The sequence below is a fragment of the Streptomyces sp. NPDC127197 genome (assembly GCF_042672405.1).
GTDB classification, from domain to species: Bacteria; Actinomycetota; Actinomycetes; order Streptomycetales; family Streptomycetaceae; genus Streptomyces; species Streptomyces flavusporus.
Genome location: NZ_JBHXVG010000028.1, coordinates 2,351 through 107,181 on the forward strand (window position 1 = coordinate 2,351; position 104,831 = coordinate 107,181).

A 104,831-nucleotide genomic window follows, 5' to 3' on the forward strand; every position below is an offset into this window, starting at 1 on the left:
CCCAACCCCACATTTTATTTTTCGCTGCCCCCGGCCCATTTTTTTGTGGTTGTCCGCCGGTTTGTGTGGGGCCCGGGGGGGTGGGGGGCGCGGGGGGGGGGGGGGGGGCCCCCCCCCCGGCCCCCCCCACCGCGCGAGAGGTCAGCGTGCAGGCCGGACAGGTGCCCGAGGGGCAATGGCCGCGATGGTGGTCAGGCCTTCTTCGACCAGGTGGTGCGGGGACCCTTGCGGGCGAGCCTCCGGGTCATCAGCGTGATGAGTGCCCAGGTCAGGTGGGCTTCCGCATGCTGCGGCAGCCGCTCGTAGTCGCGGACGTTGCGCCGTGCTTTCATGATCCATCCCAGGGTTCGCTCGACCTTCCAGCGGCGGGGCAGGACGACGAGGCCCACCTGAACTGGGCACTCATCACCATGATGACCCGGCGCCTGACCCGCAAAAGCCCCGCTGCCTCATGGGACAAAAAGCGCTCCTGTTAAAGCTCAGCGTCCGCGATCCGCGACAACACGAGCTGGTAGGCGGTCTCGACCGATTCGGCGTCCGCGAAGCCGGGCGTGTCGAGACATTGCCGCGCCAGTGCGAGTAAACCGTCGTTGCGTGCTTGTTCACCTCTCTCCGGCGAGTGACAGAGAGTCCAGAGGTGCATGAGCATCGCGCCGAACACAGCGAGAGGCCCTTGAACAGGACCTTCCCGGTGAGCCCAGCGTGCTGCAATAGCACCGCTCACAGAGGGGACCTGCTCGATTCCGTGCCACAAAGAGTCCGAGGCGGCATAGACCACAGTGCCGACATGAGCGTGAAGGAGAGCGCCGCTACAGAGGAGACATGGCTCAAGCGTGGTGAAGAGAAGGTGATCTTCATACCGGCGCCGGGATGACATCTGAGCCAGTACGTTGATCTCCGCGTGGGCAATGGCTGCCCCAGCAAGCTGCCCCGGTGGGGCAACCGTCTCCTGGCTACGGTTCCGCCCGCTGGCCACCACCTCACCATCAGCGTTGATCAACGCGGCTCCGATGGGCCGACTGCCTGCCCGGAACGCTTCCCACGCCAATTCGAAGGGCAGTCGCCAGATCGCCGGCAGCGCTGCTGTTTCGTCACCAGGCATGCACCGATTCTGCCCGGCCTGAAGGCCCGATGAGAGCCCCGCAGATGATCCACGCGAACGTCTCCACTTAACCGCTCACGTTGAAAAACAGCTACTAAGAGGTCGTTTTCATCGGTGAAGTCTGTTTCATCTCAGATGGCTTCGCCGTCGCGGTGTGACTTCCGAGGCGTCACTGCACCCATGCGGCTGGTGAGATCCCGCGGCAGCCCGAATTGCCAGTCTCACTCCCTGAAGTCCGTCTCGCTCCAAGACATGCCGTATGGGCGATTGCTCTCGCCTCGTCGCGGACGGGCTTGTCGCATGAGAGGCGAGAGTGCAGTACTGAGGTGCGTTAAGTGGCGTAAATCAGGTGAAAACGACCTCTAATGCCCGCGCGGGTGCAGCCGGCCCGGATCGGCCGGCTGCACCCTCCCGTCTGGCCGCTGCCAGTGCCACGCCGGGCGGCGGGCTACGACTCCTTGAGCTCCTTCAGCCGGGCCGCGTAGACCGCGGCCATCCTGGCGTCGGCGGTCGCCGGCTGCTGCTGGCCGTCGAGCGTACAACGAGGAACGGCTCCGCTCCGCCCTCGACCACGTGCCACCCGCCGGGTACGAGGCCGCCTACTGGCGGAGCCAGGAAGCCATCCGCAGTCCGCCTGGGCACTCAGCATCGGGCTCTCCGAATCACAGGCAATTCACCTGTTCCCCGCGCGAGTCAGTACTTCTGCAGCAGGTCCATGGCCACCGCAGCCGGTGTCGGCATGGCGGCTATTTCGCGGCCCAGTTCCGCTGCTGCGGTGCGGTATTCCGGCTTGTCGAGCAGCAGTTCCACTGAGTCACGGATCAGCGCGGGGTCGTCCTGACTGGCCACGTCGTCGAGCGTGATGCCCGCACCGACCGCCTCGAGCCGCTCACCCAACGCGAACTGGTCCGACCACTGCGGCAGTGCCAGCTGTGGCAGGCCGACCGTGGTCGCAGCGAGCATGGTGCCTGACCCGCTGTGGTGCACCATCGCGTCACAACTGTCCATGAACAGGTGCAGCGGGGTGGGCGGCACGAGCCGGACCTCGGACGGCATCGGCCCCAGCTCGTCCCAGTACTCGGGGCTGACGGTGGCGACGACCTCGACGTCCGGCACGCTCGCGCATGCGTGGATCACCCGGCGCACATGCGGCACACCGTTGAGTTGCAGCGTGCGGGTGCCCAGTGTCACCACGACCCGGCGCCTTTGCGGCCGTCCGCGCCACGCCGGCGGTTCACCGTACCCGTTGAACGGCACGTGCCGGATCGGCGTCCCCTTGCTCGTCGACGGCAGCTGCAGTGACGGCGGGCAAGGATCGAGTGTCTCCGTCGGCATCGGCACTTCGTCGAGGCCGAATTCGTCTGCCAGGTCGGCGAGTTCTATACGGGCATCACGCAGGGCGAGGTCGGAGATGGGGTCGACGCCCCAGCGGTGGTGCACCACGGGAATGTCCAGCACGCCCGCGACGAGCAGCGAGGCATACTCCACCTGGTCCGCGACGATCATCTGCGGTCGCCACTCGCGGGCCAGCTCCATGTACTCGTGGATGTTGCGCCGCGCTTGGTCCATCCACACACGCCCGTAGAAACCCATCTCCTCCGGGGCGAACCGGGTGAAGCATTCCAGCGGACGCCGGCCTTCGGTCAGGAAGCCACGCAGGTGCGTGTCCCCGTCGAACATCTCACCGATCGGGGCGCCGACGAGCCCCGCCGAGCGGATCATGGGCATCACGTCGGGTTGCGCGGTGACCAGCACCTCAGCCCCCGCCGCGCGCAGGCCCCAGGCCAGCGGCACGAGCGGGGCGAAGTGCGTGGGCACCGCGGTACTCATCATCAGGACGCGCATCGGTGTTCCTCCGGACTCTCTCGACTAGTCGACGAACGTCGTCTTCGCTTGATGTTCGACCTGGCCGACCAGCCTGGCCAGGTGGACGGTTTCCGCGTGGGAATGGCCGACGGGCTCGCCGGCGACCGCATCGGCGAACCAGCGGATCGTGTTCGCGACCTGGTCGTCCGCGGCCAGTGTGACTTCCTCGTGGCGGCCGTCGCGGGTGATGGTGACGGTGGGCAGGTAGGAGGCTGGTGGCGTGAACACTCGCTCCACCGACAGCATCCCGTCGGTCCCGGCGAACTCGTAGTTCGCCCGGTACGCGTGCTCCATGCCGAACGCGACCTGGACGGCCACCCCGTCCGCGGTGTGCAGCAGCACGTTGCCGCTGAGCACCACCTGGCGAGCCTTGTCCACGCGCAGCACCGCACCGGCGACGTCGAGCTCCGTGCCGAGGAAGTGCAGTGCGGCCCGCAGCGGGTACACCCCGACGTCCAGCAGCGCGCCGCCGCCGACAGCCGGCAGGTAGCGGATGTCGTCCGCCGGTTTCGGCGGGATCGTGAACGCACTCGAGAAACTACGCAGTTCACCCACCGAGCCCAGCAGTTCCTTGATCCTGGCCTGCTGGCTGTGGTGCGGGAACATGAAGTTCTCCACCAGTACCCGATCCGCCGACCGCGCCAGCTCCAGCAACCGCACGGTGGTGGCGTAGTCGGCGCTCAGCGGCTTCTCCGCCAGCACGTGCTTGCCCGCCGCGAGCGCCCGTTCGACCCAGGCCGCGTGCAGCATCGCCGGCAGCGGGATGTACACGGCGTCGACGTCGTCCCTGGCCAGCAGCGTGTCGTAGCCGGTCACTGCGGCGCAGCCGAAGCGGGTCGCGAACGTTACCGCCTTCTGCGGGTCCCTGCTCGCCACCGCGGCCAGTTCGACCCCTTCCACCGCGTCGATGGCGGGAAGGGTGCGCCGCCACGCGATGTCGGCGCAGCCCAGGACGCCGACGCGGATCGGCGCGGTCATCCGAGGAACTCCTTGACCGACGCGATCACGTAGTCGACCATTTCCTCGGTGATCTTCGGGTAGACGCCGATCCACAACGTCCGTTCGGTCACGATGTCGCTGTTGGTCAGCTCACCGACGATCCGGTGGGGTTGCCCGATGTAGGCCGGGTGCCTCGTCAGGTTGCCCGCGAACAGCAGCCGCGTGCCGATCTTGCGGTCCTCCAGGAATCGCACCATCTCGGAGCGGCTGAACGGGGCGTCCTCGGTGATCGTGACGAGAAAGCCGAACCAGCTCGGGTCACTGCGCGGTGTCGCCTCCGGCAGGATCAGGTGCGGCGCGCCGTCCAGCCCTTCCCGCAGCCGGGTCCAGTTTGCCTTGCGCGCCGCGATGAACGAGTCCAGCTTCGCCAGCTGCGACAACCCGAGTGCGGCGTGGAGGTCGTTGCTCTTGAGGTTGTAGCCGATGTGACTGAAGATGTACTTGTGGTCGTAGCCGGCCGGCAGCGTGCCCATCCGGTAGTCGAACCGCTTGAGACACTTGTTGTTCTCGCCTGGCTCGCACCAGCAGTCCCGGCCCCAGTCCCGGACGGACTCGACGATCCGTGCCAGCGTCAGGTTCGACGTCAGCACACAACCGCCTTCCCCCATCGTCAGGTGGTGTGCGGGATAGAAGCTCACGGTGGCCAGATCGCCGAACGTGCCGGTCAGCCGGCCATCGTAGGTGGCCCCTACCGCGTCGCAGTTGTCCTCGATCAGGAAAAGCTCGTGCTCGGCGGCCAGTTCGGCGATCTCAGCGACCTCGAACGGGTTACCGAGAGCGTGCGCGATCATGATGGCCTTGGTCTTCGGCCCGATCGCTGCGGCAACCCGCTCGGCCGTGGTGTTGTACATGCGCAACTCGATGTCCACGAACACCGGGACCATGCCGTTCTGCAGGATCGGGTTCACCGTGGTCGGGAAGCCTGATGCGACCGTGATGACCTCGTCGCCCGGCCGCAACCGCGCCTCGCCGAGTTCGGGTGAGGTCAGCGCGGACAACGCGACGAGGTTCGCCGACGACCCCGAGTTGGTCAGATGTGCCTTGCGCCGCTTGAGCCTGCGGGCGAAGGCCGACTCGAACAGGCGCGACTTGGTACCGGCGGCGATGCGCATGTCCAGCGCCGCCTCGACCAGTGCGACTCGGTCCTCCTCATCCAGCAGCGCGCCGGACGGCCAGATCTCGGTCACGCCGGGCGTGAACTGCGGCGCCTGCGATTCAAGGTCCCGGTGGAACTTGCGGACCCCGTCGAGCACGGTGTCCTTGTGGGTGCTCATGCGGTTGCTCCTCGCCCTACGGACTGGCGCTCAGCCGCGAGCATGTCCGCGAGTGAGTCGTCCAGATTCCGGACCGGCCGCCAGCCCAGCAGTTGACGGGCGCGGGAGATGTCCAACTGCTGCCATGGCATCGGTTCAAGGACGGTGCGGCTGGCCAGTTCGACGATGCGCGAAGGCACACCAGACAGCGCGATCAGCCGGTGCACGAGTTCGCGGACGGACATCGCGGCGCCACCGCTGATGTTGACCACCTGGCCGCTGACGTCCGCGGCGGGCGCGGTCGCCGCGGCCAGTACCGCGTCGACGACATCTCGCACGTCCACGTAGTCGCGCCAACAGGTCAGCGGGGAGAGCGGCAGTTGCTCCTCACCCGCTGCGAGCCACCGGGCCACCATGCCGGGCAGGCTGTCGCCGCCCGCGCCGGGGCCAAAAACGTTCGCCACCCGAAGCACCACGCCGTCCACCCGGTGCTCCCGTGCGGCACGCCGTACCACCTCCGTGCTCTGCCGCTTCGTCAGGCCGTAGAAGGACGTCGGTGGACGCTGATCGTCCTCCGTGGTGGTCACGCCGAACTCGGCCGGTCCGTACTCGTAGCTGCTGCCCAACTGGACGAGCCGAGACCGTCGGCCGGCGAGCACGTCGACCAGCCGGCCGACGAACTCCACGTGCAGCGCCCGCATGGCTTCCTCGGTGGTCCGCCACACGACGGCGGCCGCGTTGACGACGACGTCCGCCCCCGCCAGTGCCTGGCTCAGCCCACGGGTGTCGACATCGGACAGATCGATGGACGTCGAATCGATGTCGTCCGACCACCACGGCGCTCGTGCGCCGGACCGGGACACGCTGAGCACGCTGCAGCCCGCTGCGGAGAACTCCTGGCACACCCGGCTGCCGAGGACACCGCTACCGCCGAGAACCACTACGCGCCTGCTCACCGCGCCACGTCCTGCTTCAGCGGTTTCCACCACTGCGGATGATCCCGGTACCAGGCATAGGTGTCGGAGAGCCCCTTCACGAACGGGACCTGCGGCTCGTAGCCGAGCTGTTCACGGATTTTGGTCTCGTCGATGGCGTAGCGCAGGTCGTGCCCCGGCCGGTCCGCGACGCGCCGGACCATCGACTCGTCCGCGTCGGCCAGGTCGAGCAGCATGCGGGTGATCTCGTTGTTGGTGAACGCGTTGCCGCCGCCGACGTTGTAGATCTCACCGGCCGAACCTTTGGTGAGCACCAACTGGATGGCCCGGCAGTGGTCGGCGACGTGCAGCCATTCGCGGACGTTGCGGCCGTCGCCGTACAACGGCACCGGCACGCCCTCCATCAGGTTGGTGATGAACAGCGGGATCAGTTTCTCAACGTCCTGGTGTGGCCCGTAGTTGTTGGAGCAGCGGGTGATCGACACATCGAGCCCATGCGTGCGAACGAATGACCGGACGATCAGGTCGGCGGCGGCCTTGGACGCGGCGTACGGGGAGTTCGGCAGCAGTGGTGCGGTCTCCGTACTCGTGCCGTGCTCGACGGAGCCGTACACCTCGTCGGTCGACACATGCACCATCCGCTCGACCCCCGCCGTGCGGCATGCGGCGAGCAGCGCGTGCGTGCCGTCGACGTTGGTGCGTACGAAATCGCTTGCGTCGTCGATGGAACGGTCCACATGGGACTCGGCGGCGAAGTGCACCACCGCGTCGTGGCCGGGCAGCAGGTCGAGCAGCAGCGGAACGTCGCAGATGTCCCCCTGTACGAAGTCGAATCGGGGGTGGCTGGCCGGCAGGTTCGCCCGGTTGCCGCCGTGACCGAGCTTGTCGAGGACCGTGATACGGCAGTCCTCCCAGCCCGGGTATCCGCCGGCGAGCATGGTGCGTACGTAGTGCGAGCCGATGAATCCGGCGGCTCCGGTGACCAGCAGCTTCACTTGCGCCACCTACCAGCGGTTGCCGATGGTACGCCGACGAATGAGAGTCTCATGGGAACCGCAGCCGATCCTTTCGCTGTTTGTGGCACCTCGCGGAATCACAGCTTGGGCACCGTGCGCCAGGGCTCGAGGCGCTTGTTTGCAGACGGTGTGGGATGGGGTGGCGCCGTGCGGGCTCGGCCTGCACGGCGCCGGTCGTGTCAGACGAAGGAGAGCGGTGCGGGCAGCGGGAAGACCAGCCTGCCGCCGCGGGCGAGGTAGTCCTGCTCGCGCTCCACGTAGCCGTCGCGGTAAACCCACGGCAGCACCAGCAGCTGGTCGGGCTTCTGCGACAGCGCCTCCTGCTCCGAGACGATGGGGATACGGGTGCCCGGCGTGAAACGGCCCGCCTTGTCCGGGCTGACCTCACCGATGCACGGCAGGTCACCCTCGTCGAGACCGCAGTACTGCAGGACGACATTGCCCTTGGTCGACGCCCCGTACCCCAGCGTCAGCTTGCCTGCCGCCCGCGAATCCGCCAGGAAGCCCCGCAGCTCCGCACGATGCTCTCCCACCCGCGCGGCGAACGCCTCGAACGGCGCCATCGTGTCCAGACCGAGCGCCTCCTCCTGCTTGCGCAGCCGCTCGATCCCCGCCTCGTCGACCGTGTGCCCGGAAGACGACTTCGCCAGCGTCAGACACAGACTGCCGCCGTACACGTCCGTGACCTCGGCACGGATGACGCTCAGGCCCACCCGCTCGGCCATCCACTCGATCGGACGCAGCGCGTAGTATTCCAGGTGCTCGTGGCAGATCACGTCATAGGCCGTGGCCGCCAGCATCGACGGCAGATAGCTCATCTCGAGCATCCACACACCGTCATCGGCCAGGATGTCGTGCACGTCCCGCATGAACTTGAGCGGGTCGGGAAGGTCATAGAACATCGCGATCGACGTCACGACCTTCGCCTTGCGCTCCCCGTACCGGGCACCGAATACCTCCCGCGAGAAGAAATCCGCGATCAGGTCGACGTGCTCGGGATAGTAACGACGCCACTTCTCCCCCGTCGGGTCGATACCGACGAGCGTCGGACCATCGGCCGGGTAATGACGCAGCAGCGTCGAGTCATTGCTTCCGATGTCCACGACGAGGTCACCCGCGTCGAGATCCACCAGCCGCGTCACTGCCTCGACCTTGCCCCCGAGATGGTTGATCATGAACGGCCGGATACCGGAACGGTAACCATAGTTGTCGCCGTACATCAGGGACAGATCGGCCGTGTGCCGCAACTGGACCAGGCCACAGCCCTCCGGCGAGCACCTGACGAGCTCCAGCGGCGCCACCGGCACCTCTTCATCCCGGTCACGGGGAAATATCCCCGTCAACGCCTGCGAACCCAGGTCGAGCACGGGGAGCAGGGAACGGTTACCGCACACGCGGCACTCAGCAATCGCCATCTACTTCTCCAACTGGTGCGTAAGAAATCGCCGGCATCATCAAGGGGATGGTTTTTCCGGTGACCGCCAAGAAAAGCCGCAGCACCCCGGTCCGCAGCGGAACTCCGGTCACCACGCCACGGCACCGGTCGTCATGCACGACAGAAGCGTGCGCGCCTGCACATTGACGTAGTGGCCGTGCCGGCCGAGCGCTGCCAGTTGTCCTGGTGTCAGCCAGCAGTAGCCCGGCGGAAGTTCCCCATGTATGGGTGTCTCCGGCTCCACGATCTGATAGCGCGACTGCGCGTTGAGGAACCGGCCGCCCTCCTCGGAATGTATCGCCTCGTACCGCACTCGCTCCGGCTTGGTCTCCAGGACCATGTCCAAGAAGGGCGGCCGGTCGGTGCCACCGGGTTGCCGGTGGTTGTCCGGTATGCATTGAACGGTCGGGCCGAGTTCCACGGTGTCGAGGAATCCGCCTTCCACCCGGGCGTGCGCCAGGAGATGCGGTACTCCGTCGAACCGCTGGGTGACGAAGGCGACCAGCCCCTGCCCGGTCGGCTCGAAAAGCGGCTGCGTCCAGCTGCTGACCTCGCGGCTGCCGGCCTCGACGCCGACCGAGACGACTTCGAAGTAGCGGCCGTCCGGCCGCCGGATCGACCACTCGTCCCGCTCCCAGCCAGCCACCTCGTTCAGGGGCACACACGTCATCCGCGTCTCGTGCCGTGCCCGCTCACCGGTGAACCAGGACATCAGCATGGCGTCCGACAGTCGCGCCGACGTCTCGGGGAAGGCGACAGGTGCGCAGGCCAGGACCGTACGGGCATCCATGTTGACCAGGTCGTCGAAGTGCAGCAACTCACCGATCTGGCCGAGCGTCAGCCAGATGAAGTCCGCGTCCTGCGGAACCTCTTCATCGGTCTCGACGATCATGTTCCGGTTGGACTTGTGGAAGAACCAGGACCCGTGCTCGGACTGCAGCACGTCTGCCAGCACCCGGCCCCGGCCGGGGCGGGTGAAGTAGTCGATGTACTTCACCGCAGCGCCGCGGTGCACCTTGGTGTAGTTCGAGCGGGTCGCCTGCACGGTGGGGGAGAGCTGGAGCAGATTGGGGTTGCCCGGCTCCATCTTCGCCTGCATCAGGAAGTGCAGGACCCCGTCGAACTCCTTGGCCAGGATGCCGAGGATGCCCACTTCCGGCTGCCTGATGATGGGCTGCATCCAGCGTGTGGCCGGATCCCCGTCGATCTCCGCGCGCAGTCCCTCGACGGTGAAGAAGCGTGCGCTGTCGTGGGCGAGTTTGCCGGTGCCCGGCTGGAAGGACCAGCCCTCCAGGTCGGCGAACGGGATCCGCGTGACGGCGAAACGGTGTGCGGCGCGGCGCTCGGCCAGCCAGCCCGGCACCTCGGCGGTGCGCGGCCCCGCGCCGGAGGTCCGCTCGGCGGCGGACCTGGCGAGCCGGCCGGACAGGGCGGTGTCCTCGCGCGGGTGCAGAGACATCGTCATCGATAGCTCCTCGTGAACTCCCTGATCGACGCGATGACGTAATCGATCATCTCGTCGGTCAGGCCGGGGTAGACCCCGACCCAGAAGGTCTGTTCGGTGATCAAGTCGCTGTTGCTGAGGTCACCGACCACCCGATGCGGGCGCCCCACCCAGGCCGGCTGCCGGGTCAGATTGCCCGCGAAAAGCTGGCGAGTGCCGATCTTCCTGCTCTCCAAGAAGTCCACCAGCGCCGCCCGGCCGAACGGTGCCTTCGGGTCGACGGTGATGATGAAGCCGAACCAGCTCGGTTCGCTGCGCGGTGTCGGCTCGGGCAGCCACAGGAACGGCACGTCGTCCAGGCCCTCGCGAAGCCGCTGCCAGTTGCGCCTGCGGGCGGCCACGAAGCTGTCCAGTTTGTCCAGCTGGGACAGTCCGAGCGCGGCCTGCAGATCGGTCGTCTTCAGGTTGTAACCGATGTGAGAGAACGTGTACTTGTGATCATAGCCGTGCGGCAGATTGCCCATCTGGTGGGCGAACCGCTTGAGGCAGGTGTTGTTCTCACCCGGCTCGCACCAACAGTCGCGGCCCCAGTCGCGCAGCGACTCCACTGCCCGGGCGAGCTTCAGGTCCGACGTCACGACGATGCCTCCCTCACCCATCGTCAGATGGTGGGCGGGGTAGAAGCTCACCGTTGCGAGATCACCGAAGGTACCCGTCAGGCGTCCGTCGTAGGTGGCGCCCACCGCATCGCAGTTGTCCTCGACGAAGGCCAGGCCGTGCTCCTTGGCTAGGTCGTCGATCTCGCCGACCTCGAAGGGGTTGCCCAGCGCGTGGGCGATCATGATCGCCCTGGTCTTGGGACCGATCGCTGCCGCGACCCGCTCCGCGGTGGTGTTGTAGATCGGGAGCTCGACGTCCACGAAGACGGGAACCAACCCGTTCTGCACGATCGGGTTCACCGTGGTCGGGAAGCCCGCCGCGACCGTGATCACCTCGTCGCCCGGCTGCAGCGCGCGGTCACCGCGCACAGGTGAGGTCAGAGCGGTCAGCGCCAACAGGTTGGCGGACGAACCGGAGTTGGTCAGGTGCGCCTTACGCCGACCGAGCAGCCTGGCGAAGCGGGACTCGAACATCCGCGACCGCTGGCCTACTGCGATCCGCAGGTCGAGTGCGGCCTCCACCAGGGCGGCCCGGTCGTCGGCGTCGAGCACTGCACCGGACGGCCAGATCTCGGTAACGCCGGGGATGAAGCCGGTGTCGGCCTGCTGGTCCGCGTGGTACTTGCGGACCTCATCGAGAACCAGGGCCTTGCGGTCGCTCATGAGGGGCCTCCGCCTCCGGTGGTGTCGGTCGCCTCGACGGTGGTGCGGCAGCCGTCCACCGTCTTCCACCACCCAGGGTTGTCCCTGTACCAGGCGACGGTCTCGGCCAGTCCCTGGTCGAACGAAACGCGCGGGCTGTACCCCAGCTGCTCGCGGATCTTGCTGTCGTCGAGTGCGTAGCGCAGGTCGTGGCCCTTGCGGTCGGCGACATACCGGATCATCGAGCGATCCGATCCGCACAACGCCAGCAGTCGTTCGGTGAGCTCCAGATTGGTGTGGCCCGTACCGCCCCCGACGTTGTAGACCTCTCCCGCCCCGCCCGAGGTGAGTACCGCCTGCACGGCCCGACAATGGTCGTCCACGTGCAGCCACTCGCGTACGTTGTGTCCGTCGCCGTAGAGCGGAACGGGCTTTCCCTCCATAAGGTTCGTCACGAAAAGCGGAATCAACTTCTCGGGGAACTGGTAAGGCCCGTAGTTGTTGGAGCAGCGGGTGATGGACACATCCAGCCCGTGGGTGCGCCAGTACGCGCGAGCGATCAGGTCGGAACTCGCCTTGGACGCCGCATAGGGCGAGTTGGGCATCAGCGGAGCATCCTCGGTCCATGATCCGTCGTCGGTCGAGCCATACACCTCGTCGGTCGAGACGTGAACGAACCGGGATATGCCGCGGCGCAGAGACGCCTCCAAGAGGCTCTGGGTGCCGTTGACATTGGTCCTTACGAACTCCGCAGCGAAGCGCACCGAGCGGTCCACGTGCGATTCCGCAGCGAAATGCACCACCGCATCATGGCCCGGCAACAGGTCGAGGAGCAGTGGGAGGTCGCAGATGTCACCCTGCACGAAGTCCATCCGGGGATGGTCGGTCGGCAAGTTGTCCCTGCGGCCGGCGTAATTCAGGACATCGAGCACGGTGACCTGGGCCTGTTCGTAGCCGGGGTACTCGCCGGCGAGCAGTGCTCGTACGTAATGCGAGCCGATGAAGCCGGCACCGCCCGTTACCAGGAGTTTCATCAGGCAGCGACCTCGATCCGCGTGGGGGTACCGATGCCATGGGCGGGCCCGTCGGCGATCGGGACCCCCGACCCGCCTGACAACACCAGAGCTTTCACTTTCTCTCCTTGGGTTCGGACGGGTTCTCCCGCAACAGCTGCCGGCGCGGACCTTCGACGGAGCGTTTGGTGCGCCGGTGCGCGGCCGGCCCGAACAGGCCGACGACCGGGCACATCGCGCCCGGTCGCGTCACACGGAATGCAGGCCGGCCTTGGCGTACAAGGTATCGGGAGCGGGTTATCAGGCCTCGTGTACGGGTCGGGCCGCACTTGAGCTGCCGCGGAACTGGTCGCCCGAGGCGCGCGTACGGAGTTCAACCGCGGTGTTTCCGAGGTTGAACACCCTGTTCCACAGGCTCCGGAGACGGGGCCCGACGGTCCTGCGGCGCTATCGGCGCCTGGACAATCATCGGCATCACTTACAAAGTGAACAAGCACCACGCGTGGCCGTGCCCGGATCAGCGAAATCTAAATTCCGGGGGCAGGTACAGTGACCCTTCTGCCCATATCTGCCGTGCAGGAGATGTGAGGTGGCAGCGTCGAGGGAGATCAGGACGCCTCGACTCGGGAATGTTTTCATGGTCGACAAGGATTGTGGGGGAAAATGCAGGTAAGAGTCCTGGGTGCGCTGGAAGCCGAAATAAACGGAAAGTCCATCGTTCCAACCGCCAGAAAACCGCGTCAGGTCCTCGCCTTGCTGGCTCTGCATCCCGGTCGGGTGGTGCCGGTGCCCACCTTGATGGAGGAGCTCTGGGGGACCGATTTGCCGCAGAGTTCGCTGACCACACTGCAGACCTACATCTTGCAGCTGCGCCGCTTGATCGCCAAGGCGCTGGGCCCGGAGCACGCCAAAACCGTCAAAAATATACTCGCCACTCGCTACGACGGCTACATGCTCAGGATCCCCGCCGCCGCCGTCGACGTCTACCCGTACGAGCGCCTGGTCGCGGAGGGCCGCCAGGCCTTCGACCGCGGCGAGGACCAACGCGCGTCCCAGTGCCTGAGCGAAGCACTCGGCATTTGGGAAGGCGCTGCACTCGTCGACGTGCATGCGGGACCGATCCTGCAGATAGAGGTGATGCGGCTGGAGGAGGGCCGCCTTGTCGCCCGCGAGAGGCGGATCGACGCCGAACTGAGGCTGGGCCGGCATGTCGAGTTGCTCGCCGAGCTGGCCGATCTCATCGCACGCCACCCGCGCAACGAGGGGCTGCACTCGCAGGCGATGGTGGCCCTCTACCGGTCGGGGCGGCAGGCCTCTGCGCTCGACGTCTACCGCAGGCTGCGGCAGCGGCTGATCACTGAGCTCGGGGTGGAGCCCTCACCGCAATTGCAGCGTATGCACCAGGCAATGCTCGCAGTGGACCCCCGGCTCGACGTCATCGCCGGACCTCGGCGGACCTCGACCTTCGACCTGTACGCGGCATGAGTACGACCTGACTTCGGCGCCCTTGATCGTCCGGCTTCTGAAGACGGCACCGTTGTGGCTGCCCGCGGGCAGCCACTCGGCGGACCTCGCGGTAGGTCATGCGTCATGGTGCCGGGCAGTGCACCGCAATGCAGTCCGATGCTCCTCGATGAGCCGCTGTGGTGCTCGGCGCCGTGCCGATGTGCGGTTCGACCGCCGCTCCAGCGACGCTGCGGCTCTGGTCGAGACCGCCACGTGAGAATCGGAGGCATCCGGTCGCCGACTGAGGCGAGACGACTCAAAAGGGGGCGGTGCCCGTGGAAGACGTTGTGAAACAAACCACAGCCCCGCAGGTGCTGTCCGGACGGGCCCAGCGGATCGCCGACCGGACCCGCAGTGAGAGCTGGAAGAAGCCGCCGCGCCGCATCGAGACCTCCGAGTGCATCACCTGCGACACCTGCCTGCGCAGCTGCCCGGCAGAGTTCGGAGCCATCTTCGACATCGGGCTGGATGTCGTGATCATCCCCGAGCTGTGCTCGGGTTGCCCGGCGTGCGTCCTGGAATGCCCCGTCGACTGCATCTACGTCGACGAGAACTGGACGCCGACCGAGGAATCCGTGTGGAACCACATTGAACTCACCACCGAAGGTGCCTGATGTCCGCTCCTGCCGACCGTGGCGAGTCCCGCCGCGCAGCCAACGCTCGTAAGCGGATCAGCCGACGCCCGAGCAGGCTCGGCAGTCCTGCTGGCGCGACCACCACCCCCGACCGCGTAGGGCGGTCCGACGCCGGGTTCCCCGGCCTGCTCGGACGGGTCTGGCACCGTGCCGAACAAGCCGGTGACCTGCGCGCCGCGGTGGAGATCCTGCTGACGCTGGACGGACATGTGCCGGCCGACGTCCAGCTGCGGGCGATGAGCCACAGCGACGAGGCCGCTCTCAAGGCGCTCTTCGGCCTGACCTGGCGCGATGAGGACCAGCCGGCCGCCTCCAGTCCGGCCGCGCCGGGCGATGACGACGAAGGGGACGAGGAACTGGCCTTCCTCGGCGAGATAGCCCTGAGCACCAGCGGCCGTATCGTGCTGCGCGGTCCCTCCCAGGCGCCCCTCGACCGCGATCGCCTGGCCGGGGGCGTGCTGCGCGTGCCCTGGTCGCAGCGGGCCCTGCATCTCTACCAGCAGGAACTGTCGCGTGCCGTCGACCGCCAGGCCGAGTCCGTCGCCGACTGCCGTCGATGGCTGGCCGGTCAGGGTGCCAAGGGCCGCGACGAGCTGCTGGAGCAGGCCAAGGAAGCGGCACAGCGCACCGCGCCGTTCGTGCTGTACCAGGAGAACAACCAGTACACGAACTTCCGCGACCAGAACACGCTCACCGGCAAGACCCTGTGGCCCGGACACCCCGACTGCACCCTCAGCAGCCTGCACGGGGTGCCGCTGGAGCTGTGGTCCGACAGCGACGTGCAGCTCGTGGTATGCCTGTCACTGCTGATCGCCTCGTCCGGCTTCGGCCGTGTGGAGGAGGCGAACGGCACGCAGATCACCACCGACCACGTAGCGTTCATGCTCGAACGCATCCGCCGCGACTACAACGCGATCCTGCCTGCTCCCGGCATCGCGCCCGCCGCCTCCCACCGTGTGGCCGACCTTGCCATCCTGGCCGACGACCTGCGCGAGCGACGGGCCGAGGTCGGCAAGAGCGCCCAGCTCTACCGCGAGATCCACGGCGCGCTGATGCACAAGATCGAACGAGTCGCCGGGACCGTCGCCGGACCCGCCCTGGAGGCGGAGGCGGCAATTTGCCGGGACCTGCGAGCCCGTCTGCCGCTGACCGGCACCACGCTGGCCGAACTCGGCGACGAGGTCGTCGGCGACCTTGCCTGGTTGGCCAAGCCGCACGGCGACTACGGCACCGGCCTCGAGTCGCTCGTGTATCACACGGTCGCCGCCGTCGCCTCCGCGTTGCGCGCCGACTTCGCCATGAGCCGTGGCATGCGTTCCCTGCCCGCTTTGATCGCGGCGATGCGGGACGAGCAGTGGGAGCAGATCTGCGCGTGGGACCTCACTCACTACTTCTGCTGTGTCGTACCCCTGCCGGACGCCGGCCGGCACTTCGGGGATTCCCTCAGCGCCGTCGCCGACACCGCCTGGGCCATGTCCTCGCGCATGCAGTACAACTCCTGGCACTTCGTGCCCGGGAACCTGCCCCGCACCCGCGCAGTCGTCGAACGCGACCACTTCGTGCCCCCCACCATCCCTGACATCTCCCTCTACTCCGACCAGCATCACCACGGGCACGTCAACAACAAGGTCCGTTTCTCCATCCGGTCCCCGCAAGCGGTCACCGTCGACGGGCGGCTCTTCAACGGATTCATCGACCTGCGGCTGTTGCGGTGCGAGGGCCCGCCCTTCACCGAGCAGGACCTGCTGGCAGCGCACCGTGTCTCGCGCCTTGTCGCCGCGGCCACCGGTGCGGCCGCCGAACTGGCCGCAGCCGGGGAGCACTTCGAGGTCACCGCCTTCGACTCGCCCTGGCACTGGAGGCAGGTCACCGGCACCGAGCCCGGCACCGCCGGCAAGAGCGTCCCCCCCACGGGACACCCGGGGCGGGCCCATCGTGCGCCTTGACCCCGGCCACGGAATCGCCGCCACCCGGCGGCGGTGGCTCGCCACCGGACTGACGGTGACCGAGCACGTTCAGGCCACTCTGACCGCTGTCAGAGAGCACGACTCGCTGGGCGCCTTCGTCGCCGTTGCCGGCGACGAAGCCCTGGCCGCCGCGGAGAAGGCCGACGCCCGTATCCGGGAGATGGGGGCCGATGCGTGGCGGGACATGCCGCTCCTGGGCGTCACCGTCTCGGTGAAGGATCTGCTGCAGACGCAGGATCTTCCCACCCGGCGCGGATCCCTGCTGCGCAACGACCGTGCCCCCCGCGACGCGCCGGCCGTGGCCCGGCTGCGCGCCGCCGGCGCCGTGATCGTCGGCAAGACCACCACGTCCGAGTACGGCTGGAGCGCCTCCACCGTCAGCCGCGTCGGCCCGTCCACCCGCAACCCCTACGATCACGCCCTGACCGCCGGCGGCTCCACCGGGGGCGGGGCGGCGGCCGTTGCCACGGGGCTGTGCCAGGTGTCGCTGGGCACCGACGGGGCGGGCTCCATCCGCATCCCGGCCGCGTTCTGCGGTGTCGTCGGCTACAAACCCAGCTATGGGCGGCTGCCCTACTCGCCCAACAGCATCGACCGGCTCGCCCACCAGGGGCCATTGGCGCGGACCGTCGCCGACGCCGCCCTGCTCGCCCAAGTGGCCGCCGGTCCGCATGTCGACGACCCGGATTCGGCACTGGTCTCCGTGGACCAGGCCCGCGATCGGCGCAGGCTGCGCGTGGGCTGGATCCACTACGACGGCACCAGCCCGCAGATCGCCGAAGTCACCGACCAGGCCCGCGAGGCCTTGGTCGCCCTGGGACATCGGGTCGAATCCATCCCGGCGCCGTACAACGATCCCTACCCGGCGCTGATCGACATCCTCGCCGCGGCGGAGGCCGCCGACACCCTGCCCTGGGCCGAGCAGTGGTGCGATCCGGGCCGTCTGGAGATCGTCCGTTACGGGCGCACGCTGAGCGGTGAGGCCGTCATGCGGGCCGAGGGTGTTCGCCAGACGCTGCGGGGCCGGCTGCGCGCGGTCATGGATCACTACGACCTTCTGGCCATGGCCACCGTACCCATCGAGCCCCTGCAAGCCGATGCCATAGCGCCCGACTGGGCCGCCGACCCACGCGACCTGCAATGGCTGTCCTGGGCGCCGGCGGCCTACCCGTTCAATATGACCGGCCAGCCCGCGGTGTCCCTCCCCGCGGGGCTGACACGGTCCGGCCTGCCGGCCGCCGTACAGCTCGTCGGCCCGGTCGGCGCCGACGCACTCGTCCTGGCCGCCGCCCAGCAGCTGGAGAACGAACTGGGCGGGCCGCCCCGCCCGCCCGCGACCACCGCTATCCCTTCCCCTGGCGAAAGGACGCCCTGAACCATGCGCATCCGGTCCTGGACCTCCTTGTCCGAGCAAGGCAGTGTCGGGCGTCCCTCCTTCGTCGCCGACCACGGCCTGTGGGACGACGCCCGGCTTGCCGCTGCCGAACGCATCGAGGCCGAACTGGCACGGGTCGACCTGGTACGGCTGGTGTACGGCGACCCTCACGGCCTGGCCCGCTCCAAGACCCTCACTGCCGACGCCTTCCGCTCCGTGCTGCGCAACGGCATGAACTTCAGCCCCGGCCCGTTCCTCTTCGACACGGGCCATGCGGTCGCCGTGGACTTCCTGGGCGACGACCCCGGTGTCGGCGTCGACGAGATCACCGGCGCGGGCAACTTCGTCGCCGTACCCGACCCGCTCACCTTCCAGATCCTGCCGGACCGTGCGCCGCGCACCGCATGGGTCATCGCGGACGAGTACCTGCGTGACGGCACTCCGCACCCGCTGTCCTCGCGCGACGTGCTGCGCCGTGTCCTGGCGGAGTACGACAGCCGCGGCCTGGCTCCCGCGGTGGGACTGGAGGTCGAGTGGTACCTCACCCGCCGTCTCGACGACGAACCCGGCAACGCCGGCAACGGCTTCGGCCTGCAGGGCCAGGCCCCCCGCGTCACCGCCGTCAACGCCGGCTACCAGTTCAATCTGGACGCCCACTACGACACCATCGCCCCCCTTACGGACCCCCTGGCCCTGCATCTGCTCGAGCTCGGCCTGCCGCTGCGTTCCATGGAGCACGAGTCCGGTCCTGGCCAGGTCGAGACCACCTTCAGCCCCATGACCGCCATGGACGCCGCCGATGCGATGCTGCTGTTCCGCACGGTCACCAAACAGTTCTGTGCTCAGCGTGGCCACCATGCGTCCTTCATGGCTCAGCCGGCCGTCGACAGCGCGGACCCCAGCGGCTGGCACCTGAACCAGTCGGTCATCGAAGTGGCCACGGGCCGCAACCTGTTCGAAGCCGAGGGGCCGTCAGGCAGCATGTCTCCCGAGGGGAAGGCGTACGCGGACGGTCTGCTGGACTGGGCACGCGACCTGTTCGTGCTGTCGGTGCCTACCGTCAACGGCTATCGCCGGCTGGCCGCCCACCACACCCTGGCCCCCACGCGCATCGGCTGGCGGGTGGAGGACCGCAGCGCGATGCTGCGGGTGGTCGGCACCGGGGCCGGCGCGCATATCGAGAACCGTATGGGCGAGCCGTGTGCCAACCCGTACCTGAACATCGCCGCCCAGCTCTTCGCCGGTCTCGACGGTCTGGCCTCCGGCACCCCCGCCGGCGTCCCCGCGCCCGGTGACCAGCTGGTGCCGCAGTCGCTGCGCGAGTCTCTGGACGCCTTCCGGGCCGGTCGCGCCGCCGAACTGCTCGGTGAGCCACTGACGGCTTGCCTGACCAAGCTCAAGGAGAGCGAGCTGCATCGCTTCGAGGCCTGGTGCGCGCAGAACCCTCCCCTGCCGGACCGGCCGACGCAGTGGGAGCAGCGCGAATACTTCGGCGCGTACTGACCTGCGGCCTGGCCCGTCACGATGCCGCCCCGACAACCCCACGGACGAAAGCAGTGTCATGATCCCTCGCTACACGCTGCCCGAGATGGCCGAACTGTTCTCCGATCAGAACCGCTATGCGACCTGGGTCCGGGTGGAGATCCTCGCTTCCGAGGCGCAGATGCGGCTTGGCATCGTCCCCGAGGAGGCCGTTGCGGACATGCGCCGTGCCAGGGTGCCGCTGCCGGCTCGCGTCGCGGAGATCGAGAAGGAACGTGACCACGAAGTCCTGTCGTTCCTGGCCGCCTTCTGTGAGGACATACCCGAGTCCTCCGCCGTGTGGGTCCACCTCGGCATGACCAGTTACGACCTGGTCGACACCGCACTCGGCCACACGCTGGGCCAGGCGACCGACCTGCTGCACGGCGCGGCCCGCCGTCTGCGCCGGGTCCTCGTCGGGCGCGCCCTGGAGCACTGGGACACGGTCATGGTCGGCCGCACCCACGGCGTCCACGCCGAACCCACCACCTTCGGTCACAAACTCGCCGGCTACGCCTTCGCCGTCGACCGCTGCCTGACCCGCCTGGCTGCCGCACGCGAGGCTGTCGCCGTCGGCACCATCTCCGGTTCCGTGGGCACGTACGCCCTCATCGACCCGTTCGTCGAGGCCCACGTCTGCGAGTCTCTGGGGCTCGGCATCGAACCCGCCCCCAGCCAGGTCGTGGCCCGCGACCGGCACGCCCAGCTGTTGCAGGCCGTTGCCACCCTCGGTGCCTGCGTCGAGCAGATCGCCCTGGAACTGCGGCTGTTGCAGCGCACCGAGGTCCGCGAGGTCGAGGAACGGCGCAGCAGCGCTTATCAGGGCTCCAGCGCCATGCCTCACAAGCGCAACCCGACCACCAGCGAGCGCCTGTGCGGTCTGGCTCGGCTGCTGCGCGGCTACGCCACCGCCGCTCTGGAGGATGTGGCGCTCTGGCACGAACGCGATCTGGCCCACCAGTCCGTCGAGCGCGTCATCCTGCCCGACGCGCTGTCCGTCGGCCACTTCCAGGCTGAGGCCGCCGTCGACCTCATCACCCATCTGAAGGTCGATGCCGAGCGCATGCGTGCCCATATCGACCAGACCGATGGGCTCGTCTACAGCTCGTCGGTCCTGGCCGAGCTCCTCGGCCGGGGCGTCCCCCGGGAGCAGGCCTACCGCAGTGTGCAGGCGGCCGCCAACCGTACGGCCGCCACCGGCGAGCACTTCGCCGACTCGCTCACCGAGTCCGGCGTCGCCTTGCGGGACCTCGAACCGCAGCGTTTCCTGACCAACCACGACGTGATCCGTAGCCGATTGGAGGACCTCAGTGTCCTGGACGATTGATCGCACCCGTGGCGAGGACCTGGATCTGGACCAGGTGCTCGCCGTCTACCGGGACTCCGGCCTGGGCGAGCGGCGCCCCGTCGAGGACCGGCAGCGCATGGCGGAGATGGTGCGTCACGCGAACCTCGTCGTCGTCGCGCGCGACGACGGCGACGGCAAACTGATCGGCATCGCTCGCAGCGTCTCGGACTTCTCCTACGTCACCTACTTGTCCGACATCGCCGTGATCCGGGCGCACCAGTGCTCCGGCGTCGGCCGCGCGCTCATCGACGCCACGCGCAAGGAGGCGCCCTCCGCCAAGATCGTCTTGTTGTCCGCGCCTGCCGCCAGGGACTACTACCCCCACATCGGCTTCACGGCGCACGACTCCGCGTGGGTCCTCAACCCCTGACGCCCCTGCGGGCCGCAGTGCGGCGGAGGGGTCTGCGGGCACCCTCCGCGGTCAGCTGTGACCGGCTGCTCTGCGGCCCCGCGCTTCGCCGGCCGCCGCGTTGGCTGGTACGGCCAGCGCTCTGTCCACCAGCGCGACGGCCATGCCGGTGTAGGCGGCGGGGTCGAGCAGTTCGGCCAGTTCCTCACGGGTGAACAGGTCGTGCACCGGGGGCAGTTCGGCCAGTACCTCGGCAAGCGGCCGACCGCCCGCGGCTGCCAGGGCCGAGGCGTCGCTCAGCACCCGCTTGGCCGCTGCCTTGCCCAGCACAGGGGCCAGCACCGCCGAGACCCGCTCAGAGACGAGCTGCCCGCCGGTTGCCGCGGTGTTCACGCGCATCTGCTCCGGGTGCACCGACAAGCCCTGGACCAGCTCGACCGCGGCGTGTGCCGCTCCGCCGGTCAGCCGAAGGCATTCCCGCAGGGGTTGCCACTCGGAGTGCCACATGCCCGCCGACCGTTCGTCCTCGGTGGACAGACACTGCATCAGTACCGAGGCCAGCGCGGGTACCTGCACGGCGGCCGAGCGGATGAGCGTGGCGAGCACCGGGTTGCGTTTGTGCGGCATCGCCGAGGAGACGCCCCGGCCGGCTACGGACGGCTCGCTGACCTCGCCGATCTCGGTGCGGGTCAGTACCAGCACATCCGCAGCGATCTTGCCCAGCGCCCCGGTGGTGTGCGCCAGTGCCCCTGCCAGGTCGGCGACCGGGGTGCGCAGCGCGTGCCAGGGCAGTGCCGGGGCCGCCAGCCCCGTCTCCTCGGCGTATAGCGCGGACAGTTCCAGCATGCTGCCGGCGTCGGCACGCTCACCCGCGTAACTCAGGTAGCCCGCCAGCGTACCGGCCGCGCCTCCCAGCGACACGGGAAGTCCCGTCTCCGCGATGTGGTGCAGGCGCTCGGCGGCGTCCCCCACCATCTGCCGCCAGCCGGCCGCCTTCAGGCCGAAGGTGGTCGGCACCGCGTGCAGGCCCAGGGTGCGGCCGGCCATCACCGTCTGCCGGTGCGTCTGCGCCAGCTCGGCCAGGGCCGCGGTCACGGCGCACAGGTCCGTGTGGATCAACCGCAGCGCCCGCGCGGCCACGAGCATGGCCCCGGTGTCGAAGATGTCCTGGCTGGTGGAGCCTCGGTGCACATATTCCGCGGCGGACTCGGACTGATCGCTCACCACCGCCGAGAACGCCTTGACCAGGCCCACCACGGGATTGGCCGTCTCGCGCGCGGCCAACGCCAGTGCCCGCACGTCCAGGTTCTCCGCGCGGGCCGCGTTCGTGATGAGGGCCGCTGCCTCGGCGGGCACCATGCCGCACCGCGCTTGGGCCCGTACCAGTGCGGCCTCCGCGTCCAGCATGGCCTGCAGCCAGGCCCCGTCACCGACGGCGGCCTCCACCGGCGTACCCACCCGCACCGGGGACAGCAGGCCCGCGTCCAGGTACGCGGGCAGCGTGCTGCGCCCCACGCCCTCCAGCTCGCTCATGCCGAAGCCTCTTCTCTCATGCCGTCTCTCATGCCGTCTGCCGTGCTGTCGCGCTCCGCGCCCGCGGATATGGGCCGAGGAGCATCGGTGAGCGCCGGCTGGGGCAGCTCCAGCACTGCCGCCGCGATGGCATCCGAGTCCTCCAGCGTCACGGAGCCGACCCCCGGGCGTATTCCGGCCGCAGTCACCCAGTGCACCGACTCGGTGGGTACCCCATAGGCGAAGCGCCGGGGGTGGGGCACCCCACGGGTGTCCAGCACGCGGTAGGGACGGGTGGTGACCGCCAGGCCGCCGGTCTCGTAGTCGTCTCCGTTGGCTGCCGGGATCCGGTACGGCCGGCACTGCCCGCCGGCCAGCATGTGGCGCAGCAGAGGGTCGGCGGTGCGCCGCAAGTCGATCTGCGGCAGCCGGCCCTCGATCAGAGCAGTGGCCCGGACCCGGGAGTCGGGGATGGCACTCGAGGTCCCGATGAAGCAGGGACCGTCCGCATCGTGCTCCTCCGCGCTCACGTGCATTCCCGGGCCGATCGCCATCAGTACGCCCGCGTCGATCAGCGCGGCCATCTCCTCGACACGGGAGACGGGCGGGCCGATCGACAGGTAGGCGTTCAGGGGGGTGTACCACCGGTCCAGCTCGTCACGGTACGAGGCGCCGTCCAGTCCACCGTGGTCGACGGCGAGCCGCACCTCGTTGCGTAGATCCCGCAGCACGTCCAGCGCCGCCTTGAACGGCCCGCTGACATTGCCTTCGCGGGCCCGTGCCACGTCCTGGTCGAGGTAGGAGCGCAGCCACACGCGGAAGGACGTCACGTCGCGCAGGTCTTTCGCGCTGTAGGGGCGCGAGATCCACTCCCAGGCCCAGCGTTCGTGCGACGCGATGCCGGCCTGTCGCAGCAGGGACTCCTCGGCCGCGCCGGCCTCGGTGTGCAGGTAACGATCGGCGAACTCGGCGGCGCGGGAGCGGCCGTGGCGGTGGGCGATCAGCGTCTCGTAGTAGACGCACTGCACCTCCCTGGCGATCAGCGGCCACAGGTCGGCGCCGAAGCGGACGGGAGAACGAGAAGCGCCGCGGTCTTTGAGACCGGCGATGTACTCGGCCGTCAGCAGCCTGGGCAGGTAACGCCCGTGGGCACCCTTCTCGTTCTCTCCTCGCGCCTGGTAGGGCACCCCGCGCCGCGAACCCGCGTACAACCGGGGCTCGCGGCCTGACGGACGGTAGACCAGGCGGCCGTCGACGCGCTCGAAGACCCCGCCGCGGGCCTGGGTGAGCAGCGCCATGTAGTCGAAGAAGTTCAGGCCGAGTCCTCGCACGAGCACGTTCTGGCCCGGCGCGATGCGGGACAGGTCCACATCCGCCGGGTTGGCCGGGGCGATGTAGGTCAGGTCGTTGCGGGAGGCGAAGTCGTGCAGCTCCCGCTCGGCCGCGTCGGCTGTCGTCGGGACATGGCCCTGCGCGAGCACCACGGCCGACAGGCCGGTCAACTCGGTACCGTCCTCCAGTACCACCGTCTGCGGCCCGGAGGTGCCGAGGCCGGGGTCGCCGTTGTCCACCCGCACCGCCCGGGTCCGGTGCACCCGCACCGTCACATGCTCGGGGGCGCTCTCGGTGACGTGCTGGAACGCCCAGGTCAGGTACTGACCGTAGAGGGCACGGGTGGGATATGTGTCCGGTCCCAAGGCTCTGGCCTCGGCAAGTACCCGCTCGCTCAGCCCACCCGGCCCGGCAGCGGCGGCGCGGGCGTCGGCAGGGGCGTTCCGCGAGGCGAGAGCCCTGGCCCACTGGAACAGACTCGGGCCCTCCTCCAGCGGTCCCTCGATCGTGACACTGGAGTCCGTGAACACCGTCACCTGCGAGGCGACGGTGTTCATCAACAGGTGCCGGGACTGCGAAGGGCGCCACACGCGGCCCGATCCGGGCGGCCCGGGATCGACGACATGAATGGTCACCTGGCCGTAGCGGGGGGACTTGCGCTCCTGTGCACAGAGCCGTTCCAGTACGGACAGCCCACGGGGGCCGGCGCCGACAAGGCACACTTCGATACGTCCGCTGCTCACAAGGACACTCCGCTCAGCAGACGGGGACGGCTGGCCCGCGGCGCGGCCGCCTCCCCGAGGATCATGATGGTTTCCGGGCCGAGCCAAGCTGCGGCCCTCCTCGCCAGCGGCCGGGGACCTGGGCCGTCACCGGTGTCCGGTGCGCGGGCCTGACAACCATCGCGCCTCCTCCCTCCGCAAGGGTCGGCCGTGACGCTCGACAGCAGCTCGGCTCTCACTAGGGCCCGGATGGGCCGGTGGTGAGCCGTGGTCATCAGCGTCGAAGACGGCCCGTGAGCATCGTTGGAGCTCGACTTGAGGCGGCATCCGACGGGTGTGCGAAAGGCGTCCGCGGCAGCGGAGTGCGGTCGTGGGCGATGGGCGGACGTGCGGGTGTCAGCGCTCCGTCAGCGTCGTGTCAGCCCGCGTTGGAAGTGTCCTCGACGACCTCTTTGGCCCATGGACGGGCCGTCCCCGACCACGCCCGCCAACGACGAGGAGTCGCGGTGAGAAGGAATCAGGTCGTGCCCGTGCCGGTGCGCAGGCGAGCAGGATTCGACGCCGGCCCGGACGTCAGTTCCCCCTTCACCACCGGTCTTGATGCCGGTTCCGGTATCAAGACCGACACCAGCTCCGAGAGCCTGCTCGCCTTGCGCGACACCATGCTGCGCGAGGGGCCGGTGGAGCTGGTGCGGCTGTCCGAGGTGAAGGTCTGCGAAACCCCCAGGACCGGAGGGGTCGACGCGAAGTGGGCGCTCACCCTCGCCGAGCTGGAGACGGAGCTGCCGCCGATCGTGGTGCACCGGGACACCATGACCGTGATCGACGGGCTGCACCGGCTGCGCGCGGCGCAGCTGCGGGGCCGGGAGCACATCGCGGCCCGCTTCTTCGAGGGCTCCGCCCAGGACGCCGCGCTGCTGGCGGTGGCGATGAACATCGTCCAGGGACGTCCGCTGTCGCAGACCGACCGCACCGCCGCCGTGGAGCGGATCGTCACGATGCATCCCTACTGGTCGGATCGTGCCATCGCGGTCATCGCGGGGCTTTCGGCGAAGAAGGTCTCCGAGGTCAGGCGGCGCCTGGTCGACCCGGCGCGCGGTGAGCGACGTATCGGCCTGGACGGTCGGCTGCGGCCGCTGAACACGGTGCGGGGCCGGGAGCTGGCAGGGGAGCTGCTCCGGGCCGATCCCACCGCGTCACTGCGCGCGGTGGCCCGCAAGGCGGGCATATCTCCGGTAACCGTCGCCGACGTGCGCAAGCGGATGTTGCGCGGCGACGATCCCGTCACGCCACGCCAGCGGGGCCGGGCTGCTCAGCGTGGCACCCGGGGCGAACGGCCCGCACCCCAGCAGAACCCCGAGGCCAAGTCGCCGGGTGAGCTCTTCAGCATCTTCGAGTCGCTGCGCCGAGACCCCTCGTTGCGACTGACGGAGGCCGGCCGCACCGTTCTGCGCATGCTGGAGGCCTGCTCGCTCATGGCCCGGGAGCGGCGGCAGATCATTTCCAGTCTGCCGCCCCACTGCACCGGTCAGATGGCCGCTCTCATCAGCGGCTACTCCGAGTTGTGGCGGGTGTTCGCCGACGAACTGCGAGCCTGCGAGGAGCAGCAGGAGAACGCCGGGGCTACCGAGATCGGCGGTTTCGGGCCGGGCGCGTAGTACGCGGGGACGTCGCCGAGGGCGGCTCATGACGGGGGCATGGAGGGTGCTTCGCTACCGGTCAGCCGTTTGATCCGGTTGACGAGGACCTGCTGCTCCTGAAAGAGCCGCTCGACACGGCGGCGCAGCAGAGCGATCTCGTTACGCAGGAGATACATGCCCAACTCCTCATCAGGCTGCCTGCCGACCGCCGATCCGCGTGGCTCCAGGACTTCGCCCGGGCCCGTCGGCAGGGCGTCCGCGCGCCCCGGCTCGGCATCCCGGGCCAGGAGGGGGTCGCGGTGGTGCAGGATCGCCTCCCGGCACCGGCGCAGCGAAGGCCCCGGCTCCACCCCCAGGTCGCGGATCAGCCGACGGTGCACCTGTTCGTACGTGCCCAGTGCCTCGGCCCGCCGCCCACACCTGTACAAGGAGATCATCAGCAGTTCGTAGAATCGCTCCCGCAGCGGATGGCTCGCCGTCAGCCCCTCCAACTCGCCGGTGATGCGCTCGTACTGGTCGGCGCGCAAGCACGCTTCGTACAGCGTCTCCAGCGCCACCATGCGAGCCTCCTCCAGTATCGACGCCTCCGTCGAGCAGATGGGGCCGCGCTCACTGCCCTCGAACGCCCGGCCACGCCACAGGGCCAGCGCCGAACGCAGCAGCTGCACCGACCGGCCCGGATCGCCTTCGAGCAGCTCCTGTCCTTCGCCGACCAGCCGGTGGAAGCGCTGGGCGTCGGTGGTCGAGCCGTCAGCCCGTAGTACGTATCCCGTCGGCCGGGTCATCAGCCAGCCGTGGCGGGAGTCGGCGCCGCTCGTGTCCTGCAGCAGCCGGCGTAGCCGGGTCACGTGGGCTTGCAGGGCGTTGGCCGCATGGGAGGGAGGACGGTCGCCCCACAGTTCGTCGACCAACCGGCCCGCGGGCACTTCCTTGCCGGCGCTCACCACCAGTGCGCCGAGCAGCGCGCGCTGTTTGACGCCCGAGGGCACGATCCACCGATCGGCTCGGTCATCGTAGATCTGCACAGAACCAAGGATCCGAAACTCCATCTCGTCCTTCCTCCGGGACCTTCGACGAGTTCGCGGCGGAGATCCTTGAACCGGCGTCCCCGCGGGAACCGTTGGTTCCTCTCAGATGGTGGACAGTAGTTGGTCGGCGGCGGGGCGCAGAGTCCTCCCCAGCGGCACGCAGGGCTCCTTGGGTGAGTCCTCGAGGCCGGTTCAAGCGCAGGCGGAGCGAGCGGTCGGCGCGCAGTGCCGACCGGGAGGGCGCGGCGGCGCGCAACAGGAGTGGGGAACGGCGCGCCGTGCCCGTGGCCGTTTTCGGCCGGTAACTCGGGTCCACCGGTGAGGTCACGGCCCTTTCTCGCACAGCATCGCGTCCGTGACCTCGAACAGGTGTCACCGCTCCGGGTCAGGCAGGCGTGGAGATCCGAACTGCCATCGCCGGTAGGGAGTCACACCGGGTCCGGCAGGTCCATGAGCGCGAGTTTGGCCGGGTCGGTCACGGCGGTGATCTCGGTGATGCGGCCGTCGGCGACGGTGAAGGCGAGGAGGGAGAGCGGGGTGCCGTCTTCACTCCAGGAGATGACGCCAGGCTGGCCGTTGACGGTCGCCGCATGTCCTCGTGCCGCGCTGCCGGCCACGCGCGCGCGGGTGGCGACTTCGGTGGCTCCGAGCGTGACGAACCGGCCGTTCGGGGAGTGGACGGTGAACTTCACCTCGGGGTGGAGAACCTGCAGCAGCTGCTCGAACTGACCGTCGCGGGCCGCGGCCAGGAAGGCCTGGACGACCTCGCGTTGTTGTCGTCCGGCGCCTGCCGGCTGCTGGGCGGCTTGTACTTTCCTGCGGGCACGGCTGGCGAGCATTTTGGTCGCGTCGGCGGACTTGCCGAGAATGGTGCCGATCTCCGCGAAGGGCACGGCGAACACGTCGTGCAGCACGAACGCCAGTCGTTCGTCCGGACGCAGCGAGTCGAGGACCGTGAGGAGCGCGAGGCCGACGGAGTCCCCGAGTGCCACGAGCTCTTCCGGAGCGGGAGCGTCGTCGAGCGTCACCGTGAATTCGGGCAGCTGGTCGTCGAAGGAGACTTCCGGGTGGGTCCGGCCTGATCGCAGGTAGTCGAGGCTGATGCGACCGACCACGGTGGTCAGCCAGCCGCCGAGGTTGTCGATGGTGTCGGCGTCCTGACGGGAGAGGCGCAGCCACGCCTCTTGGACCACGTCTTCCGCGTCGGCGTGTGATCCGAGCACGCGGTAGGCGACGGCTCGGAGCCGGTCACGCTGGGACTCGAAAGCTTCGACGATCGGATCCGTGGGATCGGTACCGGGCATGTTGTTACCTTCCTGGAAGCTGCTCCGTCATAGGGGTGACGGGCACACGCCCCGCAACGTAACCCGATGAAGGAGAGCACTCCCATGGAAAACCGACTCAAGAACAAGAACACGAACAACGCCGATGTGTGGACCGCTGTCCAGCATCTCCAGAAGGCGATCGCCGCCGGGGGCGTCGACCCGAAGCTGCTCGCGTTGGTCCACCTGCGCGTCAGCCAGATCAACAGCTGCTCGGCGTGCATCTACGCCAGTGTCGCCGGGGGGAAGAAGGCCGGTGACACCGACGAGCGGCTGCACAACGTAGCAGCGTGGCGTGAGGCGCCGTTCTACACCGATGCGGAGCGCTCGGCTCTGGCGCTGGCCGAGGCCGCCACCCGGCTGCAGGATGGTGCGGAGGGAGTCACCGACGAGATCTGGGAAGAGGTCAACGCCCATTTCACCGAGGAGCAGATCGGCGCGATCAACCTGGAGATCGCGCTGACCAACTTCTTCAACCGGATCAACCGCACCATCAAGGAGCCGGCCGGCCAGACCTGGGGCTGAGCCCAGCGTGGCTCTTACCCACTGACCGCGCAGTGATGACAGGGCTCGCCGGGAGATCCTGGCCATCTCCCGGCGAGCCCCTTGGCGGATTGTCATTCTCCTTCGTTCGGCTGCCGGTCACAGGCAGGATCGGCACGCCCCGTCTGACAGATCATCAGCCGGGGCTGCCGAGACCCGATGGGGGGTCACGGCGAACAGCCGCCCGAGCGGCCACCCCTCCTCCAACCCTGGCCCCCGTCTCCGCTCCAGCCGCCTGGGGTGACGTGGCAGGACCCGCCACCGCGGTCCGCGCCGTGACCAAGACGCCCCGGCCGGGACTGCGGCGGCCACGGATCGGCCGACCGAGTGGAAGCTGGTGGAGCGGCACGCGATCGGCCCCGCCGGGTTCTTCCTCCTGTGCCTGCTCTCGGTGGACGACGGGCTGCGCCCCGGCGAGATCGCCAAGCACCTCATGACTCGGCCGCCACGGTCGCCTCGGTCGCCGACGCTCTGGAGCGCACCGGCCCGATCGAGCGCCGCCGCGACGCGAAGGACCGGCGGGCCGTGCGCCTGCGCATCACCGAGGCGGGCTGGGAGGTCGTCCGTGACACCGGCAGCGCCATGACCGACGGCCTGACCGCGCGCTACGCGGTGCCCGACGAGATCGACGAACCGGCCCTGCGGCGCTACCCGACCACCCTCCTCGACCGCTTCGAGATGTTCTCCGAAGGAGACCGGTGTTGACCCTATCCGCACAAACAGAGACAGAACCCGAGGACGCCGTGACGGAGACGGCCATCCGGACGGTGGGCCTGGAGAAGACCTACCCGGTCTCCGGCCCGCGGCCCGCGGTGCCCGCCGTCCGCGGCATCGACCTGAACGTGGCGCGCGGGGAGTTCTTCGGCCTGCTCGGCCCCAACGGCGCGGGCAAGTCCACCACCATCGGCATGCTCACCACCCTGATCGAGCCGACCGGCGGAAGCGCTGAGGTGTACGGGCTCGACGTGGTGCGAGACCCCATCGAGGTCAAGCGGCGGATCGGGGTCGTGTCGCAGAACAACACCCTGGACAGCGAGCTCACCGCCGCCGAGAACCTGGAGTTCCGCGGCCGCTACTTCGGGCTCACCGCCAAGGAGGCGCGCCGCCGCGCGGACGAGCTGATCGAACTGTTCGGCTTGGCCGAGCAGCGCAAGGGCAACCCGTTCGAGATGTCGGGCGGGCAGGCCAAGCGGGTGATGATCTGCCGCGCGCTGATGCACGGCCCTGAGGTGCTGTTCCTGGACGAGCCGACCGCCGGGCTCGACCCGCAGACCCGCACCAACCTGTGGGAGGTGCTGGGCGAGCTGCAGGCGGGCGGCCAGACGATCCTGCTCACCACGCACTACATGGAGGAGGCCGAGGCCCTGTGCGACCGCATCGCGGTCGTCGACCACGGCAAGATCCTCGCGCGCGGCACGGTGGACGAGCTGAAGAGCACCGCCGGGGCCGAGACCGTCATCACCGTCAGCTACGACGCGCCCGCCCCCGCCGAGCTCCAGGCCCTCGCCGACCGGGACGGCATCAGCAAGATCGAGGTGAACGACGGACAGGTCCGAGTGTTCGCCACTGCCCCCGACGGGCTGCTTGGCGACCTGGTGACGATCGGCTCGACCGCCGGGATCGGCGTCACCGACGTTTACCAGCTGCGGCCCAGCCTGGAGACCGTCTTCCTCACTCTGACCGGAAGGGACTACCGCGAATGAGCGCGCCGCCCCTCACTCCCCCACCCGCCACGCGGGCGACCCTTCCGCGCACGCTGTCGGCGATGATGGCGCGCGAGGTGCGGGTACTGCGCAAGACCATGGTCCCGACGTTCGTCCGGGTGCTGGTGCAGCCGGTGATGTTCGTGTTCGTGTTCGCCTACGTGATGCCCGAAATCGGCGGTGGCATCATGGCGGGCGGCGGGACCGAGGCCACCTTCTCCACCATCCTGCTGCCCGGCCTGGTCGGCTCCTCGGTGATCATGCAGGCGATGCAGGCGGTGACCTACCCGCTGATGATGGAACTGAACTGGCAGAAGTCCATCACCGACCGGGCGCTGGCACCGATCCCGATCCCGCTGCTGGGGGTGCAGAAGATCCTGGCGGCGGCACTGCAGGGGCTGATCGGCGGACTGCTGGTGTTCCCGGCGGTGCTGTTCATCCACGCACCCGGGCAGGCCCCGCAGGTGCACGTGGACAACTGGCCGGTGCTGGTCCTGGTGCTGCTGGCCGGCGCGGTGCTGGCCGCCGCCGGCGGGCTGCTGCTGGGCACGCTGATGAACCCGCAGAAGGTCCAGGTGATGTTCGCGCTGGTGCTGCTGCCCATGACCATGCTGGGCTGCGTCTACTACCCCTGGTCGGCGCTGGAGGACATCCGCTGGCTGCAGATCCTCAGCCTCGCCAACCCGCTGGTGTACGTGAGCGAGGGTCTGCGCAGCGCGCTGACCCCCGATGTCCCGCACATGCCCGCGTGGGCGTTCCTGCTGGCGGTCCTCGGCGGCACGATCCTGCTCACCTGGGCGGCCACCCGCACCTTCACCAAGCGCGTCCTCACCTGACCCGATCGGGCAGCCCTGCAGGTGGACACCGGTGTACCGACCGGTGTCCACCTGCGCGTGCGGCAGGCTCCGCTCGAGAAAGACTTGACGATCGCTCGAGCGGCTCACGCGTCCTTCGGTCGCTGCTTCGGTCGCTGCTTCGGTCACTGCAGTGGGCGCGGGGAGAACAGCGACCGAAGCAGCAGCGACCCACAGTGTGTGGGGCGTTTGTGGGCGCCAGGAAGAAGTACCAGGTCAAGCCGGTTTTCTGGGCGAAACAGCGACTGAAGCGACCCAAGGGTCGGGTGTATGGCGGCATGCGAGGGCACCCACCTGTGCACATATAGAGAGATTTTCAGTCGCTTCAGTCGCTACCTCGGGGCTTTTCACGCCTGTGACCTGGGCATACATGCGGGCGGTCGGACAGCTACCCAAGTTCCGCAGGTCGCTGGCCAGTTGGCGCGGTCCGGGGCGGGCTGCCGGACTGTCTCGAATCTTCGTTCTCCCATGAAGCTCTGACGTCCCATCCGCTTCGCTATGCTGACTCAGTCGCTCAGTCGCTTCGGTCGCTGACGGGGGGTGCGAATGGCTTCTGAGCTGCGTTTTTCGTCTAGCTACTCAATGCCCGGGGCTCGTGTTACCGGGTCGTTGGCGACCGCTCGACGGTGCGCCACGCAAATGGGCATCGGTGGCACCTCCTCACCGAGCTGGGCAACGAATTCCGCACTTCCGGCGTGCCGGCCCCACGGCGTGGCCGGCACCAGCCCCGTGAACGACACGACCACGCTGCGCGCGTGTACCCCCTCTGGAGGCCTTCACGTGTGGGACCGCACGCACAGCGGAAACCGGCCGGCCATGTCGCCGCGCGAACCTGGGCGCGACCGGGCCTCATACCCCACAGGCAGACCGTTCGCCGCGGGTCGGCTGAGACCTCCGTCGCCGGGAGCGGGAGGCCGTATATGACCTCGGACGAGCGTCGGCTGGCCGAGTTCGATGTCGAGGCCGCCGCCGCTCAGATCCTCGCCGGCCCCGCCCAACGCGCCTCGCTCCCACGCCAGTTGGGCAAGGGTGAGGTGGCCCTGCAGGACCGAGACAGGCGGCAGGCGACTGCCGGAGAACTGCTGCCGGACTCTCTCACCGACCGGGGCAACGCGAAGCTGTTCGTCAAACGCTATGCCCAGGACTACCGGCACGTCCCCGGGCTCGGCTGGTGCCGGTGGGACAGCGTACGTTGGCAGATCGACGAGAACGACACCGTGCTGTGGGCTGCCGGCGACCTCGCCGAAGCCATCGCCACCACCGATCCACGCGGTTTTTACAGCACGAGCGCCCTCCAGCAGCACCGCCGCCGCGCTCTGAGCACCAGCGGAATCAACGCGATGCTCGCCCAGGCCAGGACGGCTCCGGGGATGGCGCTCAACGCGGCACTCCTCGATGCGGACCCGTACGCCTTGTGCACGCCCGGCGGGATCGTCGACCTGTGCACCGGACTGATGCGAACTGCCGACCCGAACAAGGACTTCCACTCCCGCTCCACCACCGTTGCGCCCGAGCTGATGAGTACGCCCCTCTGGGACCGGTTCCTCAGCGACACCTTCGGCGACGGGCCCGAAGGAGCGGAGATGATCAGCTTCCTTCATCTGCTGCTCGGCTACTCCATCACCGGCGACGTCGGCGCCCAGGTCATGCCGTTCCTGTTCGGCTCCGGCAAGAACGGCAAGTCGGTCCTGCTCGACGTGGTGATGCGACTCGTGGGCGACTACGCGGACGCCGCTCCGCCCGGCTTTCTCATGGCCCGCCCTTACGAGGGCCACCCCACCGACCTGGCCGAACTGCACGGTCGTCGCATCATCGTGTGCAGCGAGGTCAAGCCGGGGGATCGATTCGACGAGGCCCGGGTCAAGTATCTGACCGGCGGCGACCGCATCAAGGCCCGAAGGATGAGGCAGGACTTCTTCAGCTTCCAGCCCACCCACAAGCTCTGGCTGCTGGGCAACCACCGGCCCGAGGTTGGTACCGGAGGTTTCGCGTTCTGGCGAAGGATGCGACTGATGCCGTTCGAGCGCGTGGTGTCCGATCACCGCAAAATCGACAACCTGGCTGACATTCTGGTCAGAGAGGAAGGGCCAGGCATCCTCAACTGGCTGGTGATGGGGGCGCGGCGCTATCTCAACGGGGAGAAGCACCTGCTGGGCCCGGAACGGGTCCGCATCGCCACCACGGCCTACGCGGAGACAGAGGACCACATCGGACGTTTCCTCGGTGAGTCCTGCCGCCTCGAACCGGGCTTGAGGGCAGAACAGGCGGGACTCTACGCGGCGTACCGGCAGTGGTGTAAGAATGACGGGGCCCCGGCTGTCTCGTCCCGGTCTTTCGCAGCGAGAGTCCGGGAGGTGGTGGGACTGATGTCTCCGAAGGAGATGATCCTGTCCAACCAACGCAAATACTACCCGGGCATCGGGTTGGCCGCCGACGAGGAGACAGCATGAGCTCCCTCATCGCCGAGGACGAGATCGATCACGAGGTCGACCTGGTCTGGCTCGAGGACATCAGCGGGCTCGACTACGTACGGCAGAGCCTGGATCGGCTGCCGACCCGCCGGGGCAGACCGGTCTACCACCGTGACGGGCGGATGGTCGGCTATGCCGTGCTCGGACCGGGGGCCAAGCCGTCGCGTTCCTCGGGCACCTTCCGGCGTCGCGTCTTCTGGTTGCTGCCGCATGACAGAGACGCAGCCCCGGACGGGCTCTACACCACCGGGGCGCCGGCGGAGGCCGTGGACCCGCGCACGCTCTCCCCCGGGAGCAAGGGCCGCAAGACCAAGCGCTCTGAAGGATACAGCGCCCTTTGGTGAGGATGGAATCCGGCATTACGCTTCCTCACCCGGCATAAGCTCCCGGCCGGGCACCCCTTCCTTCAAACGGAAGCGGAATTTCTGGTTTCTTGTAGCTCCCTTCGGGGTGCTCGGCCGACCGCTGCGCCCCCGCACATACTTGACCAACAAACTCTCGCGGCACCTCTTGCGAACGGACTCGCGGCACCTCTTGCGAACGGAAAGGAAAATTCCAGGTGGCGCGCCGGAAAGCGGCCGGCATTACCACCTGGGGCACTCAGACGAGAGAACGCGCGGCACTCTCGCGAACAGCCAGAGAGCCGACGACCTGTGCGGTGAAAACGGTGTGGCCACTCTGCCGGCCGGTCACCGAGACACATGTGGCGCCGTCGTTCCCGTTGGCGGGCGCGGAAGACGCCTCGATCCAGCAGGGACTGTCGAACTCGGCGTACCTCTGGAACTCCGCGCGCAGAACGGAGGGCGTCAGCAGATGCGGCCAGGAGATGCTGTGAGCGGCCTGACGAGCCGCTTCCAACAGGACCATGCCGGGGATGTGGTCGGCGCCGTGGTCGAACAGGGTGGGGTGCCGGGGGTCCGGGTCGACCCGCCAGCGATCGGGCCGGTCCGTGGGCGACAGGACCACGTCGAAGGGGAGGGCCCTGCCGAAGCGCGCCGGATCACCCTGATCGCCGGTGTGAGTCTTGGCGGGGCACTGGGCGCTGTGTGCCGCACCGCGAAGCCGTCGGTACGTCGACGGAGCGATGCAGGTGAACGTGCCACCTCCGAAGGCGCAGAGGAACCCGTCCCGCTCGACGGTGATGTGCAGGGTGAACTCCGAGAGGCGCTTGCCCCTCCACTTCATCCCGACGCAGGTCGCCGTGAGAGCCAGATCGCTCGGGGTCGTGCCGATGACCAGGTGCTCCGCGTGCGTGGTCACCTTGAGATCCTGCATCAGGAACTGATAGCCGAGAGGAACTCCGAATTCCGCATGAGCCAGGCAGAGCCCTGCCTGGCGAATCGTTTCTACAGCTTGCATCGGATCGTGGCGAGTACCATCCGCACTGGTGAAGAACGTATGGGCCCGCGGCCACTGGCCAGTGAGTGCGTAGACGGACTCGTCGAGCTGCCGGTAACCGGTCAGGAAGACCTCGGCGAGACTCGAACGGTGTACGTACTCACGAGGGACCGTGGTGGTGAGCAGCGGCGGTGAGGCGATATCCGGCAAGGTCGCTATCTTGGGGGTCAACTTTGTCTCCGCTCGCGATAGATCCGGAAGACGTGCGGCTCCATAAGATACGAACCTACCGGTTTCTTTTTCAAGGGTGATGGTGTTTGATGAACCCGTCCCCGTGAGTCGTTTCGCTGCCTGGAGAACTTGGGCGCGAGCGCGCGGTGGCGATCTTGAAAAAGAGCGTTGGCATATGCACGGCGTCGGTGTACCTCCGACGAGATCCGTCCGGCCTTGCCTCTCGGGGGAGAGATCAGATGTCCACAGCACGGTGTCCGTATGCGATCGATCCATTCGGCACAGACATCCGGGGTGAAGCCGATCTGCTGCGGCAGCGTGGCCCTGTCACGCCGGTGACGCTCCCGGGCGAGGTGTCCGCCTGGGCGGTCACCGACCCGGCGGCGATCAGGCAGTTGCTCACGGATCCGCGGATATCCAAGGACGCCTACCGCCACTGGCCCGCGTGGATCAACGGTGAGATAGCGCAGACCTGGCCCCTGGCCATCTGGGTCTCGGTGCAGAACATGTTCACCGCCTACGGCCCTGATCACAGAAGACTGCGCAAACTGGTGGCCTCGGCGTTCACGACCCGCCGGATCGCCCTGCTACGCCCGAGGATCGAGGAGATCGCGAGCCGACTGCTCGACGGGCTTGCCGAGCAAGAGCCCGGTGTGCCGTTGGACCTGCGCGGCGCGTTCACCGCGCAACTGCCCCGCCAGGTACTGGTCGAGTTGTTCGGCGTGCCCGATGTGTTCCGTGCGCCACTGCAGCACATCATCAACAGCTTCTTCGACACGGGCACGTCGCTGGAGGCAGCCCAGGAGAACCACCGCGCCCTGTACCGGACGATGGCGGAGCTCATCGACTACAAGCGGAACACCCCGGGTCAGGATCTGACCGCCGCCCTCATCGAAGCCGCCGACGAGGAGAGCGGTACGCAGCTGAGCGACAAGGAGTTGATCGACACGCTGATCATGCTGCTGTCCGCAGGGGACGAAGCCACGGTCAACCTGCTCACCAACACGGTGGCCCTGCTCGTCTCTCACCCCGACCAACTCGAGCTGATCCGTGCCGGCAAGGCGGACTGGAACGATGCGACCGAGGAGTCGCTGCGGATAAAAGCACCGGGTGCGAACGGGATCCTGCGGTACGCGATCGAGGACGTCACCATCGGGGGGGTCGTCATCCCGCAGGGCGACCCGCTGATGATCTCGTTCGTGTCGGCCGGCCATGACACTGCCGTGCACGCCGATACCCGCAGGTTCGACGTCACCCGCGAGACACGGCGTGAGCATCTGTCCTTCGGGCACGGCACGCACTACTGCATCGGCGCCCCGCTGGCGCGGCTGCAGGCGGAGATCGCCTTGGAGCTCCTGTTCGCGCGGTTCCCCGGCATCTCCCTTGCGGTGACGCCCGAGGAGCTGCGCCCGGTGGAGTCGTTCATCTCCAACGGGTATCGCGAACTGCCGGTGTTCCTCGGGCGGTCCGTTTCCTAGTCCATCAACTGCCGGTACCACGGCAGGAGTTCGGGCAGCAGACGAGCAGGCTCGGGCCCCGGGGCGCAGGGCAGCAGACGCCAGATCCGGTCGCTGCGAAACCAGTGGTCCGTCACCAGCATGTCGAGGTGGTGACGGAGCAACGGAGAACCGGCGGCCCGCTGCCTTGCCTCGTCGGGGGTGAGAGGAGGGACCTCCTGTGTGTGCAGGAGGTCCTGGGCGAGGGAGACGACGGCCGAACCAGTCAGGGGAACCGGATGGTTGACATGGTGGACACCGGCAAGGTCCCGCTCGGACAGGGCCGCTTCGACCACCGCCTGCGCCAGCGCGCCGACCTCGACAGCAGAGTGTGCCGATGTACATGCCACCGGTGCTCCGAGGTGGCGGATCAGTGTGACAAGCCCGGGTATCACCCACCGGTCTCCCCTGCCATAGACAAGGTGGGGGCGCAGGACTGTGCCGCCGGCAGCCAGGACGTGCCGTTCGGCCGCGGCCCGGCTACGGCTGGTTGCGGAGGCCGGACGCACGAGCAGGTCGTCCGTATCGGCCTCGCGGAAGGGGCCCCGGCCATAGACCGCCGCGGTGCTCACGTAGACGATCCGGCCGACGCCGTGCCGTTGGGCGTCCGCCACCAGGGCACTGGTTCCCGCGTCGTTGACCTCGTGCAGGGCTCGTTCGTCTCCCTCAATGAGGGAAGCGCAGTGCACCACGGCATCGATGCCTTTGCACAGACGGGACAGGGAGTCCGGCCGGGACAGGTCCGCGTGGACGATCTCGACTGATTCGGTAGCGTCCACCGGCGGCATGTGGTGGTGGCGAACCAGCCGAATGCGGGTCCCCGGCTTTCTGAGGGCGGCAGCCAGGACATGACGGCCGATGAAGCCGTTCGCCCCGGTGACGAGTATGCGGCGCGACATGAGAGGACTCCTGGCAACCGGGCAGCGTATGGGGGGAGCTGAACCTGGGAAGGGCGCGGCGACCGCCTCACCCTTGTGAAAATACAGACTAACTGGTTTGGTTCTAGCGGTCGCAAGGACGCCATGCGACACTCAAGCACGAGCTCTGGAGGTTCGGTGGTGCGACAGGAACGTGCAAGGCGCACCAGGCAAGCGATCCTGCGGGCAGCTGCGGAGGTCTTCGACGATCGCGGTTACAAAGCCGCCACGATCGGTGAGGTACTGATCCGGGCCAGGGTGACCAAGGGCGCACTGTACTTCCACTTCCCGTCAAAGCAGGCGCTGGCCCAGGGCGTACTCAGCGAACAGTTCGTCGAGACACCGCTACCACCCAGAGCCAGTAAGCTACAGGAACTCGTGGACACGGGGCTCGCCCTGGCCTACCGCATGCGGCACGACCCCCTGGTCAGTGCCGCGGCCGAGCTCTCGCTCGGCCGGGAGATGGTGGATCTTTTCGGCACCGACAACCTCGTCAGGTGGCTGGAGTCCACCGAACAGCTGTTGCGTGAGGCTGCCGCGCAGGGCGAGTTGCTGCCCCAGGTCGACCCGGCCGAGGCCGCCTGGCTTCTCTCCGCTGCCTGGACCGGCGTGCAGATCTACTCTCACACGCTGTCGGGCCGTGAGGATCTCGAGAACCGTATCTCGTCTCTCTTCATACACCTGTTGCCAAGCGTTGCGGTGCCCGCGGTCCTGTCCAGGCTCGAATACGGGCCCGAGCGGGCCGCGGAACTCGCTCACGAGGGTATGCGCCTTGCCCGTGAGAAGCAGGAGGCGGAGGAATCCGCGCAGGCCCCTGCCTGACACTGCCCTCGGCGGCACTCAAGACACCACCATCGGCGTTTTCGCAAGGTCGAACGCACACCCAGATCCGGGTGAGCCCGGTCCGAGGGCAGCCGTCCCAGCACCTCGATGGCACCATGCTCGCCGGCGAGTCCCATGTCGCCCGATGTCCACAACGCGATCACCAAGTCGAGATCCAGCGCGTCACGGCCTCGACCTCCATCGGCCGGGCAATGACGCAGCAGCGACGGGTTACGGCTCACCGTCGTCGGCCAGGATGTCGTGCCGTCCCGCATGAACGTGGAAGGTGACCACGGCATCGGCCGCGACTGACGCATCCCCCTGCCGTGCATCGGTGAGGTCAGCCCGGCCAAGGCGGGCCGTTCACCTACCTCGCCCGCGGCGGCAGATCAGCAGCACCGCCACGAACGAGTGATGCCGGCCCCACCGGCTCTGCGGGTCTGTGCGCTGCCGAACAGCACGCGGTCGTGCCGGTACTCGGTCTGTTGCCGGTTCTCGTCGGTGCGTCCCACCGCGTGCCCGGGCTTCGGCATTCCACTGCTGGACGTCGAGGCCGGTCGTGGTCAACACCGCTTCTCGGCGTAATCCTTGGCGTGGTGCAGCGTCGCCGTGCTGTTTGTGCTCAGCGCGGTGCGGACGTAGTCGCGAGCTTGCGCGACATCGGCGTCCGGGCCGAGGATCTTGGTGATGTTGTCAGTGTTGAGTACGACGGTGTGCTGCGATGACGCGGCTACGCCGTCGTCGTTGTCCTTGAACTTCCAGATGCCGGTGTGCAGCGTCAGCAGGGCGGGCAGGGTGACCTGCTTGTAGGCGATCGCGCGGTGCGGGAACGTCACCCGGTACGAGGCGGTCGTGTGCGTCGAGCCGTCCTTGGCCCGCGTGTCCATCTCCAGGTACTGCAGACCGGGCGTGTCCTCGGTCAGGCGCACCCGCGCGACGTGCGGCAGCCGCTCCTGCCACCGGTGCGCGTCGTTGATGAAGTCGTAGACGTCCTTGGCCGACCCGTTGATCTGCACGGTGTCGGTGAACGAGAAGGTCAGGTCCGTCGCGGCGTGCGCGAACTCCACGTTGGACTTGAGCGTGGCCAGTTCCGACCGGGAGTTGCGATCCACCTCTTCGAGGACCCGGGCCAGGCCGGCCGGGTCGTCGTCGACGGCGCGGTAGTCGTGCAGCAGGCGCACCCTGGACTCGGTCGCGGAGCGCGGCTCGATGATCCAGGTGCCGCCCAGCGACGCAAGCAGCGGGCCGGGCTCCTCCTCGCGGAACTCGATGCGCAGCCCGTACGGGTCGAATACCCGGTGCGTGGTCCGGGTCCTCGCCTCGCCGTTCACGGTCTCCCAGATCCGGATGCGCTCCTCGCGCCCCTTCGTTTCGACCCGGTCGACGTGGATGGTCGACGGAAAGATCCTCGGCCAGTTCGCCACCTTGGAGATCAGCTGGTACACGGCGGTCGCCGGGGCCGCGATCACGACCTCATGCTCGACCGCTTTGCTGGTGGATGTGCCGGGAGAAGCAGTCATGATCATGCTCCTGGAGTCGAGGAGGGTCGAAGGACGATGCAGAAGTCGCCGAGGCCGATTCCGCCGGCTGCTCCGGTCAGGACAGGGACTCAGACATTCCGGGCCATGACGAGGTCGACCGCGATCTCGATGACCGCCGCGCCGGGCGGGTTGAGCCATTCCTTCCCGTAGCGCTCGGCGTACCGCCGTGCCCCCTCCACCAGCCGTTCGGGATCGTCGTGGACCGTGCCGGTGCCTTCGAGGGTGACCCAGGAGGAGATCTCGTCCCGCTGGCACAAGGCGACCCGGCTGCCCGGCGCCGCGATCAGATTGCGGGCCTTCTTCGACTGACCACCCGTCAGGACGCGAGCCAGCCGCGCCTCGCTGTCCCAGGTGAAGCTCACGGGCACCGCATGGGGTGTGCCGTTGGGCCGCATGGTGACGAGAATGGCCTGGCCCGGCTCGGTGAGGAACTCCTCGATCTCGGCGGAAAGCGGCCAGGACTGCGTGTCCCGGTGTCCCTCGGGCATTTGACCGACTATGGGTTTGCGTCGAGTACTGGTCGTCATTGGTTGCGTTCTCCTTCACGGTCTTGTCGTCCGCAGTATCGCCTGGCCCAAAAGAGGCGTGGAATCGCATACTGCCGGCTGCCGATGGAACGAGCCAACGCTACATCAGTGTGACAGGTGTTCAACTGCGGAAAACCATGCTCGAACGGGAGGGCGGCGGTGAGGTGCTCGGTTCGAGTAAATCTCCAGGGAGCGTTGAGGTCTTTTATTCAGGATGTTATGTCGGGTCCCTTCCCGTGATGGGGACTGAAAATCCCAGAGATCGCACCGGAGGTCATCACATGCCCGCACTTCCGCCCCCGCCAGTCGTCCGAGCCGTGGAGAAGAGCCGGGCGGACCTGCAGCGTGCCTCCCGAGACCTGGCGCCGGCTCCGTTCGCCTTGCTGGAGGTGGTGATGGGGTCCATGGTCACCCAGGCGGTCTACGTCGCCGCCAAGCTCGGGATCGCGGAGACGCTGGCCGACGGCCCGCTGCAGCCGGCGCAGATCGCGAAGCAGGTGGACGCGGACGAGGATGCCGTGGCACGGCTGCTGCGGCTGCTGGCCAGCCAGCAGATCTTCGAGCAGCAGCCGGACGGCACGTACTCCCTCACCCCGATGGCGGACGCGCTCCGCACGGACCATCCGATGTCCATGCGTGACATCGCTCTTCTGATGGGGCACCCGATCCACTGGGAGGACTGGGGTCATCTCCTGGAAGCCGTCGTCACCGGCGAGCCGAGCCTGCCGAAACTGCGCGGTATGGGGGCCTTTGAATACCTGGCACAGAACGCTGAATACGGCGAGGTGTTCATGAAGGGCATGGGCGCCATGTCCGAAACCGAGACCGGGCCGATCATCGCGGCCTACGACTTCTCCGGTTTCAACACGGTGGTGGACTTCTGCGGCGGGCGCGGCGGTCTGATCGCCGGAATTCTGCAGCAGTCGCCGAACATATCCGGAATTCTGTCCGATCCTCGGGTCGACGAGAATGGGGCAGCTGAATTCCTGGCCGAGCAGGGCGTGGCCGGGCGCTGCACAGTCGTCTCCGGAGATCTGTTCGCCCCGGTGGTCCCCGGCGGGGACGCCTATGTCCTCAAGCACATCGTGCACGACTGGCCCGAAGAGCAGGCACTGCAGATCCTGCGCAACGTGCGGGCTGCCATGGAGCCGGGCGGCAAGCTGCTGCTGATCGAGATGGTGCCGCCCGAGGCCGGCAACGACCCGCACTCCGGCAAGCTGGTCGACATGTGGCTCATGCTGCTGGTCGGCGGCAAGGAGCGCACCGCCTCGCAGTACGCCGACCTGGTCGCCCGGGCCGGCTTCAAGCTGGAGCGCGTGGTGGAGACCGCCGCCGCGGTGTCCGTTGTGGAGGCCATCGCTGTCTGACCCGGCACACCGGCATGCGTGACGCGGCCCCGGAGCTCTTGCTGCTCCGGGGCCGCGGCGTGTGGTGACGTCAGACGGCCGGCCGCGCGGTCGCCGGCGCCCGGTCAGCCGGGCCGAACCACCGCTCGAGCGCGGCCCGCAGCCGCTTCGGGTCGCCGTCGGCCGGGCTGCCCGCCCAGGCCACGTACCCGTCGGGGCGTACCAGCACGGCTGTGGCGCCGGCCAGCACGTCGCCGTCGTCCGCCGAAGGCGCCGTCAGCGTCGCCACGGACACCCTGCCCTGCCATTCGGATGCCTCCCGGCGGACGTCCGCGTCATCGGCCAGGTCCAGCAGCACTCCGCGGCCGGAGCGGAGCAGCTGAGCGATGCGGAGGGTGCCGTCGGCGCCGGTGAACCGCCTCGGCGGCAGCCGGCGGCCGGTCAGCGGGTGCGTGTCGTCCTCGCCGAAGTCGTAGCGGAGGTCGACGTGGCTGACCATGCCGGCCAGGTGGCGCTTGACGTCGTCGTACTGAATCAGTTCGCCGAAGAGCTCGCGCAGCGGATCGGACTCGGCGCCGCCGAGATAGACGATGCCCTGGGCGCGCGTGTTCATCAGCAGGCGGCGACCGGCCGCGTGCCGCTCCTCGTGGTAACTGTCCAGGAGCTCCGGGCTGTTCTCGCCGCGAATCACCGCGGCGAGCTTCCAGCCGAGGTTGACGGCGTCCTGCACGCCGGTGCTCAAGCCCTGTCCGCCGGCGGGCAGATGGATGTGGGCGGCGTCGCCGGCCAGGAAGACCCGGCCGCGCCGGTACTGCTCGGCTTGGCGGGTGGCGTCGGTGAAGGAGCTCACCCAGTCCGCCTTGCCGCCCGTGATGTCCTCCCCGGTGATGTGGTGCCAGGCGCGGGCCACTTCGTCGTAGGTGACGGTGCGTTCACGTTCGTGGGCGGGTGTGCCGTCGGGGCAGACGATGATGCGGTCCACGCCCTCGCTCAGGGGGGCGGACATCACCATGCCGTGGGGGGTGCGCTCGCCCAGCGGACGGTGGCGCAGCTCTACGCCCGTGACGTCGGCCAGGTACATGCCGCGCGTGGCATCGCGCCCCGGGAAGCCGAACCCTGCCGCGGCCCGTACCCGGCTGGCGCCTCCGTCGCAGCCCACCAGCCAGTGGGCGTGCAGGCGTCGCTCCGCACCCTGGGGGTCGCGTGCCGTGAGATGCACACCGTCACCGTCGAGGTAGCCGTCGTCGAGGGAGACGAACTCCCACCCACGCCGGATGTCGGCGCCCAGCTCGCCCGCCCAGTCCTCCAGAACCTGCTCCGTGATGCTCTGCGGGATGCCGCGGGCACCGAAGTGGGCGTCAGGCAGAACGGTGAAGTCGAACACGGTCCCGCCGAAGTGCCCCATGGGGCTGATCTCGACGGTCTCCCCCTGTCCGAAGCGGGACAGCAGCCCGCGCGCATCGAACACCTCCATGGCGCGGGCCGTGAAGCCAAGGCCACGGGACTGGCCGGTGGGTTCGGTCAGTTTCTCCAGTACGACGACGCGCGCTCCGCCCAGGCACAGTTCACCGGCGAGCATCAGCCCGGTCGGTCCTGCACCGATGACGATGACGTCGGCATCGACCGCTGTCGCTGCCATGATGAGAAATCCCTCCTGGTGATGGGCGAACGTTGTGGTGGAGCGCCCCGGCGCGGAGCTAGCCCGCGGCCGTGCCGACGGGCGGCCCGAACCAGCGGGTCAACGCCTCGGTCAGCCCCGGTCCTGCCTCGCCCGTCCACGCCACATAGCCGTCGGGGCGAACCAGGACCGCACCGGCCCGGGCCTCCAGCGCACTGCCGCGGCCGGCCCGGCCGCTCATGACCGTGACACGGTCCTGCCAGCCTGCGTGCTGCGGAACACCGCCGTGTCCACCGCTCAGGTCCAGCAGCAGCCCGCCGCCGCGGCGCAGCAGGGCCGCGGTGGTGACGGAATCTCCGCCGACCTGCAGCGTCGAGTGCGGCAGCCGGGCCCCCAGCAGAGGATCCGCCCCGCCACCCATGTCGTAGCGGATGTCCAGTCCGCTGATCATGCCCGCCAGATGAACCCGTACCTCCTCGAGGCCGATCAGCTCGGCCAGCACCGACCGCAGCGGCTCCACTTCCGGGCCGCCGAGCAGCATGAGCGCCTGGGCACGGATGTTGGACAGCACCCTGGTCCCCACCGCGTGCCGCTCATCGTGGTAGGTGTCCAGGAGTTCCCGGCCGCTCTCGCCGCGAACCACCGCGGCGAGCTTCCAGCCGAGGTTGAAGGCGTCCTGCAAGCCGAGGTTGAGGGCCTGTCCGCCGATGGGCATCTGCCGGTGCGCGGCGTCTCCGGCGAACAGCACCCGGCCGTGCCGATAACGGGTCAGCTGCCGGGAAGCGTCTCCGAAGGCGTTCACCCACAGCGGGGTCCCGGTCGAGAGATCCTCGCCGGTGACCTGCTTCCAGGCGGCGGTGATCTCCTCGAAGGAGGTCTCGCCGTCGCGTTCACGCACCCGGGCGCCGAAGGCATGCACCATCACGCGGGTCACGCCGTCCGCGCGGCGCGCCGCTATGGCCAGTCCGGCGTCCAGCCGCTCGAAGCGTCGGTTGCGCACGTCGATGCCGGCCACGTCGGCCCGCAGCAGCTCACGGACCGCGTCCTGGCCGGGAAAGTCGGCGCCGACCAGGCGCCGGACCGTACTGTCCTCGCCGTCGCAGGCCACCACATAGGAAGCCGGGATCACGACGTCGCCGTCGCGGCCGGCCGCCCGGACCCTGACGTGGTCGGTGTCCTCGACGACCTCGACGACCTCGGCGCCCCGGCGGATGTCGACGCCGAGGGCGACCGCCCACTGCTGCAGCACCGCCTCGGTGGTCGTCTGCGGCACCTTCCACTGTCCCGGGTGAGAACTGGGCAGGGTCAGGTCCATCGGTATGCCGCCGAAGTGGCCGCGCGGTTCGCTCGGCAGCGATCCGAACCGCGGCAGCAGGCCGCGGCTGTCGAGGATCTCCATGGTGCGGGCGTGCAGTGTCGAGGCGCGGGAGGCGGTGGTGGGGACGTCAAGCCGCTCCAACACCCTCACCCGGACACCCGCACGGGCCAGTTCCCCTGCGAGCAACAGCCCGACAGGGCCGGCCCCGACGACCACGACATCGGTGGGCGGAGTAGCTTCGGTCACGATCAGACCTTCTGCTCGGCATAGGACTTGGCGTGTCCGAGCGTCGCCCTGCTGTTGGTCGACAGCGCCTCGCGCACATAGGCACGGGCGTCCTCGACGGTGGCCTGCTCACCCAACACGCGGGCGATGTTGGCGGTGTTGATGGTCACTGTGTGCTGTGAGGAGGCGGCGGTGCCCTGTGCGTTCTCCTCGAAGGTCCACTCCCCCGTGTGCAGCGTCATCAGCGCCGGCAGTGTGACCTGCTTGTAGACGATCTTGTGGTCGGGGAAGACCACCCGGTAGGAGGCGGTGGTGTGGACCGAGCCGTCCTTGGCCCGGGTGTCCATCTCCAGGTGCTGCAGGCCGGGGGTGTCCTCGGTCAGCCGCGCGACGGCGACATGCGGGAGCCGCTCGGACCAGAACTGGGCGTCGTTGATGAAGTCGAAGACGTCCTTGGCGCTGCCGTCGATCTGCACGGTGTCGGTGAAGGAGAACGTCAGCTCGCCGGTGTCGGCGGCGTGCGCCGCCTCGACGTTGACCTTCAGCGCGGCCAGTTCCGCCGTGCTGTTCTTGTCGACCGCCCGCTCGATCCACAGCAGGTCGTGCGGATCGTCGTCGATGGCCGTGTAGTCGTGCAGCAGCCGTACCCGGGACCGGTCCGCGGCCAGCGGCTCGATGATCCAGGCGCCTCCCATGGTCGCCACCGGCGGCGCGGACACCTCCTGGCGGAAGGTGATCCGCAGGGCCTGGGGATCCAGGGTGCGGCGCGAGGTCCAGGTCTTGGCCGTGCCGTTCGCGGTGGCCCAGATACGGATGCGCTCCTGCCCGGCACCGGTCGGCTCACGGTCGACGAAGATGGTGGGGGGGAAGATCCGCGGCCAGTGGACCACGTCCGCGAGCATCTGATAGACCGCGGCAGCCGGTGCGTCGATGGTGATCTCGTGCTCCACCTCACGCGTCGTCATGACCTGTGGCTCCTTCGCCTGTCGTGATAAGGGGTCGGCGCCCGGCCGTCACACGGTCCGGCCTCGGCCGGTGGGCGGCTCGGACAGGGGTGTCAGAAATTGCCCAGGCCGCCGCAGACGTTCAGGGCCTGGGACGTGATCGAGGCGGCGACGTCGGAGGCCAGGTAACCGACCAGACCGGCCACTTCCTCGGGGCTGGAGTACCGTCCGAGCGGAATCTTCGCCTGGAACTTCTGCAGGATCTCGTCCTCGGATGCCTGCCAGGCCGCCGCGTAGCCCTGCCGCACCCGCTGCGCCATCGGCGTCTCGACATAACCGGGGCATACGGCGTTGACGGTGATGCCGGTCGGGGCCAGCTCGTTGCCCAGTGCCTTGGTGAAGCCGACCACGCCGTGCTTGGAGGCGGAGTACGGGGCGCCCAGCACCACGCCCTGCTTGCCCGCGGTGGAGGCGATGTTGATGATCCGGCCGCGGTCCTTGGCCCGCATCCCACCGGTGGTCAGCACCGCTCGCGTGACCCGGAAGACGCTGTTGAGGTTCGTCTCGACGACGTCGAGCCACAGGTCGTCGTCCAGGTCGGCGGTGACCCCGCCGCCGGACCGCCCGGCGTTGTTGACCAGAACGTCGATGGCGCCGAAGCGCTGCACGGCGGCGGCGACGAACGCCTCGACCGAGGCGGTGTCCCGCACGTCGACGGCCGAGCCGTCCACTTCGAACCCGGCGTCGGTGAGCTCCTTGACCGTCAGCTCCACGTTCTCGGCGGTGCGTGCGCCTATGTAGACGCGGTGGTCGGCGGCCAGCAGGCGCGCCGTGGCCAGGCCGATACCGGAGGTGGCGCCGGTGACGATGGCCACCTTGGACACGGAGGTCTGCGTCATGTCAGGTCCTTTCACGACACGCTGCTGGGGGTGAGCTGGTGGTTGACGACGTCGATGAAGGCCCGCGGAGTGTGGGCGTCGCTGAGGGCCGCCTCGTCCAGGACGATGCCGTACCGGCGCTCGACGAGGCTGCCGGCCTCCAGCAGCGCGAGCGACTCGTAGCCCAGCGCCTCGAACTCCGTGTCGAGGATGTCGCCGTCCAGGTCGACGTCCTCGGCCTCGCCCGCGGCCTGCCGCAGGATGCTCTTGAGGTCGTCCAGGGAAAACGTGTTGTCGGCCATGGGATCGGCCCTTTCGTTCGTAGTCGGGTGAGTGCGCGGCACCTCAGTCGGCGGCGCGCACGATCATCGCGGAGTTGAAGCCGCCGCTGCCGCGGGCCAGGATCAGGGCAGCGCGCACCGGCACCCGCCGGGGCTGTCCGATGACCAGATCCAGGGCGTAGTCCCGGCACGGATCGATGTTCATCGTCGGAGGGATGACGCCGTCGCGGATCGCCAGGAACGCTGCCGCCAGATCCAGCGGCGCCGCCCCGGAGTACAGCCGTCCGGTCATCGTCTTGGGCACCGTCACCGGGACGCGGCGGTCGCCGAACACGGCACCGATCGCCTCGGCCTCGATCCGGTCGGCGACGGGATCGGCGGCGCCGTCGGCGAAGATCACGTCGATCTGTCCGGGCTCCATGCCGGCGTCGGCCAGCGCCAGGTCGATCGCCGCCCGCAGCATCGGCGGGCGGCCGCTGCCGGGACGGGGATCCATGGTGGCGCCATAGCCGGCGATCTCGCCATAGATGCGGGCCCCGCGCTCGCGTGCCGCGCGGGCGTCCTCGGCGATGAGGATCGCACCGCCCTCACCGGGTACGTAGCCGCGCGCGTCGCGGTCGAAGGGCAGGTAGGCACGCGTCGGCTCGTCGCTGGTGGAGAGCTTCCCGGTGGACAGCTGTGCCACCCATCCCCAGGGGCAGATCGAGGCGTCCACGGCTCCGGTGACGACGAGGGGGGTGCCCTTGCGGATCTGCCGGCGCGCCTGCGCCACCGCGTCCAGGCCGCCCGCGCCCTCACTGACCACGACCCCCGAGGGGCCCTTCATGCCGTTGCGGATGGAGATCTGCCCGCTGTTGACGGCGTAGAACCAGGCGAAGGACTGGTAGGCCGAGACGTACTGGCTGCCACGGCTCCACAGGTTGCGCAGCTCGCCCTGGCCGAACTCGAAACCGCCCGCGGACGAGGCAGTGATCACGCCCATGTCGAAGTCCGGTAGGTCCTTCGGCGTCACGTTCGCGTCGGCCAGCGCCCAGTCCGCGGCGACCAGCGACAGCCGCGTCACGCGGTCCGTCTGCGGCAGCAGCCGGCTGGAGAGGTGCTGCTCCGCGTGGAAGCCGGGCACCTCCCCGGCCAGTCGCGCCGGATAGGCCGACGGGTCGAAATTGGTGATGCGCGCGATGCCGACCTTTCCGCCGCACGTCGCCGACCACCAGTCGCTCACGCCGAGCCCGTTCGCCGCGGCCACGCTGATGCCGGTGACCACCACCTGTACGGTCACCGCATGCTCCTCTCGGGGGCGGCCAGCACCATCGCGCTCTGGAATCCGCCGAAGCCACTGCCCACCGTCAGCACCGCGTCGGTGCGCTGTTCCCGCGCGGTCAGCGGCACGTAGTCCAGGTCGCACTCCGGGTCCCGGTTGTGCAGGTTGGCCGTCGGCGGCACCACATCGTGCTCGATGGCCAGTGCGGATGCGGCGATCTCGATCGAGCCGATCGCCCCCAGTGAATGCCCCACCATGGACTTGATGGAGCTCATGGGGGTCCGGTAGGCGTGCTCGCCCAGACTCCGTTTCACCGCTGCGGTCTCGTGGCGGTCGTTCTGCTTCGTGCCCGAACCGTGCGCGTTGACGTAGTCGATCTCGTCGGCATTCAGCCGCGCCTCGTCCAGGGCCACCCGGATGGCCTCCGCCATCTCCAGACCGTCCGGGCGCAGCCCAGTCATGTGGTAGGCGTTGGAGCGGGTGGCATAACCGGCGATCTCCGCGTAGATGTGCGCGCCGCGGGCGCGAGCCGCCTGCAGCTCCTCCAGCACGAAGAAGGCGGCGCCCTCGCCGAGTACGAAGCCGTTGCGCGTCGCGTCGAACGGCCGCGAGGCGCGTTCGGGGTCGTCGTGCCGGGGGGTGGTGGCCTTGATCGCGTCGAAGCACGCCATCGTGATGGGTGAGATCGGGGCGTCGGACGATCCGGCCACCGCCACGTCCGCCGATCCCTCCCGGATCAGCTCGACCGCGTAACCGACCGAATCGATACCGGAGGTGCAGCCGGTGGACACCACCGTGCACGGCCCCTCGGCGCCCACGGCCCAGGCCACCTCCGTGGCGAACGAGCTGGGCACCATGTAGTTGTAGAGGTGCGGAACGGCATAGTTGTGGTCCACGATGTCCAGTCGGCCGCCGTCGCTGACCACCCGGTACTCCTGGTCCAGGCCCATCGTGGCGCCCACCGCGCTGCCCACGGTCACCGCGAGCCGGTGCGGCTCGATGTCACCCGCCACCAGGCCGCTGTCCTCGAACGCGTTGCGTGCGGCGACCACTGCGAACTGCGCGGCCCGGTCCATCCGCCGAATCTCGTGCGGGGTCAGACCATGCTCGTAGGGGTCGAAGTCGGCCTCGGCGGCCACCCGCGACCGAAACGGTGAGGGATCGAAGAAGGTGATGCCGCGCGTGGCGGTGCGGCCGCTGCTCAGCAGGCCCCAGAAGTCCTTCCTGCCGACTCCACCGGGCGCGATCACCTCGATCCCGGTGAGGACAACACGTCGCCCTGTCAACGGGACGCCTCCCAGTGGTAGAAGCGCGTGGCCATCGCGTCGGCCGGCGACCTCCAGGTCTTGGGGTCGTACGCCTCGATGAACGGCTTGAGGTCGTCGCTGATCCGGATGAACCGCGGGTCCGTCTTGGCGGTCTCGATCCGCTCCGCGCCATCGGTCTCGTCGAAGTCCTGCAGGTGGAAGTACAGGCCCCGGTAGGAGAACAACTGGCGGCGGCGTGTCCCCATGCGGTCGGGCATGTCGGTGGCGTCAAAGGCGGAGAACAGCTCGGCCACTTCATTGCTGGTGGCCGGTGCCATCCGGGCGACGATCAGCGTGCTGTGCATAGGGGGTTGCCTCCTCAACGGCAAGCAGGTGTGGCGCGGGCAATGGGCGTGCGCGCGGCGGCCGGTGCCAGACCGCAGCCTCGACCGTGCGACCTGCCGGTAGCGCCGCGCACGGGCCCTGCCGGAATATGGCCGGAGTCGCGCTTGGGACGGTGCGGGTGGGGCGGCGCGCACCACCCGCACGGGCCTACGGGCGCGGCGCGCACCGCCCGTACGGGTCCGTTCCGGGCGGTGTGGCCGTGCGGGGTCCCTTACGCGTCGGCGGAGCGGGTGAGCACCACCCGGTAGGTGTTGGAGTCCACCGACGTGGCGAGCTCCTTCACGCGGGCCTCGGCCTTCTGCCGGCTGAGCGGCTGCTCGGCCTGGGGCCGGTTGCGATAGGCGTCGTAGGCCTCCTTGCTCTCCCACTGGGAGTACAGCACCACGAACGCCCCCTCGATGCCGCGAGCACGCAGCCCCTTGAAGACCGACAGCGACCGGAAGCCGGGGACGTCCGCGAACTCCGCCTGCTCCGGGCGCAGGACGTCGAGGAGCTCTGCCTGGTTCTCCTCGGCCACTCCGAGCACGGTGATGGCGGTGTAGTCGTCGCGCTTGGGGTCGACCTCCACGACGCCCCCCAGCGACGGGTGGGTCACCGTGTAGGCGATCTCGTTCTGCAGCAGGCGGATCGAGGTGGTGATCTCGCCGAAGACCGGCAGCGTGCGGTGCTTGAACTCGTCGCCGGCGTACCGGTTCTCCAGGTCCACGCTGCTGCGCCACTGGATGAGGTTGGCCGTCCCGGGGCTGTCCACGCCCGAGTGCACCGTGCTGGACATCCAGCCCTCGTACGCCGCCGCTTGGACGATCTTGGTCATCTCCTGGATGAGGGTGTCCTGCTTCTCAGGCGCGTCGGTGGTGAAGAGATTGAGGACCGTCAGGTGCTTGTCCTGGGTGGTGATGGCAGGCATCTATTGCGTCTCTTCCTGTGAGATACGAGTACGGCAGAGCCGGCTGCTTGCACGGCCGGTGAGGGGCTGCAGCAAGAGGGGACGGTCAGGGGGCGGCCGGACCGAACCAGCGGGACAGAGCGTCGGTCAGCGAGCCGGTGCCCTCGCCGGGACGTCCGGCCCAGGCGACGTAACCGTCGGGTCGCACCAGCAGTCCGGCAGCCGGAGTGTCGTGATCGAAGCGCTCCACGGCGATCGTGTCGACCCGGTCCGCCCAGTCGGAGGCGGCCTTGCCCAGATCCCCTGTGAGGTCGAGCAGAACTCCGCGGCCGGCGTGGAGCAGCGTGAAGGCGGTGGTCTTCCTGCCGTCCACCACGACGTCCCGATCCGGCAGGCGCCGGCCGAGCAGCGGGTGATCGCCCTTCCCCACCTCGTGGCGAATGTCCAGCCCGGTGACCATTCCCACAAGATGGCGCTGCACGGACTCGTGGGCGACCAGCTCGGCGAAGACCTCGCGCAGCGGGGCCATGTCGTCGCCGCCCAGGTACAGCAGGCGCTGGGCAAGGGTGTTGGTCAGGATGCGCGCTCCGACGGGGTGCCGCTCGCTGTGGTACGTGTCGAGCAGTCCCTGCGGCGCCAGGCCCTTCACCTCCAGGGCCAGTTTCCATCCGAGGTTGACCGCGTCCTGGACGCCCGCGCTCATCCCCTGCGCCCCGATGGGCAGGTGGGTGTGGGCGGCGTCGCCCGCCACCAGCACCCGGCCCTGCCGGTAGGTGGCAGCCTGCCGGCTGACGTCGGTGGTCGAGCTGACCCACAGCGGGCGCGCCCCTGACAGGTCGTCACCCGACAGGCGCTCGAAGGCCTCACGGACCTCCTCGAAGGTGATCGGCTGCCCGGCCGGGCGCAGCGGCGTGGCAGCGTCGAAGTAGATGATGCGACTGCGCTCGGGACCGATCGGGATGACCATCACCATCCCGCCGGGGACCCGCTCGCCGCTGAAGCGCGGCCGCAGCCGCACCCCCTCGACGTCGGCGAAGCGCAGCTCGATGACCGGTTCGGTACCCGGGTAGTCGATCCCGGCGAGGGTGCGCACGGTGCTGCGGGCGCCGTCACAGCCCACTACGTACCGGGCCGTGATCTCCCGCTCGCCCTGCGCGTCCACGGCCCGTACGCGTACTCCGTCGGCATCGGACTCCAGGCCGGTGACCTCGACACCGCGCCGCACCTGTGCGCCCAGTTCGGCCGCCCAGCCGCCGAGCACCGCTTCGGTACGTGACTGCGGCACGCCGCGCGCCCCGTAGGAACCGCCCTCGATCACCTGGTAGTCCAGCGGCACGCCGCCGAAGTGGCCGGCCGGAATCACCTGTACCTCGCCGAAACGCGTCGTCAGACCGCGCTGGGCGAATTCCTCTATCGTCCGCGCCGAAAATCCCAGAGCGCGCGAGAATTGCATCGGCTCTGCGTTCTTTTCGAGGACCGTGACCGAAACTCCACCGAGCCTCAATTCTCCCGCGAGCATGAGTCCAGTGGGGCCCGCACCCACAATCAAGATGTCTGTGTCAAAGGTGTTCATCTGCCCTCTTCTCGCCTGCGTCAGACAAGTATTACGGTGCTCTGCGCGAAACGTAAACAGCGTTCAACACAGCTCCCCCGCGTCTATGCCCCCCCTCACCGGCAGCCCGTGTATTCGATAGGAGATCCGGTCCGAAACGACGCTGCGGATGGCATGCTTATCGCCATGACCTTCATCCACACAAGCGAAGAATCACGCAGGGAAAGCGGGGAATCGGAGATCGAGTCCCAGGTCCGTGTGGCGGCGCTACTGAACCGCTATCTCGTCTCGCTCGACGAGGAGGAGCTCGACGCCGCCTGGGCGGCCGGCCTGTTCACGCAGGACGCGGTCGTGGCCTTTCCGATCAGCAGGCACGAAGGCCTCGCGGGGATGGCCGACTACCATTCCACCGCCCTGTCGGCGTTCGCCGCCACCATGCACCTCGGCTCCCCCGCCGTGGTCGAGGTGAGCGGCGACAGTGCGACCCTGCGTGCCAACCTTGTCTCCACGCACGTTCACCGCACTGGAGGACGGGAGGGCGCGCCTCAGCTCTTCACCACGGGAACGTCGGTCCATGGCCGGGCCCGGTTCACGCCGCTCGGATGGCGGTTGTCCGAGCTGTCCTTCCGCCTCGTGTGGGCCGACGGCAGCCCACGGAGCGAGGCATAGCGCGCACCACACCGCCCCGGCCGCGCGGATCGGTCCGATCCGCGCGGCCGGGCGCAGGGCAGTACGGAGGTACCGGGCAGGCGTCGGTCCGCGATCAGATGTTCAGGCTCAGCACCCGGTCCACGGTGATCTCGACGAGCACCCGGTCGGGGCGGTTGGGCGGCGGCGACCAGTATCGACGCGTGTACCTGGCCACGCCCTCGGCCATCCGCTCCGGGTCCTGCACCACCTGCCCGGTGCCCTCCAGGGTGACCCAGGCGAAGCCGTCTACCTGGCACAGTGCCACGCGGCCACCCGGGGCCGCCAGCAGATTGCGCGCTTTGCGCGACGAACGCACCGTCAACACCCGCGCCAGGCCCGACTCCGCGTCCCAGGTGAAGCGCACCGGCGCCACATGGGGCGCCCCGGTCGGCCGTAACGTGGTGAACGCCGCCACGAACCGGGCGTCGTTCAAGAACGCCTCGACCGACGCGGACACCGTCACGGGTGCGGGGTGCGGCTGGGGAAGCGACATCGCCTGTGCGTCCTTCACTCTCGGTGGGAGGGCTCCAGCCCCATGACATGGGTGACCGCGCCGGGCGGTGTCGCCGGCGGGGGTGTTCGACTGCTGACGCGCCGCACTCGCGCACCGCGCGGCAGCCAGGCCCGAGGTCCCCGCACCGTGCCGTGTCCCTCTCCCTCAGCTACCACACACGCTCGCGTAGTCGGGAAGCGCGTCCGCACGGAACGTGATCGCCTGCATGCGTGTGACCGTACAGCTGAGGGTGGTTCCGGGGAATGGCCGTCCACCAGCGCTCCACCGGCTCTCGAACGGCCGTGAGCACGCCGGGGCTTGCCAACCCGTCAGGTTGGCAAGCCCCGGGTGTGCGGGCCGGGCGGTGCGGGGGATGGTCCCGCCCGTGCCCACGACGGTGGGTCCGGATCGGACGGATCAGACCCGCGCCTCTTTCGTCTTTCGTCCGGGTCCGTCACTACCCATGACGAAGCAGAGCCGAGGAAGGTAACAACACGGCGATGCCGAAGGAGCGCTGCGGGTGCGGAAGCCCTCCTGGCGCCGTCCCGCTCAGCACGCCGCGTCGACGAAAGCCTTGAACAGCCCCGCTGTCTCGGCCCCGCCTTCCTCGCCGTGCGGCTGGAAACCGACCAGGAAGCGCGCAGACGGGTCCTCGACCGCCTCGATGACGCCGTCCTCCTGTGCCCAGGCGGTGGCGCGGAGTCCGTCACCGACTCCGGCCACCCCCTGATGGTGGTGGCACTGGCCGGTGGTCGACGTGCCCAGGACGCCGCCCAGGACGGAGTCCGGTGCGACGCTGATGTCACGCCGTGTGTGGCGTCCCGGCACGGTTGGACCGTGAGCGGGGAGGTGCTGGTGGAGTGTTCCGCCCCTGGAGACGACGATCACCTGCAGCCCGCGGCAGATTCCCAGGACCGGGATGCCACGCCGCTCCGCGGCGGCAAGAGCGGCGAAATCCGTGGCGTCCCGCAACTCGTCGGGAGGGAAGGTGCGCGGGTCCCGCTCGGCTCCGTAGCGCGCGGGGTCGATGTCGGCACCACCGGTTATCAGCAGCGCATCCGCCGTGGCCATCACATCCTCGACGGCTTCCCGGATCGGCGGCAGCAGCACCGGTGCGCCGCCCGCCTCCGTCACCTTGGTGAGATACGCCCAGGGCTGTACGGCAGCCGGGATGGCGCCCCAGACACCCCAGGTTGCGGTGGCCGCGTCCGCGGTGACCGCAACGACTGGCCTGTTCACTGGCAGACCCCCTCCTTCTTACGGATCCCGCAATGTTTCTGCGTTCCGATGTGGTGTTCAAGCTTGATTTTCCGCAGTTGAACAACCGGTGTACGTGTGCGGCGTTGACTCGGTCCGCCGACAAGCAGCAGTATTGCGGCGGTATGTGAAAGCGGGTGTCATACCAGGGAATCCGGTACATGAAATTCGTCGCCTCACGGGAAGCGTGAAAAATTCCATGAAATTCCTCTTCGTTGCCGGTGGCAGCTCGGCAACCGTCTTCACTGTCTCTCCCCTGGCAACGGCACTGCGCAATGCGGGGCACGAGATTCTGGTGGCCGCCAACGAGCCGCTTCCCGACATCGCGGCCGGCATCGGTCTCCCCTCGATCTCCATCGTCCCCGAGCCGGTCTTCCATTTCATGCGGTTCGACCGCTCCGGCAATCCGGTGGAGCCACCCAAGGACTCGCGGGAGAACATGCTGCACACCGGCAGGGCCTTCGGCAGGATGGCCGCCGCCGGGCTGGACGCCTTGCGGGACATCGCGCGGGACTGGCGCCCCGATGCGATCGTCGGCGGCTCGATGACCTATGCCGCGGGGCTGCTCGCCGCGCACCTCGGAGTCCCGTATGTGCGCCAGGCCTGGGACGTCGTCCCGACCGACGGCGCGGACCCGGGCGCTGAAGAGGAGCTGAGGCCCGAGCTGAGCGCTCTGGGTCTGACCGGGCTGCCGGATCCCACCCTGTCCATCGACGTCTGCCCGCCGTCGCTCCAGCCGTGCCTGCCCTCGTCGGCCGGCCATGGGGGGCAGCTCATGCACTGGGTTCCGGGCAATGGCCAGCGCCGCATCGAGCGATGGATGTTCACCCGCCCCGAGAACCGCCGACGCGTGGTGATCACGACAGGTACCCGAGCCCTTGCCTTCCAGTCCGCGGACGCACTGCGGAGTCTGGTGGAGCAGCTGTCCCGGACGGGGGCCGAGGTGCTGATCGCCGCACCCGAACAGGTCAGCGAGAAGTTCGGCGGCGAGCTGAAGGACGTCCGTATCGGCTGGCTTCCGCTGGATGTGGTCGCTCCGACCTGCGATCTGCTGGTGCATCACGGAGGCGGCGTCACCGCCATGACCGCCATGAACGCCGGCGTGCCGCAACTGATCGCGCCCGAGGCCTCGTACATGGAGATCGTCGCGCGGGCCCTGTCCGACTTCGGAGCCGGGCTCGCCCTTCCGACCCAGGGACAGGGGCCGGATCAGGACCAGACCGAGGCGATCGTCTCCGGCTGCCGGGAAATCCTCTCCGACCCCCGGTACACGCAACGGGCGCGCATTCTGTCCGAGGAGATGGCCACGCTTCCGACCCCTTCCGAGGTGGCGCTCGTCGTGGAGAAGCTCGCCGCCGGATGAGCCGAGCGCCGGCCGTGCCCACCCTGCCGCATCAGGCGGCAGGGTGGGCAGGACGGGCCGTACGCACCGTCATCGCCGCCTACTGGCCGAGAAAGCCGAGCACCTCGCGGGCCACCAGGTCCGGGTCGTCCTCGGCGAGCCAGTGCATGGAGTTCTCGACGCGCACCATGCGCACATCGGTTGCGATGCCCGACAGCTGGTCCCGCACCTGATCGAACTGCGTGGGCGCCGCCAGGGCGAGCACCGGTACCGTCACCTTGTCGTACCCCTTCAGGTCCTCGATGTCCTGGTGGTACGCCTGGTAGTAGCCGTTGGTCGCCCGTATACCCGCCGGTGTGTCGTACGCCCGCGCGTAGACGGCGCGGTCGAAGGCCGTGACCGACTCCTGATCCTTGAGCGAGTTGGTGTACAGCCAGTCGATCAGGTACCAGCCGCGGCCGGAGAAGACCTGCTCGGGCAGACCGCGTACCTGGTTGAACGCCATCCACCACATGTTGAAGCCGGTATTCGGACGCCGCAGCATCGGCCTGCTGTAATAGGTCTCGTCGGGGTGGACCACATCGAGCAGAACGAGTCGCCGGGTCGCCTCGGGGTGATTCGCGGCGAAGCTGTAGCCGACCATCGCCCCCATGTCGTGGCCCACGATATGGGCACTGCTGTATCCCAGCGAGCGGATGAGCTCGTAGACATCGCGGGCCATGTTCTTCTTCGAGAACCCGTCCGAAGGCTTCAGATCGTCCGGAATTCCTATGCCGCGGTGGTCCACGGCGATGACCCGGTAATGCTCGGCGAGCTGCGGCATGAGCTTCCGGTAGGCCCACCACGTCTCCGGCCAGCCGTGCAGCAGGACGATTGGATCTCCACTGCCTCCCACGACGTAGTGCAGCCGCGTCCCGTTCACGTCCGCGTACTCGCTGCGGAAGTCTCCGCCCAACGACGCTGCCAGTTCCGCATCGTCCGGCACGTCAATGGGCCGAGATGATTGCGTGGTCATGCTCATTACCCCACCCTTTGTCGTATTTCCTTGAATATAGCCAATGACCGCGCCGTTCGACTGTGCGTGAAGTCGCACTTGAACACGCCGTCGCACTCGACGTGGACGTGACGATTCGCCATGCTGAGGCACCGAGAAAGCGACTTGGAATATTTTGGCATCACTTGCGGAGGGAATTACTGCCATGGGTAGGCTCACCGGCAAGACGGCTCTTGTCACCGGCGCCAGCCGAGGGATCGGGCGCGGCATCGCACGACGGCTGGCGCGGGACGGCGCGCTGGTGGCCGTGCACTACGCATCCGGCGAGGCCGAGGCCAAGGAGACGGCTGCTCTGATCCACGAAGAAGGCGGACGCGCGTTCACCGTGCGCGGCGACGTGGCCGAAGCCGAACAGATAGCGGGACTCTTCACGGCACTCGAGCGAGAGCTCACGCAGCAGACCGGCTCCACCGCCTTGGACATCCTGGTCAACAACGCGGCGTACGGCGGACGACCCACCATGCCCGAGGACGTCACCACAGAGCTGCTGGACCAGTACCTCACGGTGAACGCGCGAGCACCCTTCCTGATCGCACAGCGCGCGCTCGAGCTGATGCCCTCAGGCGGCCGGATCGTCAACATCTCTTCAGGGATCACCCGCAGCGCCCAGCCGGACATGATCGCCTATGCGATGTCCAAGAGCGTCGTGGACCAGCTGACACTGCACCTGGCCCGCCACGTCGCCGGCCGCGGCATCACGGTCAACAGCGTCGCACCAGGCCGTACCGACAACGGCAGCCCGGTCTTCGCCAACCCGGCCGTCGTGGCACGCATGGCCGAACTCTCGGCGTTCAAGCGCGTCGGCCAGGTCGAGGACATTGCTGACGTCGTGGCATTCGTCGCGTCCGAAGACGCCAGGTGGATCACCGGAAGCGTCATCGACGCCACCGGCGGCTCCCTGCTCGGCTGAGGGACGTGCCGGGGCCGCAACGGCGGACGCCGTTGCGGCCCCGGCACGTCCAGACAGCTCACGCCGATGCGCCGAACCAGCGTTCGAGGGCATCACGGAGCTTGCCGCCCTCGGACTCGATCCAGACCACGTGACCGTCCGGGCGCAGCAGCACCGCCTCCGGAGCGTTGACCACCTTGGTGCCGCCCGCAGGATTCCAGGAGCCGGTGAAGACGTCGACGCGGCTGGACCAGCCCTTGGCAAGGTCGGCGGCCTCCCCGCCCGTCCCCGCTGCGCCGGTGAGGATGAGGACACCGCGCGCAGGGTGCAGCAGTTCGGCCACCCGGGTGTGCGTGCCGTCCGGGCCCGTCAGCTCCAGTGCCGGATCGAGGCGCCGACCCAGCAGCGGGTGGTCACCGCTGCCCACGTCGTAGCGGACGTCCAGGCCGCTGACCTGGCCGGCGAGGTAGCGCGCGGCGTCAGGGATCTCGACGAGTTCACGCATCACCTCACGCAGCGGTTCCATCTCTTCACCGCTGAGATAGAGCAGCGACTGGGCGAGGGTGTTGCGGATCAACTCCTCGCCGACGGGGTGGCGTTCACCGTGATAGGTGTCCAGGAGACCGTCGGGGGCCCAGCCGTTGACCGTGGCGGCCAGTTTCCAGCCGAGGTTCACCGCGTCCTGCAGGCCGACGCTCAGGCCCTGCGCCCCCAGCGGCGCATGGTCGTGGGCGGCGTCGCCGACGACCAGGACACGTCCACGCCGGTACTCCGTGGCCTGGCCGGTCGCGTTGGTGAGGGCGGTCATCCAGCGGGCGGAGGCATGGTGGATGGACTCACCCGTCATACGCTGCCAGGCGTCGGCGACCTCGGTGAACGTGAGGTCGCCGACGCCGTGGTCGGGGCGGATCCCCGGCTCGTGGATGACGATTCGGTCCACGCCCGGTTCCAAGGTGACCGACAGAACCATGCCGCCACCGGGAACGCGCTCGCCGATGGGGCGCATCCGCAGGTCGGCGCCGACGACGTCGGCGAGATACATGCCGCGGGTGGCGGGCAGCCCGGGAAAGCCGATACCGGCAAGGCCGCGCACGGTGCTGCGGGAGCCGTCGCAGCCCACGAGGTACTGCGCCGAGTCCTGCCCCGGGCCGTCGGGGCCGTCGAAGTCGACCACGACATGGTCGTCGGTCTCGGTGAAGCCGGTCACCTCACAGCCACGGCGGATGACGACACCGAGCCCGGTGGACCACTCCTCCAGCAGATCCTCGGTGCGGGACTGAGGCAACCCCATGACACCGAAGTGGTTGCCGTCCAGCTTGCCGAAGTCGATGCGCACCCCGCCGAAATGGCCTTGCTTGCCCCACCTGAATTCGCCGAGGCGGGTGAGCAGGCCACGCTGGTCGAGTATTTCGGCGGTCCGTCCGGTGAATCCGAGACCCCGGGATTCACCGGTGGCGGCGGGCAGCTGCTCGTAGACGACGACGTCCACGCCGGCCAGCCGCAGTTCACCGGCGAGCATCAGCCCTACCGGCCCGGCGCCGACGATGATCACGCCCTGGGACATATGCACTCCTCACACAGTCGAGGCAACGCCTCGAGTCGGGGAAAACGTCAGATAACTGGGGGATGCCGTCCGCAGCCGGGCCGGGACGCCGGAACGCTCCGCCCTCACGCAGCCGCGATCGCCGAGCGGGGCCGGCCGAACCAGCGCTCCAACGCCTCCGGCAGGCTGTCGCTGCTCGGCGCGGCCCAGGCGACGTAGCCGTCCGGCCGCAGCAGGACCGCCTCCGGCAGGGACGTGTCGCCGACGGCAGCCGTGTCGTCCCAGGTCCCGACGGCCACATCGATCCGGTCCGCCCAACCGTCCGCCGGCCGCAGCGTCTCGTTGTCGACGGTGCCGGAGCCGGCGGCAATGAGCACGGGCCGGCCCGCGTGCAACAGTTCGGCGACGCGCACCGGCCCGTCTCCCGCACGCCGCAGCACCAAGTCGGGCGAGAGGCGCAGCCCGGCCAGGGGGTGGGTCGCGCCGCCCATGTCGTAACGGACGTCAAGGCCGCTGACCATGCCGGCCAGGTGCCGTGCCACCGCCGGGATGTGCACCAGTTCGCCCATCACCTCGCGCAGCGGCTCCATCTCCTCGCCGCTGAGGTACAGCCGCGTCTGGGCTCGGGTGTTGCGCATCAGCATCCGGCCCACCGGGTGGCGCTCGCTGTGGTACGTGTCCAGCAGCCCCTCGGGAGCCCAGCCGGCGATGTCGGCGGCGAGCTTCCAGCCGAGGTTCGCCGCGTCCTGCACCCCCACGCTCATGCCCTGGGCCCCGGCCGGCATGTGGATGTGTGCGGCGTCCCCGGCCAGGAACACCCGTCCGGCCCGATATGCGGAGGCCTGCCGGGTGGTGTCGGTGAACGAGCTGATCCAGCGGACCTCGGCCTGGTGGATGGACTCGCCCGTCATACGCTGCCAGGCGTCCGCGATCTCCGTGAAGCGCAGCTTGCTGCGGTCCTCGTGAGGGCGCAGGTTCTCGTCGTGGATGACGATCCGGTCCACGCCGTTCTGCAGGTCGAAGGCCATCACCATGCCGCCGTCGACGCGCTCGCCGATGGGCCTGGGCCGTACTCCGCTGCCCACCACATCAGCCATGTACATCCCCCTGGTGGCACCCCAGCCGGGGAAGTCGATGCCGGCCAGGCTCCGGACGAGGCTGCGGGCCCCGTCGCAGCCGACCAGGTATCGTGCCGTCTCCTCGCCGGGCCCGTCAGGGCCTTCGAACTGCACGGTGACCTCGTCCGCGGTCTGCCGATAGCCGGTGATCTCGTGGTTTCGATGCACCACGACACCCAGTTCCCGGAGCCAGGTCTCCAGGATCTCCTCGGTCTGGAACTGCGGGATTCCCCGGACACTGAAGTGGTTGTCGTCGAGCTTGCCGAAGTCGATGCGCACGCCGCCGAAATGCCCCTGGGCCCACTCCACTTCGCCGAACCGCTCCAGCAGGCGCCGTTGGTCGAAGATCTCGGCTGCCCGCCGGGTGAACCCCACCCCGCGGGACTCCCCGCTCGGCGCGGGCAGCTTCTCGTACACGGCCACATCGGCGCCGCCGAGCCGGAGTTCACCGGCGAGCATCAGCCCGACCGGCCCGGCGCCGACGACGATCGCGTCCTTGGTCACGTTTCCTGCTCCTCGTGCAGATAGATGTGCGTCATGTCGGTCGTCGATCGAAGCGAGCCGCGTGTGCCCGATCACCTGGCGCGAGGGAGGTGAGGCGGCGTTGCGCAGGCACGACAGCCACACACCGGTGTGTTCAACCGGGCACCGCGCCCGGTTGAACAGCCCTGTGGACCGGGGTGGCGCACCATGCTCAGACGATCTTCATCGTGGCCATCATGCCCATCGCGGAGTGGTCGAGCATGTGGCAGTGGTACGCGTACTCCCCCCTGTAGGCGTCGAAGTTCGCCTGGAGTTTCACGCTCTCGCCCGGCATCACCACCACGGTGTCCTTCAGGCCCGACTCGGCCGGGCCCGGGGCCGCCCCGTTCCGTTCGATCACCCGGAACTGGACCAGATGCATGTGGAAGTTGTGCGGGACCCTGGCGTTGGCGTTGACGACCGTCCAGATCTCGCTGGCGCCCCACCGGATGCGTGCGTCGACGCGCTGCGGATCGTAGACCTTGTCATCCATGTATGCCTGCGGGTGGGGCCTGCCGTCCTCGTCCATCCGCAGGACGACGGTGCGGTGATTCGTGGCAGCGGGCAGAGGGGGCAGAGTGCGCAGCACATCGGGGACGGAGCTGGGGTCGTCGGCGGAGTGCGTCACGTCGAAACGCATCACCTGAGCGGCTGAGCCGCTGCCTCCGGCGTTCTCCAGGACGACCTGGGTGCCGACCGGGTAGCGCGAGAAGTCGATGACGACGTCGGCACGCTCACCGGAGGAGAGAAAGACGGACTGCGTGACGTACGGAGCGGGCAGAAGTCCGCCGTCCGAACCGATCTGCACCATGTCGCCGCCGTCTGCGAGACGGAGCGTGAGGAAGCGCATGTTGGAGGTGTTGGCGAAGCGGAACCGGTACTTGCGGGCGGCGACCTCGAAGTACGGGGAGGGCACACCGTTGGCCAGCAGGGTGCTCCGACCGCGGTCTCCCATGGCGTAGAGGAGCTGGCCCGCATCGTCGAAGTGTGCGTCGCGCAGCTGGATCAGAACGTCGTACGCGCCCTTGGGCAGCGGCAGCGCGTCCTCGACGGCGTCGCTGATCAGATAGCTGCCCTGCAGGCCGCGATAGACGTTCTCCGACTCCAGATGGTGAGCGTGGTCGTGGTACCACAGCGAGGCATGCGGCTGCCTGTTGGGATAGACGTACACACGCTCGCCACCGGGGGCGATCGTGTCCATGGGGCCACCGTCGCTCCGGGACGGCACCGAGGCACCGTGCAGATGGCGGGATATCGGCACATTCAGATCATTGCGCTGGCGGATGACGACGGGGCGGTTCTTGCGCGCCTTGATCGTCGGGCCCGGGAACTGTCCGTCATAGGTGAACAGCTCGGTGGGCACACCCGGCAGGATCTCCTTCACGGAGCTGCGAGCGGTGACCACGTATCTGTCCACCCCGCCGGCGGTGGAGACCGGCCGTGCCGCAGGTATCAGCGGCATGGGCGCCTTGAACGGCTCGATGGGCGGGAGGGTGCTCTGCGCCGGGGCAGGTTCATCCGTGGCCCCTGAGGCCGTCGCGGTGAACAGAGGGATCAGCGAGGCCCCGGTCAAACCTGTGGCAGCGGTGGCAATCCCTGCGCCGAGCAGACGTCGTCTGGCGATCATGATGGGTCCTTAGGAGAGTTTCACGTGGGAATGCCTGCGCGCTTCACCTCTGGCACGGGAATGCCGAGCGCTCGCATCTGCTCGAGCGGATTCATGAACTCACGGTTTCGCACAATCTTTCCGTCGTTCAGCTCGAAAGAATGCAGAAAATGGTTCTCGTAGTAGCCCTCGGGGTAACCCGGGAATTTGATCGTCCCATGACCGTCACACTCCACCCAGAAGAAATTCGGGTCCTGGGTCTCGAAGATCTGGATGTTGTACCACTCCCAGTCCGGGAAGCACTTGAGCGACCACACACCGTGCTCACCCAAGCGGTCTCGGCCTTGGATGATGATGGGCGCTCCGGTGTCATTGGTCCACAGACCGCCGCTGCCGTCCTCGACGAACAACTCGTGGCGGTGAAGCCGAGCTGTTCCCTTCGTGTCCGCCAAATATTTCTCGACAGTGGCTCGATTTTTCCGGCGCAGTGCGACGTCATCGGCGAAAACGTACGGTGTTGCGTCAGCCATGGATTCCCCTCGGCAGGGTTTGTGTGGAAGCGCGATATTCGACCCTAGGCAACTGCGGCAGGGGCACGGGAATTATGGCAGTCACCGCTTGGTGCTGACTTGAAGACGGGCTGAGGACGTCACTTACGGTCGCGCGATCCGTGGGATGCCGAGAGGCTGGATCGATTCTCGATCGGAACCCGATGGGGTCCGGACAGACTACGGGTGCAGGTCGGAGAAGCGGCGAATGGAGATCACCGATGGCAGGCACCCTCCGCGAGGTCACGGCGTCCGGACAGGCGGCCGACACCTCGCACGGCGCGGATGCCGGGCAGTCCCCAGGCTCCCCTGCCACAGCGGCACAGGTGACGGACGAGCTGCTCGAGCTCTCGCTGGGCTATCTCTACTCAGCCGCCCTGCACACCGCCGCCCGCTTTCACATTGCGGATCACCTGGGAGCCGGCCCGCGCACGGCCGGTGAACTCGCCGCGGTCGCGGGCCTCGACGCCTCGTACCTCTACCGGGTCCTGCGGCTCCTCGCCACCAAGGGTGTGTTCCGGGAGGACGACGAGGCCAGGTTCCATCTCACACCGCTCGCACAGCTGTTGCGCACGGACGCGGAGCAGTCGTTGCGCGACTACGTCCTCGTGCGTGGTGAGCCGGTCTTCTGGCAGTCGGCGGCCCGGCTTCACGAGGCGGTACGGACCGGCACCAACGCATTCGAGTCCGTCTACGGCGTCCCCTTCTACGACCACATCGCTGCCGACCCGGAACTCGGCAGGGCATTCAACTCCAGCATGGCGGCCTTCTCGCAGGTGCTCAGCGACACGGTGGTCGACTCCTTCGATTTCTCCGGATGCACGAGTGCCGTGGACGTCGGCGGCGGGCGTGGTGGCCTGCTGCGGACGGTGCTGCTGCGCAACCCGCACATGACGGGAATCCTTCTCGATCTGGAATCCGTGGTTGCCGGACACGTCCTGGACGTTCCCGAGCTGGCCGGACGGTGGAGTGCCGTGGCCGGGGACTTCTTCGCCTCGGTGCCGTCCGGCGCCGACATCTACCTCCTGAAGCATGTACTGGCCAGCTGGCAGGACGACGAGTGCGTGCGCATCCTGCGAACGTGCCGCACGGCCATGCCCGCTCACGGCCGTCTGCTGGTCGTCAACGCGCTGATTCCCCCGGGCAATGAGCCCCATGCGGGCAAGACCGGCGACGTGCTGATGATGACGGTCCTGAACGGGCGAGGCCGCACGCGCACGGAGTACGAAGCGCTGCTGGCGGCATCGGGATTCACGGTCACACGTGTGCTGGACACCTCCTCGCACGCCTCGGTCATCGAGGCGGTCCCTGCCGGCTGAGCGTCGATTCGATGCCGTGCTGCCACAGGCATGGGATGACCGGGCCGTCCCCTTCTGCGGTCACACGGTTGCGAGCAGATCGCGCAGCGACTCGTCGAGCGTGCGCCGTGGTCGCCACTGCAGCAGACGCCGGGCCCTGGTGATGTCGGTCTGCTGCCACTCGGCGCCCGAGCGGGTGCCGTCGGGCGGCTCTTCCTCCAACAGTCGCACCGCAAGCCCGCTGAGTTCGACCAGCCTGTGCACGAGATGCCTGACCGACACGGCCTGGCCCCGGCCGATGTTGACGATGCGGCCCCGTACCGCGTCTCGCGGCACGAAGGCTGCCGCCACGGCCGCGTCCGCCACATCGCGTACGTCGATGAAGTCACGCCGTGCCGTCAGGGGTGCCAGCCGCAACTCGACGGGCCGCCCGTGCCGACCGGCCTGCCGGGCCAGTTCGCCCGCCACCTTGCCCAGCAGGCTCTGCGGCGGTGCCCCCGGCCCACAGGCGTTCGCCACGCGCAGGGTCACGGCGTCCAGCCCGTCGCGTGCGGCGTCGGCCACCCATCGGGTGCCGCGCAGTTTGGTCCGGCCGTAGACGCCGGTCGGCGCCGGATCCCACCTCTCGGTGAGCGGCACACCGGCCGGTATCGGTCCGTATTCGTGCACACTCCCGAGGTGGACCAGCCGCGCCGGTGCGGGCAGCTTCGCCAGCGCGGTGACGAGGCGGTGCACGAATGCGTCATTGAGTTCACGCATACGCTGCTCGTCCGCCTGCCACACGGTGCCGACGGCGTTCACCACCACGTCAGGCCGGTGCGCCGCCAGAAAGTCGACCAGGTCGGTCGTCGTGGTGGCGGCCAGATCGAGTGCGGCCCCGCGGCTCCCGGCCGCCCGCGACGCGGACCGCGAGACACCCAGCACCCCATGTCCCGCGGCGGCGCAGGCATCGACGATGTGGCACCCCAGGAAACCCGTGGCGCCGAGGACCACGATGCGGCGACCGGTCACCATCACATCACCACGTCGCCGACGCCGGTGGCCGTGCACCTCACGCGGCGACCTCGATCCTGGTGTGGTCCCCGACGACCAGCCGGTGGTGCGGGGTATGCCCGTCCGTCGGACCGACGCTGGCCATACGGCCGATGATCGAGCTGTGCAGGCCCCGTACGTCCGTGACCTTCGCACCCTCGAGTGCGATGGAGGAGTCGATGTGCGTGTGCCGCAGCACGCAGTCGTTGCCGATGGAGGTGTTCGGGCCGATGTGGCTGTACTCGACCGTGGTGCCGGCGCCTACGATGGCAGGCCCGACGATGCGCGATCCGACCACGCGGGCCCCCCTTTCCACGACGACCGGGCCGATCAGCACACTGGCGTCGTCGACCTCGCCTTCGACGGACGACACCAGCCCCTCCAGCAGCTTTCGGTTGCATTCCAGCACGTCGTCGACACGGCCGGTGTCCTTCCAGTAACCGCCGTACTCGCTGGCGGTCACCTGTGCGCCCTCGGTCACCAGCCATTGAACAGCGTCCGTGATCTCCAGTTCGCCGCGGGCGCTGGGGCTGATCGCACCGACCGCTTCATGAATCGCCGGCGTGAAGAAGTAGACGCCGATGAGGGCGAGATCGCTCTGCGGGTCCTGCGGCTTCTCCACCAGCCGTACGATGCGGCCTTCCTGGTCGAGCTCGGCGACGCCGAAGGAACGAGGGTCCGCGACCTTGTGCACGACGACCTGGGCTGCGGGACGCTTCTCGACGAAGTCCCGCGCGATGTCCGTGACCCCGTCCGGAAGCATGTTGTCGCCCAGATACATGACGAAGTCGTCGTCCCCCAGGAACTCCCGGGCCAGCAAGACGCAATGCGCCAGACCGCGCGGCTCGTCCTGGTGGATGTACGTGACCTTGAGCCCCAGTCGAGAACCGTCACCGATCGCCGCGACGATCTGCGCGGGACGGTCACCGACGATGAGCCCGACTTCGGTGATTCCCAGGTCGCGTACCCCATTGAGAACATGTTCCAGAACGGGCGTGTTGGCTATCGGAATCAGTTGCTTGGGCATGGAATGACTGAAGGGGCGCAGCCGTGTTCCTGCCCCACCCGACAACACCAGTGCCTTCATCACACGTTCCCCTTTCGCGTATACGGTTCAGGACTTGCTGTGACGGTCATGTGCCGCCGATCGGAGACGACCGGCGCCGCGTCATGGGCGAGCAGACACTCTTCTAGGAAGGCCAGGACCCTCAGGTGGTAGGTGCGCGCCGCCCAGCCCAGGCTGATGTTGTGGCCGGCGTCGGGCAGGTGGTCGACCTTCACCCTCGGGGCTTTCAGTGGCCGCAGCAGTTCGGCGACGGCTGCTTCGTCGTGCAGCCACCACCGCTCCTGTTCGGCGAACGTGAAGCGGACCGGGACCCGGATCCGGGCGGCGAGCCGCGGATACATCCGCGGCCAGGCGAGCGCCTCATCGGCTTCCGTCGCGGGAATCGGCGCGATCAGGTCGCGGCCGAAACGGAAGGCGTGCGGTGGGTACAGCCGCAGGGCTCCCCAGTGCCGTCGCCAGTCGCCGTGCCCGGTCGGCCCGGGCAGTTCATCGGTGGTCACGGCGAGCCGGGTGCCGATCCCGGAGACGTCCACCCCGATGAGCCCGGATGCGTGGCAGTGGGCCGCGAGGGCCAGTGCCAGCTTGCCGCCGTTGGAGTGGCCGACGACGAAGAACCCCGCGCCGGTGGCGTGCGAGCGGGCGAAAGAGGCCAATGAGCTGTGCAGGATCTGCGCCTGGTCGGCCAGCGGAAGCCCCTGCGGGAACCGGTCGGCGGACAGTCCGTAACCGGGGCGGTCGACGGACAGCACGGTGTAGCCGAGCTGCGCCCCGATCGCCAGCAGGGACAGCCCCGCGCGCGCCCGGCTGTCGAAGTAGCCGGCGCGCATGCCGCCGCCGTGCACAGCGACCACGACGGCGTTCGTGGCGGTTCCCGCCGGCCGGGCGAGCAGCCCGGACAGCTGGACACCGTCGGCGTCGAGGACGATGTTCGCGGTCTCGGAGACCTCACACGCGGCAACGGTCGCGGATGACAGGCTCATGGGCGTCACTGCGGCGCGTTGCCGTGCTTGCGCGAGGGCAGATCGGCGTGCTTGGTGCGGAGCATGGCAAGCGACCGGATCAGCACCGCACGCGTCTGACGCGGGTCGATGACGTCGTCCACGAGTCCGCGCTCGGCCGCGTAGTACGGATGCATCAGTTCTTCCTTGTATTCCTTGATGCGCTTCGCACGGACGGCCTCGGGGTCGTCGGCTGCGTTGATCTCGCGTCGGAACACGACGTTTGCCGCGCCCTCGGCACCCATCACCGCGATCTCGTTGGTCGGCCAGGCCAGTGCCAGATCGGCGCCGATGGAGCGGGAGTCCATGACGATGTAGGCCCCGCCGTACGCCTTGCGCAGCACCAGTGAGATCCGCGGAACGGTGGCGTTGCAGTAGGCGAAGAGCAGCTTTGCCCCCCGCCGGATGATTCCGTTGTGCTCCTGGTCCACCCCGGGAAGAAAACCGGGCACATCGACCAGGGTGACCAGCGGAATGTTGAAGGCGTCGCAGAACTGCACGAACCGGGCGCCCTTTTCGGATGCCTCGATGTCCAGGACGCCCGCGAGGCTGGCCGGCTGATTGGCCACGATGCCCACCACCTGGCCGTCGAGACGAGCCAGCGCACAGACGATGTTGGTCGCCCATGCCGGATGAACCTCGAAGTACTGCTCGTCGTCGACGATCTCCGCGATGACGTCGCGGATGTCGTACGCCTGGCCCTGCTCGACCGGTATCAGCTCCAGCAACCGGTCGTTGGGCCGGTCCACAGGATCGTCGGTGGGTACGACGGGTGCCAGCTCCCGATTGTTCGAGGGCAGCAGGGACAGCAGGTAGCGCACCTCCTCCAGGCAGTGCTCTTCGTCGTCGTAGGCGAAGTGCGCCACGCCGGAGCTCGCGGCGTGCACATCCGCACCGCCCAGCGCGTTGTGCGTGATCTCCTCGCCCGTGACGGCTCTGACCACGTCCGGCCCGGTGATGAACATCTGCGCGGTGTCGCGCACCATGAAGACGAAGTCGGTCAGTGCCGGCGAGTAGGCGGCGCCGCCCGCGCAGGGGCCCAGCATGACGGAGATCTGCGGGATGACCCCGGAGGCACGCGTGTTGCGCCGGAAGATGCCGCCGTAGCCGGCGAGCGCGGCGACTCCCTCCTGGATACGAGCTCCCGCGCCGTCGTTCAACGACACCAGCGGTGCCCCTGCCGCCTCGGCCAGATCCATGACCTTGTGAATCTTCTGGGCATGCGCCTCGCCGAGCGCACCGCCGAAGACCCGGAAGTCATGGGCGTAGACGAAGACAGTCCGGCCGCCCACCGTCCCCCATCCGGTGACGACTCCGTCCCCGTCCGGCCTCTTGTCCTCCAGCCCGAAACCCGTTGCCCGGTGCTTGCGCAGCGGTTCCACCTCGTTGAACGAACCTTTGTCGAGCAGCAGGTCGATCCGTTCGTACGCGGTCAGCTTGCCCTTGCTGTGCTGGCGCTCGGTCGCAGCGGCATCGAGACCGTCCTGCGCGGCACGTTTGCGGTCTGTCAACTCGTCGACTCGGTGGTGCAAACTGCGGGTTGCGTCGGGCATGAGGTCCTCCTCATCAGGAGTTCGGACGAACGGCGAGAGCGCCGATGACGAGCGGTCATCTCGCCACGCCCGTTTCGGAAGCATCGGAAGTGACCACAGAGCCGGCGGGGTGGTGGCACGGCCCGCCACCGCCAGGGGAAGTCGCAGGCCTGCCGGGGCGTCCTCCGTACGCCAGGCGTCGGAGGAGCCCAGCCAGTGCGCCGGGATACAGCGCACACCCGCCTCGGTGGGCCCGGAGCGCGACACGGCCACCGCGGCGACATAGTCCGTGAAGCAGGGAATGCCGTGAACCGTCCAGCCCTCCGGATGCTCCGATCCGCGGACTCCCAGGTAGTCGTGTGCCGCCCCGCGACCGAGGCCGATGCCGAGCCCCTTGAGGTAAGCCTCCTTGCGAGTCCACAGCCAGCCGAACACGGCACGGCGATCGGCCGGCGGCACCGCGGCCAGCTCGGCGCGTTCGCGCGGGTGAAGGGCGTTCTCGCAGGCCGTGACGGTGTCCTCGCGCGGCAGTCTCTGCACATCCACACCGACGGGCACGGGTGCGAAACCCAGCAACGCCACTCCGGAGCTGTGGGAGAGCGAGAAGTGGAGCGGCACCTGCGCGTCGGCCAGAGCAGGGCGGCCGTGCGATCCGCCGCAGGCGGGGCACGGCTCGCGCGTGAACCGCACACTCCGGGGCGCTTGACCGGTGTACCGGCTGAGCAGGCGGCGCAGCCCTGCGTGTGCGGCGGCGTACAGCAGTGCGTCGGCCCGCCGACGGAAGCCGTCGGTGCGGGCCCGCTCGGTGGCATCGAGCTCGGACAAGTCCAGGGCCGGCCGTTCGCTGCCGCTGGGGCTGCGGATGAGCCACAGGTCGAGCTGATCCGGCGGCACGGCTGACCCCGGCGGCGGCAACGGCCCTGATGGCGTGATCGGCCACATCGCCATGGGGGTCTCCAGTTCCTCAGGGGTGGTGGTGACAGGGCAGCGGCAGCTCGGACCGCCCGAAGGCCCTGCGGTACATCCCCGCCGGACGTACGTGTGACGGCTCACGGCTGGAGTCTGCTGGCCTTCCAGCCGCCGGCAGTGCGCTCGTAGCGCAGCCGCTCGTGCAGCCGGTCAGTGCCGTTCGACCAGAACTCGACGGAGGCGGGGGCGAGCCGGTAGGCCGCGAACGTCTCGGGGCACGGCAGCGCCCGCTGTGACTCGGCCAGCGTCCGGGCCCTGGCCCGCAGCTCGGCCACGTCGGCAAGGCTGTCCAGCGGCCGGCTCTGCCGTGAGACCGTGCTCATGGCGTGCGTGAAAACCGGCCGCGCGCGCCACAGGGTCTCGGCGTGTGCGTCCGGCATCCGGCGCACAGGACCGGCCAGAGTGATCTGCTGGCTGGTCTCCCTCCAGTACAGGGCGCCTGAGGCCCAGGGGTTCTCGGCCAGTTCCCGTCCTTTTCGGCTGTCGGCGTGGGTGACGAAATCGATCCCGTGCTCCGTCACCGAGCCGAGCACCACGATGCGCGACGATGTGCGGCCCCGGGCGTCGGCAGTGGCCAGAGCCAGGGCGCGCGGCTCCCGAACGCCGAGGTCGACACTGCGTTCGAGCCATCTGACCAGCAACGCCATCGGATCGGCCGGCGGCACGTGGTACTCGGGGAAGGGCACCTCCTCGGTGCCGGTGAGCGACTCGGAGCGCGTCGCGTCCGGACGGTCGCCCGCGTTGCCTGAGGTGCTGGGCGACGGGACCAGGTCAGACATGGAGCACCCCCTCGGCAGCGACGACTCCGTGGCCCGAGACCTCGACGGAGTCGACCCGGTCGCCTTGCCCGTGGACCAGTGCTCCCATGAGCGAGGGGCGGCCGATCTCCACGCCCTGGGCGATCTCGATGCCCTGCCCGTACGGGCTCAGGCCGTGCCGCGCGAGATGGATGGCGAGGGGGCCGGCGGCGGACCCGGTCGCCGCGTCCTCCACGACGCCGTAGGAAGGCGAGAACATGCGGTTGCGCCAGGCACGGCCGCTTCCGGCGAAGCAGTTGACCGCCAAGTCGGGGAAGTACGCCAGGGCACGATGGTCGGGATTGACCTTCGACAGGGCTTCCACGCTCTCGAGCCCGACGAGGACGTGCCGGGGGCCGTTCACATAGACCTCGACGGGAAGCGCCGACGAGTCGATGCCCAGCGCCTGAAGCAGTTCGCCGGTGCGGTCGAAGGGCTTCCACCAGGGCACCGGCTGACGCATGCCGACCCGGAGCGCCCCGTCGTCGGCGCGTTCGAGTGTGAGGGGAATGACGCCCATGGCGGTCTCGAGGTTCAGCCGGCTCGCGCCGGTGCGGCTGCCCAAGGCCACGGCGGTGCCGAGCAAGGGGTGCCCGGCGAAGGGGAGTTCGTTGACGGGAGTGAAGATCCGCACGTGGGCGTCGCTGCCGTCCTTGCGGGGGCGCAGCACGAACGTGGACTCCGAGAGGTTCATCTCCCGGGCGATGCACTGCATCTGATCGGCGGTCAAGTTGTCGCTCGCGAAGAACACGGCCACCGGGTTGCCGCTCAGGGGTTGCCGGGAGAACGCGTCGACGACCACGTACTTGTGCATACGCTTCCTCACTCGTCACAGGGCTGTGCCGCGGCCGGCGAGCGTTCGGAGGAACGATCAGCCCGCCATGCTGGATGTGGAGGCCAGCACGTCGGCCAGGGCCGTGCCCACGATGCGTGGCCCGCCTTGAGTGAGCACGGATTCCGGGTGGAACTGCACGGAGGCGAAGCCCGGTCCGCTCAGCGCGTGGACCTCCCCGGTGACCCCATCCCTGCTCACCCGGACCGGGCCCACGCCGGCCGCGAGGAATTCGTCGTGTTCGCAGGTCAGCGCGTACGTGTTGTAGAAGCCGACGCGTTCGGCGGTGCCGAACAGATCGATCTCCTTCTGCACTCCCTGGCTGGGTTTCGCCTTCTGGCGCAGCGGCAGTCCGAGCCTGAGGCCGAGGATCTGATGGCTCAGGCACACGGCGAGGAACGGGTGGCGCCGGCGCAGCAGCGTGTCCACCGCCGCGTGCAGGTACCGCATCTTCGGGTGTGTCCTGTCCCGGGGATCACCGGGCCCGGGGCCCAGCACCACGAGGTCGTGGCCGTCGAGGGGACAGCCCTCGTCGAAGCGGCGGACCAGCACGTCCAGTCCCAAAGACCTGAGCTGCTGGTCGAGCATGGACGTGAAGGCGTCCTCGGCGTCCACCACGAGGGCACGGCGTCCGGCCAGCCGCGGGTCCGTGAAAGCCTGCCTGGCGTCGCCGGTCAACCAGAAGTCGGCGATGGGTTCGTTGCGCTGCTCGAGGGCTTTGCGCACCCTCGGGTGGCCGGCGAAGCGCCTCGGCTCCTCGTTGAGTGCGGCCAGGAGTCCGGCTGCCTTGGCACGCGTCTCCGCGGCTTCGGACGCGGGATCGGAGTGCCGCACGATCGTGGCGCCCACGGAGATGCCGACACGGCCCTCGGGAGAGATGTCCGCCGTACGGATCAGGATCGCGGAATCCATCACGGTGTTGCCGTACGCGTCCCGTCCGATGAGCGCCGCCGCACCGCTGTAGTAGCCGCGGCCTCCCGGCTCGTACCGGCGGATGATCCGGCAGGCGCTCTCCAGCGGACTTCCGGTCACCGTGGGCGCGAACATCGTCTCGCGCAGGATGTCACGCACATCCCGGTCGGTTCCGCCCTCGATCAGGTACTCGGTGTGCGCCACCTGAGCCATTTCCTTCAGCCGCGGACCGACGACACGACCACCCCTGTCGCAGATGCGTCCCATCATCTTGAGTTCCTCGTCCAGCACCATGTAGAGCTCGTCGGTCTCCTTGCGGTCGCCGAGAAACTCGAGCACGCCCTCCAGCGTGGGCCCTGACGGGGGATAGCGGTACGTGCCGCTGATGGGATTCATCACGGCGATGCCGTCCGCGAGGCTGACATGCCTCTCGGGTGAGGCGCCGACGAGGGTCCGCGTGCCGGTGTGGATCAGGAAGGTCCAGTGAGCACCCGACTCGTGTTCGACGAGGCGGCGGAAGAGTGCGGGGGCACTGCGCGGCCCGTAGTCCGTGATGTCCGCGACGAACGTGCGCTTGATGACGAAGTTCGCCCCCTCCCCCGTTCCGATCATTTCTTTGACGACGCTGCGCACCACTTCCTCGTAAGCCCGGTCGTCCATGTCGAAGTCCCCGTCGGCCAGTCGTGTCGGCACTTCGGGAATACGTGTCAGCGCGTCGGCCAGCGGCAACCGCTGCTGGCGGGTGATGGTCATGGCCACCAGCGGCGTCCCGTCGTCGGCGCAGGCGAAGCCGCGCTCGACGAGTTGCCGGTACGGAACGATCACCAGCACGTCGTGGCGCGCGCCGGCGCCGGGGCCCGCGGCAGCGGGCACGGGGATGTCCGCCAGTTTGGCGGGGAATGACACCGTCCCCTCGACGATCTCCACGACGTCAGGGCCGGTGACACCGGGCCGATGCAGGAGCGCGAACGCCTGCGCCTGCCCGTCCAGCGCCGTCTGGAGCACGTCTCTGTCCGTCTCGCCGCCACCGGTGAGAAGGCGGTGCACCGGGCGGCCCGTCATGCCATGACCCCCTTGACCGTCGTGACGAGGGCGCAGCGCTCGGCGGCATAGGCAAGCGCCAGACGGTGGTACTCCTGGGAGAAGTCTGCCGTGGCGTCCGCGACGAGGAACGGCTGTATGTCGTGGGTGAACGCGTCGATCGCGGTGGCGAGGACGCCGACGTGGGCGTAGACGCCACAGAGGATCAGCTGATCGCGGCCCGCATCGCGCATGCGTTGCAGCAGATCGGTCTTGAAGAACGCGCTGTAGCGCCACTTGGTGAACATCCAGTCGCCGTCAGCCGGCGCGAGGGCGTCGGCGACCTGGCGGTCCTCGGGAGCGGGGCGCATACCGGGGCCCCAGAAGTCCTTGAGCAGACCACGCTCGGCGTCGCTCATTCCCCCCGGCTGGGCGGTGTAGGCGATGGGGACGCTGAGCCCGGCGCAGTGGTCACGCAACTGCGCCGCGTGGTGGACGAGCTGATGGCTCAGGCTGCTGGGGAACGGCCTGAGGAAGTACCGCTGCATGTCGTGGACCAGCAGGACCGCTCGCTCGGGCTGGACGCTCCAGCGCACAGCGGGCGACGGGAGATCGCCTTCGGTGGGCAGCAGGTACGGAGTCACAGGGGGTATGCCGGTCATCGCTCCATTTCCTTGCTTCACGCGGATATGCCAGGTGTGCGGTGCACAGCAGGGCGCGAAACGTTGGGTGGCCTGTCGGTGCCGCGCGCGGCCTGGACAAGCGGGGCCACCGGGTGCGATGACGGTGGTGCCGTGCATCCGGTCGGGCCGGCCGGGGCGCCGTAGAAGGGTGGGCCGTCCGGGCTGGTGCCAAGGGCCGAGCCGCAGGGGAATACGTCAGGAAAAATGACCCCGTGTTCCCTGAGACCGGTGGCCGCCTCGGTGATTCGCGCCCGGCGCACCCACCCGCTTTCCGGGGGAAGACAGCGGGGCGGGTGCCGGCCGGCGACCTACGCCCACACCATAAGCGCCACCGCACCACATGTCCCGCGCGCATTTCCGGAATTCGAACCCGTCTTGAGCAGATCTCCAGCCCGGTCCGCGCCATGGAATTCCGCTCGTCTCCCGGCCACCCAGCGGAATTCAGGCGAGGGAGACACACGCACGCTGCCCTGGCAGCAGGCGTGCCAGAGCGAGGTTCTGCGACCGCAGCCGGGGGGTCAAAGGGCCTTGGGACTGCCCTGCCCGTGGACCGGCCACAGCTCGCGGGCCATCCGTTGTTCCGCCTCGGACAGCGGCATGTCCGCACACACGCGCTCGGGATGACCGGGCGGGAGAACGCACGGGCCTCCTGCCGCCACCGTCAGTCCGCCCGGTGTGTGCCTGGCGAAGGGCCCACGGGCGGAGGGAGCCGATGCGGGTCTGGGCACCGCGTAGTGGTACACGATGGGGCCGGTATGGAAGGCCCCCAGACACACCAGGGAATGCCAGGCCATGCGCAGAAAGCTGATCGGCCACGCTCGCATGCGTCCTTCGAACCGTTTCATGCTCGCCCCTTCGTCTCCGAGCCGAGTGACGGGGCACAGACTGCCAAGATCTGCTCGCGTCCCGGTCGAGCGCTCGGGGCGAGTCCGGTCGTCAGTCGATGCCTCGCACGACGTTGGGTTCCGCGGTGTCGTCATCGTCGACTCCGGCGAGCCGGAGGGGGCGGTACGGGGAGGATTCCGTCGCCGCTTCCCGGGAGTCGCTTCGGTCGTCCTCGGTTGTGTCGTACACCTGTTCCTCCTGCTCGCTCGGCCCGGCAGCGGACACCCGACCGCGGCTTGAGTGATGCGGTTCACCAACACCATGCACAACCGTGCAACAGGGACGCTCGAAGAGCGCTGGGGTACGGCGTCGCACGCCGACGTCACGGCGGCAGGGGGCCGGCAGGCCGGCGCCGGTTCACGCCCGCTTGGCGGGGCGGGCGTGAACCGGCACGGACGGAGGGCCGCAGGTGGGGCGTGCGGGCCCGGGCGGCCTCGTCAGGCGGCCGGGAACTTCAGCAGCTCGCCGTTGTTCGACAGGGTCTTGTTGGTGACGTAGATGTCACCCCGGCGCGTGACGTCCAGGCCGGTGGGCGTGATCAGCGGGGTGTCGGTCTTGATGGGCGTGAGGGCACCGGTGCGCTTGTCGATCCGCGTCAGCGTCCCGCCGGCACTGCCCGTGGAGTACGACAGGGCGATCAGGTCCCCGTTCGGCGCCACGGCGAGGTCGATGACGTTGGTCAGACCGCTGGCGAAGACAGTCGGCTTGCCGCCCGGCACATAACGCCAGATGCGGCTGAGACCGGCCTGGGTTCCGCTCAGGTCGGAGATGTAGAAGGCGCCGTCACAACCGCGCACGATGCCGCTGGGCACCGCGTCGACCTCGCCCGGGGGCAGCGCGTTCGCCGAGGCGCTTCCGGAGTCCGCCGGCAGGACGTTGGTCGGGAGGACCACCTCGGTCTCGGTGGTGCCGTCGGGGTGGACCCGGACCACGTCGTTGGCCGCGGCATCGGTGACGAGGAAGTCCCTGCCGTCCCTGACGAACCGCTGCGGATTGGACGCCGGCTGGGTGTGGCCGAGCACGGCGTCGGGGTCGTGGGCCTCCTCGTGCGCAGCCAGGTCTCCCAGCACCTTGCCGTTGACGATGCTGAGCGTGGCGAGCGGTTCGCTGCCCGCTCCCAGCTCGGTGCGGGTGCCCGGGAGGCCGATCAGGCCGTAGACCGCCCGGTAGGAACCGTCCCACAGCCCCTCGACCTGGTTCAGCCCGAAGACGGTGCCCCGGCCGCCGGGCGGGACGAGCTCCTGAGAGGGCAGGCCGGTGACGACCCGGCCCTGCTTGGTTCCCTTCACCTGATAGATGGAGCCGGTCAGCCCGAAGCACCGCACGGGCATGTCGGGCTTGCTCGCGCACGCCGTACCCGAGCCGCTGCCGGCCTCCGCGACCAGGACCGAGCCGTCGTACTGGACTGTCACGTCTCGGGGGTTGTGCAGACCCGTCGCCACGACGACGGGGGTGGACGCCACCCCGGCCCGGTGGTTGGGGGAGGCAGTGGCGGCTGCCGCCGAGCTCGGTATCGAGGTCGCCGCGAGGCTGACCGCGATCGCCGCTGTCAGGAAGGCACCGGCCCAAGGCTTGAATGCTCTTGACATGCTTCTCCTCGAATTGACATGCCCCCACGCCTGAGGGCGATTTCAACCGACGCCACCATAGACGCCGAAGGCTGGTCGGTCCCCCAGCCAAATAGCCTCCGCTTACGCCGGGTCGGACAGAATCCGGTGTGCGGCATCGAAAATTCGCCATCTATATGCCATACGCCCAGGTACAGCAGCGGAATTTCACCGGCTGCCCGGTGCAACCCTCTCCACTCGGAATTCAGCGCTCCTCGACCGGCATTCGATCGTCGGCCCGTGCGGGCGCTCTCGCCGGTGTCAGCCGAGTCCCGCCAGCCGGAGCAGGAGGTCCTTCACCTCCACGGCGGCGACGGTGCCGCCGACCTCGTCGGGCCGGGAGCACAGCAGAAGCGGACCGTCCTCGGGGCGGTCGGGGAGCCGGCCGTGGCTGCCGCGCACCGCCGTGGGGTCCAGCGGGACGACATCCATCCGGTAGCGCATGCCGAGCTTCTTGCGGGCCAGGGCCTTGGCCGCCCTGACCTTCACATAAGGGTCCAGCGGGTCCATGAACAGCTCGGCGGGGTCGTATCCCGGCTTTCGGTGGATGTCCACCAGACGCGCGAAGTCGGGGGCGCGTTCGTCGTCCAGCCAGTAGTAGTACGTGAACCATGCGTCCGCTTCCGCGACCGCCACGAACTCGCCGGCCCGCGGGTGGTCCAGGGAATACTCCTTCTTGCCTGCGTCGCTGAGGAGTTCACCGACTCCGGGCAGCCCTTCGAGCACCTTCCGCACCCCGGCCATGTCCTCGGCCCGCCGCACATACACATGTGCGATCTGATGGTCGGCGACCGCGAAGGCGCGGGAGGTCATGGCGTCCAGGTACTCCATGCCGTCCTGGGTGTGCACTTCCAGGAATCCGGCGCGGCGCAGCGCCCGATTGATGTCGACGGGCCTGCCGACCGAGGTGATGCCGTACTCGGAAAGAGCGACGACGGTGCGGCCCTCGGCGAGCGCCTCGTCGAGCAGCGGGGCGAGCGCTGCGTCGAGATCGGCGGCGGCCTGCGCCGCGCGCGGGTCCTCGGGGCCGTAGCGCTGCAGGTCGTAGTCGAGATGCGGGACGTACGCCAGTGTCAGATCGGGTCGTCGTGTGCGGTTGACGTACCGCGTCGCGTCGATGATCCACTTGCTGGACACCAGGTCCGCTGTGGGCCCCCAGTAGTTGAACAGCGGGAACGTGCCCAGCTCGTCCGTCAATTCGTCATGCAGGGCCGGCGGCCGGGTGTAGCAGTCCGGCTCCTTGCGGCCGTCGGCGTAGTAGACGGGACGCGGCGTGACCGTGTAGTCGGTGTCCACGCCCATCGCGTACCACCAACAGACGTTGGCCACCGTGTAGCCGGGGTGCAGGCGGCGGGCCGCGTCCCAGAGCCTGTCGCCGTGGATCAGCCCGTTGTGCTGACGCCACAGGAGGATGTCGCCGAGCTCGCGGAAGTACCAACCGTTGGCGACGATGCCGTGCTCGGCAGGCATTGTCCCGGTCAGAAACGTGGCCTGGACGGAACAGGTGACGGCCGGCAGCACCGTGGCCAGCGATGCCTGCGAACCGCGGTTGCCGAGTGCCTTCAGCCGGGGCATGTGATCGAGGAGTGCGGGGGTGAGGCCCACCACGTCCAGGACGAGCAGGGGCGTCGGGTCGGTCGTCACTGCTGCTCCTTGAGTCCGAGCCCCGTCAACAGATCGCGGGCCAGGGCCAGCTCGGCGGCGATGCCGTCGGCGAGTTGCGCATCGGTGTCCGGACGTGCGCTCGCCGGCAGTGCCTGCCAGGTATAGGTCTCCACCTCGAAGTGGTGGCAACGCGCCGTGACGCCGCTGACCATGGCGGCGAGGGACTCGCACAGCACGTCGAGGGTGGAGTCCAGCGGTGCGGCGGGCGGAGCGTGCAGCGGTACGTGGAAATGAGCGCGCCAGGGCACGTCATCGGGCAGCTTTCCCTGCTCCAGCGCTTGGCCGAGGTCATCGGTGCCGTGCAGCACTCCGTCCGCCCTGGCGCGGGTCTGATGCAGGAACCGCGGCTCGTCGAAGGCGGCAAGCGCCCTGCGCACGGCAGGGTCCCGAGGGTCCTCGGCATGCAGGGCCGCGGAAAGCTGCACTTTGTAGGTGGGGATGCCTGCCCGGTCCAGGTCGGCGAGTACCGATGCGGGCTTCTCGAAGCTGGTCGCGAGGTGACAGGTGTCCAGGCACAGGCCGATCCGATGGCCTGGCAGGTCGGTGAGCAGGGCGAGGGCATCGCCGGTGGTCTCGACGACGCAACCGGGCTCCGGCTCCACGGCCACGTGGATGGAACGGCCGGATGTCTCCTCCAGCTCATCCAGCCGCAGGGCGAGTTCGGTCAGCGCCGTGTGTGCCGACTCGGCCGCGGCCTCGTCGAAGGTGGTGCGCCATGCCAGCGGCAGGGTGGAGATGGAACCTTCGCGGACGTCCGGCGGCAGCAGTTGGGACAGGATGCGGGCCAGTTCGAGGGTGTACTCAAGACGCCTCGGGTCGCGCCAGTCGGGACTGTAGACCCGGTGCTTGACCTCCCTGGCCCCGAAGCCCTGGTAGGGGAAGCCGTTGAGAGTGACCACCTCGAGGCCGCAGCGGTCCAGCTCGACGTGCAGCCGCTTCAGTGCCGCGGGGGAAGCGGACAGCGCACGGACGGATTCGCGCGCCAGCCACAGTCCGATGCCCAGGCGCTCGACGCCCAGGCGGCGGCGCACCGGTAGGCAGTGGGCGGAGAGCTGGGCAACGACGCCGTCCAGTGTCTCGGCCGGGTGGACATTGGTGCAGTACGCGAGGTGGATGTCCGAGCCGTCGGGGTGGGTGAAGCGCACGGCCTACTCACCCCCGCGCAGGACGGAGTTGCCCTCGTGGTGCGGCCCCGCCTTGGCGGGCTCCAGAGCGAGGCGGCCGCTCTGCCCGTAGAAGGCGACGGGGTTGCGCCACAGCACCTGGTCCACATCGTCCTCGCCGAAGCCTGCGGCGAGCATCGCCTCGCCGACCTTGCGGGTCTTCAGCGGATCACTCTTGCCCCAGTCGGCGGCAGAGTTGACCAAGACCCGATCGAGTCCGTACTTCAGCAGGACGGCGACCATACGGTGCTCGTCCATCTTGGTGTCCGGATAAACGGAGAAGCCGAGCCAGGCCCCGGAGTCCTTGGCGACCTCGACCGTGGTCTCGTTGAGGTGATCGAGAAGCACCCGGTCGATCGCGAGGTCGGACTCGGCCACGACGTCGAGGGTGCGTCGCAGCCCGACCGCCTTGTCACGGTGCGGTGTGTGCACCAGGGCGGGGAGCCCGTGTTCGGCGGCCAGTGCGAGCTGCGCGGCCAGCGCGGTGTCCTCGGCCGGTGTCATCGAGTCGTAGCCGATCTCACCGACGGCGACCACACCGTCCTTGACGAGGTAGCGTGGCAGTTCGTCGAGGACCGGAACACAACGCGGGTCGTTCGCCTCTTTGGGGTTGAGGGCGATGGTGCAGTGGTGCGCGATGCCGTACTGCGCCGCCCGGAACGGCTCCCAGCCGAGCAGTGCGTCGAAATAGTCGACGAAGCTCTCCGGCGAGGTCCGCGGCTGCCCCAGCCAGAAGGAGGGTTCGACCACGGCGCGAACACCGGACGCGTACATCGCCTGGTAGTCGTCGGTGGTGCGCGAGGTCATGTGGATGTGCGGGTCGAAGATGCGCATCAGGGTTCCTTCGAGGTCAGGGCGAGTGCGTGACGCAGGTCGCTCGGCAGGCGTCGCCCCGCGGCGGTCCGCTCGGCGGCGAAGTCCCGCAGCATGCGCCCCAGTTCGTCGTCACCACGGGCCCTGTCGGAGAACCCGGCGACCTCGGCCAGTGGGATTCCGGTGAACAGACACTTGAGGACGGCATGACGCCAGGCGTGGGCCCCGAGGTGTGCTGCGGCGAAGGGACCGACGGCGGCGGCGATGAGCCGGGTGTCGTTGGCGCGCAGCGCGTCCTCGATCAGCGGCACCCCCTCGTGCGGGGCGATCGGCAGGTGGGGCAGGGCGAGCAGGACAGCGCGTCGTTCCGCGCCGGTCCCCCGCTGGTAGAGCCGGACCACCTCGTCCGGGGTCGGCTGGGCGGTGTGGAGCAGCAGCACGCGGGCAGCCTCGGCCGCATCCGGCCCACCGCACTGCCGGCCGGCCGCTGCGAAGTACCGCTCCCATGCCGGAGCTGCCTGCGGCGCAGGTCGGTCCGGAGCAGGGCGGGAGGCTTCCCGCACCTGCGCGAGCGCGGTCGTGAGCCAGGCAGCGCTGTCGGCTCCGAGGCGGGTCCGCAGTTCCTCTTCTGTGATCAGCATCCGGAGCTCCTTCCGCCGGCCGGGCTGGGATGGCCACGGTGGGCCGGGCCGGCCGTTGCGGTCAGCTCGCGCAGGAACCGCAGGGAGTTTCGGGCGAGCTCGGGCCCGGCGTGCGAGTGGCGGGGTAGTTCCACCACGGTCAGCCCCTGGTACCCACAGGCGTCCAGCGCGGCCAGTACCGCAGGGAAGTCGATCTCACCCTCGCCGAAGGGGAGATGTTCGTGCACACCTCGCCGCATGTCTTCGATCTGGACGTGTCTCAGCCAGGGGGCTGAAGCGGTGACACAGTCGGCCGGCGTCCGCGGCTCGAGGCACTGGCAGTGACCGATGTCGAGCGTGAGACCGAGTAGCGGATGGTCGTCGAGCAGCATACGCAGCCGGTGGAAGTCGGCGAGGCACTCCACCAGATGACCCGGCTCCGGCTCGACGGCGAGCGGCACCCCGGCCGTGACCGCCGCATCGAGAACCCGCTCCAGTCCGTCGCTGAGCCTGTCCCACGCGGCCCCCTCGCCGGTGCCCACGGGCCGGACGCCGCTGAAGCAGTGCACCGCTTGCGCGCCGAGGTCCGCCGCCACCTTCACCGCGGTGACCAGCAGATCGGTCCGCATCGCCCGTGCCTGGGGATCCGGGTCGAGCAGGGTCGGGCCATGCTTGCGACGCGGGTCGAGCACGTAGCGGGCACCGGTCTCCACAGTGACGCCGAGGCCGAGCGCGGCAAGCCTGGAGCCGAGACGGCCGACGCGGCCGGCGAGCCCGGGACCGATCGGATCGAGGTGCATGTGATCGAGGGTCAGGCCGACCCCGTCGTAGCCGAGTTCTGCCAGGAGGCCGAGGGCGTCGTCGAGCCGCAGATCGGTGAGACCGTTCGTGCCGTATCCGAGGCGCAGGCTCATGTGGGGCTGACCTTCCGTGACAGTCGGCGGGCCAGGGGGGCGAGCCCGGAGAGCCACACCGCGGCGACCGGCGCTCCGGAGCGTGCCGCGAGGGCTGCCTGCAGCGGTATCAGCGCGCGGATGCCACCACCGACGGCCTTCTGGGTCAGGGGCGGTGACGGGTTGAGCGCGGCGTGCAGGTACGGCGTGGCCGCCGTCGCCACGTACGCGCCCGCGAGGGCGGCCCGAACGTGGTCTCCCGGCGGTCGTGACGACGTGTCCGGTGCGTCAGCGGGTCGTACGGACCGCCGGCCGTTGCGGGGATCCATGCCGATCAAGGCCCCGAGGGCGACCGTCGCACCGAGCGCGGCGAGCGGCCTGCCGGACGATCCCCCCTTGGTCTCGACACGGGAGACCGTGGTGACGGCGTAGGTGTGCGCGCCGAGTGCGGCCGCGGGAAGCAGGGAGCGGCGCAGCGCCCGCGCGGTGTCCCCTGCGGCAGTCCTGCCCGCGGTGGCCGCCGCTCCCAGCAGCAGGTCGGCCGCGCGGGCCGCGGCCATCGTGGCCGCTCCTGCCGGGGTGTGCTTCAGCCGCAGGTCATACGCCCAGACGAGGCCGGCCAGAGCGGTGGCGCACAGTGCGGCCGGCCGGCCCGCCGTGCAGGCCAGGCCGAGCCCTGCGGCGGTCAGACCGGTGGCCGCCATCAGCGCGTGGGCCGGGGCGACGCGGCCGGAGGGGATGGGCCGGTGCGGGCGCTCGGCCGCGTCCTCCCTTCGGTCCGCCCAGTCGTTGAGCGCCATTCCCGCCTCGTACAGGCACGCGGAGGCTCCGACGGCGAGGACGGTCCCGGCGCCGAGGGGCAGCCCGCTCGCCGCGGCCCCGGCCACCGCGTCACCGGGCACGGTGCACAGGGCCGGGACACGCAGGAGCTCGGCCCAGTCGCGGGGCGTTCCCATCAGGCGGCCCCCAGTCGTGCCGCGAAGGCGACGAGGGTTTCGTACTGCTCGGCCAGAGCCGCGGATCCGCCGTCCGGGTCCTTGAAGTAGAAACCCAGTTCCGGCAGGCTCCCGGAGATTCCGGCCTCGTGAGCACGGGCGGCCAGGCGGGCCAGGTCGAGGACGAGGGGTGCGGCCAGTGCCGAGTCACAGCCCTGCCAGATGGTCTGCAGGATCATTCTCGAGCCGAGGAAGCCCTCGAAGGCCACGTGGTCCCAGGCCGTCTTCCACTCGCCGAGCACCGGCACGTCGTCGATGTGCACATCGCCCTCGGGGAGCACACCGAGGTTGTCGGCGAGAACCCGGTTCTTGCCGGCGTTCTTCGCCGCTGCGGCCGCGGAGTCGGCGAGCGCCGCCCCGTCGCCACCGCCGAGGAGATTGGTGCCGGACCACGCCAGTACGGAGAGTGCCCGCTGCCGGAACATGGGCGCGAGCACAGCCCGCAGCAGCGTCTGTCCGGTCTTTCCGTCCCGGCCCGCGTACGGCACTCCGGCCGACCGTGAGAGCTCCTGAAGGACCGGGTGCCGCACCCCTGCCGAAGGGGTGAAGTTGACATACGCGCACCCGGCGCGCAGGGCTGCCGCGGCGTACAGAGAACTGGCGGGGAGCCGGGGGGCGTCGTCTTCGGCGGCGGGCTCGGTGGAGGCGACATTGATCACCACGGTCCGGGCCACGCCGGTGCGGCGGGTGAAGTCTTCGATGTCGGCTGCGAAGGCCTCGATCAGCGCCTCGTCATCGCGGGGGTCATCGGCCAGTGGTCCGCCAAGACGTATCTCTCGGTCGGCGGCGCCGAGTTGATCGTGCACCGCCTGCGCGAGTCCAGGCGTCAGAACGCCCTGTTCGGTCAGTGCTTCGGCGCGCTTGTGCAGCTGCCAGTCGACGGTGTCGTGGCCACCGAAGACGAGGCTGGACAAGGCAGGCAGCCCAGCGGCTGCGAAGGCGTGGGTCTCGGTGACCATTCCCGTCGGGGGGCACAGCCCTGCCACGAGCGCTGCGCACCCGACGACGGCAGTGGTGGCGACGGAGCCGCGGGCGCCGATGAACCACACGCCCGTGCCGGGTGCGCTCTCGGGTGCGGGGGGTACGGACGTATCGACGTGTTCGGACACGGAAAGCCTCCGTAGAGTACGTGAATTACCGTGTGGACAGAGCGCTGCCACAGGTGTTGGCGTCTTGGGTCCAGTGCACTCCGGGAGGGGACCAGGCAGCGTACCTGTCGAACGTCGAGCCACGTCTTGGACCGGCGACCACGTCGAGATCAGGGTCGACTGCGAGGATCGCCTGGTGCAGTCGCTGAAGTTGCGGTGAAGGCTCCACACCCAGCTCCTCGATCAACCGCTCCCGCATCTTCCGGTAGATGTCCAGGGCCGACGCCTGCCGGCCCGACCGGTACAGCGCCACCATCGCCTGCGCGTGCAGGCCCTCGTGCTGGGGGTGGCGTGCGGTCAACTCGGTGAGTTCGGCGGTGAGTTCCGCATGCCGGCCCAACCGCAGATCCGCGTCGATGCGTCGCTCGACGGTCACCAGCCGGGCCTGCTCCAGGCGCAGGACTTCGATCGCCAGGACCGGGCCCCGTCGCACATCCACCAGGGCCGGCCCCTGCCATAGGGTGAGCGCTTGCCTGAAGCAGCGGGCCGCCCGCTCGTCCTCCCCCGCGTCGAACGCCTTCTGACCTTCGGCGGCCAGGTGCTCGAACGTCTGCGCATCCACGGACTCAGGTGACGTGCGCAGCAGATAACCGCCATGTCGGGTGGCCAGAATCTCCTTCGCCGCCCCTGCTGCGTCGGGCCCCATCGCGGTGCTGAGGCAACGGCGCAGTTGCAACATGTATGTCTGCAACGTCGTCATCGCGCTCCGCGGCGGCTGGTTTCCCCAGATCTCCTCCATCAGCGTCGCTACGGACACGACACGGCTCGGGTGCAGCGCCAGCAGGGCGAGAACCTGTCGGGGTTTTCCGGCCGTCGGGACTATCGACACGCCGTTCACGGCGGCATGTAGAGGCCCCAGAACCTTGATCTCCATTGCTTCCTCCGCCAGTCGCCGGGCCATCTCTGAAGCCACACGCCATCGGCGAGCTGGCACGCCGGGCCGGGAAACCACCGAAGTCACCGGTTGTTCGAGCGCACGTCGAGTGGGCCTCAAAGATTGCACGGAGTAAGAAAACGCCAATGAGAATGAGCAGGACAGGAATCGGGCAGCGCGTTGAGGGCGTGCAGAAGCCGGGTGCGCGCGGACCGTGCTCGTTGCACGAGCACACACTCTGATCAGCTGCTGCGGACCAGGCGCTCGGAGCGTGCGACGGCCGACCGGCCGAGCGTGGCTTCGGGCCCCGCCATGAGGATCAGGCGCTGAATCCGCTGCAGTTCGGCGGACGGCTCGAGTCCGAGTTCTCGGACCAGCGTGGCACGCAGGTGCTGATACACCTCCAGCGCCTCGACGCGCCGCCCGGATCGGTGCAGGGCCAGCATGAACTGGGCGTGCAGGTTCTCGTGCGCCGGGTGGCGGTTGACCAGAACAGTGAGTTCGGCGAGGAGATCGCGATGCCGGCCGAGCCGAAGCTCCGCACCGATGCATTGATCGATGGCGCAGAGCCGGATCTCTTCCAGGCGCCTGATCTCCATGTGGAGTTGTTCACCGGCGTGCACATCGGCGAAGGGTGGCCCGGTCCACAGTTCCAGGGCCTTCCTCAGCTGCCGTGCCGCTCCCTGAAGGTCTCCGGCGTCCGCGGCACGGTAGCCCGCACCCGCCAGCTGCTCGAACTCCCTTACGTCGCTGCTTCCTCCACCACTGTCGAGCAGATAGCCGCCCGGCACGGTGGCCAGGACGGTTTTGGCCGTACGCCGCACACCGACCCGGGTCCGCCCCCGCTCCAGCGCCATGTCGATGAGTTCGCGCAGCTGAAGTATGTAGGTCTGCAGGGTGGTACGCGCACTACGAGGCGGAGTACTGCCCCACAGCTCCTCGGTCAGAGTGGCGACGGATACCGGACGATCGGCATGGAGCGCGAGCAGGGCCAGCAGCTGGCGCGGCTTTGGCGCAGTAGGTGTTATAGAGACACCATTCTCCTGTATGTCCAGTATGCCCAATACCTCGATGTTCACGCGGTCTCCCCCTGTCCCGTGTGCAATGACTCTGAGGCCGTGGCAGGCACTGGCCCGCAGCCTAAAAACCGCACTAACGGTCTGTCAATACCAAACCGCTTGACCTGTATCTATTTTGCTTCGAGCCTGTCAGCGTCGCACCTGTATCCCAAATATGCCTTTTGTATAGCCGTACTCGAGGGTACGCGAGCGGCCAAGACCCCCCTTCGCGGCAAGTGATCGACACGATCGGGCCGCAAAGGTCGGAAGCTAACAGACCGTAGGGTCTATTCTTGACCCGCCGTCACCCTACTCCGGCCCCTTGCGGCGCAGGTCACCGCCAACCGGCTGGGGCCCGGTAGTGTGCGTTGCGCTGCCACCAGCGCCAGCCGACGGGGGACGGCTTGCCGTCGGACTCCCGTACCTGCCCGTACACAGCGAGCAGGACCAAGGTGAGGGCAGCCAGTTCTTCCTCGCTGCCCTCTCCCCGCTCGACGCGGATCAGGACCGACTCGCCTTCGCGGCCACTCATCGAACCTCCATCGTGAGACGGCGCATGCCTGCAACTCGTTGAGAATCGGGTTTCTCGTGAACGTGGCGCCCGGGCGTGCGCCCATAAGTTCTGCGTGGACGGCGGTGAGCGAGCCGGCGAGGCCGGGGACGATCAGTGCGGGCGCATCAAGTCGTCGTCGAAGCCGACGGTCGTCCGGTCGGGGTGACGGCGGTGGCTCCGGTTGTCCTCGCACGGCCCTGCCACGGCACTGATCGCCACATCCACACGACGAAGAGCTCCCGACCCGGGGACAGGCCGGTGGTCATGCTGACAGCGGTCTGTCAGCGCCTTTTCGGAGCCGGTGCCATCACCCCCGGGCCATGCACTCGACAAGGGGAGGGGTGGTCATGCCGGCTCCTGGTGCCGGTAGCCCCGTTGCGGGACTACGCAGACGGTAGTGGGGGGATCGCCTGCAGCAAACGTAGCCACCCACTCTGGAGCTCACCTCAAGCACCGTTTGAATGTCGGGTGACTGAGACCTTCACGGACCGAGGAGCCTTGTGCATCCACGCAGGAACGAGACGCTCGTCAGCCGGACCGTCGCCGCCGCTCACGCCTGGCCGACTCCCGCCTCGACCAGTGCACTCACCAGCAGCTTCTCACCCTGAAAACAGCACGGACGGTTTGCTCCGTAAGGTTTCAGCGAGGTTTTGGAAGCGCTCTTTGCCGCCCGTATCGGACCAAATGCTCCGTGATCATGTCCGAGTGCATGTGGCACGATCGCAGACGGGGATTGACGCGCGATAGTCAAGATACCAGGTATGCGGTTTGCTAAAGTTTCCACACATCGTCGCGCCCCGTGACTCCTAGGGAGTGCGCGTCAAGCGATTTTCCAGATCTCAGGCGTCCGGCAGGAGGGTGCGATGGCGAGGCAGGTGCGGGCGGTGCGCACACGGCAGGCCCTGATACTTGCCGCAGCAGAGCTCTTCGCAGACGACGGGTACGCCCTGGCTTCCCTTCCTGCGATCTGCAAGCGGGCCGGCGTGAGCACAGGTGCTCTGCACTTCCACTTTCCCAGCAAAGATGCGCTGGCCAGGCAGGTGGAGGACTCGGCGACGGCCTTTATGAAGAGCATGGTCGCACAATGTCGCTCCGACGCCGACAGGCCGCTGCAGTCGCTGGTACTGGCCACGTCCGGTCTGTTGTCCGCCATCATTGACGATCCTGTGGTCAGGGCGGGAGTGAAGCTGTGCGGGGACCCTTCGCGCAAGAACGGTGCCGAAGTACTCAGGCTCTGGCACACCCTGGTCTGTGAGCTCGTGGTACAGGCACAGCTCGGAGGCGAGTTGGGGGACGTTCCGCCCGAGGTCGCCGCCTCGGTGATCGTGTCGGCCACCGTCGGATTCGTGATGCTGCGCGCGTGGGACAGCGACTGGCTCTCGCCCGAACGTCTGGCGGATTTCTGGGACCTCCTGCTGCCCAGGCTGATGGCACCGCCGGAACACTGAATAGGTGGGTCCGTCCCCATTCGAACTCGCTGCACGCTTCGGACGCTGCGCGGAAATCCCCAGCCCAGAGGCCATTCACTACTCCGTTCAGCGACTGAAGCGACTGAAGCGACTGAACTTCTGCATCTATGACGCCGCGTGCACTCGCCCATGCTCCGGCATTGTGGGGACTTGAGTCGCTTCAGTCGCTACAGCGGGTCGCGGGTAGCCGAACAGCACTTCGTGCCCTCGATCAGCCGGTGCAGGATTCCGGTTCCTGGGCGTGGTGTTGTTCGAGGCTTCGCTGCTGGATCTGCGCGGTGCTGCTTATGAGCGTCCTCGTGGGTGGAACGGGCGCTGGGCACCTGCGGACAGAGCGGATTCGATGATGGCGAGGTTGCGGCGCTCTTGGTGGGGGCGGGCGTGCCGTGCCGCCTCCTCCAGCAGGTCACGGACCTCCGCCTCGGTCAGGTGCCCACCGTGGACCAGACCACCGGCAGTGTAGGCCGCCCGGTTCAGTTTCTCGGTGAAACTCGCTCCTTCCGGGGTTGCCGCACACGCCGCCACCTCCTCCAGGAGCGGCTCCAGGACACGGGCCGCCGCCCGGGGAGCGCGCCGTCGGGACGCTCGGGCGGCAGGGAGGACCGGGGACGGGTCCTTGGGGCGCGGCACATGGCCGGTGCGGGCGAGTTCCTCAGCGAGCCACTGCGGCAGCGGAGCGGGCCTGCGGGCGTCTCCCACGGGCGTGTAGCAGCCGGCGCTGGTCCGGGTCGCGGGCGCGACGATGTAGCCGTTGTCGGAGCGGACGTCGACCTGCCAGGCCAGGGCTGTCTTCGGGCTCGATCCGGTGGACGACCGATAACGGGTCTGCGGATGCGGATTTCGGTACCAGATGTGCAGCCCCCCGGATGGTGTTCGTATGCGCAGCGTCTCCTCGTCCTCGGCAGGACTGGGCACTCCCCGCAGCGCGGCGAGCAAGGCCAGCGTGTCGAAGCCCGTGGCGAGCCCGGCGAGATTCACCTGCGGCCCGATCGGGATGCCCGGCAACAGCCGGGATCGGTCCGGGACTTCGGCGGCGTGTGCGTCCACATCGATGACCACGAGATCGGCCGGCCCGCAGGAGACCCCCACCCCGAATCGTGGCTGTGCGCCCCACCAGGCGTCGATGCGCTCCAGGGACGTGGTGGCGGCGTGGAAGCCGTGGCACCACCGTCCGGCCTGGATGCACGAACAGGTCGCCGGGGCGTGCCGGTCCTCCTTGCATGCCTCGCAGTTGGCAGCGGGCGTCTTCTGCCGGGGAGCCAGCGGATGCACGGGCCAGCCGGCCCTGGCGCACCACCGGGCGACAGCGTGGGGCTGCTCAACGGTCCTGGACGGGTCGGTCGAGCTTGTCGCAAGCTGACGCGGCACTACTTGTCCTTGGTCACGGGGCTGAGTCGTCACCGCTCAGTCCCTGGTGAAACCGCTGGTCAGCGGGTGTCTCACAGTCCAACGGGGCTAAAGGGCTGAGCATTTCATACTGCGGTGCCGACACTAGCGCACGCCCCGCGTCTCGTGGAAACACCGTCCGCCGCTGCTGGGCGGGCACGCCGACCAGCCAGCCGTCGACGATGGCGCGCAGCCGGGCCCGCCGGGCCCGCCGGCCCGCGATCACGAAAGTGCAGGTGGGACAGTCGCCGCGGGTGCGGTGAGCGGTCGGCCAGCAGCCGCGGCGGCGCCGCACAGCGAGGGTGGCGGACGCTGGTGGTCGTACTACGACGAGGCCGAGCAGACGAACGTCACCGACCTGGACATCGACCACATGGTCCCTCTCGAGGAGGCGTGGGCCAGCGGTGCCTTCGCCTGGACGTCGGAGCGCGTGGAGGTGGCGTTCGACGTGCAGGTAGCCGTTCCAGCCGACCAGCACCGCTGCGAGTCCCACGAAGCTGTGCAGCAGTGCGATCAGCTCGGGCATGCCGGTCATCTCGACGACCCGGGCACGCCACAGGCCGATCGCCGCACCGATCGCGGTGGCGCCGACCAGCAGTCCGAGGCCGACCGCCCAAGTTCGACAAGGCCGACTACCGCGAGCGCCACGCGGTCGAGTGCGGCATCAACCGACTCAAGAGACACCGGGCCGTAGCCACGAGATACGACAAGCTCGCGGTCCGCTACGAGGCAACCGTCCTCGTCGCCGCGATCAACGAATGGCTGTGACCATCGCCCCTTCGTGGTCAGGCCTGCAGTCGCATCTGGTCCTTCTCCGTCACTGCATAACCGGGCACGGACGGCCACCGAACCGTCAGCACCACCGACTCTTCCTCCGCGAACCATGGGTGATCGACTCCGCGCCCCCACACGACGTAATCACCCTGCTGTTCCAGAAGAACGCTGCGGCCGGGGAGCTCAACGCAGAAGCGGCCACTGATGAGTACTGGGAGAGCTGTGCGTTCCTTGCTCTTCACCCACTGCGATCGCTCATCGCCACGGGGGTGGACACCCCACTTGATCTCCACGGCCTCGCTGTGGCGCGGATCGCCAACGTCCTTGAAGTGCCCCAGGAGCCATCCCCGGTCCAGTGCCGCATCCTTGCCCGCGTTGCCCACGTACACGCTGTCATGCACGTGGCCGGACGCTAGACGAGTCTTTCCGAATGCCTGAGGGCGCGAAGAGAGGGTGTCCGTGATCGTTTGTGACGACGAACCTGGACACCCTCGTGACCGCACTGTACGTGAAGATCGACGACGAGTACGCGGGCATCGCGCGACTGTCGGGCCGGCCGCCGAAGCTCAGCCACTCGGAGTTGCTGTGCCTGGCGGTCATGCAGGCGATGCTCGGCTTCCACTGCGAGGCACGCTGGCTGCGGCACACCCGCGAGCACTACCGGCACCTGTTCCCCTTCATCCCGCAGGATGCCGGCTACAACAAGCGGCTGCGGGCCGCGCTGCCGCAGATCAAGCGGGTGATACGGGTGCTCGCGAAGGACACCGACTTCTGGCACGACACCGTGTGGCTCACGGACTCCACCCCGGTGCCGTGCGGGATGTCCCGCCCCACAGTGAAACGTTCCGAGCTAGCGGGCTGGGCTATCTACGGCTACTGCGCGTCGCATTCCTGGTTCTTTTGGGGGCTTCGGCTGTACCTGGTGTGCACCCCGGCCGGGATGCCGATCCTATGGGCCCTGGCCGATCCAAAGCTCGGTGAGCGCGAGGTGCTGGCCGCGATGTTTTCCAGGTCGCGACGGCGTCCTGCCTGTCGGAGTGCGCGATCACCAGCACTCCGTGCGGGTCCACGAGGACCTGGCCTCTGTCGGCTGGAGGGGTCCGGCCGGCCCGATGGTTACGGCGTGGAGAACAGGCCGGGCCCCGGGGGCGAGGGGCCGTCGGCGCGGACGCCGTTCGTGACCCGCAGGAACTCCAGCTTTTCCGCATCGGCGGAACCCGCGGCCACGGTGTAGACGACGAGGCGGACGTCGCAGCCCGGGACGGTGAGCACGTCGCAGTCGCATGTCACCTCGCCGACCTGGGGGTGCACGATGGTCTTGCGGGCCGAGACGTGCGGTCCGACCGCACCCTCGTCCCACAGCCGGGTGAACTCCGCACTGCTGGAGCGCAGTTCCTCGACAAGGTCGATCAGGCCACGGTCACGGGGGTAGTCGACGAGAGCCGTGCGCAGATCGGCGACGAGGGCGGGGCCAAGGGCGTCGTCGTCCTGGAGCACGGGCCAGGCCGCCAGCCCTGAGGGCCCTGCGGCGAAGACCGCCCGCACCAGGTTCCGCTCGACGTGTGTCCGTGCGCTGGGGTCGCCCAGCAGCACCGCCCATGCGGGAGTCCAGGACAGCAGGGTCCAGTCGGCACTGAACACACCCACGGGGAACTCGCCGAGGCGCGCCAGCATCCGTTGGACCCCCGCCGGCACATGCGTGGAGATCATCCCTTCCTGGGGCGGGAGGAGGCCGGCCAGCCGGTAGGCGTGATCGCGCTCCATGGGTTGCAGCTGCAGTGCCCTGGCCAGGCTCGCGACGACCTGCGCCGAAGGGCTCGTGGCGCGCCCCTGCTCCAGCCGCACCACATAGTCGACCGACAGCCCCGCGAGCTCGGCCAGTTCCTCGCGTCGCAACCCCACCGCACGTCGTCCGGGCCGCGAGGTCCGCCCGATGTCGAGGGGAGAAAGCCGGTCGCGCCAGCGGCGCAATGCCGTGCCCAGGGTCTCGTCCACCCGACCATTGTGTCCGCCGGACAGCCGTTGTGCCTGGTACTGGCATTCCTACCGTCGCAGAGGGTACTGGTTGTCCTCTCGTCACGGGCCGAGGGTGAACGCATGACAACAACCTTCATCACAGGAGCCAACAAGTCCCTCGGGTACGAGACCGCCCGCCGCTTGATCGAGGCCGGCCACACCGTCCTCGTCGGCGCTCGCGATCCAGAGCGCGGCCAGGCCGCCGCCGACGTCGGGGCTCGCGAGGGGGGCATCGACGTCCTGATCAATAACGCCGGCGTCCTCGGGACGCACAGCCTGGCCGACCAGATCACGGCCGCTGACGCCAGCGAGGTGTTCGAGGTCAATGTCGTGGGGATCGTCCGGGTGACGCACGCGTTCCTGCCTCTGCTGCGCAAGTCCGCGAGCCCGGTCATCGTCAATGTGTCCAGCGGCATGGGCTCGTTCGCGGCCACCCACGACGCCGGGCGCGTCGAGGGCCGGGCCATCGCGCCGCTCTACACGGCGTCGAAGGCTGCCGTGACCATGCTGACCACGCAGTACGCGAAGTCCTGGCCGGACGTGAAAGTGAACGCGGCCGACCCCGGCTACACCGCGACCGACTTCAACGGGCACAGCGGCCCGCAGACAGTGACCGAGGGGACCGACGCGATCGTCGAACTCGCCACCATCGGGGCGGACGGACCGACCGGAACCTTCCGTGACCGTCACGGTGAGATGCCCTGGTGATCCACCTCTGAATTCGGGGCGTGCCGGCACGGACGAGGGAGACCCCGGCAGCCCCGAGTCTCTCCCGGCACACTCGGCGATCCGCCCACACCACACTGACTGGCCGGTCGACCCCTTCGACCGCCAGAGGCCCCTCCACAGCAGGGCCTCGCGCGAGCACATTCGCGCGATGAACTTGAAAGGAAAACACCATGTCCGATCTCGAGCAAACCCTGCAACGCATCGTCGATGAGAACGAGATCAGAGATCTCGTCGCCCGGTTCGTCGACACCTGCATTCTCGGTAACCATGACGGCTTCCGCGAGCTGTGGGCCGAAGACGGCCTGTGGGAGATCGGAGCGCCGTTCAATGCTCGCATTGAAGGCATAGAGGCGATCGTCGACATGCTCCACAGGCTGCGAGACGAGCGCACCTACTTCACACAGTTGATCCCCACTGGCGTCATCGAAATCGACGGCGACCGGGCTAGCGCACGCTGGCCCGTTCGAGAGGTCGCTCAGGGCCCCGGCGAAACCTACTACGACAACCTGGCGATGTACTTCGACAGCTTCACCAAGATTAACGGTGAGTGGAAGTTCGCCCGGCGCTCCTACAAGTACATGTGGCTCAACACCGAGCCCTTCGCGGGCACCGCGTTCGGAACCCCCAGTGACGACTGACGCGCACGCTTTCCCTCCCCATCCGCTCTCAGCGTGATGGGGAGGCGAGTCATCACCGGCGTCGCTCGAGAGCCGAATTCGCCCTGATGGCTCGGGCCACCGCCAGCGCGACCGAAGCCACGGACGGGGAGTTGCTCGCGCCGCTGCCGCACAGGATTGTGGCTGTGCGTTCGTCAGCGACATCCGCTAGGAATAGATCCGAGGCGCCGTGACATGGCTCGCTGATCGGACACAGCCCGCTGCTGTCCGAGGCGCCCCCGGCCCTGCGAGACAGAGGGGGCGCCGTGGGCTTGACGCCTGCTACCCGCCGAACTCCCCGGCGACTCAGGGCCTGTGTGATGTCGTGATCAATCGGCTGCTTGCAAGAGATCTCCGAGCCAGATCATCGAGGCGCGGAGTTCGAGGCCGGCGAAGTAGCTCTCGGGCGTCTTGTCGAAGCGTGTGGCGATGCCGCGCCAGTGATTCAACCGTCGGGGCCAACACCAGCACACAGACCAGCACCGCGGGCGGCTACCACCAGGAAGCCTTCACCATCGACTGGGACCACAAGAAGGTCACCTGCCCCGGCGGCGCCACGAACACCACCTGGAACAAACGGCTCTCCCAGCAAGGGCTGCCCGTGATCCGGGTGCGGTTCTCCGTGCTGGACTGCCGGCCCTGCCCGGTGCGGCGCCAGTGCATCAACTCGCCCACCGCCGAACGCCGCGAACTGCGGCTGCGACACCACGACGAACACCACGCGCTCCGCACGGCCAGAGCAGAGCAGCAGACCGATGACTGGAAGGAACGCTACAAGATCCGGGCCAGGGTCGAGGGCACGATCTCCCAGGCCGTCCAACGCTGCGACCTGCGCAGGGCCCGCTACCGCGGCTTGGCCAAGACCAGTCTCCAGCACCGGCTCACCGGCGCCGCCATCAACCTCGCCCGCATCGACGCCCACCTCACCGACACACCCCGAGCCCGCACCCGCACCCGCCACTTCGCAGCACTTCGCCCCGCCGAGCACCATCTCAACGGGGCGAAGTGATCAGGAGCCCGAATTAACCAACAGCGTCCTGGGCATCTTCGGGCCCCCCGTAAGCACCAGGGTCTACAGCCAGGAGGACAGAGCCTCAGTCCCCTTCAGTCCCTGCGGGAAAAGTGCAGGTCACCGGTCCTCTAACCCATAGACAGGGACTGTAGGGACCCAAGTTCCCCATTATGAGCTGCTCCACTTCATTTCTCGCGGGGGCGGGCGCGCGAACACCACTTGTCTCACCAGCCAGCTGATATATAGGGAAGTTCGGTCCCTTCAGTCCCTTACCTTGAGCGCGGCACTATGCTGAGCTGCGGAAACACCGATCTCCCCAGGGCAGGGACTGAGTCCCTGCCCTCAGCCACTCCGCCACTTCGGCCTGCCGCTGACACACTCGCCCGCTCCGCCCGGACCCGGCACAGCACGGCAGCGTGAGAAGCACTGGCCACCTGCTCATGGGCCAAGCTGACGAACATCCGCACCGGCCGTCACCTGCGGCGGCAGCAACTCGGCGGAGCCCGCAGCCGATCACCGAGCAGCACCCCCTCGCTGCGCCATGCAGCAGCCTTGCAGCACACAGCAGCGCCCCGGACCAACCGTGGTCCGGGGCGCTGCACAGGTGCTCGGGAGGCCCCTACGCCTCAACGTACGCCACGATAACCACGGTGCGCAGGGCGGTGACGTAGTAGATGACGCGGACGTCGTCGACGTCGTCGGCGTACTCGCGTAGTTCGGGGTGGGAGCCGGGAATCGGGCTGCCGAGGTCGGGGGCGACGGACAGCGCGGCCAGGGCGCGGTCCAGGGCGTGGATCTCGGCTTCGTCGGTGATGGCTTCGATCTGCTTGGCGGCGGAATCGGAGAAGAAGATCCGCGCGCGGCCGCGGGCGTGCTGGGCCATCAGGCGACGTGCCCGCGCCGGGTGTGCAGCTGGGCAAGCTTGGTCTCGCGCAATTCCTCCCAGGGGACGCAGTCCTCACTGGCGGGCAGGCCGTTGGCGGCGATGTCCTCCAGGACGGCGGCGACCTGGTCGGCCTGCTCACGCTTGCGCGCGGCGTACGCGCGCAGCGCCTGCGCGCCCTCGGGGGTCAGCGGCTCACGGCCCGGTGCCGGCTGTGGGGCGTCGTAGTCGCTCATTATGAGGCTCCTGCTCTGCTGCTTGGGATTTACCGTAGCGTCCGTCGGTCCCGGGCACTCCGCCTGGACGAAAGATGCCCCCGATCAAGGCCTGCCCAGCGCGGGTCAGTGGCGCTCGAACCGGGGTGCCGGGTGGCCGTAGTCGGCGGTTTTCATGTGGTCGCAGACGGGCTCCCGCGGGGTGAAGGCGGCGCCGGTCTCCCGGGCGAGGACGGGGAAGAAGCGCTGGGCCTCGGGTGACTGGCCGGTCGTCGTCCAGTGGTAGTCCTCCGCTCCTCGCATCGCGCGCAGCACCAGGCGTCGCCCCAGGCCCTGGCGGTGCCAGTGGTCCGCGATGGAGATCTTCGCGATGTGGCCGCGCCGGCATGCAGAGCAGGTGTTGCCACGACAGCACCGCCGCGTCCCAGCCTGTCCGGTCGCACACGCGCAGGACCTGGAAGCCCCCGTCGCGCCCTGCCGGGCAGTACAGCCACAACTGCTGCCGGAAGGGATGCCAGCGAAGTATCCGCTTCCATTCCCGGTCGGTTAACCCCTCAGGCATTTCTGCTTCCTTCTAGAAGGAGACATCGAAGTAGTCGATGTTGTTGAGGCTGACTTCGAGGTCCTGGGCGCGGCGGCCGCCGTCCTTGAAATACACCTCCTGCAAGCCTTCGGCGACGATGTCCCGCATCTGCTGGTCGCCGGCACCCCGGTCGCGGGCGTCGAACAGGCGGCGCGCGTACTCCGGCGGGAGGTGGACGGTCAGGCGGCGGAAGCGGCCGTCGTCGGTGGTGCCGATCGGTGCGGTGTAGCCGAACTGGGCGCGTGTCTCGATGGTGATGCCCGTAGCGGTGGCGGCCTGTTTCTGGCGCCGCTTGCGGACCAGGGGCTGCCAGCGGGCCCGTACGGCGGCGTCGATCTTGTCCTGGATGTGTTTGGGCGGGTGCTTGCGGGCGCCGCGCCGGTAGCGGTTGACGGAGTCGGCGGTGATGCCGAGTTCCGCCGCGACGGCCTTGGCCGTCTTGAGCTGCTTGAGCAGGTAGCCGATCTGCCCTTTGAGGGTCTTGGGCGGTTCGCGGGTGAACGCCTCGCGGTCGGCGCGCTCCAGGGCGTCGTCGATGTCCCCCACGGGTCACTCTCCTTCGTCGAACTTGGCGTCGTGGCCGTCGCCCTTGATGTGGCGGGCGGGGTTGTAGCCCTGCTCCATCAGGTCGACCGCCCAGGCCATCTCCTGGACGCCTTCGACCTTGGCCAGGCCCGGGGTGGGACCGAGGCGGAAGGCGCCGGGGATCGGCTTGCCGGAGGCGCTGTAGGGCAGGAAGTCAAGCGGTGAGCGGCCCGGCGAGGGGTAGACGACGCAGTCGGACAGCACGGCGAGCGGGTACAGGCCGGTGAACTCCGCCATCTTGAGCATCTTGCGGTGCATGTTGACCCGGGCCTTGCTGATGACGGCGGCGCGGATGTCCGGCCGCCAGGTCGGGCGCTGAAGGGCCGGCCACCTCTCGCCGTCCTTGTAGTGCCGCCCCTGCGGGCGCTCGCGCAGCTTGCCCACGCCGCCCTTGACCGTGGCCTTGATGGCCGCGAGGACGGCCGCGAGGCCCGGGTCGACCTCCTTGTGCCGCTCCATCGCCGTGAGGAACTCGGTGTCGCTGAGGTCCTTGGTGACGCCCAGGTCGGCGAGGGTGTCGACGTAGGCGGTCTTGAGCCGGTCGTGCCAGGGGTCCAGGTACGCGCCGGTCTCCCGGCGCAGGTACGCCTCGATGGGCTGGACGTTGTAGCCGAGCTCCTGGGCGTAGGCGACGGTGTGCGTCTGGTACCAGGCCGGGCCCTCGGGGCGCGTCCCGGTCGGCGTGAACGGCGAGGGCAGGCGCGGGTCCAGCTCGATGTGCGACAGGTCGACGAACCAGCTGCCGGGGATCCGCTTGTCGAACTGAGGGCGCTTCACGTGCTCTGGGCCGGACAGACCGACTACGAGACGGGCCGCGGCCGCGAGGAACGCCGTGTTCAGGTCCAGGCCGATCGCCCACGGCAGGGCCGCCTCCTCGCCGGTCAGCAGGTCGACGTCGCGGATCCACTGGTACGCCTCCTCATCCAGGAAGCCGCCCGTCCAGCCGCCGTGCACGACCACGGGGTGCTCCTGGGTGGCCTCCGGCGGCGCCGGGTCGACCGGCTCCGTGCCGAGGCTGCCGGGGTTGTGGCCGGAGACCCAGTTGCCGGTCGCGCGGTCCTGCACGGCCCGGGTCGGCGGGCGCAGCGCGGTCATCAGCTCCAGCCCGGACACGGCCGTGGAGCCGCGCGGGGTGATGACGCGCTGGGCGTAGACGCCCAGGACGCGCGCGATGCCGGCCGGCTCCATCTCGGCGACGCCGGGCCAGGCCCTCGGATCCAGCGCGCCCCATGACAGCACCGCGAGCTGCACGCACTGACGCTGATTGCCCTGCGCTGGGCGGTAGATGCGGGCCCACGGGCCGAAACCCCTCTGGGTGAGCTTCCACTTGGCCTTGGTGATCTGCTTGATGACCGGGTGGTCGTCCTCCAGGCGCAGGGAGCGGCGCTGCTCGTGGCCCTCCAGGCGCTCCGGCAGCCCGAGCTTCACGGCGGCCGCCGCGGTGAGCACGATCAGCGGGTCGGAGTCGCGGCCGTTGCGGTGCAGCTTCGGCGCCCCGAGGCCGGACTCGCGCAGCGTCCACTCCACCAGCTCCGGGATGGTGGTGGCCGGGCAGTCCAGGATGATGCCTTCGATGCCGTACGCCTGCTCGTCGCCGTCCAGGACGGCGAGTGGCCCGTGCTGGTATGGGGCGGCGGCGATGTTCGGCACCACGCGCTTGCGACCGGGATGGCGCGACGTCGCCCGGGGCGCTGCGGCCCGCTGCGACTTCGGCGCAGCAGCAGCGGCGGGCTCGGCTGCAGCCGGCATCTCGGACGCCGCCGGGGGGGCCGGCTCCTGGGCGGCGCCGGTGAACGACTCCGGCACCGGCACGGCCACGGGGGTGGGGCCGGCGTCGGGCTTGGGGTACCTCTCAGCCCAGCCGTTCAGCAGCCGCTGGTACGCCTCCAGGCGCGGCGCCTTCGGCTCGCTCCGGCCGTTCTCCCAGTTCTTCACGGTTTGCTCGGTCACGCCCAAGGCCTTCGCCATGCGGGCCTGGGTGATGCCGGCGGCCTCGCGCAGCCGGGCCCGCTCCGCCGGGGACGGCAGCTGCGGCTCCTCCTCCAGCAGCGCGTCGACCGACGCGAACAGCTCTTCCTTGGATGCCATACGTCTCTACCTCCACCTCAAACCCTAGCAGCCTTACCCCTGAAATTAACCTGTTTCTTTAACCCGATCAGATCCTGTCCGCGTGGGGAAATGGTGGCGCAGGAACGGCCGTTGACGTGCTGTGTCCTGCGCCAGTGGTCTTTCATCAGGACATGCAGCAGCGTCACCAGCCAACACCGACCATCAGGGCAGTGCCGAACGGCGGGTGCTCAAAGGCTGCATACGTAGCGCCCCTGCCGACGAGGAGGAGAAGTACCGTCCGCTGATCCAGTCGACTGTGCATGGATGTGGCCCTTCCATGTCTGCGGCGCCATGGGCTTCGTCGCTTCGGAATGCGATCCCGGCGATTCGTGAGCCCATCGAGACGCCTTGCTGTGTCGGCGCAAACGTGTTCGGCCGAGCCGTCATCGACGGCAGCTTCCGGGTTGGCGCCATCCCTACGCCCTCCGGGACTTGCAGTGCGCGCACCATCGGGTGCCTCGTTCTGCGGACCTAGTGCTCAGGCTTCGATGGCACGCGCTCATGTCCCGTTTCTGTCACCGAACATGCTGTTTCCGGGCTGCTGGACTGTGCGACATCCCGTGAGTTCTCCTGAGCCTCGAGCGCGAGAGCCGGATCGTCGCGCTGCGGTCGCTGTTCCGGCACGCGAAGAGGAACGGCCACATCTTCCGCAACCCCACGATCCGTATCCGTGTCCCCCGACAGACCGGCGGCGTCCTCCAGTCCCTTGACCAGGCGGATATCGACGAGGCGATCGCCACGGCCACAACACCGGACCTGCGGCTCATCATCGCCCTGGCCGCCGTTCATGCGGCACGGCCCAAGACGATCCGCACGATGCTGCTGGACGATGTGGATCTCGGCAACCGGCGCATCACCGTCGGCGGCCACGTCCGCCCGCTCGACGAGCTCACTCGCCGCGCTGTCCTGGACTGGCTCGACTACCGCCGCAGCCGCTGGCCGAACACGGCCAACCCCCACCTGCTGATCACCCAGAAGACCGCCGTTGAGCTCGGCCCGGCCGGCAAGCTCTGGACCACCCGGGCCACCCGCAGCCTCACCGCCACCCTCGAACGGCTCCGTGTCGACCGCCGACTCGAAGAGGCCCTCACCCACGGCGCCGACCCGCTCCACCTGGCGCTCGTCTTCGGCATCGACGAGGAGACGGCCATCCGCTCCGCGGAGTCGGCACGCGTGCTTCTGGATGAGGCTGCCGAGCAGTCATCACAGTGAAACTCGCTCGCCCTGGTTACCTCCTTGAAGAGACTCTATGGGCATGGAGTTCCTCTGCTACCACCGCGACCGGCCCGGCTCCCTGCCGCTGCGTGACGAGCTGCTGGAAGAGCATTGGTCCTACATGGACCGGTACGCGAAGGAGATGATCGCCCGGGGCCCGACCCTCGCCGACGACGGCGACACACCCACCGGGAGCGTGCACATCGTCGACCTGCCCGATCCCGCCGCCGCCCGCGCGTTCGCCTTCGACGAGCCGAACTACCAGGCCGGCGTCTACCGGGACGTGCTGCTGCGACGGTGGCGCAACACGCTGGGGCGCACCATGTGGGACTTCCCCGGCGGCCGGACCGGCGGCAACCGGTATCTGGTGCTCGGCCTCGGCACGGGGCAGGCCGCCGACCTCGCGATGCCGCCCGACCGGGACGAGTTGATCGCCTACGGGCCGCTGCTGTCCGACGACGGCGCCACCTGGCTGGGCACGGCGGCGCTGCTCCGGGCGCCGGACACGGACACGGCACGCGCCATCCTGACCCCGGACCGGTACGCCGACATCGAGGTGCACAACTGGCAGTTCGGCGGGCGGCCGTCATGACCGAGGACGTCCAGGCCGGCGTCACCGCGGAAGTCCGTCGGATCGCTCAGCATCCTCGTGTTTCATCCGAACCCACGGATGGATTGGCCTGACGCCCACCGGTGGACCCGTGGGTTCGCGCTGAAGAACCTTCGGTTTCCCCGAACCCACGGGGATCAAGGCCCTGTTCTCCCGAAGCTGCCGCGAAGTGACAAGTAACTCAGCGTGTCGTCAGGGCCTTGGCCTCTGTGCTGGGTTCGGGTACTTCACCGCGGGTGAGGGCGGTGAAGTCGGCGTGGGCCTACTCGACCGCCTCGGGGTACGCCTCACGTTTGGCGTGCTCGGCGAGCGCCCGGTAGATGCTGGCCGAGGGGTTCTGGCCCTTGCGCTTGTCGGTGGCGGCTGTGGCCGATGTCGAAGTGCTCGGCGACGGTCTCGCCCCGGGCGGGTCTGTGCGGTCAGGTCCGTTGCTCCTGGACAGTGAGAGCCTCCGTCAGACCCGGGGCGCTTCATACATCCTATTGTCCGAGATGTGTCCGGGACACACGCCAAGCCTTCCTGTGACCAGCCCGGACAGTGGATGTCCTGTCCGGGACAGTAAAAGTCCCTGGTCCGCTCTCTTGCAGCTCCGTACGTTCGACGAGGCTCGGCCGACCCGGCGGAGCCAACGTCTCGCTGGCTTTGGCGAGAGAACCTCAGTCCGGTTCCCCTTTGAAGACGCGGACTGTCAGTCGAGCCCCATGCCACACGGGTGGCGATGTGGAGGAAGCAATGCGTACAGGAAGAGTCCTGGCAAGCGGGTTGTTCGGAGCCGCTCTGGCCCTGGGCATCACGGCGGCACCTGCTACGGCCGCGGACGGCTGGCAGAAGACCGTCGACGTATCGGAGAGCTCGTACAGCAACGGTGAGTCGAAGCGGTGCGCCACTTCCGGCAACGGGCAGGCCTGCTTCCAGGCCTACGGCGAGTGGTTCTGGCTCCGCGACTCGTACGTCAACGGTGAACCCATCGCCATGGACTGGTACGTCGAGACCAGCGCGGGGGTCCGGTCCGGCGTCGCCTACTGGAACGGCGGTAGCGCAGCGGGCTGGACCAACCTCAACAAAAGCTTCGACGAGGGCTACACCATCACGTTCCGAGTCTGCGAAGTCGACATCCCCACCGAGTGGGTATACGAGGACACCTGCAGCTCCTGGACCTCGACAACCACCTGATCCGCCACACGCCAAGCGGAATAGCCGTCCGCGCCAGCGGCGCTGGTGCCGAACCCGGGCCTGGCGGGACCAGCAGGAGTTCGCGGAGCCGTCGAGCCGTCGAGCCGTCACCGTGGCGCCTTCCCAAACGGCCTGCAGAAGCCCTCAAGCAGCATCAACCCACTCTCGAACCAACGGTAAGGGGAGGAAAAGCCATGCGAATCCAAGGCGCGCTCGCACTCGCAGCAGCCACCGCCGCACTCACCGCGGGCCTCGCAACCACACCCGCAGCAGCCGACACGAGCAACCCCACCCCCAGCGGCGAAATCTCTGCTGCCGCGTGGACCCCGACCACCACACTGACCTATGCCCCGATCAGGGAGTGCTACAAGGCCGCGTGCGACGTGGTGATAGAGACGAACGTCGGCGAGACGGTGTACTGGAGTCACTACGCTCGCAACGAATACGGAAACCTCTGGTACTACGTCAAGTACACGGCGGGCAACGGCTACCCCAAGACCTTCTACGGCTGGGTCTACTGCGGCAACGTCACCGCTCCATGCTGAGCATTTCCGACTGAACGCCCCGCCCCGTGACCGGTGTTCCGGCGATCGTCGCAACACCGGCCTCGGGACTGGTGGGCTCGCATGTTGAGGTATCGCGTATTCCGGCTCGATCGCCGCGATTGGTCACTTTGGGTGATGAGGCCAGTGTCCAGGGCCCGGCCCGGAGTAGGTATGTTCGTCTGGTAGCGCGTTCGAAGCGCTTCGGGAGGGGAGAGCGCCGGTGGACGTCGTCCCAGTGGCGGCCAGTGTGGGCGACGCCGAGATGGACGTCCTTGCGGAGGCGCACCGGCCGTTCGTGCGGCTGCGGAACCGCTGGGTGCACAAAAGCCTGTGACGATCTTGATTCAGGGGCGTTGAACGCCGCGCACAGAATCCAGCAGGGAAAGAGTCCTCGGAGTAACGCCGAGAAGCCTGGTGAATGCCAGAACACCGACGAACCCGAACACCAATGGCAGCACCGGATCGGGAATACCGATCAACGCCCCGGCAACAGCGGCACCGACCGTGACAGCGCCTGCCGCCGTGATCCGCAGGAGTTCGCGGCTCCGCACCGGTTCGAGGCCGGCAAGTTCCTGTTCCTCGAGCAGCCGGCCCCATTCGCGACGCACGTAAGCGTCGCAGATGCGCAGCGCCATGTCGGCGAGTGCGGCCGTGCCTGCTGCGGGGTCGCTGTCCACGCGCAGGGTCGCCTGCCGCAGGGCGGCGGCCACCAGGCGGGTGTGATGCCTGACCGCCTTGCTGCGTGGCGAGCGCCGCCGGAATTGATGCTTGTCGCCGGACAGTCTCATCACTTCCCGCCCGAGAAGTTCCACGGCGGTGTCGATGTCCTGGAGGGACGGTGCGGACTGGTGCGGCACGGCGGCCTTCACACGAGCGCATTGGAAGATGAGCAGGGCGCAGAGGGCGGGCACCCTGTTCCGGCGGCTCCTGATGCTTCGGGACCGGGCGCGGCGTAGTTCTTCGCGGCGTGTGAACCGGTGTGACCTCAAAGTGACCCACACACGGAACGTCATGACGCGGGCCGCCAGCGCAAAAACAACCAGGAGTATGCCGAACAGGGTGAAACGATGGACCGCATACCCGTCGTCTTCCCACAGGAAATCCTGAAGGTCGGAGCCGATCCGGGCCCAGCCCGAGACAAGGGCGACGAGGACGGGATCGATCAACCCCAGCGCCGCCACCAGGCTCACGTACAGACCGGCCATCAGCGCTAGTGCCGCATCAGCCAACGTTCGCCCTGGTGTTCCCCGTCCCGTGCGCCGTTCTGTGAGCCGGGAGGCTCGTGGCCGTTTCCGGGAGCTGGGGGAGAGCTCAGACGGCTTTGGTCGAGAGCCCGATCCCTCATGTATCCCGTTCAGGAAAGACGCTGGA

95 protein-coding genes and 4 pseudogenes are annotated in these 104,831 nt (G+C 68.6%); 30 read left to right on the forward strand and 69 right to left on the reverse strand.

Annotated elements, in window-relative coordinates; translation table 11 throughout:
- Window positions 1–197 precede the first annotated feature (197 nt).
- The 11 genes and pseudogenes from ACFVJQ_RS32870 to rfbB (ACFVJQ_RS32920) form a co-directional block, all read right to left on the reverse strand.
- Window positions 198–386 (reverse strand): annotated as a pseudogene (locus tag ACFVJQ_RS32870) (IS5/IS1182 family transposase); the annotation flags it as partial.
- Window positions 387–472: 86 nt separating this feature from the next.
- Window positions 473–1,102: a nucleoside deaminase gene (locus tag ACFVJQ_RS32875; RefSeq protein WP_385789252.1), complete on the reverse strand. Its 630-nt coding sequence runs from the start codon at window positions 1,100–1,102 to the stop codon at window positions 473–475.
- A 693-nt stretch (window positions 1,103–1,795) separates the two neighbouring features.
- Window positions 1,796–2,947 carry a nucleotide disphospho-sugar-binding domain-containing protein gene (locus tag ACFVJQ_RS32880; protein WP_385514486.1) on the reverse strand — a complete coding sequence of 384 codons (1,152 nt, stop codon included), beginning with the start codon at window positions 2,945–2,947 and terminating at the stop codon, window positions 1,796–1,798.
- A 24-nt stretch (window positions 2,948–2,971) separates the two neighbouring features.
- Entirely contained in the window at window positions 2,972–3,946 is a 975-nt protein-coding gene (locus ACFVJQ_RS32885; RefSeq protein ID WP_385789254.1) for a Gfo/Idh/MocA family protein, read from the reverse strand.
- Window positions 3,943–5,241, reverse strand: a complete 1,299-nt coding sequence (gene rfbH / locus ACFVJQ_RS32890) for a lipopolysaccharide biosynthesis protein RfbH (protein ID WP_385789255.1) — start codon at window positions 5,239–5,241, stop codon at window positions 3,943–3,945. Before rfbH (ACFVJQ_RS32890) ends, ACFVJQ_RS32885 begins: the two co-directional genes overlap by 4 nt.
- Window positions 5,238–6,176, reverse strand: coding sequence for an NAD-dependent epimerase/dehydratase family protein (locus ACFVJQ_RS32895; RefSeq protein ID WP_385789257.1), 939 nt, complete (start codon window positions 6,174–6,176; stop codon window positions 5,238–5,240). Before ACFVJQ_RS32895 ends, rfbH (ACFVJQ_RS32890) begins: the two co-directional genes overlap by 4 nt.
- Window positions 6,173–7,150: a dTDP-glucose 4,6-dehydratase gene (rfbB, locus tag ACFVJQ_RS32900; RefSeq protein WP_385514482.1), complete on the reverse strand. Its 978-nt coding sequence runs from the start codon at window positions 7,148–7,150 to the stop codon at window positions 6,173–6,175. The genes ACFVJQ_RS32895 and rfbB (ACFVJQ_RS32900) overlap by 4 nt, the downstream gene beginning before the upstream one ends.
- 200 nt (window positions 7,151–7,350) lie before the next feature.
- On the reverse strand, window positions 7,351–8,586 hold the full coding sequence (locus ACFVJQ_RS32905) for a class I SAM-dependent methyltransferase (RefSeq protein WP_385514481.1): 1,236 nt from the start codon (window positions 8,584–8,586) through the stop codon (window positions 7,351–7,353).
- 108 nt (window positions 8,587–8,694) lie between these two features.
- Window positions 8,695–10,071 (reverse strand): NDP-hexose 2,3-dehydratase family protein, encoded by a 1,377-nt coding sequence (locus tag ACFVJQ_RS32910; RefSeq protein WP_385514480.1) that lies wholly within the window; start codon window positions 10,069–10,071, stop codon window positions 8,695–8,697.
- The gene (gene rfbH, locus ACFVJQ_RS32915) at window positions 10,068–11,372 is read right to left on the reverse strand and encodes a lipopolysaccharide biosynthesis protein RfbH (RefSeq protein WP_385514479.1); all 1,305 of its coding nucleotides are present in this window, start codon (window positions 11,370–11,372) and stop codon (window positions 10,068–10,070) included. The genes ACFVJQ_RS32910 and rfbH (ACFVJQ_RS32915) overlap by 4 nt, the downstream gene beginning before the upstream one ends.
- Complete coding sequence (gene rfbB / locus ACFVJQ_RS32920) at window positions 11,369–12,385, reverse strand: dTDP-glucose 4,6-dehydratase (protein ID WP_385514478.1); 1,017 nt, start codon at window positions 12,383–12,385, stop codon at window positions 11,369–11,371. Before rfbB (ACFVJQ_RS32920) ends, rfbH (ACFVJQ_RS32915) begins: the two co-directional genes overlap by 4 nt.
- A gap of 642 nt (window positions 12,386–13,027) precedes the next feature.
- Between rfbB (ACFVJQ_RS32920) and ACFVJQ_RS32925 the strand changes: the two genes are divergently transcribed.
- The 7 genes from ACFVJQ_RS32925 to ACFVJQ_RS32955 all read left to right on the forward strand — a co-directional run bounded on the left by ACFVJQ_RS32925 (window position 13,028) and on the right by ACFVJQ_RS32955 (window position 21,086).
- Entirely contained in the window at window positions 13,028–13,849 is an 822-nt protein-coding gene (locus ACFVJQ_RS32925; RefSeq protein WP_385514477.1) for a BTAD domain-containing putative transcriptional regulator, read from the forward strand.
- A gap of 308 nt (window positions 13,850–14,157) precedes the next feature.
- The gene (locus ACFVJQ_RS32930) at window positions 14,158–14,484 is read left to right on the forward strand and encodes a 4Fe-4S ferredoxin (RefSeq protein ID WP_385514476.1); all 327 of its coding nucleotides are present in this window, start codon (window positions 14,158–14,160) and stop codon (window positions 14,482–14,484) included.
- Window positions 14,484–16,451, forward strand: a complete 1,968-nt coding sequence (locus tag ACFVJQ_RS32935; protein WP_385789261.1) for a hypothetical protein — start codon at window positions 14,484–14,486, stop codon at window positions 16,449–16,451. Before ACFVJQ_RS32930 ends, ACFVJQ_RS32935 begins: the two co-directional genes overlap by 1 nt.
- Window positions 16,441–17,847 carry an amidase gene (locus ACFVJQ_RS32940; RefSeq protein ID WP_385514474.1) on the forward strand — a complete coding sequence of 469 codons (1,407 nt, stop codon included), beginning with the start codon at window positions 16,441–16,443 and terminating at the stop codon, window positions 17,845–17,847. Before ACFVJQ_RS32935 ends, ACFVJQ_RS32940 begins: the two co-directional genes overlap by 11 nt.
- Before the next feature lie 3 nt (window positions 17,848–17,850).
- The gene (locus ACFVJQ_RS32945; protein WP_385789263.1) at window positions 17,851–19,350 is read left to right on the forward strand and encodes a glutamine synthetase; all 1,500 of its coding nucleotides are present in this window, start codon (window positions 17,851–17,853) and stop codon (window positions 19,348–19,350) included.
- A 58-nt stretch (window positions 19,351–19,408) separates the two neighbouring features.
- The gene (purB, locus tag ACFVJQ_RS32950; protein WP_385514472.1) at window positions 19,409–20,695 is read left to right on the forward strand and encodes an adenylosuccinate lyase; all 1,287 of its coding nucleotides are present in this window, start codon (window positions 19,409–19,411) and stop codon (window positions 20,693–20,695) included.
- Window positions 20,679–21,086 (forward strand): GNAT family N-acetyltransferase, encoded by a 408-nt coding sequence (locus ACFVJQ_RS32955; protein WP_385789265.1) that lies wholly within the window; start codon window positions 20,679–20,681, stop codon window positions 21,084–21,086. Before purB ends, ACFVJQ_RS32955 begins: the two co-directional genes overlap by 17 nt.
- Before the next feature lie 51 nt (window positions 21,087–21,137).
- Here the strand turns inward: ACFVJQ_RS32955 and pcaB are convergent, their stop codons facing one another.
- Together pcaB and ACFVJQ_RS32965 are read right to left on the reverse strand one after the other, a co-directional pair.
- Window positions 21,138–22,598 (reverse strand): 3-carboxy-cis,cis-muconate cycloisomerase, encoded by a 1,461-nt coding sequence (pcaB, locus tag ACFVJQ_RS32960; RefSeq protein ID WP_385514470.1) that lies wholly within the window; start codon window positions 22,596–22,598, stop codon window positions 21,138–21,140.
- Complete coding sequence (locus tag ACFVJQ_RS32965) at window positions 22,595–24,652, reverse strand: FAD/NAD(P)-binding protein (RefSeq protein WP_385789267.1); 2,058 nt, start codon at window positions 24,650–24,652, stop codon at window positions 22,595–22,597. Before ACFVJQ_RS32965 ends, pcaB begins: the two co-directional genes overlap by 4 nt.
- Window positions 24,653–25,137: 485 nt before the next feature.
- Between ACFVJQ_RS32965 and ACFVJQ_RS32970 the strand changes: the two genes are divergently transcribed.
- Window positions 25,138–26,289 carry a ParB N-terminal domain-containing protein gene (locus ACFVJQ_RS32970; RefSeq protein WP_385789269.1) on the forward strand — a complete coding sequence of 384 codons (1,152 nt, stop codon included), beginning with the start codon at window positions 25,138–25,140 and terminating at the stop codon, window positions 26,287–26,289.
- 26 nt (window positions 26,290–26,315) lie between these two features.
- Here ACFVJQ_RS32970 and ACFVJQ_RS32975 read toward each other — a convergent pair whose 3' ends face one another.
- Both ACFVJQ_RS32975 and ACFVJQ_RS32980 read right to left on the reverse strand, forming a co-directional pair.
- Window positions 26,316–27,296: a BTAD domain-containing putative transcriptional regulator gene (locus ACFVJQ_RS32975; protein ID WP_385514467.1), complete on the reverse strand. Its 981-nt coding sequence runs from the start codon at window positions 27,294–27,296 to the stop codon at window positions 26,316–26,318.
- A gap of 431 nt (window positions 27,297–27,727) precedes the next feature.
- Entirely contained in the window at window positions 27,728–28,603 is an 876-nt protein-coding gene (locus ACFVJQ_RS32980; protein ID WP_385514466.1) for a sigma-70 family RNA polymerase sigma factor, read from the reverse strand.
- An 84-nt stretch (window positions 28,604–28,687) separates the two neighbouring features.
- Here ACFVJQ_RS32980 and ACFVJQ_RS32985 point away from each other — a divergent pair, with 84 nt between their 5' ends.
- From ACFVJQ_RS32985 to ACFVJQ_RS33010, 6 genes are all read left to right on the forward strand, one after another.
- Entirely contained in the window at window positions 28,688–29,146 is a 459-nt protein-coding gene (locus ACFVJQ_RS32985) for a carboxymuconolactone decarboxylase family protein (protein ID WP_385514465.1), read from the forward strand.
- 396 nt (window positions 29,147–29,542) lie between these two features.
- On the forward strand, window positions 29,543–29,869 hold the full coding sequence (locus tag ACFVJQ_RS32990) for a hypothetical protein (RefSeq protein WP_385514464.1): 327 nt from the start codon (window positions 29,543–29,545) through the stop codon (window positions 29,867–29,869).
- A 38-nt stretch (window positions 29,870–29,907) separates the two neighbouring features.
- On the forward strand, window positions 29,908–30,867 hold the full coding sequence (locus ACFVJQ_RS32995; protein WP_385514463.1) for an ATP-binding cassette domain-containing protein: 960 nt from the start codon (window positions 29,908–29,910) through the stop codon (window positions 30,865–30,867).
- Window positions 30,864–31,703: an ABC transporter permease gene (locus tag ACFVJQ_RS33000; protein WP_385514462.1), complete on the forward strand. Its 840-nt coding sequence runs from the start codon at window positions 30,864–30,866 to the stop codon at window positions 31,701–31,703. The genes ACFVJQ_RS32995 and ACFVJQ_RS33000 overlap by 4 nt, the downstream gene beginning before the upstream one ends.
- Window positions 31,704–32,641: 938 nt before the next feature.
- The gene (locus ACFVJQ_RS33005) at window positions 32,642–34,171 is read left to right on the forward strand and encodes a phage/plasmid primase, P4 family (RefSeq protein WP_385789273.1); all 1,530 of its coding nucleotides are present in this window, start codon (window positions 32,642–32,644) and stop codon (window positions 34,169–34,171) included.
- A complete protein-coding gene (locus tag ACFVJQ_RS33010) occupies window positions 34,168–34,536 on the forward strand; it encodes a DUF6009 family protein (RefSeq protein WP_385514460.1) in 369 nt (122 codons plus the stop codon). Before ACFVJQ_RS33005 ends, ACFVJQ_RS33010 begins: the two co-directional genes overlap by 4 nt.
- Window positions 34,537–34,792: 256 nt before the next feature.
- Here ACFVJQ_RS33010 and ACFVJQ_RS33015 read toward each other — a convergent pair whose 3' ends face one another.
- Window positions 34,793–36,037 (reverse strand): ScbA/BarX family gamma-butyrolactone biosynthesis protein, encoded by a 1,245-nt coding sequence (locus tag ACFVJQ_RS33015; RefSeq protein ID WP_385514459.1) that lies wholly within the window; start codon window positions 36,035–36,037, stop codon window positions 34,793–34,795.
- Here ACFVJQ_RS33015 and ACFVJQ_RS33020 point away from each other — a divergent pair.
- On the forward strand, window positions 36,001–37,239 hold the full coding sequence (locus ACFVJQ_RS33020; RefSeq protein ID WP_385514458.1) for a cytochrome P450: 1,239 nt from the start codon (window positions 36,001–36,003) through the stop codon (window positions 37,237–37,239). The two genes, ACFVJQ_RS33015 and ACFVJQ_RS33020, sit on opposite strands and share 37 nt — an antisense overlap.
- Here ACFVJQ_RS33020 and ACFVJQ_RS33025 read toward each other — a convergent pair.
- On the reverse strand, window positions 37,236–38,156 hold the full coding sequence (locus ACFVJQ_RS33025) for an NAD-dependent epimerase/dehydratase family protein (protein ID WP_385514457.1): 921 nt from the start codon (window positions 38,154–38,156) through the stop codon (window positions 37,236–37,238). The genes ACFVJQ_RS33020 and ACFVJQ_RS33025 overlap by 4 nt on opposite strands.
- Before the next feature lie 156 nt (window positions 38,157–38,312).
- On the opposite strand from ACFVJQ_RS33025, the gene ACFVJQ_RS33030 reads away from it, so the two are divergent.
- Window positions 38,313–38,996: a ScbR family autoregulator-binding transcription factor gene (locus ACFVJQ_RS33030; protein ID WP_385514456.1), complete on the forward strand. Its 684-nt coding sequence runs from the start codon at window positions 38,313–38,315 to the stop codon at window positions 38,994–38,996.
- A 563-nt stretch (window positions 38,997–39,559) separates the two neighbouring features.
- Here the strand turns inward: ACFVJQ_RS33030 and ACFVJQ_RS33035 are convergent.
- Window positions 39,560–40,516, reverse strand: a complete 957-nt coding sequence (locus tag ACFVJQ_RS33035) for an aromatase/cyclase (protein WP_385514455.1) — start codon at window positions 40,514–40,516, stop codon at window positions 39,560–39,562.
- Window positions 40,517–40,605: 89 nt separating this feature from the next.
- Window positions 40,606–41,025 carry a pyridoxamine 5'-phosphate oxidase family protein gene (locus ACFVJQ_RS33040; protein ID WP_385514454.1) on the reverse strand — a complete coding sequence of 140 codons (420 nt, stop codon included), beginning with the start codon at window positions 41,023–41,025 and terminating at the stop codon, window positions 40,606–40,608.
- Window positions 41,026–41,201: 176 nt separating this feature from the next.
- Between ACFVJQ_RS33040 and ACFVJQ_RS33045 the strand changes: the two genes are divergently transcribed.
- A complete protein-coding gene (locus ACFVJQ_RS33045) occupies window positions 41,202–42,431 on the forward strand; it encodes a methyltransferase (protein WP_385514453.1) in 1,230 nt (409 codons plus the stop codon).
- Between the two features lie 70 nt (window positions 42,432–42,501).
- On the opposite strand, the gene ACFVJQ_RS33050 is transcribed toward ACFVJQ_RS33045, so the two are convergent.
- The 10 genes from ACFVJQ_RS33050 to ACFVJQ_RS33095 all read right to left on the reverse strand — a co-directional run bounded on the left by ACFVJQ_RS33050 (window position 42,502) and on the right by ACFVJQ_RS33095 (window position 53,046).
- Window positions 42,502–44,049: an FAD-dependent monooxygenase gene (locus tag ACFVJQ_RS33050; RefSeq protein ID WP_385789278.1), complete on the reverse strand. Its 1,548-nt coding sequence runs from the start codon at window positions 44,047–44,049 to the stop codon at window positions 42,502–42,504.
- A 58-nt stretch (window positions 44,050–44,107) separates the two neighbouring features.
- On the reverse strand, window positions 44,108–45,592 hold the full coding sequence (locus tag ACFVJQ_RS33055; protein WP_385514451.1) for an FAD-dependent oxidoreductase: 1,485 nt from the start codon (window positions 45,590–45,592) through the stop codon (window positions 44,108–44,110).
- Between the two features lie 2 nt (window positions 45,593–45,594).
- Window positions 45,595–46,536 (reverse strand): aromatase/cyclase, encoded by a 942-nt coding sequence (locus tag ACFVJQ_RS33060; protein WP_385514450.1) that lies wholly within the window; start codon window positions 46,534–46,536, stop codon window positions 45,595–45,597.
- A 92-nt stretch (window positions 46,537–46,628) separates the two neighbouring features.
- Entirely contained in the window at window positions 46,629–47,414 is a 786-nt protein-coding gene (locus ACFVJQ_RS33065; RefSeq protein WP_385514449.1) for an SDR family NAD(P)-dependent oxidoreductase, read from the reverse strand.
- Window positions 47,415–47,425: 11 nt separating this feature from the next.
- The gene (locus tag ACFVJQ_RS33070; protein WP_385514448.1) at window positions 47,426–47,695 is read right to left on the reverse strand and encodes an acyl carrier protein; all 270 of its coding nucleotides are present in this window, start codon (window positions 47,693–47,695) and stop codon (window positions 47,426–47,428) included.
- Between the two features lie 43 nt (window positions 47,696–47,738).
- Window positions 47,739–48,953, reverse strand: a complete 1,215-nt coding sequence (locus ACFVJQ_RS33075; protein WP_385789281.1) for a ketosynthase chain-length factor — start codon at window positions 48,951–48,953, stop codon at window positions 47,739–47,741.
- Window positions 48,950–50,221, reverse strand: coding sequence for a beta-ketoacyl-[acyl-carrier-protein] synthase family protein (locus ACFVJQ_RS33080; protein ID WP_385514446.1), 1,272 nt, complete (start codon window positions 50,219–50,221; stop codon window positions 48,950–48,952). The genes ACFVJQ_RS33075 and ACFVJQ_RS33080 overlap by 4 nt, the downstream gene beginning before the upstream one ends.
- Window positions 50,218–50,547, reverse strand: coding sequence for a TcmI family type II polyketide cyclase (locus ACFVJQ_RS33085; RefSeq protein ID WP_385514445.1), 330 nt, complete (start codon window positions 50,545–50,547; stop codon window positions 50,218–50,220). The genes ACFVJQ_RS33080 and ACFVJQ_RS33085 overlap by 4 nt, the downstream gene beginning before the upstream one ends.
- A gap of 251 nt (window positions 50,548–50,798) precedes the next feature.
- A complete protein-coding gene (locus tag ACFVJQ_RS33090; RefSeq protein ID WP_385514444.1) occupies window positions 50,799–51,494 on the reverse strand; it encodes an antibiotic biosynthesis monooxygenase family protein in 696 nt (231 codons plus the stop codon).
- An 85-nt stretch (window positions 51,495–51,579) separates the two neighbouring features.
- Window positions 51,580–53,046, reverse strand: coding sequence for an FAD-dependent monooxygenase (locus ACFVJQ_RS33095; RefSeq protein ID WP_385789284.1), 1,467 nt, complete (start codon window positions 53,044–53,046; stop codon window positions 51,580–51,582).
- A 165-nt stretch (window positions 53,047–53,211) separates the two neighbouring features.
- On the opposite strand from ACFVJQ_RS33095, the gene ACFVJQ_RS33100 reads away from it, so the two are divergent.
- A complete protein-coding gene (locus ACFVJQ_RS33100) occupies window positions 53,212–53,694 on the forward strand; it encodes a nuclear transport factor 2 family protein (protein ID WP_385514442.1) in 483 nt (160 codons plus the stop codon).
- 94 nt (window positions 53,695–53,788) lie between these two features.
- On the opposite strand, the gene ACFVJQ_RS33105 is transcribed toward ACFVJQ_RS33100, so the two are convergent.
- Window positions 53,789–54,208 carry a pyridoxamine 5'-phosphate oxidase family protein gene (locus tag ACFVJQ_RS33105; RefSeq protein WP_385514441.1) on the reverse strand — a complete coding sequence of 140 codons (420 nt, stop codon included), beginning with the start codon at window positions 54,206–54,208 and terminating at the stop codon, window positions 53,789–53,791.
- A gap of 549 nt (window positions 54,209–54,757) precedes the next feature.
- Window positions 54,758–55,447 (reverse strand): gamma-glutamyl-gamma-aminobutyrate hydrolase family protein, encoded by a 690-nt coding sequence (locus ACFVJQ_RS33110; protein WP_385514440.1) that lies wholly within the window; start codon window positions 55,445–55,447, stop codon window positions 54,758–54,760.
- A gap of 145 nt (window positions 55,448–55,592) precedes the next feature.
- On the opposite strand from ACFVJQ_RS33110, the gene ACFVJQ_RS33115 reads away from it, so the two are divergent.
- Window positions 55,593–56,828 carry a nucleotide disphospho-sugar-binding domain-containing protein gene (locus tag ACFVJQ_RS33115; RefSeq protein ID WP_385789287.1) on the forward strand — a complete coding sequence of 412 codons (1,236 nt, stop codon included), beginning with the start codon at window positions 55,593–55,595 and terminating at the stop codon, window positions 56,826–56,828.
- 79 nt (window positions 56,829–56,907) lie between these two features.
- On the opposite strand, the gene ACFVJQ_RS33120 is transcribed toward ACFVJQ_RS33115, so the two are convergent.
- On the reverse strand, window positions 56,908–57,792 hold the full coding sequence (locus tag ACFVJQ_RS33120; protein ID WP_385789289.1) for an alpha/beta fold hydrolase: 885 nt from the start codon (window positions 57,790–57,792) through the stop codon (window positions 56,908–56,910).
- 214 nt (window positions 57,793–58,006) lie between these two features.
- Between ACFVJQ_RS33120 and ACFVJQ_RS33125 the strand changes: the two genes are divergently transcribed.
- Window positions 58,007–58,771 carry an SDR family NAD(P)-dependent oxidoreductase gene (locus ACFVJQ_RS33125; RefSeq protein WP_385514437.1) on the forward strand — a complete coding sequence of 255 codons (765 nt, stop codon included), beginning with the start codon at window positions 58,007–58,009 and terminating at the stop codon, window positions 58,769–58,771.
- A gap of 58 nt (window positions 58,772–58,829) precedes the next feature.
- Here ACFVJQ_RS33125 and ACFVJQ_RS33130 read toward each other — a convergent pair whose 3' ends face one another.
- From ACFVJQ_RS33130 to ACFVJQ_RS33145, 4 genes are all read right to left on the reverse strand, one after another.
- Window positions 58,830–60,314: an FAD-dependent monooxygenase gene (locus tag ACFVJQ_RS33130; RefSeq protein WP_385516002.1), complete on the reverse strand. Its 1,485-nt coding sequence runs from the start codon at window positions 60,312–60,314 to the stop codon at window positions 58,830–58,832.
- A gap of 104 nt (window positions 60,315–60,418) precedes the next feature.
- Window positions 60,419–61,915, reverse strand: a complete 1,497-nt coding sequence (locus ACFVJQ_RS33135; protein ID WP_385789292.1) for an FAD-dependent monooxygenase — start codon at window positions 61,913–61,915, stop codon at window positions 60,419–60,421.
- A gap of 190 nt (window positions 61,916–62,105) precedes the next feature.
- Complete coding sequence (locus ACFVJQ_RS33140) at window positions 62,106–63,560, reverse strand: multicopper oxidase family protein (protein WP_385516004.1); 1,455 nt, start codon at window positions 63,558–63,560, stop codon at window positions 62,106–62,108.
- 20 nt (window positions 63,561–63,580) lie between these two features.
- Window positions 63,581–64,069: a PhzA/PhzB family protein gene (locus ACFVJQ_RS33145; RefSeq protein WP_385516005.1), complete on the reverse strand. Its 489-nt coding sequence runs from the start codon at window positions 64,067–64,069 to the stop codon at window positions 63,581–63,583.
- Window positions 64,070–64,308: 239 nt separating this feature from the next.
- Here ACFVJQ_RS33145 and ACFVJQ_RS33150 point away from each other — a divergent pair, with 239 nt between their 5' ends.
- On the forward strand, window positions 64,309–65,406 hold the full coding sequence (locus ACFVJQ_RS33150; protein WP_385789294.1) for a methyltransferase: 1,098 nt from the start codon (window positions 64,309–64,311) through the stop codon (window positions 65,404–65,406).
- A gap of 60 nt (window positions 65,407–65,466) precedes the next feature.
- Here the strand turns inward: ACFVJQ_RS33150 and ACFVJQ_RS33155 are convergent, their stop codons facing one another.
- The 22 genes and pseudogenes from ACFVJQ_RS33155 to ACFVJQ_RS33260 all read right to left on the reverse strand — a co-directional run bounded on the left by ACFVJQ_RS33155 (window position 65,467) and on the right by ACFVJQ_RS33260 (window position 87,479).
- Complete coding sequence (locus tag ACFVJQ_RS33155; protein ID WP_385516007.1) at window positions 65,467–66,399, reverse strand: NAD-dependent epimerase/dehydratase family protein; 933 nt, start codon at window positions 66,397–66,399, stop codon at window positions 65,467–65,469.
- Between the two features lie 37 nt (window positions 66,400–66,436).
- On the reverse strand, window positions 66,437–67,504 hold the full coding sequence (locus ACFVJQ_RS33160) for a glucose-1-phosphate thymidylyltransferase (protein WP_385516008.1): 1,068 nt from the start codon (window positions 67,502–67,504) through the stop codon (window positions 66,437–66,439).
- Window positions 67,504–68,463: an alpha/beta hydrolase family protein gene (locus ACFVJQ_RS33165; RefSeq protein ID WP_385789296.1), complete on the reverse strand. Its 960-nt coding sequence runs from the start codon at window positions 68,461–68,463 to the stop codon at window positions 67,504–67,506. The genes ACFVJQ_RS33160 and ACFVJQ_RS33165 overlap by 1 nt, the downstream gene beginning before the upstream one ends.
- 5 nt (window positions 68,464–68,468) lie before the next feature.
- Complete coding sequence (locus tag ACFVJQ_RS33170) at window positions 68,469–70,034, reverse strand: acyl-CoA carboxylase subunit beta (protein ID WP_385516049.1); 1,566 nt, start codon at window positions 70,032–70,034, stop codon at window positions 68,469–68,471.
- A 360-nt stretch (window positions 70,035–70,394) separates the two neighbouring features.
- Window positions 70,395–70,961 (reverse strand): annotated as a pseudogene (locus tag ACFVJQ_RS33175) (4'-phosphopantetheinyl transferase family protein); the annotation flags it as partial.
- A 101-nt stretch (window positions 70,962–71,062) separates the two neighbouring features.
- Entirely contained in the window at window positions 71,063–71,761 is a 699-nt protein-coding gene (gene phzG / locus ACFVJQ_RS33180) for a phenazine biosynthesis FMN-dependent oxidase PhzG (protein ID WP_385516010.1), read from the reverse strand.
- On the reverse strand, window positions 71,754–72,593 hold the full coding sequence (locus ACFVJQ_RS33185) for a PhzF family phenazine biosynthesis isomerase (RefSeq protein ID WP_385516011.1): 840 nt from the start codon (window positions 72,591–72,593) through the stop codon (window positions 71,754–71,756). Before ACFVJQ_RS33185 ends, phzG begins: the two co-directional genes overlap by 8 nt.
- Before the next feature lie 57 nt (window positions 72,594–72,650).
- The gene (locus tag ACFVJQ_RS33190) at window positions 72,651–74,585 is read right to left on the reverse strand and encodes an anthranilate synthase family protein (protein WP_385516012.1); all 1,935 of its coding nucleotides are present in this window, start codon (window positions 74,583–74,585) and stop codon (window positions 72,651–72,653) included.
- Entirely contained in the window at window positions 74,582–75,205 is a 624-nt protein-coding gene (locus tag ACFVJQ_RS33195) for an isochorismatase family protein (RefSeq protein WP_385516013.1), read from the reverse strand. The genes ACFVJQ_RS33190 and ACFVJQ_RS33195 overlap by 4 nt, the downstream gene beginning before the upstream one ends.
- A gap of 539 nt (window positions 75,206–75,744) precedes the next feature.
- The gene (locus ACFVJQ_RS33200) at window positions 75,745–76,206 is read right to left on the reverse strand and encodes a DUF6059 family protein (protein ID WP_385516014.1); all 462 of its coding nucleotides are present in this window, start codon (window positions 76,204–76,206) and stop codon (window positions 75,745–75,747) included.
- A complete protein-coding gene (locus ACFVJQ_RS33205) occupies window positions 76,163–76,300 on the reverse strand; it encodes a hypothetical protein (protein ID WP_385516015.1) in 138 nt (45 codons plus the stop codon). Before ACFVJQ_RS33205 ends, ACFVJQ_RS33200 begins: the two co-directional genes overlap by 44 nt.
- A 248-nt stretch (window positions 76,301–76,548) precedes the next feature.
- The gene (locus ACFVJQ_RS33210; protein ID WP_385516016.1) at window positions 76,549–77,700 is read right to left on the reverse strand and encodes a ScyD/ScyE family protein; all 1,152 of its coding nucleotides are present in this window, start codon (window positions 77,698–77,700) and stop codon (window positions 76,549–76,551) included.
- Between the two features lie 279 nt (window positions 77,701–77,979).
- The gene (locus ACFVJQ_RS33215; protein WP_385789300.1) at window positions 77,980–79,362 is read right to left on the reverse strand and encodes an alkaline phosphatase family protein; all 1,383 of its coding nucleotides are present in this window, start codon (window positions 79,360–79,362) and stop codon (window positions 77,980–77,982) included.
- Entirely contained in the window at window positions 79,359–80,528 is a 1,170-nt protein-coding gene (gene eboE, locus ACFVJQ_RS33220) for a metabolite traffic protein EboE (RefSeq protein WP_385516018.1), read from the reverse strand. The genes ACFVJQ_RS33215 and eboE overlap by 4 nt, the downstream gene beginning before the upstream one ends.
- A gap of 3 nt (window positions 80,529–80,531) precedes the next feature.
- Window positions 80,532–81,380 (reverse strand): TatD family hydrolase, encoded by an 849-nt coding sequence (locus ACFVJQ_RS33225; RefSeq protein ID WP_385516019.1) that lies wholly within the window; start codon window positions 81,378–81,380, stop codon window positions 80,532–80,534.
- Window positions 81,380–82,000: an EboA domain-containing protein gene (locus ACFVJQ_RS33230; RefSeq protein WP_385516020.1), complete on the reverse strand. Its 621-nt coding sequence runs from the start codon at window positions 81,998–82,000 to the stop codon at window positions 81,380–81,382. The genes ACFVJQ_RS33225 and ACFVJQ_RS33230 overlap by 1 nt, the downstream gene beginning before the upstream one ends.
- The gene (locus ACFVJQ_RS33235; protein WP_385516021.1) at window positions 81,994–82,893 is read right to left on the reverse strand and encodes a sugar phosphate isomerase/epimerase family protein; all 900 of its coding nucleotides are present in this window, start codon (window positions 82,891–82,893) and stop codon (window positions 81,994–81,996) included. The genes ACFVJQ_RS33230 and ACFVJQ_RS33235 overlap by 7 nt, the downstream gene beginning before the upstream one ends.
- Window positions 82,890–83,828, reverse strand: a complete 939-nt coding sequence (locus tag ACFVJQ_RS33240) for an SCO3242 family prenyltransferase (protein WP_385516022.1) — start codon at window positions 83,826–83,828, stop codon at window positions 82,890–82,892. Before ACFVJQ_RS33240 ends, ACFVJQ_RS33235 begins: the two co-directional genes overlap by 4 nt.
- A complete protein-coding gene (locus ACFVJQ_RS33245; protein ID WP_385516023.1) occupies window positions 83,828–84,976 on the reverse strand; it encodes an inositol-3-phosphate synthase in 1,149 nt (382 codons plus the stop codon). The genes ACFVJQ_RS33240 and ACFVJQ_RS33245 overlap by 1 nt, the downstream gene beginning before the upstream one ends.
- Window positions 84,977–85,001: 25 nt before the next feature.
- Complete coding sequence (locus ACFVJQ_RS33250; RefSeq protein WP_385516050.1) at window positions 85,002–85,889, reverse strand: BTAD domain-containing putative transcriptional regulator; 888 nt, start codon at window positions 85,887–85,889, stop codon at window positions 85,002–85,004.
- Window positions 85,890–86,131: 242 nt separating this feature from the next.
- On the reverse strand, window positions 86,132–86,968 hold the full coding sequence (locus tag ACFVJQ_RS33255; RefSeq protein ID WP_385516024.1) for a BTAD domain-containing putative transcriptional regulator: 837 nt from the start codon (window positions 86,966–86,968) through the stop codon (window positions 86,132–86,134).
- Between the two features lie 313 nt (window positions 86,969–87,281).
- Entirely contained in the window at window positions 87,282–87,479 is a 198-nt protein-coding gene (locus ACFVJQ_RS33260) for an acyl-CoA carboxylase epsilon subunit (protein ID WP_385516025.1), read from the reverse strand.
- 884 nt (window positions 87,480–88,363) lie between these two features.
- Here ACFVJQ_RS33260 and ACFVJQ_RS33265 point away from each other — a divergent pair.
- On the forward strand, window positions 88,364–88,948 hold the full coding sequence (locus tag ACFVJQ_RS33265) for a ScbR family autoregulator-binding transcription factor (protein ID WP_385789304.1): 585 nt from the start codon (window positions 88,364–88,366) through the stop codon (window positions 88,946–88,948).
- Between the two features lie 306 nt (window positions 88,949–89,254).
- Here ACFVJQ_RS33265 and ACFVJQ_RS33270 read toward each other — a convergent pair whose 3' ends face one another.
- From ACFVJQ_RS33270 to ACFVJQ_RS33280, 3 genes and pseudogenes are all read right to left on the reverse strand, one after another.
- Window positions 89,255–90,241, reverse strand: a complete 987-nt coding sequence (locus tag ACFVJQ_RS33270) for a bifunctional DNA primase/polymerase (RefSeq protein WP_385516027.1) — start codon at window positions 90,239–90,241, stop codon at window positions 89,255–89,257.
- Between the two features lie 412 nt (window positions 90,242–90,653).
- A pseudogene (locus ACFVJQ_RS33275) lies at window positions 90,654–90,953 on the reverse strand (NAD(P)(+) transhydrogenase (Re/Si-specific) subunit beta); the annotation flags it as partial.
- Window positions 90,954–91,140: 187 nt separating this feature from the next.
- Window positions 91,141–91,530 carry a signal peptidase I gene (locus tag ACFVJQ_RS33280; protein WP_385789306.1) on the reverse strand — a complete coding sequence of 130 codons (390 nt, stop codon included), beginning with the start codon at window positions 91,528–91,530 and terminating at the stop codon, window positions 91,141–91,143.
- Window positions 91,531–91,598: 68 nt separating this feature from the next.
- On the opposite strand from ACFVJQ_RS33280, the gene ACFVJQ_RS33285 reads away from it, so the two are divergent.
- Window positions 91,599–92,363: a hypothetical protein gene (locus ACFVJQ_RS33285; protein WP_385789308.1), complete on the forward strand. Its 765-nt coding sequence runs from the start codon at window positions 91,599–91,601 to the stop codon at window positions 92,361–92,363.
- Here the strand turns inward: ACFVJQ_RS33285 and ACFVJQ_RS33290 are convergent.
- Complete coding sequence (locus ACFVJQ_RS33290; RefSeq protein WP_385789310.1) at window positions 92,246–93,124, reverse strand: helix-turn-helix transcriptional regulator; 879 nt, start codon at window positions 93,122–93,124, stop codon at window positions 92,246–92,248. The genes ACFVJQ_RS33285 and ACFVJQ_RS33290 overlap by 118 nt on opposite strands.
- 102 nt (window positions 93,125–93,226) lie before the next feature.
- Between ACFVJQ_RS33290 and ACFVJQ_RS33295 the strand changes: the two genes are divergently transcribed.
- The 3 genes and pseudogenes from ACFVJQ_RS33295 to ACFVJQ_RS33305 all read left to right on the forward strand — a co-directional run.
- Window positions 93,227–93,853, forward strand: coding sequence for an SDR family NAD(P)-dependent oxidoreductase (locus tag ACFVJQ_RS33295; protein ID WP_385789312.1), 627 nt, complete (start codon window positions 93,227–93,229; stop codon window positions 93,851–93,853).
- A gap of 191 nt (window positions 93,854–94,044) precedes the next feature.
- Complete coding sequence (locus ACFVJQ_RS33300; RefSeq protein WP_385789313.1) at window positions 94,045–94,512, forward strand: nuclear transport factor 2 family protein; 468 nt, start codon at window positions 94,045–94,047, stop codon at window positions 94,510–94,512.
- Between the two features lie 469 nt (window positions 94,513–94,981).
- A pseudogene (locus ACFVJQ_RS33305) lies at window positions 94,982–95,539 on the forward strand (transposase); the annotation flags it as partial.
- Window positions 95,540–96,161: 622 nt separating this feature from the next.
- Here ACFVJQ_RS33305 and ACFVJQ_RS33310 read toward each other — a convergent pair.
- The 6 genes from ACFVJQ_RS33310 to ACFVJQ_RS33335 all read right to left on the reverse strand — a co-directional run bounded on the left by ACFVJQ_RS33310 (window position 96,162) and on the right by ACFVJQ_RS33335 (window position 100,706).
- Window positions 96,162–96,425: a type II toxin-antitoxin system RelE/ParE family toxin gene (locus ACFVJQ_RS33310; protein ID WP_385789315.1), complete on the reverse strand. Its 264-nt coding sequence runs from the start codon at window positions 96,423–96,425 to the stop codon at window positions 96,162–96,164.
- Complete coding sequence (locus tag ACFVJQ_RS33315; RefSeq protein ID WP_385516031.1) at window positions 96,425–96,661, reverse strand: hypothetical protein; 237 nt, start codon at window positions 96,659–96,661, stop codon at window positions 96,425–96,427. Before ACFVJQ_RS33315 ends, ACFVJQ_RS33310 begins: the two co-directional genes overlap by 1 nt.
- A gap of 105 nt (window positions 96,662–96,766) precedes the next feature.
- Window positions 96,767–96,943, reverse strand: coding sequence for a hypothetical protein (locus ACFVJQ_RS33320; RefSeq protein WP_385789317.1), 177 nt, complete (start codon window positions 96,941–96,943; stop codon window positions 96,767–96,769).
- A 271-nt stretch (window positions 96,944–97,214) separates the two neighbouring features.
- Window positions 97,215–97,769, reverse strand: coding sequence for a telomere-protecting terminal protein Tpg (gene tpg / locus ACFVJQ_RS33325; RefSeq protein WP_385516033.1), 555 nt, complete (start codon window positions 97,767–97,769; stop codon window positions 97,215–97,217).
- Window positions 97,770–97,772: 3 nt separating this feature from the next.
- Window positions 97,773–99,896 carry a telomere-associated protein Tap gene (gene tap / locus ACFVJQ_RS33330; protein ID WP_385516034.1) on the reverse strand — a complete coding sequence of 708 codons (2,124 nt, stop codon included), beginning with the start codon at window positions 99,894–99,896 and terminating at the stop codon, window positions 97,773–97,775.
- 492 nt (window positions 99,897–100,388) lie between these two features.
- The gene (locus tag ACFVJQ_RS33335; protein ID WP_385789319.1) at window positions 100,389–100,706 is read right to left on the reverse strand and encodes a hypothetical protein; all 318 of its coding nucleotides are present in this window, start codon (window positions 100,704–100,706) and stop codon (window positions 100,389–100,391) included.
- Between the two features lie 27 nt (window positions 100,707–100,733).
- On the opposite strand from ACFVJQ_RS33335, the gene ACFVJQ_RS33340 reads away from it, so the two are divergent.
- From ACFVJQ_RS33340 to ACFVJQ_RS33355, 4 genes are all read left to right on the forward strand, one after another.
- Window positions 100,734–101,129: a hypothetical protein gene (locus tag ACFVJQ_RS33340; RefSeq protein ID WP_385516036.1), complete on the forward strand. Its 396-nt coding sequence runs from the start codon at window positions 100,734–100,736 to the stop codon at window positions 101,127–101,129.
- A 43-nt stretch (window positions 101,130–101,172) separates the two neighbouring features.
- Entirely contained in the window at window positions 101,173–101,724 is a 552-nt protein-coding gene (locus ACFVJQ_RS33345; protein WP_385516037.1) for a YciI family protein, read from the forward strand.
- Between the two features lie 750 nt (window positions 101,725–102,474).
- On the forward strand, window positions 102,475–102,915 hold the full coding sequence (locus ACFVJQ_RS33350; protein ID WP_385516038.1) for a hypothetical protein: 441 nt from the start codon (window positions 102,475–102,477) through the stop codon (window positions 102,913–102,915).
- A gap of 194 nt (window positions 102,916–103,109) precedes the next feature.
- Window positions 103,110–103,460 carry a hypothetical protein gene (locus tag ACFVJQ_RS33355; RefSeq protein ID WP_385789322.1) on the forward strand — a complete coding sequence of 117 codons (351 nt, stop codon included), beginning with the start codon at window positions 103,110–103,112 and terminating at the stop codon, window positions 103,458–103,460.
- Between the two features lie 344 nt (window positions 103,461–103,804).
- Here ACFVJQ_RS33355 and ACFVJQ_RS33360 read toward each other — a convergent pair whose 3' ends face one another.
- Complete coding sequence (locus tag ACFVJQ_RS33360) at window positions 103,805–104,665, reverse strand: hypothetical protein (RefSeq protein WP_385789324.1); 861 nt, start codon at window positions 104,663–104,665, stop codon at window positions 103,805–103,807.
- Window positions 104,666–104,831: the final 166 nt, after the last annotated feature.

Bases quoted from the DNA above. Each gene is read 5' to 3' on its own strand.
- ACFVJQ_RS32875 (WP_385789252.1), bottom strand. From the start codon at position 1,102: ATGCCTGGTGACGAAACAGCAGCGCTGCCGGCGATCTGGCGACTGCCC.
- ACFVJQ_RS32880 (WP_385514486.1), bottom strand. From the start codon at position 2,947: ATGCGCGTCCTGATGATGAGTACCGCGGTGCCCACGCACTTCGCCCCG.
- ACFVJQ_RS32885 (WP_385789254.1), bottom strand. From the start codon at position 3,946: ATGACCGCGCCGATCCGCGTCGGCGTCCTGGGCTGCGCCGACATCGCG.
- rfbH (WP_385789255.1), bottom strand. From the start codon at position 5,241: ATGAGCACCCACAAGGACACCGTGCTCGACGGGGTCCGCAAGTTCCAC.
- ACFVJQ_RS32905 (WP_385514481.1), bottom strand. From the start codon at position 8,586: ATGGCGATTGCTGAGTGCCGCGTGTGCGGTAACCGTTCCCTGCTCCCC.
- ACFVJQ_RS32910 (WP_385514480.1), bottom strand. From the start codon at position 10,071: ATGACGATGTCTCTGCACCCGCGCGAGGACACCGCCCTGTCCGGCCGG.
- rfbH (WP_385514479.1), bottom strand. From the start codon at position 11,372: ATGAGCGACCGCAAGGCCCTGGTTCTCGATGAGGTCCGCAAGTACCAC.
- rfbB (WP_385514478.1), bottom strand. From the start codon at position 12,385: ATGAAACTCCTGGTAACGGGCGGTGCCGGCTTCATCGGCTCGCATTAC.
- ACFVJQ_RS32925 (WP_385514477.1), top strand. From the start codon at position 13,028: ATGCAGGTAAGAGTCCTGGGTGCGCTGGAAGCCGAAATAAACGGAAAG.
- ACFVJQ_RS32935 (WP_385789261.1), top strand. From the start codon at position 14,484: ATGTCCGCTCCTGCCGACCGTGGCGAGTCCCGCCGCGCAGCCAACGCT.
- ACFVJQ_RS32945 (WP_385789263.1), top strand. From the start codon at position 17,851: ATGCGCATCCGGTCCTGGACCTCCTTGTCCGAGCAAGGCAGTGTCGGG.
- purB (WP_385514472.1), top strand. From the start codon at position 19,409: ATGATCCCTCGCTACACGCTGCCCGAGATGGCCGAACTGTTCTCCGAT.
- pcaB (WP_385514470.1), bottom strand. From the start codon at position 22,598: ATGAGCGAGCTGGAGGGCGTGGGGCGCAGCACGCTGCCCGCGTACCTG.
- ACFVJQ_RS32980 (WP_385514466.1), bottom strand. From the start codon at position 28,603: ATGCCCGGTACCGATCCCACGGATCCGATCGTCGAAGCTTTCGAGTCC.
- ACFVJQ_RS32985 (WP_385514465.1), top strand. From the start codon at position 28,688: ATGGAAAACCGACTCAAGAACAAGAACACGAACAACGCCGATGTGTGG.
- ACFVJQ_RS33000 (WP_385514462.1), top strand. From the start codon at position 30,864: ATGAGCGCGCCGCCCCTCACTCCCCCACCCGCCACGCGGGCGACCCTT.
- ACFVJQ_RS33005 (WP_385789273.1), top strand. From the start codon at position 32,642: ATGACCTCGGACGAGCGTCGGCTGGCCGAGTTCGATGTCGAGGCCGCC.
- ACFVJQ_RS33010 (WP_385514460.1), top strand. From the start codon at position 34,168: ATGAGCTCCCTCATCGCCGAGGACGAGATCGATCACGAGGTCGACCTG.
- ACFVJQ_RS33020 (WP_385514458.1), top strand. From the start codon at position 36,001: ATGTCCACAGCACGGTGTCCGTATGCGATCGATCCATTCGGCACAGAC.
- ACFVJQ_RS33015 (WP_385514459.1), bottom strand. From the start codon at position 36,037: ATGGATCGATCGCATACGGACACCGTGCTGTGGACATCTGATCTCTCC.
- ACFVJQ_RS33025 (WP_385514457.1), bottom strand. From the start codon at position 38,156: ATGTCGCGCCGCATACTCGTCACCGGGGCGAACGGCTTCATCGGCCGT.
- ACFVJQ_RS33035 (WP_385514455.1), bottom strand. From the start codon at position 40,516: ATGACTGCTTCTCCCGGCACATCCACCAGCAAAGCGGTCGAGCATGAG.
- ACFVJQ_RS33040 (WP_385514454.1), bottom strand. From the start codon at position 41,025: ATGCCCGAGGGACACCGGGACACGCAGTCCTGGCCGCTTTCCGCCGAG.
- ACFVJQ_RS33045 (WP_385514453.1), top strand. From the start codon at position 41,202: ATGCTCGAACGGGAGGGCGGCGGTGAGGTGCTCGGTTCGAGTAAATCT.
- ACFVJQ_RS33050 (WP_385789278.1), bottom strand. From the start codon at position 44,049: ATGGCAGCGACAGCGGTCGATGCCGACGTCATCGTCATCGGTGCAGGA.
- ACFVJQ_RS33060 (WP_385514450.1), bottom strand. From the start codon at position 46,536: ATGACGACGCGTGAGGTGGAGCACGAGATCACCATCGACGCACCGGCT.
- ACFVJQ_RS33065 (WP_385514449.1), bottom strand. From the start codon at position 47,414: ATGACGCAGACCTCCGTGTCCAAGGTGGCCATCGTCACCGGCGCCACC.
- ACFVJQ_RS33070 (WP_385514448.1), bottom strand. From the start codon at position 47,695: ATGGCCGACAACACGTTTTCCCTGGACGACCTCAAGAGCATCCTGCGG.
- ACFVJQ_RS33085 (WP_385514445.1), bottom strand. From the start codon at position 50,547: ATGCACAGCACGCTGATCGTCGCCCGGATGGCACCGGCCACCAGCAAT.
- ACFVJQ_RS33090 (WP_385514444.1), bottom strand. From the start codon at position 51,494: ATGCCTGCCATCACCACCCAGGACAAGCACCTGACGGTCCTCAATCTC.
- ACFVJQ_RS33095 (WP_385789284.1), bottom strand. From the start codon at position 53,046: ATGAACACCTTTGACACAGACATCTTGATTGTGGGTGCGGGCCCCACT.
- ACFVJQ_RS33100 (WP_385514442.1), top strand. From the start codon at position 53,212: ATGACCTTCATCCACACAAGCGAAGAATCACGCAGGGAAAGCGGGGAA.
- ACFVJQ_RS33105 (WP_385514441.1), bottom strand. From the start codon at position 54,208: ATGTCGCTTCCCCAGCCGCACCCCGCACCCGTGACGGTGTCCGCGTCG.
- ACFVJQ_RS33125 (WP_385514437.1), top strand. From the start codon at position 58,007: ATGGGTAGGCTCACCGGCAAGACGGCTCTTGTCACCGGCGCCAGCCGA.
- ACFVJQ_RS33130 (WP_385516002.1), bottom strand. From the start codon at position 60,314: ATGTCCCAGGGCGTGATCATCGTCGGCGCCGGGCCGGTAGGGCTGATG.
- ACFVJQ_RS33140 (WP_385516004.1), bottom strand. From the start codon at position 63,560: ATGATCGCCAGACGACGTCTGCTCGGCGCAGGGATTGCCACCGCTGCC.
- ACFVJQ_RS33145 (WP_385516005.1), bottom strand. From the start codon at position 64,069: ATGGCTGACGCAACACCGTACGTTTTCGCCGATGACGTCGCACTGCGC.
- ACFVJQ_RS33150 (WP_385789294.1), top strand. From the start codon at position 64,309: ATGGCAGGCACCCTCCGCGAGGTCACGGCGTCCGGACAGGCGGCCGAC.
- ACFVJQ_RS33155 (WP_385516007.1), bottom strand. From the start codon at position 66,399: ATGGTGACCGGTCGCCGCATCGTGGTCCTCGGCGCCACGGGTTTCCTG.
- ACFVJQ_RS33160 (WP_385516008.1), bottom strand. From the start codon at position 67,504: ATGAAGGCACTGGTGTTGTCGGGTGGGGCAGGAACACGGCTGCGCCCC.
- ACFVJQ_RS33165 (WP_385789296.1), bottom strand. From the start codon at position 68,463: ATGAGCCTGTCATCCGCGACCGTTGCCGCGTGTGAGGTCTCCGAGACC.
- ACFVJQ_RS33170 (WP_385516049.1), bottom strand. From the start codon at position 70,034: ATGCCCGACGCAACCCGCAGTTTGCACCACCGAGTCGACGAGTTGACA.
- phzG (WP_385516010.1), bottom strand. From the start codon at position 71,761: ATGTCTGACCTGGTCCCGTCGCCCAGCACCTCAGGCAACGCGGGCGAC.
- ACFVJQ_RS33185 (WP_385516011.1), bottom strand. From the start codon at position 72,593: ATGCACAAGTACGTGGTCGTCGACGCGTTCTCCCGGCAACCCCTGAGC.
- ACFVJQ_RS33190 (WP_385516012.1), bottom strand. From the start codon at position 74,585: ATGACGGGCCGCCCGGTGCACCGCCTTCTCACCGGTGGCGGCGAGACG.
- ACFVJQ_RS33195 (WP_385516013.1), bottom strand. From the start codon at position 75,205: ATGACCGGCATACCCCCTGTGACTCCGTACCTGCTGCCCACCGAAGGC.
- ACFVJQ_RS33200 (WP_385516014.1), bottom strand. From the start codon at position 76,206: ATGACGACACCGCGGAACCCAACGTCGTGCGAGGCATCGACTGACGAC.
- ACFVJQ_RS33210 (WP_385516016.1), bottom strand. From the start codon at position 77,700: ATGTCAAGAGCATTCAAGCCTTGGGCCGGTGCCTTCCTGACAGCGGCG.
- ACFVJQ_RS33225 (WP_385516019.1), bottom strand. From the start codon at position 81,380: ATGCGCATCTTCGACCCGCACATCCACATGACCTCGCGCACCACCGAC.
- ACFVJQ_RS33230 (WP_385516020.1), bottom strand. From the start codon at position 82,000: ATGCTGATCACAGAAGAGGAACTGCGGACCCGCCTCGGAGCCGACAGC.
- ACFVJQ_RS33235 (WP_385516021.1), bottom strand. From the start codon at position 82,893: ATGAGCCTGCGCCTCGGATACGGCACGAACGGTCTCACCGATCTGCGG.
- ACFVJQ_RS33240 (WP_385516022.1), bottom strand. From the start codon at position 83,828: ATGGGAACGCCCCGCGACTGGGCCGAGCTCCTGCGTGTCCCGGCCCTG.
- ACFVJQ_RS33250 (WP_385516050.1), bottom strand. From the start codon at position 85,889: ATGGAGATCAAGGTTCTGGGGCCTCTACATGCCGCCGTGAACGGCGTG.
- ACFVJQ_RS33260 (WP_385516025.1), bottom strand. From the start codon at position 87,479: ATGAGTGGCCGCGAAGGCGAGTCGGTCCTGATCCGCGTCGAGCGGGGA.
- ACFVJQ_RS33265 (WP_385789304.1), top strand. From the start codon at position 88,364: ATGGCGAGGCAGGTGCGGGCGGTGCGCACACGGCAGGCCCTGATACTT.
- ACFVJQ_RS33295 (WP_385789312.1), top strand. From the start codon at position 93,227: ATGACAACAACCTTCATCACAGGAGCCAACAAGTCCCTCGGGTACGAG.
- ACFVJQ_RS33300 (WP_385789313.1), top strand. From the start codon at position 94,045: ATGTCCGATCTCGAGCAAACCCTGCAACGCATCGTCGATGAGAACGAG.
- ACFVJQ_RS33310 (WP_385789315.1), bottom strand. From the start codon at position 96,425: ATGGCCCAGCACGCCCGCGGCCGCGCGCGGATCTTCTTCTCCGATTCC.
- ACFVJQ_RS33315 (WP_385516031.1), bottom strand. From the start codon at position 96,661: ATGAGCGACTACGACGCCCCACAGCCGGCACCGGGCCGTGAGCCGCTG.
- ACFVJQ_RS33320 (WP_385789317.1), bottom strand. From the start codon at position 96,943: ATGCGAGGAGCGGAGGACTACCACTGGACGACGACCGGCCAGTCACCC.
- tap (WP_385516034.1), bottom strand. From the start codon at position 99,896: ATGGCATCCAAGGAAGAGCTGTTCGCGTCGGTCGACGCGCTGCTGGAG.
- ACFVJQ_RS33335 (WP_385789319.1), bottom strand. From the start codon at position 100,706: ATGAACGGCGGCCAGGGCGATGATGAGCCGCAGGTCCGGTGTTGTGGC.
- ACFVJQ_RS33340 (WP_385516036.1), top strand. From the start codon at position 100,734: ATGCTGCTGGACGATGTGGATCTCGGCAACCGGCGCATCACCGTCGGC.
- ACFVJQ_RS33345 (WP_385516037.1), top strand. From the start codon at position 101,173: ATGGAGTTCCTCTGCTACCACCGCGACCGGCCCGGCTCCCTGCCGCTG.
- ACFVJQ_RS33350 (WP_385516038.1), top strand. From the start codon at position 102,475: ATGCGTACAGGAAGAGTCCTGGCAAGCGGGTTGTTCGGAGCCGCTCTG.
- ACFVJQ_RS33355 (WP_385789322.1), top strand. From the start codon at position 103,110: ATGCGAATCCAAGGCGCGCTCGCACTCGCAGCAGCCACCGCCGCACTC.
- ACFVJQ_RS33360 (WP_385789324.1), bottom strand. From the start codon at position 104,665: ATGGCCGGTCTGTACGTGAGCCTGGTGGCGGCGCTGGGGTTGATCGAT.